Below are 115,343 nucleotides of genomic sequence, written 5' to 3' on the forward strand. Positions count from 1 at the left end.
GTGCAGCTTTCAGCTCTACGTTCTCACTGGAACGGGTGCGCATGATGAGCAGGAAAGCAGGCGCACATTAAATGTCGCGCACCTGTTCATCGGTGCTGATGAATATGTTAGGTAAAGGTTCGAGGCTGGCGCAAGAGAAGGTACCCTACGGTTGGGTAACGGGCAGCTACGGCTCTGAGCCACGTGGCCGTTAACAGCTTTTACCTACTCGTGCTGTATTAGAATTCAAATGGGTTGCTTTACTACCCAAGCTCAGAGCAAGGTTGGACAGGCTCTAAAACAGTTATTAAAAAAATTCTGACAAATCCCATAGCAAGCTTTATTGAAGTTGATTTACAGTCATATAAAGCCTATGCCTCAAGAAAGTACTGCTGATATTTAAGCAATTCCTAATCTTGCACCTATGCTAATTCAGAAGCACAACTATATGCCGACCCAAGACGATTCCCTACTGCTCCATCTTAACGAAGCCATTGCAACCACCCGCAACAAGGAGACGCTATTCCGTACCATCAATGACAAGCTGCGGCTGATTTTCCCCTTCGATGCCATTACCATTCTCACTTTCGAGACCGAGCACCAGTACCAGCGCGTATTTCTGCGCGACTACATGGGCGAGGTGCTCCTGCTCTTGCCCGAGAGGGGCAAACTAGGGCGCATGCCCATCGAAGGTACTCCCATCGAGGGCTTCATGCGGAAGCTTCACCTACATATTTACGACCTAATCGAGCTGCTTAATGAGGGCACTGACTTTCCGCCCTTTTATGAGTTGGTCGACCAAGGTATGCGCTACCTGACCGTGGTGCCCCTGCGCACCGGTGGGCAGCTTATCGGGCTGCTGTCGTTGGTGGCGAGGCGCCAGCCTAACTTCAGCCTACTGGATATTGACTTGCTGGAAAAGATCGGCAGCTTGGTGGCTGTGGCCGTTACCAACGCGCTGGCTTTTGAAGACCTAGCGCGGCGTGAGCAAGAAAAAACCTTGCAGTTGGCCTTGAACAGCGCCTTGCTCCGCGTTACGGAGCGCGGCGAGATGTTCCGTGCCCTCGCTACGGAAATCAACCGAGTGGTTCCCTGCGACTATTTAGGCGTACGGATGCAGATACCTGCGGCTCCTATGCAGGGCTTTGCTCAGTTTGGCAAGCGACCAGAGGGCACCTTCGCCCCGCTCGACGAGAATACCCTAGAAAAACAGCCAGAGGAAGCCTGGGTAGCATCGGCCCGGATGGAGCTGTTTACCCGACCCGGTATTTATATCGGAGAAGGATTAAATACCCTTCTAAACGACCACCCGCGGCTGCGCCTTTTTCACGAGGAGCAGGGTACCCAGGCTCTGCTGTGTGCCCCGATCAACGAGCCCGGCGAGCAGCCTGTGTCCCTGATTATGGCCAGCCGCGAGCCGCTGGCCTTTACCGAAGACTCGCTAGAGCTGATTCTATCCCTGGCGCCCCAGATTCGGCTGGCTATACAGAACACCTCCGCCTTCGAGCAGATGAATAGGCAGCGCGACCAGTTAGACCGGGAGCGGACCTACCTCATCGACGAAATCAATACCACGGCTGTGACCCGCTTTGAGGAGTTTGCGGCCGGCAGCCCCGGGTTGCAGGAGGTATTTGGGCGGGTTTCGCAGGTAGCTCTCACGGATAGTACCGTGCTAATCACCGGCGAAACCGGCACCGGCAAAGAGTTGGTAGCCCGCTCTTTGCACAGCCTCTCTTCGCGCAAGCAACGAGCACTCATCAAGATCAACTGTGCCGCTCTGCCGGCTCAGCTCATCGAATCGGAACTGTTTGGGCACGAAAAGGGCGCCTTCCCAGGTGCCCACGACCAGCGCATCGGCAAGTTTGAAATGGCTGATGGTGGCTCCATTTTCCTGGATGAAATCGGCGGACTGTCCTTGGATCTGCAGGCCAAACTGCTGCGCGTGTTACAGGAAAAGAAGTTTGAGCGCATTGGCGGGCGCCACGTCATCCAGACAGATGTGCGCGTCATTGCGGCCACGAATCGTGTGTTGGAAGAGGAGGTAGCCGCCGGCCGCTTCCGCGCCGACCTGTACTCCCACCTCGGCGTATTTCCGTTGCACTTGCCTCCGCTGCGCGAGCAGCCCGACGACGTAGAGCCGCTGGTGCGTTACCTGCTCGAAAGCTACTCCAAGAAGCTCGGTAAGCCTGTGCGTAACTTGCGTGCCCGCGACCTGAAGGCGCTGCAGCAGTACCGCTGGCCCGGCAACCTCCGGGAGTTGGAGCACGTGCTTGAACGCGCCGTCATGGCCTCGACGGGGACGTATCTGGAGTTTGCGGGCTTCTCTCCCACCTCAGCCGCGCCCGCAACCGAAAAGGTAGCACTTGAGTCAAACACAGTCTTGAAGACCCTGCGGGAGCAAGAGCGCGACCATATTCTGGCGGCGCTGCAGCGCACCGGCGGCCGGGTAAGCGGCCCCAACGGCGCGGCGCTACTGCTCGACATCAACGCCAAAACCCTGGAAGCCCGCATGAAAAAATTGGGCATTCGGCGGGAGCACCGGGTAGAGTAAGCTCATCGGGAGCAGCCGCTTAACTGTTCTTTGCTTGAACGCGACGGCCGCTGGCACGTACACAAACACATGGTTTCACCCTAAAACCAATCCTTGCCATGTCTAAGAACAACGTGCCCAAAACGCCCCAGCATACCGACCCTGCTCGTAAGAACCAGGAGGACCAGCGGCCGGACACCATGAAAACGAGCAACCGTCACCCCACGCCCGACAAGGCCCATGACCCGCAGCGCAATGCTGATCCGGGTTTGGAAAGCAAGCAGCGGAACAAATAGCCAGCATTTCGTAAGACAGCATGTCCCGCATTCGACCAAAGAGGCCGAATGCGGGACGCGGCTTTTCTACCCGGCGCGTTTCCGAACTCCGCCGGCGCAGTTGGCGTTTTGCCTGTACCTTACCGCCTGCATGTCCGCCACGCCCTCTGCCCCCGCCGATCTGTCTGCTCTTACCCGCGAGTACGTGCTGCGTGCCCTGCGGCAGATTGATCGTGAGGCGTTGGAGCTGACGCCGAGCACGGTGTATGACCTGGTATTTCGGGGCCGCCGTTACCCGCCGCGCCCGGTAGCCGAACTGGCTTTCCGCCTTGCTACCGGCCAACTGGATGCTGAGTGGCCGCTACCCGCCGGCACGCCCACCAACCAGGTGCTCGAAGGTCTGAGCTTCACCGTGACCACCAAGCGCCCGGTGCTGGCCAATTCACCGCACGACGGCGACGTAGCCGCGCAGGAAGCCATGCAACAGCTGTACACTGGCTTAGCGGCTGACGAGGTGCCGCTGCCCGTCGGCAAAAAACCAACAGCCGCCACGCCAGTGCCGCCCGTGCAGGAACCTGCACCCACGTACGGCTCGGGCACGTCCGAACCTTACGACAAGGCAGCGGCGCTGCAGGAGCTGTTCGTATCAGCCGACAAGCTCGACGATGCATTAGCAGGACTGGAGCGCAAAAAGAACCTTATTCTGCAGGGCCCGCCCGGCACTGGCAAGACTTTTCTGGCCCGGCGGCTGGCGTGGCTGCTGCTCGGCGCTACCGATGAAAGCCGCCTGGAGCTGGTGCAGTTTCACCCCAGCTACAGCTACGAAGACTTTGTGCAAGGCTTCCGGCCCGATGGCCGCGGCGGCTTCCAGCTAACCGATGGCGTGCTGCCCGACGTGTGCCGCCGCGCCACCGAGCAGCCGCACCGCCCCTTCGTCCTGCTGATTGATGAAATCAACCGCGGCCACCTCAACCGCATCTTCGGCGAACTGCTGGTGCTGCTGGAAGCCGATAAGCGCGGCCCGCGTCACGCCGTGCGCCTGCCCTACTCGGCCGCCGATGCCCCGCGCTTCTTCGTGCCCAATAATCTGTACCTCATCGGCACGATGAACACTGCCGACCGCTCCCTGGCCCCCTTGGATTACGCCCTGCGCCGGCGCTTTGCCTTCGTGCCCATGCAGCCGGAGTTTGGCGAGCCGCTGCGCCGCTTGCTCACAGCCCGCGGCGTACCAGCGGCCGTGACCGAACGTGTGCTGGTGCGCCTCACCGAGCTCAACGAGGCAATTGCCGCCGACCCGGAACTTGGACCCGATTTTCAGCTAGGCCACAGCTACTTCTGCCAGCCTCCTACCGAAGCCAAAGCCGCAGCCGCATGGTTAACCTTGGTCCTGGAGCAGGAAATAGCGCCGCTGCTCGACGACTACTGGTTTGATCAGCCAGCCCAAGCAGCTGCGCATAAGCAACGGCTGCTGTCGGCGTAGTCGAATTATGCTGTGGTTTTAGCCAACAGGAGGGCCCTTTGGCGCGCAGGCAAGTAGGCTACTTAGCCCTAAATCCACGGTACCCGCCTAATCCGAATAAAACCCGTGATTCCCGTTCAGAACCTGTACTACCTGCTCTGCTACGCCTGGAACCGCTTGCCCAATCCCGGCGAGTGGCAGCAGGTCGACGCCAGCGCCTTTCACCGGCCGTTGGAGTTGCTGACGCACATGCTGCTGGTGGGCACCAAGCGCCTGCTGCTGCAAGGCTTACCGCTGGGCTACGCCGAGCGCTTGGAGGAGCGCACCGAGCTGCGCGGCCGGGTACTGCTCGGCCCCACCATTGCCCGCGACCTGCTACGCCAGGGCCGCGCTGTGTGCGCTTATGATGAGTTGGGGGCTGACACTGCCTTCAACAACCTGCTCGCGGGCACCTTGGAAGTTTTGGGCCGCACCCGGCACTTGCCCGCGGCCCTGCGCCAAGAAGTGCGCCGGGTGCGCGCCCGCTTTCCCGAAGAAGTAACCGCTGCGCCCTTCACCCGCACCGAGCTGCGCGCCGTGCGCCGCCTGCACCTGCCAAGCCCGCAGGGCTTTCTGCTGAACGTCTGCGACCTGATTTACCGCACCGCGCTGCCAGAAACCGATACGGTGGGGCGTACCCGCTTCCACGATTTTCGCCGCGACGAAACCCTGATGGCGCAGATTTTCGAGCGGTTTGTGCGCAACTTCTACCGGCTTGAACAGCGCCGCTACCGGGTGTTGTCTGAAACCATCAGCTGGCAGGCCGAAGCCGAGCAAGCCGCCGACCTGGCCCTGTTACCGAGCATGATTACTGATACCAGCCTGGTAGCGCCCGACCGTAAAATCATCTTAGACACGAAGTATTACGCCGCCGCGCTAAAACCGCACTACGACCGGCAGCGTCTCATCGCGCCACACCTGTACCAGCTTTATGCCTACCTCCAAAATCAGCCGGCCGAGTCCGGTCAGGCGCTGGAAGGCATTTTGCTTTACCCAGCTGCTACCCACGAAACCGACCTACGCTACACACTTGGCGGCTACCCGGTGCGCGTGGTCACCATCGATCTGAACCAACCCTGGCCAGCCATTTCGGATGCATTGCTGGCACTTGTACAGTGAGCAGGGATGGCGAAGTTTGTCCGCCCAGGGGAGTACTGGAAAACGTCAAACCACTTCAGGTACATTTATATAAGTTAATTTGAATCAGGCTCCGACTTAATCCGACTGTCCACACAAGTTTGAAGATATTCCTCCGTCAGAAAGCTCTTACATTAGAGCGTTTCGTCACCATACTGACCACGAATGCCGCTTTCTTCACGATCATATCATTGCTTTCGCGTCACCCTCGCCTTAGGTGCAATCCTCTCGGTGCCAGCCTTGGCTGCGCCGCCGGCTGCAGTGCCTTACTTCACGGAGCCCGCGGTATCGCCTGACCGGCAGGAACTAGCCTTTGTGTCGGGTGGCGACGTCTGGACGGTGCCTGTAGCCGGCGGCGAGGCGCGGCTGCTCGTAGCCCACGCCGCCACCGAAAGCCGCCCGCTCTACTCGCCCGACGGCAAGTCGCTGGCCTTTACTTCCACCCGCTCCGGCAATGGCGACGTGTATTTGCTCAACTTTGCCTCGGGCGAGTTGAAACAGCTCACTTTCGACGACGGCCTGGACCAGCTGGATGCCTGGTCGCCCGACGGCAAGTATCTGTATTTCTCATCGAGCAGCCGCGACATAGCGGGCATGAACGACATCTACCGCGTGCCGGCGGGCGGCGGGACGCCCACGGCCGTTACGGCCGACCGCTACGCCAACGAGTTTTTTGCCGCGCCCAGCCCCGACGGCAAGACGCTGGCCTTTGCAGCCCGCGGCATAGCGTCCAGCCAGTGGTGGCGCCACGGCCATAGCCACCTCGACGAGTCCGAAATCTGGTTGCGACAAGGCAGCAGCAACGCCCCTACTTACCGGGGCCTTACCTCCCGCGGTGCCAAGGCCCTGTGGCCCATGTGGGGCGCCGGCAGCCGGCAGCTGTTCTTTACTTCCGATCAGGGCGGCACCGAAAACATCTGGACCGTAGGTTTGGAAGCTAATGCCACGCCGCGGCAGGTCACGCGTTTCATCAGCGGCCGCTTGCTGTGGCCCAGCATATCGTACGACGGCCGCCTGCTTGTGTTTGAGCACGACTTTGCCCTCTGGACGCTCGACCCCGAAACCGGCCAAACCCGGCAGGTACCCATCCAGCGGCGCGGCGCGCCGGCTGGCCCGGCTGTGGTGCGCCAGCGCTTTACCGACCGCCTGCAGGAGCTGGCCCTTTCGCCCGATGGCAAGAAAGTGGCCTTCATCGTGCACGGCGAAGTGTTTGCAGCCTCGGCAGCCGACGGCGGCGACGCCACGCGCCTGACCATCTCCACCGAGGCCGAAATGCACCTGACGTGGGCTCCCGACAGCCGCCGACTGGTGTACGCCTCGGCCCGCGACGGTGCGCGGCACCTGTACAGCTATACGTTCGCCACCGGCCAGGAAACCCGGCTGACCAATTCGGCCCGCTCCGACGCCGAACCACGCTTTTCGCCCGACGGCAAGCAGTTGGCATTTATCCGCGACGCCCGTGAGCTGCGCGTACTGGACCTGACCACCAAGCAGGAGCGCGTGGCCGCCGCCGGACAGTTCAACCGTCCGCCCTTGGCCGCAGAAAGCTCCTATGCCTGGTCACCCGATGGCCGCTGGCTTGCTTTCACGCCTAACAGTGCCCGCGGCTTCGCCAACGTGCTGGTGGTGCCCGCCACCGGCGGCACGGCGCGCCCGGTGAGCTTCCTGTCAAACTTCAACTCCAACAGCCTTTCGTGGAGCCCCGATGGCAAGTACCTGCTCTTCGATACCGGCCAGCGCACCGAAATAGCCCAGGTGGCCCGCATTGACTTGCTGCCACGTACGCCACGCTTCCGCGAGGATCAGTTCCGGGACTTATTCAAAGAAACCGGCCCGACCGTGCCGGCTACCACCCCTACTACCAAGCCCACCGCCCCCGCTCCGCTGCCCGTAGCGGCAGCCGACTCCGCGCGAGCCCGCAGCAAGACCGCTGCGAAGGTTAAGCCTGGCAAGAAAAACAAAGGCACCGGCGTGGCCGCGTCGGAAGTCAAAGCGGTGAATATCAGCTTCGACGACATCCGTCGCCGCATGAGCTTGCTGCCGGTGGGCGTCGACGTGAACAGCCAGCGCATCAGCCCCGATGGCAAGTGGCTGCTGCTCACGGCCGAGGTGGCGAACCAGACCAACTTGTACCTGTACCCGCTCGACGAGCTGGCTAAGGAGCCGGCTACGGCCCGGCAGCTGACATCGACGGCCACGCCCAAGCGCCAGGCGCAGTTTTCGCCGGACAGCAAGGAAGTGTATTTCCTCGAACAGGGCCGCATCCAAGTAGTGCCGGTGGAGGCGGGCAAGGGTACGCCCAAACCCTTGGCCGTTACGGCTGAGATGAACGTGGACTTCGAGCAGGAAAAGCACGTGGTGTTCAATGAGGCCTGGACCTACCTGTACCAGTTCTTCAACGACAGCACCTTCAACGGCGCCGATTGGCCCGCCCAGCGCACCCGGTTTGCGCCCTTGATTGCCGGCGCCCGCACCCCCGACGAAGCCCGACGGCTTACGAACCTGATGATTGGGGAGCTCAACGCTTCGCACCTGGGCATGGGCCCGGCGGCCGGTACCACCGCTCCCCAGACCACCGGCCGGCTGGGCCTGCGCTTCGACGGTACCGAGTACGAGCAAAACGGCCGCCTGCGCATCAGCTCGGTGCTGCCGCTGGGCGCCGCGGCCCTGGGCGGCTTGCGCCCCGGCGACGTGCTGCTCGCGGTGGAAGGCCAGCCCCTGACGGCTTCCACCAACCTGGACGAGTTGCTGCAGTACCGCATCGACCGCCGTACCACGCTGCGCGTAGCCTCCGGGAAGCAGGAGCGCGAAGGAGTGGTGCGCCCGCTCAGCCGCGACACCGAGAAGGCCTTGGATTATCGGCAATGGGTGGAAGAGCGGCGCGCTTACGTAGCCAAAGCCAGCGGCGGCCGCCTGGGCTACGTGCACATGTTCGACATGAGTGCCGCGTCTTTGTCGCAGCTTTACCTGGACCTCGACGCCGAAAACATGACCCGGCAGGGCGTGGTGGTGGACGTGCGAAACAACAACGGCGGCTTCGTGAATGTGTACGCCATCGACGTGCTCACGCGCCGCAGCTACCTCAGCATGCAGGACCGTTCGCTTCCGGCACCCATTCCGGCGCGTGGTGCGCTGGGCCAGCGTAGCCTGGAACTGCCCACGGTGCTGGTCACCAACCAACATTCGCTGTCCGACGCCGAGGACTTCAGCGAAGGCTACCGCGCTTCGGGCCTGGGCAAAATCGTGGGCGAGCCCACCGGCGGCTGGATTATCTTCACCTCGGGCACGACCCTGCTCGACGGCTCTTCGCTGCGGCTGCCCACGACCACCATCCGTGCCACCCGCGACGGCCAGGTGATGGAAATGGCCCCGCGCCCCGTCGACATTGCCGTGACCCGGCCCATCGGGGAAAGCTATACCGAACGGGACACCCAACTCGATGCGGCCGTACAAACGCTGCTCGGGCAGTTGAGTGCCAGCCAGGGCGCCCAAAACTCTTCGGGCAAGTAGACGCGGCGCGGCTGCAACCCGGCCTACGCGCCTGCGTCCTTGCGCTTGCAAGTCCGTGAATTTTGCGGAACTTCTGCCCTACTCCTACCTCCCTCCCAAACCTCTACTTTCTTGAAACGACGTGATTTTGTCGGCCTGACCGGCTTAGGGGTCGGCGCCCTGTTTCTGCCGAGCTTCCCGGGCTTCGGTGGGACACCGGTAGACGCTGCCCGCTTGCTGGAGCCGGTGATGGACGCGGCCCTGAACAAGCGAATGGCCGATGCCGCGCTGAACGCGGCCAAGTCGGCCGGCGCAACGTACGCCGACGTGCGCATCGGGCGCTACCTGAACCAAGCCCTGTTTACCCGCGAAAAGCAGGTGCAAAACATCGCCAATGGGGAAAGCTACGGCGCCGGCGTGCGCGTCATTGCCAACGGCACCTGGGGCTTTGCCTCGACCAACCAAGTAACCGAAGCCGGCTTGGCCAAGGCGGCTCAGCTGGCCGTGCAGATTGCCAAGGCCAACGCCAAAGTGCAAAAGGAACCCGTGAAGCTGGCCCCGCAGAAAGGCTACGGCGAGGTGAGCTGGAAGACCCCCATTCAGCAAAACGCTTTCGAGGTGCCAGTGGCGCAGAAAGTAGACCTGCTGCTGGCGGCCAATGCCAAGGCCCTGGAAAACGGCGCTTCGTTTGTCAACTCGACGCTGTTTCAGGTCAACGAGCAGAAGTACTTTGCTTCCACTGACGGCTCCTACATCGACCAGGACATACACCGCATCTGGCCCACGTTTAGTGTCACGGCCATCGACCGCGCTTCGGGCAAGTTCCGGACCCGCGAAGCGCTGAGTGCGCCTATGGGCATGGGCTACGAGTATCTGGTGCCCAAAGCTCAGGACAAGATTGCCGGGCCGGCCGAAACCGGCCTGATCGGCTATAAGAACAGCTACGACATCCTGGAGGATGCTACACTGGCCGCCAAGCAGGCCAAGCAGAAGCTCACCGCTACCTCCGTGACCCCAGGCAAGTACGACCTTGTGCTCGATCCAAACCACCTGGGTCTGACCATCCACGAATCGGTGGGTCACCCTCTGGAGCTGGACCGCGTGCTTGGCTACGAAGCCAACTACGCCGGCACTTCCTTCGCCACACTAGACTGGCGGAAGCAGGGCAAGCCCTACGGCTCGAAGCTGGTAAACATCGTGGCCGACAAGCTGCAGCCCGGCTCCCTGGGCGCGGTGGGCTACGACGACGAAGGCGTGAAAACCAAGGAGTGGGACCTGATTAAGGAGGGCAAGCTGGTAGACTATCAAAAGACGCGTGATCAGGCGCACATCGTGGGCCAAAACGAGTCCGATGGCTGCAGCTACGCCGACTCCTGGAGCACGGTGCAGTTCCAGCGCATGCCCAACGTGAGCCTGCGTCCCGGCACGCAGAAGATGAGCGTGGACGACATGATCCGGAACGTGGACAAAGGCATCTACATCGCCGGCCGCGGTTCTTATTCCATCGACCAGCAGCGCTACAACTTCCAGTTCGGCGGCACGGTGTTTTACGCTATCGAGAAAGGCAAGATTGCCGGTCAGATCGAGGACGTGGCTTACCAGGCCAACACCCAGGAATTCTGGAATAGCTGCGCGGCCATCTGCGACGCATCGGACTACCGCTTGTTCGGTTCGTTTTTCGATGGCAAAGGCCAGCCCTCACAGGTTTCGGCCGTGAGCCACGGCTCGGCCCATACCCGCTTCAACGGCGTGAACGTCATCAATACGGCCCGCAAAGTCTAAGCCCGGGGCTTCCGGCCTCTTTGGAAGGAAGTCACCTGTTCCCCCTCTTCTTCTCCTCTCCGAATATTTCTTATGGCCATTCTTTCTCGTGACGAAGCCCAGAACATCCTGAAGAAGGTACTGAGCTTCACCACCGCCGACGAGTGCGAAGCAACGCTCAACGGCACCAACGGCGGCAACATTCGCACGGCCCGCAACACGGTAAGCACCGCCGGGGCCGTCGACAACGTGTCGCTGGCAGTGGAGGCCCGCTTCGGTAAGCGTTCCGGCATTGCCACCTGCAACCAATTCGACGATGCTACGCTGCGCCGCTGCGTACAGCGTGCCGAAGAAGTGGCCCGCCTGGCTCCCGAGAGCCCCGAGTACGTGCCCATGCTGGGAGCCCAGCAGTACCTCACGGCGCCGTCGTTTGCGGCCAGTACGGCCGGCATCACGCCCGACTACCGCGCCTCGCAGGCGCTGGCTGGCATCAAACTGTGTGACCAGAAAAAGCTGACTTCGGCCAGCTTTCTGGAAGACGAATCGGGTTTCATCGCCAAACGCAACACCAAAGGCCTGGAAGCCTATCAGCAGGTTACCAACCTCGATTACTCTGTAACGGTGCGTACGCCCGATGGCACGGGCTCGGGTTACGCTGCTTCCAGCTACACCGACATCAGCAAGTTTGACGCCGGTCGCCTCACCCAGATTGCGGCCGACAAGGCGACCGGCTCTGTGGGGGCCAAAGCCATTGAGCCGGGTAAGTACACGGTGATTCTGGAGCCGGCCGCGCTGGTATCCAACACCGATGCATCCTTGCTGGGCGCGCTCATGAACGCCTTCGATGCCCGTAATGCCGATGAAGGTCGCTCCTTCCTCAGTAAGAAAGGCGGCGGCAACAAGAAGGGCGAGAAGCTTTTTGATGAGCGCGTAACCATTTACTCCGATCCTACCTCGGCCGACATTCCCGGCCTCGTGTTTGCCGGCGACGGCCGCCCGCGCCAGAAAACCACTTGGATTGAGAAGGGTGTGGTAAAGAACCTCTACTCCTCGCGCTTCTGGGCTCAGAAAGCTGGCATTCCGGACATCCCAAATCCCGGCGGCTTTATCATGATGGGCGGCACGCAGAGCACCGCCGACCTGATCAAGAGCACCCAGAAAGGCATCCTGGTGACGCGCCTGTGGTATATCCGCCCCGTGGATCCGCAGACGCTGCTCTACACCGGCCTCACCCGCGACGGAACGTTCTACATCGAAAACGGCAAGATCAAGCACCCGGTGAAGAATTTCCGCTTCAACGAGTCGCCGATTATCATGCTCAACAACCTGGAGGCCATTGGCCGCCCGCAGCGCTTGGGCAACAACTTCGTGCCCGCGCTCAAGATTCGGGACTTCACGTTTACCAGCCTGTCGGACGCGGTGTAATTGCTGCGCTTCCGCGCGTTGCGGACCCCGTTCGGCCCAGCCGGGCGGGGTCTTTTTTCTCTATCTTGACGGACCGGCGCTTCCGCGCATGCCCTCGGCAGCAGTCCTGCTTCTTTCCCCCCACGCCTTTACTTCCAATACCTTGAAACGTCGCGACTTTGTAGGACTCACGAGCTTAGCCGCTGGTGCCTTATTCTTGCCTTCTTTCCCGAGCCTGGCTGGTGAGCCAGTTGACCTGGCCCGCCTACTCGACCCCGTAATGGACGCGGCCATCAACAAGCGTTTGGCTGATGCCGCCCTGAACGCGGCCAAGTCGGCCGGCGCCTCGTACGCCGACGTGCGCATCGGGCGCTACCTGAACCAAGCCCTGTTTACCCGCGAAAAGCAGGTGCAAAACATCGCCAATACGGAGAGTTACGGCGCCGGCGTACGCGTCATTGCCAACGGCACCTGGGGTTTTGCGGCCACCAACCAGGTTACGGAGGCCGGTCTGGCCAAGGCCGCTCAGCAAGCGGTACAGATTGCCAAGGCCAACGCCAAAGTGCAAAAGGAACCCGTGAAGCTGGCTCCGCAAAAGGGCTACGGCGAAGTATCGTGGAAAGCACCGATTCAGCAGAATGCTTTCGAGGTGCCGGTGGCCCAAAAGGTAGACCTACTTCTCGCCGCCAACGCCAAAGCCATGGAAAATGGCGCCAGCTTCGTCAACTCGGCTTTGTTCCAAGTAAATGAGCAGAAGTACTTTGCTTCCACCGACGGCTCCTACATCGACCAGGACATTCACCGCATCTGGCCCACCTTCGGGGTAACAGTGGTGGACCGCGCCTCGGGCAAGTTCCGGACGCGGCAGGCCCTAAGCGCCTCCATGGGCCTGGGCTATGAGTACCTCACGCCCAAAGCGGCCGATAAAATTATGGGCCCGGCCGGCTCGGAAGTAATTGGCTACCGCAACAGCTACGACATGCTGGAGGATGCCGCGCTGGCCGCCAAGCAAACCAAGCAGAAAATCACGGCCAAATCGGTGACGCCGGGTAAGTACGACCTCGTGCTCGACCCACACCACCTGGGCCTGACCATCCACGAATCGGTGGGCCACCCCCTGGAGCTGGACCGCGTGCTCGGCTACGAGGCCAATTTTGCGGGTACTTCCTTCGCTACGCTGGAGTGGAAAAAGCAAGGCAAGCCTTACGGCTCGAAGCTGGTGAACATTGTGGCCGACAAGCTGCAGCCCGGCTCCCTGGGCGCGGTGGGCTACGACGATGAAGGGGTGAAAACCAAGGAATGGATGCTCATCAAAGACGGCACTTTGGTGGACTACCAGAAAATTCGCGACCAGGCGCATATCGTAGGCCAGAACGAGTCGGACGGTTGCTGCTACGCCCAATCGTGGGAGGATGTGCAGTTTCAGCGCATGCCCAACGTAAGCCTGCGCCCCGGCACCCAGAAGATGAGCGTGGACGACATGGTGAAGAATGTGGAGAAGGGTATTTACATCGCCGGTAACGGCTCCTTCTCCATCGACCAGCAGCGCTACAACTTCCAGTTCGGCGGACAAGTGTTTTACGCCATCGAAAACGGCAAAATCACCGGCATGCTGGAGGACGTGGCCTACCAGGCCAACACCCAGGAATTCTGGAATAGCTGCGCCGCTACCTGCGACCAGTCTGACTACCGCCTAGTGGGCTTTTTTAACGACGGCAAAGGCCAGCCTTCCCAAAGCTCGGCCGTGAGCCACGGCTCGGCCACCACGCGCTTCAACGGCGTGAACGTCATCAACACGGCCCGCAAGGTTTAATTCAGAACGCCCACTTCCCAGCAGTTGGGAAGTGGGCGTTTATCCTCCTCTGCCTTCCTCATGCCCATTCTCTCCAAAGACGAAGCCCAAGCCATTCTTAAAAAGGTTGTTGGCTTTAGTACCGCTGATGAGTGCGAAGCCAATCTTAACGGCCGCAGCTCTGGCAACGTGCGCTATGCCCGCAATACGGTGACGACGGCCGGGGCGGCCGATAACGTGTCCTTAGTGGTGCAAACGTGGTTTGGGCGGCGCTCCGGCGTGGCTACCTGCAATCAGTTTGATGACGCCACGCTGCGCCGCTGCGTGCAGCGCGCCGAAGAAGTAGCCCGCCTGGCCCCCGAAGACCCGGATTACATGCCGCGCCTCGGGCCGCAACAGTACCTCTCGGCCCCATCATTTGCGCAGAGCACCGCGGCTCTCACCCCCGATTTCCGGGCGCAGGCCGCCGGCGACAGCATCGAGCTGTGCGCGGCTCGCAAGCTTACGGCCGCTGGCTATCTGGAAGATGGCATCAGCTTCGCGGCCATTCGCAACAGCAAGGGGCTGGAGGCTTACCAGCAGTTTACCAACCTCGATTTCTCCGTGACGGTGCGCACGCCCGACGGCCGGGGCTCGGGTTACGCCGTGGCCGATTTCACCGACGCCACCAAGCTGGATGCTAAGGCCCTGACCAAAATCGCCGCCGACAAAGCAATCGGTTCCGTCGAGGCCAAAGCCATTGAGCCGGGCAAATACACGGTGATTCTGGAGCCGGCCGCGCTGGTGTCGGATGAAGGCCTAATCAACCGCTTGGTGTACGCCTTCGATGCCCGTGAAGCCGATGAAGGCCGCTCCTTCCTCAGCAAGAAAGGCGGCGGCCTTCGCAAGGGTGAAAAACTGTTTGACCCGCGCGTGACCATCATGGTCGACCCGACGAATCCGCTGGCACCCAGCGGCGTGTTCGACAACGAAGGCCTGCCGGTGCAAAAGCTGCCCATCATCGAGAAGGGTGTGGTGAAGAACTTGTACTACTCGCGCTATTGGGCCCAGAAGAACAAGGTGGCCCCTACGGGCTTCACCGGCAACTTCATCATGGAAGGCGGCACGCAGAGCACCGCCGACCTGATCAAAAGCACCCAGAAAGGCATCTTGGTCACGCGCCTGTGGTACATCCGCGACGTAGACCCGCAGACGCTACTGGTAACCGGCCTAACGCGGGACGGTACGTTCTATATCGAGAACGGCAAGATCAAGCACCCGATCAAGAACATGCGCTTCAACGAGTCGCCGATCATCATGCTCAACAACATTGAGGCCATGGGACGGGCGCAACGCCTGGGCGGCAACCTGGTGCCGCCGCTCAAGATTCGGGACTTCACCTTCACCAGCCTGTCGGACGCGGTGTAGGTTGAAACGATGAGCGTGCCCCACAACTGATCGGGAAGCGCTTGTCGTGTCATGGCTTTACTGTGGAGTATAAGAAAAAGCCCAACTGCAGCAGTTGGGCTTTTTCTGCTTAAAGCTTCCCGAACTAGTTGCCGAGCCGGATAAGCAGGTATCCTTGGAAGACGCGGTTTTTGAGGCGCGGGTCGTTGGGGCTGCGCACTTGGTCGAAGTCGCTGATTTCGCTCAGGCCGGCATTGAAACGCCCGCCCACGGCCAAGGTGCTGCCCAAATCCAACTCCAGCCCGGCGCAGAGGCTGAAGTCTTTCTTTTTGTATTGATCCGTCACCTGCCGACTTACCTCCCCGTATTGCGGCTGCCCCGTCAACGGGTTGTAGCCCGTGAATAGGGTGCCCGCTTCTTTGGCCGTGAGCAAGAGGCTGAACTGCGGCCCGCCTTGCAGGTGCACGGGCCCCATTTTAAGGTCGAGCAGCAGTGGGAAATTCAGGTAGTGCAGCTTGGTTTCGTAGTCTTCTTGCACCGATTTGAAGTCTCCTCCCTGCAATGAATACTGCAGCTCCGGGCGCAAGGACAGGGGGCCGAACAGGTTATAGTTGTAGAATGCTCCCGCGTGGTAGCTGATGCGGTAGTCCGTGGAGGCAGCCAGCTTTTCACCGTCGAGCACGGCGGCGTTGGCGCCGGCTTTGACGCCGATGTATTGGGCCTGCGCAACGGAGGCCATGAGGGCTAGCAGGGAGAGCAGCGCAAACCGTTTCATAAAAGCAAGGGCGAAAGTGTCGATACCAGATACACAAAGGTCGAAACTCGCGTCTTGCTTTCTATCACATCTTTGGGCTAGCGGCAGCCCACCGAACCGCTACGGCAGCTGAAACGCCACAAAGCCCTGGAATACGCGGTTGCGCAGCTTTTCGTCGTTCAGCCCCGTCACGTTCTTCACGTCGTTGACGTCGCTGAGCCCGGCCACGAAACGCGCACCCACGGACAGACCGGCCAGCAGTTTAAACCCGGCCCCCACGCACAGGCTCATGTCGGTTTTTTCGTAGCGGTTCCAGGCCCCGCGGTTTTGGCTGGCAAACACGGCCCCGTTCTGGTCTTGCCCCACCATCACTTGCCCATCTTCGCGGGCTTTCAGGAGCACCCCGAATTGCGGTCCGGCTTCAATGTAGGCGCGGGCAAACCGTACCTTGGCTACCACGGGCACATTGAGGTAGTGCAGCTTGGTGTCGAAATCGGCCAGGGCCGAACGGAACTTGCCGCCCTGCAGCGAGTACTGCAATTCAGGTTGGATCGAGATGGGTCCCAGCACTTTGGCTTCGTAGAACACGCCCACGTGGTGCGAAGTCATGAAGCGGGTACGGGCCGACAAGTTTTCACCGTCGAGCACGGCAGCGTTGAGGCCGGCCTTGACGCCCAACTGGGCGTGGGCCGAGGCTGCTAGCCCTAGGCTCAGCAGCAGGGATAAGGCAGTTCGTTTCATAGCAAAGGGTCGGTATGGCGCAGAAAAAGAAGGTCTTAATACGTACTACCGCTTGCCACGGCTGGACAGTAAAGCCTAAAATCCGCAGCCAGTCAAGCAGATAAGTTGTTGGCGGCCCATGGCTTTTGCTTTGCTGTGCTTCGGGCACCTGTTGGGCCAACGCCACCAAGGCCACCTTTCGTACCTGGCTTGTGTCTTTGCCGCTGCCTATCTTCCGCCAGCTTATGCCCACTCCTTTCACCTTCGTACGCCTCAGCTACCGCTCCGGCGACTGGGATGCCGTGGATGAGCGCATGCCCGCCAATCTGCTGCATTCGCTTATTGAATACACCACCGTGAAGGTCAATACCAAGGAAAAGGTAGTGGCACTGGACAGCCCGGAATTGTTCAGCTATCCGTTCTGCTACCTATCGGGGCACCGACTGGTACAGTTTACGGCCCAGGAAAAGCAGAACTTCACGCAGTACGTGCGTAACGGTGGCTTCGTGTTCGTCGACGACTGCAACCACGACATCGACGGCCTGTTTGCCCGCTCTTTTGAGGAGCAAATGCGGACCTGCTTCGGACCCGGCGCGCTCAAGAAGCTGCCGAACACGCACCCCATCTATTCCCAGTTCTTCAAATTCAAAGATGGCCCTCCGGCCACTTCCTTCGAGCTCAACGGCTGGGGCGACGACCTCATCCACGATTACCTCAAGGCCGTCGAAATCAAGGGCCGCATCGGGGTGCTGTACTCCAACAAAGACTACGGCTGCGAGTGGGACTATGACTTCCGCAACAAGCGTTTTCTGGCCGAAGACAACACCAAGTTTGGGGTCAATATTCTGCTGTATGCCCTGACGGCGTGATGAAGACAGGTAATTCTTGTGCTTAAGCAGCTATCGATCCTCAAACACCGCCCTTTGCCCTAACCGTTTTTCCGCTACCCGCCCTCCTCCGTGACCGAACAAGAACTCCACCGCCTGCTCGATAAACTCCCCCGCCTGCGCCAGGAAATCGGCAAAGTCATTGTGGGCCAGCATGAAGTACTGGACGAAGTGCTGGTGGCCCTGCTGGCCGGTGGCCACGCGCTGCTGGAAGGCGTGCCGGGCCTGGCCAAAACGTTGCTGGTCCGTACCCTGGCGGCGGCCACTGATTTGTCGTTCCGCCGCATCCAGTTCACGCCCGACCTGATGCCCACCGACATCCTGGGCACCGAGGTGCTGGAGGAAGACCATACTACTGGCAAACGGCGCTTTGAGTTCGTGCGCGGGCCGGTGTTTGCCAACCTTGTGTTGGCCGACGAAATCAACCGCACGCCGCCCAAAACGCAGGCCGCGCTACTGGAAGTAATGCAGGAGTTTGAAGTCACCTACGCGGGCCAGACGCACCCGCTGCCCGACCCATTCTTCCTGCTGGCCACCCAAAACCCCATCGAGCAGGCTGGTACTTACCCGTTGCCCGAAGCTCAGCTCGACCGTTTTCTGCTCTACATCCGCATCGGCTACCCCTCGGAGCAGGAGGAGCTGGCCATTCTGCAGGGCACCACTGGCACCGCTGCCGGGCGCCCCGAGCCGGTGGTGGGCGCCCAGGAGCTGCGGCAGCTGCGGCAGTTGGTACGCGAGGTGAGCATCAGTCCCGAGCTGCTGCAGTACGTCACGCGCATTGTGCGCGCCACCCGGCCCGATGCCTCGCCGGTGAAGTTTATTCAGGACTACGGCCGTTGGGGCGCGGGCCCACGCGCCGGTCAGGCCTTGGTGCTCTGTGCCAAGGCCCGAGCATTACTGCACGGCCGCTTCGCCGCTACGCTCGACGATGTGCGCCAACTGGCTGCCCCGGTGCTGCGCCACCGCCTGCTATTGAACTTCCAGGCCGAAGCCGACCGCCTTACGCCCGATGACGCGGTGGTGGCTTTGTTGCAGCACTTCCCGACGCCCTAACGCGCTTATCTTCTTTCGCCGCTTCCAATGCTCTCCGCCGCCCACTTGCTTGCCCTGCGCAACCTGCCCCTTGTAGCCCGCATGATAGTGGAGGCCGGGCAGGCCGGTTTGCACCCCAGTCGGCGGCGCGGCGAGGGCATGGAGTTTAGCCAGTACCGCCCGTATCAGGCCGGCGACGATTTGCGCCGCCTCGACTGGCGCCTTGCCGCCCGCTCCGACCGCTACTACATCCGCGAATCGGACGTAGACACGCGTCTGACTGTGCGCCTCGTGCTCGATGCCAGCGCCTCCATGAACCACCGCGACCAGGCCGGCGTCAGCAAGCTGGAATACGCCCGGTTGCTGCTGGCGGCCTTGGCGTACGTGGCGCAACACCAAGGCGACGCCGTGGGGCTGTATGCGGTCCAATCTGCCGGGCTACAAACGATACCGCCCCGTGCCGACGCCGCGCAGCTGCCTCGGCTGTACCACGCGCTCAGCTCGCTTACCGCCGCCGGCACGCTGCCCGATGTGCCAGCCCTGGCCCCGCTGTTTAGTCGACAGGGCTCCAGCGTCACCGTGGTCGTCAGCGACTTGTACGACCTGGAACCGAGCTCGGCACTGGAGCAGGTGCTGACGCTGCTGCGCGCGGCGGGCGGCGAGATTATCGTCCTGCATTTGCTGGCGCCCAATGAGCTGACGCTCGATTACCCGGCTGCCGCCACGCTGGAAGACCTCGAAACGGGCCAGCGCCTGCAGCTCGACGCGAGTCAGCGCCCGGAATACCAGCGCCAGCTTGAGGAATGGTTGCGCCGCACCGAGCAATCGGTTCGCAGCCACGGCCTCGACTACTACCGTCTACTCACCGACGAGCCGCCCGCGCAAGCCTTGCGGGCGGTGCTGCGCCGTCGGCAGGGCGTGCCCGGCTAAGCAGCCTTGTCCCTGATTCGCCCGTCTGTCCTACGCTTACTCTGCTCTTCCACCGTTGCTCACCTTCGCCAATCCTGCTGCTCTGCTAGCCCTACTGGGGCTGCTGGTACCGCTGGCCATCCATTTATGGAACCGGCGGCCGGGCCAGGTGGTGCCGGTGGGCGCGCTGCGCTGGCTGACACCCGGCGCCAACCGTCGGATGCGCCAGCTGCACCTTACCCAATGGCCGCTGCTATTGCTGCGGCTGGCGCTGCTGGCGCTGCTAGCCCTGGCCATTGCGGGCCCGCAGTGGGCGCAGCTGCCTAAGCCCGTACGCCCGCAGGTGCTCATCAGTCCCGAAGCTTTGGCCTCACCCGCCTTCGCCGTGTTACGGCCCGAAGTAGACTCGCTGCGCCGCAAGGGCGCGGAGCTGCGTCTCTTGCGCCCGGGCTTCCCAGCTCTTTCTGATTCTTTGATACTACAAACGCCGTCCAACCTCAGCAGTCCAGATTCGGTCGCGGGACTATGGGACCGCGCCGCTGAAGCCATCGACAGCTTCCCCGATCGGCCGCTGCACCTCTATACAACAGTCGAGGCCCGGCACTTTCGGGGCAGTCGGCCTACGTTACCGGCCCAAGTGCGCTGGCATACCGTGCCCGCTGCTACCGACAGCGCCACTTGGCTGCAAGCCGCTGCGCGCCCCACGCCCGACTCCCTACGTCTGACGGTGGGATACGGCAGCAGTACCCGCGTATCGTTCCGCACTTTTAACCAGCCTTGGCCTACCCAAACACCCTCCACGCTGCAGCTTCCCTCGTTACCAACGCTGCAACTGCAGCGCCGCGGCGGTCAGTTTTATATCGAGCCGCTGCCGGAGGCTGCTAGCTCCCAGCGACCGGTACGGGTACAGATGCCACTCCGCATCGGGATATATGCCGATGCGAAAACCCGTGCTGAGGACTTGCGCTACGTGCGGGCCGCCTTACAAGCGGCCGAGCCGGCTTTTGCTGCTGGCTTGCAGCTGACCGTAGCATCCACTCCACCCCAGCCCGATTCACTGGACTGGCTTCTCTGGCTTACGGATGCCCCGGTACCAGCAGCCTTAGACCAACAAGTAGCCCGGGGCTTGCATTTGCTACTGGACGCCAGTGGCCCGGGCCAGGCGGTGGCTAGCAGCTTCACGGCAGGCAGCCTACCCACTCCGATACAGCTACGTCGGCGCTCCACGCCAGCTACCACCGCGCCAGCTATATGGCAGGATGCCACTGCCCAGCCGGTACTCACGGTCCGCGCCCATGACCGCGGCCGTAAGTACCAACTGCACACTCGATTTCACCCGCAGTGGAGCAGCTTGCCAACCGATGGTCAGCTTCCGGCTTTGTTGCTAGAGCTATTGGCTCCAGCACCGGAGCTGATGCCTGCCGATATTCGCCAGCTAGACCCGGCTCAGATTCTCGCGGTCAATACAAGTTCGCCGCGTGCTACCCCCCGTCGCCCTCTCCCCGCTGAGCCGTTCGATCTGCGGCCGTGGCTGGCTATGGTCGCCGGCGTATTATTTGGCGCGGAGCGGCTGCTGTCCAAGCGGCGCGCCCCAACAACGGCCAGCCTATGACGCCCACTCAAACGACTACACTCTCGCCCGTTGCCACGGCCCACAGGCGGTTGGCCGCTGCCCAACAACGGTACCGCTGGCACTCGGTCTTGTCTTTGGCGCTGATTGGCGGAGCTGCGCTGGTAGCGCTGCTGGGCGCCGCGCAACGCTGGCCCGCTGCCACGGCCTTGTTTGCTGGGGTAGGCACGGCAGCAGCAGGATTGCTGGCGTGGGCCCTCTGGGCTTTGCGCCGCATTGACACGTCGTTTGTGGTGCGGCGTTTGGATCGGCATTTTCCCAAACTGGAAGACAGCACGGGCCTGCTGCTGACGCCGAAGGACACGCTGCTGGAGCGCCTGCAGCAGGAACGAGTAGCCCACCGCCTAGTCAACCTGCCCCTTGAACAGGCGTTCGTGGTACCGTGGCGGAGCCGACTAATAATAACAACGGCGCTGCTTTTGGTTGGCCTGCTGGGCTGGCTGTTGCCACCGGCGCGTACTGCATCAGCCGGGCCGCCGCTGGTATTGCGCTTCCCTACGGCACCAGCTACGCCCACTACTGCCGCAGTTCCGCGCTTGCTTAGTACTACCGTCCAAGTGCAGCCTCCTGTTTACACGCGGCAGCCGGATTTTGCCCCGACCCAGCCTTCGTTCCGTTGTCCTGCGGGTTCCCGCGTTCGGTGGACGGTGCGCGTAAGCCAGGCCACCAAAGCTCCGGAGCTATTGCTGGCCGGTCAGCCGGCCATTCGCTTCCGTCCAGTTCCGGGTAAACCCTTGGTGTTTGAGGCCAACCACCAGTTCAGCCGCTCCACGCTGTACCGCATTCGTTTTGCAGGCCATTCTTCCGAGGATTATGCCGTGGAAGTGCAGCCCGACCGGGCTCCTGCCCTGCGCATGCTGGCGCCAGAGCCTTACACGCTGGTCGAGTATGGAAACCGGCCCGAGGTAGCGGTGCGCGTAGAGCTGCGCGATGATTACGGCCTACGCCGCGCCCGGCTGGTGGTTACCACAGCGCTGGGCCAGGGCGAATCCGTAAAATTTCAGGAAACCACCATGGACCTGAGCGGAGCGCTCCGCCAACAGCCCCGTCAACAAACGGCTGCCGTAACCTTACGCTTGCCAGCCTTGGGGCTGACCTACGGCGACGAGCTCTATGTGTATGCCGAAGCCTGGGACAATGCCGGCCAGCGGGCCCGTACCGATGCCGCCTTGGTGCAGTGGGAAGACACGGCGGCAACGGGCGGCATCGCCTCCATTTCATTGAGCGTAAACAAGATGCCAGCTTATTTCCGCAGCCAGCGGCAGATCATTATCGACACCGAAAAGCTCCTAGCTCAGCGTAAGCAGTTACCGACGGCGGAGTTTCAGAGCCGCGCCAATAGCCTTGGCGAAGACCAGAAAATGCTACGCCTGCGCTACGGGAAGTTTCTCGGCGAAGAGTATGAGAAGGGCGCCGCCGAAGCTGCCCCGCGTCCGCCCATCGCCGAGGACGAGGAGGAAGAACACCACGATGACGACGGCCACGACCATGGTCATGCCCCTACAGCCGACGCTGGACCGCTGCCCACTGCCGAAGCGCTGGCTACGCCCTACAAGCACCTGCACGACGATGAGGAAACAGCCGATTTTCTGGAGCCGCAGGTAAAAGCCAAGCTGCGCGGCGTACTGGGTCAGATGTGGGATGCCGAGCTGCGTCTGCGCTTGGCCAAACCCGCCGAAGCCTTGCCTTTTGAATACCGAGCCCTGCGGCTGCTCAAGGAAGTGCAGCAACAAACCCGTTTGTACGTGCGCAAATCCGGCGTCGACCTGCCGCCACTGCCCGAGGCTGAAAAGCGCCTGACCGGCGAGCTTACCGCTGCCACCGCCCCGCAGCGCCAGCAGCAACGCCCCCAGCCGCCAGCCCAGCCCGAAGTGCGCGCGGCCTTGGCACTACTGGCTGCTTACCGAGCTGGTCAGCAGCCTATCCCTGCCGATGCAGCCCGCCTGCAGCCGGCCGGTGCTGCCCTGGGCGAAGCCGCTATGCAAGACCCCGCTTCGTCGCTGGTCTCGTTACGAGCGTGGCGCCAGCTGCAGCAGCAGGTCCGTAACGGTCGGCGCCCTGCCCCCGCCGACCTTACTGCCGTAGAGCGGGCCCTCACCCGCCTGCTGCCCGTGCCGGCGGCCAGCCCGGCGCGCCCTACTTCCGACCCGTGGGCCCGGCGCTACTTTCGCGAGCTAAGCCGTTGATTTGCTGCTTCCCTTCATGATGACGCATCCTCCGCTGTATTTCGCCTTCGCCACGCTTTGCCTGTTACTCAGTGGCCTGCTTGTGTGGCAGGCTCTACGCTACCATGTGGGGGTACGCGGGGTTTTGCGCCTGGTAGCTGGGCTGCTAGCTGCGGGTGCGCTCTGGTTAAGCGTCTATCCTCCTTCTCGCACTGTGCCGGTGGCAGCGCCCGATGCCGCCATCCTGCTCACCGAGCATTATCGCCCCGATAGCCTCCGCCGGCTTCTTGCCCGAACTGGGCCAGTGCCGCTGCTACGCTTCCGAGGCGCCGCGGCACTCGGTGACACGGCTATTCTTCCGTCACTGACGAGCTTGCCTAGTCGCTACCCTCAGGTGCGGCGGCTTCATGTACTGGGATTGGGCCTGCCTGAAGCCGACTTGGCCACGCTCCCAGCCGGCGTAGCAGTAGTAGCGCATCAGCACCCGCTGGGGTCGGCTTTTACTGCTGGGAGCTGGCCCCGTCAGCTGCCCCTGGGTAAGCCACTAGTGGTGGAAGGCTTCTTTGCCGATGCCAGCTCCGAAGCCACCTGGCTACGGCTGGTGGCGGCTGGTACGCCGCAGGATTCCTTCCGGCTGCCCACCGGCAGTGGTTCTTTTAAGCTACAATACACACCCCGCACTACGGGCCAGGTACTGGCCCGGTTAGAAGCGCGACGCGGCCAACAACTACTGGCTACTGAACCTGTGCCCGCCGAAGTAGAAGCGCCTCGGCAACTCCGCGTGTTGCTTCTCGCCGGCACGCCTTCGTTCGAGCTCAACCTGCTGAAAAACCATTTAGCTGAACGCGGTCATCAGGTGGCTATGCGCATCAGTGTCAGTCGGGGCTTGCAGCAAAAAGAATTTCTCAACCGCTCTTCTACCAGCCTTGAGCGCCTTACGCCTTCATTGCTGGCATCTTTAGATGCCATCGTGGCCGATGCCGATGCACTTGGCACTCTGTCCGCAGGTGAGGCCCGGGCGCTGGCTGCCGCCACCTCCGATGGCATGGGGATAGTGTTGCTCGCCACCGACAAACTGCCCCCCGGCCTGCCCGGCCGCTCCGACTTTGCACTGCTTTCCCGTCCGGCTACGCTAGCCGACCGCCCCCAGCTACTGCAATGGCCCGATGCGCAAGGACAAACAACTTTGCCGGCTACCGTCAGGGCTTCCTTGCGGTTGCAGCCGCTAGTAACGGCTGGCCAACCCAATGCAGTAGCTGCCGCTGCCCGCCGCACAGGATGGGGCACCGTGGTGGTAGCCACTCCGGTAAGCACTTACCGCTGGCAGCTGATGGGCACTCCTGCCACTTACGGGGCTTATTGGAGTCATTTGCTTGGCGCCGCTGCCCGCCCTCCCGATGCCCCTGCGCGCTGGCACATGGTATCGTGGGTTCGCCCACACGAGCCGGCAACCTTGCGCTTGTCTAATGGCACGCCGGTGCTTGGCGCGGCCAGTATTCGGCCGACATCAGCCGCAGCGGTGCGCTTAGCCCTCGGCCAGCATCCGTACCAAAAGAACCTTTGGATAGGCACTTTCTGGCCGGCTCAGCCGGGCTGGCACACAGCACAGCTACCGGGAGTGGCCAGCTTGTCTTTCTATGTGTTCGGGGCACAGGAATGGCAGGGACCATTGGTAGCCCGGCGCCAAGCCGCAGCCCAACAGGCTACTGCACGTAGCTTGGTACATGCAGCCCCTGCTCAACGCCGCAGCCCATGGCCGGCTGGCTGGTTTTTCGTTCTCTTTGTGGCGGCGGCTGGCTGGCTGTGGCTTGACGACAAGCGCAAGGCTTAGTAGCGAATGTGTGGATGCCCACTTAACAGTGGGTCGTGCGCCTCGCCCACCACATAATTCCCCACTTTCAGCACCCTGCCAAGGGGCTGAATATCCAATTGCTGCACGTCCGAGTCGCCTAATTTCACGTTCTCGTACACAGGCGCCGTACTGCCAGAATCGGCCGGCCGCGGTTCGCTCGGCTGGGTTAGCTTGGTAGGTTGCGTCACGGTTATAAGAATTGGTGAAAGGTGGCAAAGGTACACAAGTTGATGATTAACAGGCCCCGACCCCATAATTTTGAACGTAATGTGGGTAGCCAATGACCTTTCAACCCAGAAAACCACAACCCCGAGACGCTCCGTCCATAAGCCTACCCACCGCATCAAATAGGCTGCCGCATCAGGTAGCAGGGCACGGGAGAGTTTCAGACAGCGGTGCTTTCACTGCCGTACCATGCGAGACTTGCTCGGCAAACAAACGCCGGGGGAATCTTCCGTAGGTTGTTCGTTTGTGATGTAAGTTTGGAAATAGTGACCTGAGAAGCGGCCGTTAGCGCTGATGTCAGAGAGAAGTGGCCCACAACCAGAAAATCTTTTTCTGTTGGGTTACCAGGCCGCGAGTAAAGTATTAAGAACGAGTAACTGCGCATGGGCAAGGGACAGCCTTCGTACACCGACGAGGAGCTAGTGGCGGGTATCCGCCACGGCGACGACCGGGCACTGGCACACCTCTACCGACTCCATCTGCCGATGGTCATTCACTTGGTGACGCAAAACAGCGGCACTGAGGACGAAGCCAAAGACATTTATCAGGAGGGAGTGATGGTGTTTTATGAGAAGGTACGGGAAGGCACGCTCGAGTTGAGCTGCCAGATCAAAACCTACCTCTACGCCGTGTGTCGCCGGTTGTGGCTGAAGCGGTTGGCCGAAAAAGGCCGCTACGGCGGCCGCCTCGACGACCACGAGCCCTACCTCGAAACCGGCGCCGAGGCCGACCTCGCCGACGCCGAAGAGCGGGACCGGCAATTCGCTTTGATGAGCGATGCGCTGGTACGGCTCGGGGAACCGTGCCGGTCGTTGTTGGAGGGGTTTTACCTGCTCGACAAGTCCATGCAGCAACTCACGGCGGAACACGGCTATACCAACGCCGACAACGCCAAGAATCAGAAATACAAATGCCTAGTACGCCTGAAGAAGCTGTTTTTCAACCAATACAAAGAAGAACCTCTCCCCTAACGGCTTACTTTCTCCTCTTTCTCTCCCTGGCGGGAGCAATACCCGCCCTACCGCTATGATGACCGAAGCAGATTACTACGCGCTGTTTGAGGACTACGTGAGCGACCGGCTCGCGGCGCCCGCCCGCGCCGATCTGGAGCGTCGCCTGGCTGCCGACCCTGTACTGGCCAGCCGCCTGGCCGAGTACCGGCAACTCACCGGCACCTTGCACGCTTATGGCCGCCGGCTGCAGCTAAGTGATAAGCTCCGCAGCCTGCAAGCCGAAATCGATGCCGAGCAGGAAATCACCGTGCCCACGGGCCGCCCCGAAATGCCTGTGATGCGCATTTCGCGTACCGAGCAGTGGCTACGCGAATTTTGGCATGGGCACCGCGCTACCATGGGCGTAGCTGCAGCCGTAGCTGTGATGGCCGTGTTCTGCACCCTGCTGGGGCTGGAATGGTGGAAAGCCCGCCAGCAGCCCACAGCTTTTGGCTATGCCAAGCTGCGCCGCGAGGTCGACAACATAAAGAAAAACCAGCGGGTGATGGGACGGGCTCTGAACCAGATTGGCACCACCAAGCTGACTCCCGTAAACCCGGGTAAGTTCAGCGGTACGGGCTTCGCTCTCTCATCGGACGGTTACATTGTGACCAGCTACCACGTTATTCAGGGTGCTGACTCGGTGCTGATTGAAAACAAAAGCCGGCAGCGGTTTCGCGCCGAGCCCGTGTTCAGTGATGCCGCCCGCGACTTAGCTATCCTACGCATCAACGACCGTCGCTTTAACGGCTTTGGTCGGCTGCCCTACGGCCTGAAGCGCCGCCAGGCTGAGCTCGGGGAACGAATCTATACCCTCGGTTATCCGCGCGAGGACCTCGTGTACAACGACGGTTCTTTGAGCGCCCGCTCGGGCTTTGAAGGCGACACAGCTTTTTACCAGATCAGCATTCCCGTTAACCCCGGTAACTCTGGCGGCCCGGTACTCGACGACCGCGGCAACCTCATCGGGGTTATCAGCGGCCGGCAAATGGATGTGCAAAGCGCAGCCTTTGCCACCAAATCGTCGTACCTGATGCATTTGGTAGATTCGCTGGCGGCGGCTACTCCTTCACTGGACTACGCGGTGCCGCGCTACAGCCAAATGGCAGGTCAGCCTCGCCCCCAGCAGGTGCGCCGGCTCCAGGATTTTGTGTTCGTAGTAAAAGTCTACGAATAGGATTTGCTTGATTGAATTTGCAACAAGGCGCTGCTTCCGCGGCGCCTTGTTGCGTTTCTGACATGGCGCATTCTGCTTCACAATACCGGCGCTACTTACCATTAACAGGCTCATTCGCTATCAACCCCATTCGTTATTGAAGCATTTGCCAACCAATTGCTGCCAACCCTTTGGCTGCTGCCGGCAGGCCACGCTTAAAACTGCGGCCAATATGCAACAGGCCGCAACCGTAGTTAACTACCCCAATCAACGCCCCACAACACAAAGCGCCCCGACTTACCAGTCGGGGCGCTTTGTGTTGTGAAAGTAACCAGCCTCCTAGCGCAAACGCAGGGTGCGCGTCCGGCCGTTACAGGTGATAGACACAATATTGTCGCAGGGCGCAGTGCCGGTAGGGTCGTAATCAAGCGTCAGCACTTTCTCGCGGGATGTCAGAATTCTAACGGTGCCCGCGGTAAAGAAACGGGCGCAGCCGCGCTGAAATACTTTTTTGAGTGGCTGTTCGATAGTAGCGGTAAAGGAGACGCCCCGGCGGTTGGTGCCAGCGGCCGAGCCCGTCACGGAATATTCGTCATCGAGGATGGAGCGGGTAGCGAGGCCGGCCGTTTGGGTGTAGGTGCGCTGCGAAGTCCAGGAGGCTGTGCCCTGCGCAGTGGTTATGCTGGCGTTTTGAACATCCAGCGTATACACGCCATTCCCCAAGTGAGTGATGGTGCGCGTGCCGGTATGTGGGTTACCATTTACGGAGTAATTGACCAACGATACCACCACCGAGGAGCCGGGCTGCCGATGCTGCCCGCTGAAGACGGCCACAATCTGCCCGCGCCGCACCCGGCCGTCGCGACCAGTGCAGCCAGCCTGATCGAAGGTCAGGGTGAGCGTACGGGTAGCGGCGTCGTAGCTACGCGTGACACAGCCACCGCCGATGAGGCGCTGGTCGTCGACAGAGGCCCAGGTGACGCTGCTGCGGGTTACATCCTCGGGGGCGTTGGCTTCCACGTATTCGTAGGTGGCAGCATCAGCGCCTTCGCCTTCCGTCTGGTCTTCTGCCGAAGCAGTAGCCGTCAGACTGACATCTTCGGTGTCTTTTTTGGAACAGCCTCCCAAACCCAGCGCGAGGCTGGCGCAAAATGCGGAGAGCAACGTCAAGCGGTACGAACGTGTTAACATAGGGTGTATAGGTTGAGAGTTTCGCTTGCTTGGAAGCCGCAAATCAGCAGAGGTTTAAGCCTCCAAAAAATTTTTAAAGCTATAGGAAACTTTCCCATAAAACTGCTTTTAAGCCGAGCCGTATAGCTTGAATTGCCGACCTCACTTCCGTCGGTCGCCAGCTATGCGCTACTTCCTTCCTTGCCTTTCCCTTTGGTTGCTGAGTGGTCTTGTTGCTTGCAATTCCGGCAACCGTGACCCCGTATCTGACGCCAAATTCCAGAACGAGCAGCGCATCGGCAACGAAAACATCACCAAGCGCCAGCAGCAGGATGCTGATTTTTTGGTAGAAGCCGCTACCGATAGCCAACTCCAGATTGAACTTGGCAAGCTGGCCCAAACCAAAGCCCTCAGTCCTGACTTGCGCGGCTTCGGGCAACAACTCGTGCGCGACCATGGCGAGCTAACTACGGCCTTACGTACCCTGGCTAGCCGCAAGGGCATTGTACTGCCCGAAGCTTTGGGCGGCAATCAGCAGGAATCTTATCAGCGGCTAGCGGGCCTGACGGGCGCGGAGTTCGATCAGAAGTACCTGGAGTTGGTAGTGGACCACCATGACAATGCAGAAGATGCGTTCGATGATATGGTGAAAGGTGCGTACGACGGCGACATTCGAGCCTTTGCAGCCAAGTACGTCCCGACGCTCAAAAACCACTACGACCGCGCTGAGCAATTAAAAGATGCGCTGAAAAAGTAGCGCCCTGCGTATACCCTGTCAATCCATACCCTTACCTGATGAAACGTTCTCCGCTCTTGTTTGCCGTGCTAGCGGCAGCTCTTTCCCTGAGCGCCTGCTCCGGCGACAGCCAACGCACCGATGGCACGGCCGGCGAGGCCGTCAGCGACATGGACAATGCCGCTAACTCTGGTGGCGTACAGTCCGATGCCGTTGTCATCGACAATAACGCCGGCCCTACGGTAACCGCAAGCCCTGACTCTGCCAACCAAGCCAGCACCACTACCGGTGCTACCGGTAGTGGTGCTGGCGCCACAACAGCCGGCGCTACTACCCGATAACCTACCCAACCCAAAACACCATTTCCTAAAATGAAAAAGCTATTTCTGCCACTGCTACTCAGCGTAGCCCTGCTGGCTGGCACCTCCGCTTGTACCGACAACAAAGGCGATAAGCCCGACAACACCAGCACCGCCAACAACAACGCCGACGACAACTACATGGGCAGCGGCACCAGCGGCGAATCCACAGCCATGAACGACGGTGACACCACCGGCGCTGCCGGCCCCAGCCCAACCAGCCGCACCTCGCCCGCCGGCCTCAACGGCTACGAAGACCCTGAGAAGGCCAACAACGTGATGCCGCACTCCACCGATCCGGAATTCATGATGTCGGCGGCGCACAGCGACCAGAACGAAATTCAGCTCAGCCGCTTGGTGCTGGAAAAAGGGGTGAAAGGCATGGCAGCCCAGCACGCCAACATGATGATTCAGGACCACACGGCTTCTACCAAAGAACTGAAGGCTGTGGCCCAGAAGAAAAACGTGACGCTGCCTACTGACATGGACGCCGAGCACAAAGCCATTGCAACGCAAATGCGCAGCCTTTCGGGCCCGGAACTGGAGAAGCGCTTCCTGCAGCAAATGGTGACCGACCACCAGAAGACGCTGAACACGATGAACGCGCACCTGCAGATGACGAAGGATGCTGATTTGCGCGGCTTCATCACTAAGACCACGCCCGTAATTACCAAGCACCTAGACATGTCGCGGCAGCACGCCAACATGTAGTTTCGCTGCCTACTTTGGCCTCACGAGCCGCCCGTTACGAAACGGGCGGCTCATTTGCTTTTGGGCCTTCCGCATGAGTAGTTTATACTGGCGGCCACCCACACAATGATGTGAATCCGTACTTCCCAGCGCACTGGTCGTGCAACGGCTTCCGATCAGGCTCCGACGTTGGGCAAACCTGCACGATTCGAATCCCATGAAAATCTTACTGTTGGCCTGCCTGTTACTCGGCAGTGCACACGCGGCATCGGCTCAGACTGCCACGCCCGCCAAGCCGCTCAACCGCCAAACCTTCAACCTGCACGCAGGGGGCGAAAACCAGTACGGCTACGCCCAGGCTGTGCTCGTTGGCAACACGGTTTACATCTCCGGCACCGTATCCCCTGGCAAAACCATGGCCGAACAGGTAGAAGGCATCTATAAGAACCTGGAAAAGACCCTCGCCAACTACGGCCTTACGTTTCAGCACGTGGTGAAAGAAAACGTGTACACGCTTGACCTGAACACTTTTCCGCAACAGAACGAGTTGCGGAAGAAGTATTACAACGGCGTGTACCCCGCCGCTACCTGGGTTGAAGTCAAGCGGCTGCTAATGCCTTCGGCCTTGGTAGAAATCGAGCTGGTTGCGGTGAAGCCGTAGCGCCTTACGGCTACTTAACTGCCGTGGCCTGCACGGGGGCAGCCGTCCACTGCAGCTTGTAAGTATCGCAGCCGAGGTTGTTGATATTCATGCGGAAGGTGCCCTTAGCCGCAGTTTTACCAGTAAACTCGCCCTGCATATCAAAGCGCCAGGCAGTGCTGCCGCCGTTAGGTGGGTCTACCACCACGCCGCTCACCTTGCCATTCACGATGTTGAAGCTACTGTCGGGCCCCACGGTGGTTTGCTCCAGTTTGCCGCTGCAGCGCCAGTAGCCCGAGAAGGTCAGCTCCGAGAGCTTCTTGCCGTCGGGCGACACCACAAAGCTGATTTTGTCGCCTTTCATGCCGTTGCTGATGATGCCCTCCCACTTCGTGCCTTTGGGCAGTGCTGACTTAGGCGGGGAGGTAATTACGGCAACGGACAACAGCAAAGGAAAAAGTAAAAGTTTGAGCATAGGTGTGGAAAAAGGGCGGTAGAATGCGCCCAAAATAGCCTTCTGCACCTATTACGCCAACAAAAACCGCCACCCCGCCCAAAATTTAACATTGGGTGGGGCGGCGGTTTTTATTCGGAATAAGTGGCGTTTGTTACGCAGCTTCTTCCTCTTTGCTGACGTGCTCTTCTGCGTACTTACTGATTTTCAATTCCTCAGCCAAGAAGCGGGCCGTGTGTCCTTTCTTCACCTTAGCCACCTGCTCGGGCGTGCCCTGAGCCACGATGGTACCGCCACCTGCGCCGCCCTCGGGGCCAAGGTCGATGATGTGGTCGGCCACTTTTATCAGGTCCAGGTTATGCTCGATAATGAGCACCGAGTTGCCTTTATCAGCCAGCTTCTGCAGCACGTCCGACAGGTGCCGAATGTCCTCGAAGTGCAGGCCGGTAGTTGGCTCGTCCAGGATGTAGAAGGTTTTGCCAGTGTCCTTCTTGCTAAGCTCGGTGGCCAGCTTCACGCGCTGCGCCTCGCCGCCCGATAGCGTGGTGGCTTGCTGCCCGAGCGTGATGTAGCCCAAACCCACGTCGTTCAGCGTCTTTATCTTGCGCAGGATGCGCGGCTGGTTTTCGAAGAACTCCACGGCCTTCTCGATGGTCATATCGAGCACGTCGGTAATGCTCTTGCCCTTAAAGCGCACTTCCAGCGTTTCGCGGTTGTAACGGCGGCCCTTGCAGGTTTCGCACTGCACGTGCACGTCGGGCAGGAAGTTCATTTCGATGGTACGCATGCCGGCGCCCTCGCAGGTTTCGCAACGGCCGCCCTTCACGTTGAAGGAGAAACGGCCGGGCCCGTAGCCGCGGATTTTGGCCTCGGGCAGATTGGAATACAGCTGGCGAATCTCGGTGAACACACCAGTATAAGTAGCCGGGTTGGAGCGCGGCGTGCGCCCAATGGGCGACTGGTCCACCTCAATTACTTTATCGATGTGCTCCAAACCTTCGATGCTGCCGTAAGCCAGCGGCTCCTTCTTGGCGTTGAAGAAGTGACGGTTCAGGATGGGATATAGCGTATCATGAATCAGCGACGACTTGCCCGAACCCGATACACCCGTCACCGCCACTAGCTTGCCCAGCGGCACTTTCAAGGTCACGTTCTTGAGGTTGTGGCCCTTGGCGCCTTTCAGCACCAGGTCCTTGCCTTCGCCCTCGCGCTTTTTCTTGCGCAGCTCGATGTGCTTTTCGCCGCTGAGGTACTGCGCCGTGAGCGAGCCGCTGCGCTGAAACTCCTCGGGCGTACCGGAAGCCACCACGTGCCCGCCGTGAATGCCCGCGCCGGGACCGATGTCCAGCACGTGGTCGGCGTGTTGAATCATGTCCTTATCATGCTCCACCACAATGATGGAGTTACCTAGGTCACGCAGGTGCTTCAGGGCATTGATCAGGCGCTCATTGTCGCGCTGGTGCAGACCGATGCTAGGCTCGTCCATGATGTAAAGCACACCCACGAGCTGCGTCCCGATTTGCGTAGCCAAACGAATGCGCTGCGACTCGCCGCCCGACAGCGTACGTACCGAGCGGTGCAGGTTCAGGTACTCCAAGCCCACTTCCAGCAAGAAGCCGATGCGCTTGCGAATTTCCTTCAGCAGCTCCCGGGCAATCAAATTCTGCCGCTCCGAGAGCCGCTCTTCCAGCCCTTCAAACCAGCGGCTCAGTTCGCCGATATCCATTACCGAAAGCTGGCCGATGTGCTTATCGGCAATGCGGAAGTGCAAGGACTCTTTCTTCAGGCGGAAGCCCTGGCACTCCGGGCATTCCGTAGCCTGGGTATACTGCTGAATCCATTCGCGGATGTTCTCCGAATCGGATTCCATCTGCCGACGCAGGAAGGGAATAATACCCTCAAATGGCTCGGAATAGGTGGCCTTCTTCTTGTCGTCGACGTCCTCCTCCGCTTCGATGCCATTGAGCAGGCGCTCCACCAAGTCGCGCGGCAGCTTCTCAATAGGCGTGGTGAGCGAAGCCTTGTTCTTCTTTAGAATCAGGTTCAGCTGCTGGAAAATCCAGATGTCGCGGTACTCGCCCAGCGGCGCAATACCGCCGCGGCTGATGCTCAGCTTGGGGTCCGGCATCACCGATTCCTCGGTGATTTGCTGAATCTCGCCCATGCCGTTGCACACGGGGCAGGCTCCGTAAGGCGAGTTGAAGGAGAAGGTATTGGGCGCCGGGTCGTCGTAAGCAATGCCGGTGGCCGGGTCCATGAGGAAGCGCGAAAAGAACTGCGTCTTGTTCGCGTCGGGGTCGAGCACCAGCGCGGTGCCCTTGCCGTGCGTTAGGGCCGATTGCATGGAGCCGGAGAGGCGGAATCGGTCGTCCTCGCGCACCAGGAGGCGGTCGATTACGATTTCGATGTCGTGAATTTTGTAGCGGTCCACCTGCATCTTGGGCGTGATGTCAAGCAGCTCGCCGTCCACGCGCACCTTCGTAAAGCCCAGCTTGGCTACCTGCTGAAACAGCTCGCGGTAATGACCCTTGCGGCCCTTTACCACCGGCGCCAGCACCACCAGCTTTTTGCCATCGAAGTGCTTAAGAATGTAGTTGATGATCTGGTCGTCGGACTGCCGGATCATCTTCTTACCCGTCACGTAGCTGAAAGCCTCCGCCGTACGGGCGTAGAACAGGCGCAGAAAGTCGTAAATCTCCGTGATGGTGCCCACCGTGGAGCGCGGGTTGCGCGAGGTAGTCTTCTGCTCGATGCTGATGACCGGCGACAGGCCCTCAATCTTGTCCACGTCGGGGCGCTCCAGGCCACCCATGAAGGAGCGGGCGTAGGCCGAAAACGTCTCCATGTAGCGGCGCTGCCCCTCGGCGTAAATGGTATCGAACGCCAACGACGACTTGCCCGAGCCCGAAATGCCGGTGAACACCACGAGCTTGCCGCGCGGAATCCGAATGGAAACGTTCTTGAGGTTGTGCTCCCGCGCCCCGTACACCTCGATAAACGGTGCTTCAATGGTGGCCGCCGAGGAGTGCGTGGCCGATACAGCCGGCGCCAGTAGCGCCTCGTGGCCGTTGTCGCCGGCAGCTGCCGCGGAGGCAGGGGCGAAGTGGTCGGCCACAGGGGCAGTAGGAGTAGCAGCAGCCGAAGCCACGGCCGTCGATTTTTTCTTAGCCATCAGAGCGCAAGCGAATAAGCCCGCAAAAGTACATAAACGCCGGCCGCTTAGCTAGTTTCATTAGCAAGAAGCCGGGTAAGCGTAAAGTCGCCCAATCGACCGTATGCCGGGGCAGTGTGTTACAACGCAGGTCAGGGGCAAAAGGTGCGGCCGTTTCGGCAATGTCCCGCTCGGCCGTAGCTTTAGGGATTCGATTCCGGCAACTCGGCCGCGCGCCCATGGTTTTTAGCAGCGTTCTATTTCTATTCTACTTCCTGCCGGCCTTTTTGCTGCTGTATTACCTGGTTCCCAAGCGGCTGAAAAACCCGGTAGCTCTGGGCGCCAGCCTGCTTTTCTATGCTTGGGGCGGGCTGAATTTTCTGGCGCTGTTCGTGGCTTCGGTGGTCATCAACTTCGTGCTGATCCGGTTCATGGACCAAGCCACAGGCTGGCAGAAGCGCATTTACCTCATTATGAGCATCGTCATCAACGTGGCCATGCTCTTCTATTTTAAGTACGCCAACTTCTTTCTCGAAAACGCCGGTGCCGTGCGCAGCTACTTCGGCGGGCCGCCGCTTACCTGGGAAAAAGTGGTGCTACCCATCGGCATTTCGTTTTTCACCTTCGAGAAACTCACCTACACCATTGATGTGTACCGGGGCGTGAACCGGCCGCTGCACCGCTTCCGCGACTTCATGCTCTACATCATGCTGTTTCCAAAGATGATAGCCGGACCCATCGTGCGCTTCCACGAAATAGCCGGGCAACTCACCGACCGCGCCGCTTTCGAAACCCTCGACCACAAGCTGGCGGGCTTCTTTCGTTTTGCCGTGGGCCTGGCCAAGAAGATTCTGATTGCCAACGTGCTGGGTCAAGAGGCCGACCGCATCTTCGGCTTGGCGCCGGCCGAGCTGTCGGCGCCGCTGGCCTGGTTGGGTGCAGTGGCTTACACCTTTCAGATTTACTTCGACTTCTCGGGCTATTCCGATATGGCCATCGGCATTGGCCGCATGATCGGGTTTCAGTTTCCCGAAAACTTCAACAACCCGTACATCTCGCGCAGCATCACCGAATTCTGGCAGCGCTGGCACATTACGTTGGGCCGCTGGATGCGCGACTACCTCTACATTCCCTTGGGCGGCAACCGCGTTTCGAAGGCCCGGCTGTACGCCAACCTCTGGACGGTATTTATTCTCTCAGGCTTTTGGCACGGCGCGGCCTGGAATTTTATCGCCTGGGGTGCTTTCCACGGCCTGTTTCTGGTGCTCGACCGGCTGTTTCTGCTGCGCCTGTCGCAGCGGCTGGGAGCCTTTAGCATCGTACCCACCTTCTTGGTGACGGTGGTTGGGTGGGTACTGTTTCGGGCCGAAAGCGTGACCGAGGCGGGCCATTACATCCAGCGCATGCTAGCCGGCTCCTGGGCCGAGTGGCCGGCGCTCGGGCCCGAGCTAGCTCTGACGCTCGTCGCTGCCACGGTCTTTTCCTTTTTCGGCGCCCTGCCGCGCTTGGAGCGCTGGCAAGTGGCGGTGTTGTCGGTGCGGCCGTTTTCTGCGGCTCAAGCCGTCGGGCTGACCATGCTGACGGCCGTGCTGCTGGTGCTAAGCGTGAGCTACCTTATCGGCAGTTCCTTCAATCCGTTCATCTACTTCCGGTTCTGATAGCGTGGCGCCCACCCCTCACCTCAAAATCAAGCGCCTGCTGCTGGGCCTGCTCTTCGTGCTGCTGATCCTGCCGCCGGTCCAGACGCTGCTGAACATCAAAATTCTGCGCTCCACCCTGGCCGGCTACGAAGCTCCGACCCCGAAGCCGAAGCTAAGCTGGGACAGCCTGCGCACCAACGCCTATCAGCCCGCCCTGGAACAGTACCTGACCGAGCGCATCGGCCTGCGGCATTGGTTTGTGCGGCCGCGCAATCAGCTGGCCTACTCTGTATTCGGCCAGGCCAAAGCTCAGGGCGTCGTTATCGGCAAGGAAGGCATGCTCTTCGAAGAAATTCCTATTCTCGCCTATCTCGGCCACGATGCCGTGGGCGAAGCCGAAGCTCAGCAACGGGTGCAGCGCCTGAAAGCCCTGCAGGATACGCTGGCCCGCCGCGGCAAGCTGCTGGTGTTCGTCATTGCGCCCAGCAAGGCCTCTTTCTTTAGCGAATACCTGCCCGATAAGTACCGCCAGCAACCTGAGCAGCCTTCCAGTTACGACCACTACGCCCCGCTGCTGCAGTCTAGCGGCATCAACGTCCTGGATTTCAGCGCCCTCTTCCGGCAGTGGAAGGATACGGCGCGCTACCCGCTGTTTCCGCGCGGCGGCATCCACTGGAGCGGCTACGGCCTCACCCGCGCCGCCGATACGCTTTTCCGCTACCTGGAGCAGCGTGGCCGCTTCGATCTGCGCGACTTCCGTGCTTCCGGACTAGAAGTCAGTTCCACACCGCGCTACACCGACAACGACATTGTGAAAGCCATGAACTTGCTCTGGGACCCGGCGGCTTTCCCCATGGGTTACCCCACCCTGGATTTTCAGCCACTCAAGCCCGGTCAGCGGCAGCCCCGCTTGCTCATCGTGGGCGACAGTTTCGTGTGGAGCTTTATAGAGTTCTACCCCTACCTTCCCTCGCTCTTCGCGCCCGAATCGCACTTCTGGTACTACAACCGCGAAGTGGAGTGGACTGGCGCCACCGAGACCCAACACGTGGCCGAACAGGAGTACCACGTAAACGCTCTCGACCGCCGAGCCCAGCTAGCCGCCCACGACGTGGTGGTGCTGCTCTTTACCGAGCACAACCTGCGCTACTTCGACCACAACTTTACCGACGACGCCCTGCAGGCCCTGGCTACCCCCTAAGTGCCTTAGCTCTTTGGGCCAGACCTAGGTAGAGTTGGCGCCGTTCTTGCCTGTGCCGGTGCTATCTTTCTCCATCGTTTTTCCTCACCTTCCGATGAAGTTTTTCCCCAAATCCATCTTTGCGGCTCTGGCGCTTGGCTTCGCCTTAGTGGCCGCCGCTCCTGCCCAGGCTCAAGTTAATATCAACATCAACCCGCCGAGCTGGGGCCCACCGGCACCAGCCGGAACTCAGTACTACTACGTGCCCGAGTACGGCGGCTACTACGACCTGCGCGACCGGCAGTACATCGTACAGCGCAGCGGCAAATGGACGCGCGTATCCTCGCTTAATGGCTACAACCCAGCCAACTTTCACCCCGTGGTGGTGAACTACGTGGGCGCTACGCCTTGGGTAAAGTACAATGACCACAAGGCCAAGTACGGCCATCCGCACGGTATGCCCCCCGGTCAGGCCAAGAAGATGCGCAATGCTGGCTACGCAGCCCCCGGCGGCGTTATCGTCTTGGATGGCCAAGGTAACGGTAAGCACGGTGGCGGCCACCCGGGCAAAGGCCACGGCAATGGAAACGGCAGAGGCAAGGGCAAACACTAAGCCTTCCGAAACCGTTAATTATTCAACGCCCGCTGGTGTCAGCGGGCGTTTTTCTTTTCCTCCTACGCTGTCTTTTCAAGGTCATGGATTACCGCCCGATCAGCTGCTCTTTTTACGATGAGCTGGAAGCCCGCGCTACTATGGGCCAGCCTTGCACGCTCACTTACCGTACCGAGCCGGACACGCCGCCCGTTACTTATCAAGGCGTCATTAAAGACCTGTACATCCGCGAGAAAGTGGAGTACCTGAGCTTGGCCGATGGGTTTGAGGTACGGCTGGATAATCTGGTGGCGGTGGATGATAAGGAGTTGCGGAATTACTGTTGAGCACTGTTTTCCAGCATAAATACTAAATTACTGTGGTCTTTAATCGCATGCCTAAGCACGTCATCATGTGCGACCAAAGAAAGTTACGAGGTAAGCTTAATTCGGCCGGGATATGAGGGTCCTCTCGTAGTAGTATATAGCCAAGCATCTTATCCTCCCTTGCCACAGGCTGGTGACACTACTTTCTTCAGCTTTCTAAATGGCCCTGTTTTATACACAAGCACTCTGGACGCTGCCATTGAACGGCGCCTCCCATTAAGTAGCATCTTCTATTATTACGCGGACTCTGCAAAGCATAGAAAGCACATCAAGGTTGTTATCGACGCCGCCGACGCGAAACAACCTCTGCTATACCTGCGGCATACGCTCGTAGGCAAAAGTTTTGTAAGTCATGTTCTGGCCCGACCCCAAAACCTTCAGCGGTGTTTGGCTAACAGACTTGCTTTACTGGATACTCTTAGGGTGAAGTAAGGAGGAGTCACTAAACAACTTCAGCCCGGTAGACACCGGGCTGAAGTTGTTTTTGCAAGCGTAGCTTCGACTAAAACTCCGCGTTTTTCGGAAAGCGCGGGAAGGGAATCACGTCCCGAATATTCGCCATACCCGTCACGAACAGTACCAACCGCTCGAAGCCCAGCCCAAAGCCGGCGTGCGGCGCGGTGCCGAAGCGGCGCAAATCCAGGTACCACCACAGCTCTTCCTGGGGCACGCCTAGTTCATCCATGCGCTGCTGTAGCTTCTCCAGGTTCTCCTCGCGCTGCGAGCCACCGATGATTTCGCCGATGCCGGGGAAGAGCACGTCCATAGCAGCCACGGTGCGGCCGTCCTCGTCCAGCTTCATGTAGAAGGACTTCACCTCCTTGGGGTAGTTCGTCAGGATGACGGGTTTCTTGAAGTGCTTCTCCACCAAGTACCGCTCGTGCTCCGACTGCAAGTCGGTGCCCCAGTCCACCGGGAATTCAAACTTCTGCTTGGCCGACTTCAGGATGTCCACCGCCTCGGTGTAAGTGAGGCGCTGGAAGTCATTATCGATGACGAAGCGCAGGCGGTTGAGTAGTTCCTTATCGTACTGATCGTTGAGGAACTGCAGATCGTCGGGGCACTTCTCCAGGGCGTAGCGCACGAGGTATTTCAGGAAATCCTCGGCCAGCTCCATATTGTCCTGCAGGTCGTAGAACGCCATTTCTGGCTCAATCATCCAGAACTCAGCCAGGTGGCGGGCCGTGTTGCTATTTTCGGCGCGGAAGGTCGGGCCGAAGGTGTAGATCTTGCCCAGGGCCATGGCGGCTACTTCGCCTTCAAGCTGGCCCGAAACGGTGAGGTTGGTGGATTTGCCGAAGAAGTCCTGCTTGAAATCCACCTGCCCAGCCTCGTCCAACGGCGGGTTTTGGGCAGGCAGGGTGGTTACGCGGAACATCTCGCCGGCCCCTTCGGCATCGGCCCCGGTGATGACGGGCGTGTGCACGTAAAAGAAGCCGCGGTCGTTGAAGTACTGGTGCACGGCGAAGGCCAGCGCGTGACGCAGGCGCAGCACCGCCCCGAAGGTGTTGGTGCGGGGGCGCAGGTGGGCTATTTCGCGCAAGAACTCAAGGGAGTGACCTTTCTTCTGCAGCGGGTAGGTTTCGGGGTCAGCTTTGCCAATCACCTCAATTTCCGAAGCCTGGATTTCCACCGACTGGCCTTTGCCCTGCGAGGCTACCAGCGTGCCACGTACGGCTACGCAGGCGCCGGTGGCTACGTCCTTCAGCGTTTCTTCCGGAAACTTCTCAGCGTCGGCTACTACCTGCAGATTATTGATCGTGGAGCCGTCGTTCACGGCGATAAACTGCACGTATTTGTTGCCGCGGCGGGTACGTACCCAGCCTTTTACGAGCACTTCGCGGTCCAGCTCCTGGCTGGAAAGCAGCGCCTCTACGCTTGATCTTCTGACGGACATTGGCTTAGCAATGAGAATGAGCCGGCAAAAATAACGGGAAGTAGCGTAAGCGCGGCATATTCTTCCGGCTTCGTGATTACACTGAGGCCGCGCGGAAGCCGTGCCTTCTGCGTGTGCCTCTGCTCCTTCTGCGGGCTGAAAGCTAGTCATGCTGCAAGCACCGTTTCGTACCAACCTTTGCCCTGCAACTCAAGTACACAAACCGGCTATCTTTGGCAGGAGCCGCCACCCCTCCAACGGCCGTGGACGCACGCGTACCAGTATGCAACGACTAGATATGAAACAGCTTCTCTCGCAGAAGCTGTCCCCTCAACAAATACAGTTCATCAAGCTCCTCCAAATACCTACGGCGGAGCTTGAAATGCGCATCAAAGAGGAACTCGAAGCCAATCCGGCGCTGGAAGAGGGCGACGCGGACGAGGCCGACCTTGCCGATGACGACCAAGACGACTTTGGCGACGAACAGGACGACAGCGCCGACGAGCCCGCCGAAGGCGAAGAGTATGATAACGAGGAGAACATCCTCGACGAAGATTTCGACGAAACGCCTGAGCCCGAACTGGAGCTGCCCCGCGACGAAGACACCAGCGAAAAGAAAGACAGCGACGACCTCGATCTCGAAGACTACCTCAACGACGACGAAATAGCCGGCTACAAAATGCAGGGCGACATGGGCGGCGACGAGGAAGAGCGCGACATGCCCTTAGCCGACACCAGCAGCACGCTCACCGATTCGCTGTTCGAGCAGCTCCGCTTTCTCGACGTCGATGAAAAGCACGAGGCCATCGGGCGGCAGCTCATCGGTTCCATTGACGCCGATGGCTACATCCGCCGCGACTTGGCAGCCATTGCCAATGACCTGGCTTTTTCGCAGAACATCGAGGCTTCAGAGGAAGAAATCGAGCAGGTGCTGCGCCTGATTCAGACTTTTGATCCGCCCGGTATCGGGGCCCGCGACCTGCGCGAGTGCCTGCTGCTGCAGCTCGACCGCCGCCCTCACGACGATGTGGTGGAGCATGCTCAACGCATTCTGGAGGATACCTTCGACGAGTTTACCAAGAAGCACTACCAGCGCATCCAGCAAAAGCTGGACCTCGAGGACGAGGAAATTAAGGACGCCATCGGCCTGATTCTAAAGCTCAACCCCAAGCCCGGCGGCTCGGGTCCCACTGGCGGTGGCCGGGTGCAGTACATCATCCCCGACTTCATCCTGACTAACGACAACGGCGACCTGCATCTGACCCTGAACGCCCGCAACGCCCCCGACCTGCGCGTGAGCCGCGACTATCAGGAGATGTTCCAGGCCTACGACAAGGGCGCCAAGAAGGACAAAAAGCTCAAAGAGGCCGTCACGTTTGTGAAGCAGAAGCTGGACGCTGCGAAGTGGTTTATCGATGCCATCAAGCAGCGCCAAAACACCCTGCTGCGCACCATGGATTCTATCGTGCGTTACCAGCGGGAGTTCTTCCTGGAAGGCGACGAAAGCAAGCTGCGCCCGATGATTCTGAAAGACATTGCCACCGAAATTGGCATGGACATCAGCACCGTGTCGCGCGTGGCCAACTCCAAGGCCGTACAGACAGAGTTCGGCATTTACCCGCTCAAGTACTTCTTCTCCGAAGGCATTGCTACCGACTCGGGCGAGGACGCGTCGAGCCGGGAAGTGAAGCACATTCTGAAGGAAATCATCGAAGCCGAGGATAAGCGCCGCCCGCTGTCCGACGATAAGCTGGAAAAGATGCTCAACACCCGTGGCTACAACATTGCCCGGCGCACCGTGGCCAAGTACCGCGAGCAGCTAAACATTCCGGTGGCCCGCCTGCGTAAGGAGCTGTAAGACTCAACAGAACCTTTCAAAAACCACAACGGGATGGGAGCTTACTGCTTCCATCCCGTTGTGGTTTTTCGGGTAAGACTAGAGCTTATAGATGCTGCTACTTTTGCTGTCGTGCTCCACCGCCTCGCCCAACTCCTCTCGGTCGTATTCCACCCGCTGCTCGTACCCACTTACTTGGTAGCAGTGCTGTGCTACGGACTGCAACCCCAACTATTGCCGGTCGGGATGGAAAAGAGAGGGCAACTGCTGATACTGGTATGGCTGATTACCTTCTGGTTACCGGGGCTGGGCACCTGGTTGCTGTACCGCAGCGGCCGCATTAACTCTGTAGAGCTGGCAGAACGCCGCCAACGGCCTTTACCACTCCTATTGACAGCTTTAAGCTTTGGAGCTGCCTCTACACTGCCGGCCTACGTACCCGCCTATTACGCCCCGCTGCTGACGCTGCTGCTCGGCGCTATGACGGTTGCGGTGCTACTAACGCTACTGATTACGCTGGGGTGGAAAATCAGTGCCCACGGTGTGGGCATGGGCGGCGCCGTGGGTATGCTGCTGCTGTTGCAGATGACGCCGTACGATATTGGTGCCCCCGGGCTGCTTTGGTTGGCTGGCGGCAGCCTGATGACTGCTGCCGTAGCTTGGGCACGGCTGGCCTTGCGGGCCCACACGCCTGCTCAAGTAGCAGCAGGCGTGGGGCTGGGGCTGGTAGTTGCGCTGGCAGGCGGTAGCCTTTAAGCCAAGGCCTGTACTTGAGTTTGCACAGCGCCCATTTCCTGTTGCACCAATTGCTGCACCTCGGGCCGGTCATAATCGGCTTCGTTTTCAATGTGGGCCATCAGACGGGTCATGATGGCGTCCTGGCGCTGGCCGCTGGCCCAAGCTTCGGCGTAGGGGCGGTGCGAGAAGGTCACCTGCGAATACAGCGGCAACCACTGGTCGGGGTACTGCGCGGCGATTTTGCTTTCGATTTTCTTCTGCAGCAGAAAACGCGGATCGGCGACCTTGTCGCGCATCTCCACGAAGTTGTACACCGCCAGGTCGGCGATGGCGTCGGCGTTGGGCTTGCGCAGGTGCTGGAACTGTCCAAATATGGTGGCCCAGTCGGCGCCGTGCTGCACCATGAGTTCGTCGAGCACGCTGCAGTCCTCAAAGCCGGCGTTCATGCCTTGCCCGTAGAACGGCACTATGGCGTGGGCGGCATCGCCGAGCAGCAGCACATCGTCGTCGAACTTCCACGGGAAACATTTCACCGTCACCAGGGACGAGGTCGGGTTCTGAAAAAAGTCTTCTACCAGCTCCGGCATCAGGGGCACGGCGTCGGGGAATACCCGCTCAAAGAAAGCCAGTACAGCTTCGGGCGTCTGCAGCGCAGCAAAGGACTCTTCGCCTTCGAAAGGGAAAAAAAGCGTGCAGGTAAACGAACCGTCTAGGTTAGGCAGGGCAATCATCATGTAACGGCCGCGCGGCCAGATGTGCAGCGCGTGTTTTTCCAGCGCCCAGCCGCCCTCGGCCGTGGCGGCGATGGTTAGCTCCTTATAGCCGTACTCCAGGTATGACTGCGAGTATTCAAATCGGTCGGTTTTCTGCAAGGCGCTACGCACGGCCGAGAAGGCCCCATCGGTACCAAACAGGTGGCTGAACGCTACGTGTTGCTCCTGCCCGGTGGCTGCTTCGCGCAAGTGCAGTTCGCGGCCGCGCAGGTTTACATCCAGGCACTGCTGACCGAAGTGCAGGGTTACGTTGGGGTCAGCATCGGCCAGGTCGAGCAAGCGGCGGTTCAGTCCGCCTCGCGATACAGAGTAAATGCCCTGTCCCGGTTGGCCATAGGGCTGCGACACCAGCTTGCCGTGCACATCGTGCATCACGCGGCCGTACATCGGAATGGCCACTTCGCGCACGGCCTCGGCAATGCCAATGCCTTCGAGGGCACGCCAGCCGCGGTCAGACAAAGCCAAATTAATAGACCGGCCGGCATCGGCGCCGACGCGGCGCGGGTCGGGACGGCGCTCAAATACGTTGACGGCATGCCCGCGACGGGCGAGGTACAACGACAAGAGCGAGCCAACCAGCCCGGCCCCCATCACGGTGAGCGGTTCGGCTGCAGTGGCAGGAAAAGTAGTAGAAGTCGAGGTCATGGGAATGCGTAAGCGAGCAAGGGTTCCGAAAGTACAGGATTCTGGCTACTTCCTGAAGAGCCGGTTCGGCTAGCCCTGAACAAGTTTGGGCGAGGTTACGCTCCAGTTCGCCGGAATTAGCTGTAGTATTACTATTGCCTCGCGTTCTTTGTTTTACTACTTGCTCAACTCTTGCCTGCTTATGTTTCGTGTTGAATTACCTCGGTGCACAAACCAATACGTGTACAATCAGCACCGGTCATTATTTACAGGGCCTACCTCGTTGGTATCACCCGAGAGCCTGGCGTTTCATGGCACAATGGAATAGTGCAAAGCTATCAATGCCCTTAGTGGCTTAGCAGCATCGAAAAAGGTTTGCGAAGTTTAGGTATGCGACGCTGACTGCGCTTTACTCACTGGAGGCCCAAAAACTCAACCTTGAGAGCGGTAATCGAAAAAGTTGAAGCGAACCACGTTTTGTTTCAAAAAGTTTTATACAAAAGTTCGAAATGATTGAATTGTGCTATGATTATTTGCATCATAAGATTATAATATGCCTAGATAGTTGAAATTTGTACATACATAGGAAAGGCCCTGTGCTGTTGGACTTTGTCTGCTCCTTTTTCCTACCCACACACTTATTGTAATGCAGAAATTATACCCTAGCCTGCTGGCCCTGACGGGCTTGCTGGCCGCCACACCGGCTGTAGCACAATCGGAAGCGGGGATTGGTGGCGTCGTGCGTAACGATGCCGGCGCGCCCATTCCAGGTGCCACCGTTTTTATTAAAGGCACACTTATCGGCACCGGCACCAACCGAGACGGCCAGTTTACCTTGCCAGCCGATTTCAGCCGTGGCCCGCTTACCATTTCCATTTCATTTGTGGGCTATGAGACCCGTGAGCTGGAACTGAGCAAGCCTACGCCCGACGTCGTGGTGACGCTAAACGAATCGGTAACGCTCAACGAAGTAATCGTGGCGGCCTCCCGCGTGGAGGAATCCTTGCAGCAGGCTCCGGTGACGGTGGACAAGATCGGTGCACAGCAGATCATGCGTGTGCCTCCACCCGACGTGATGGCCAGCCTGAATCAGCTGAAAGGCATCGACGTGAACTCCTCCAGCATGGTGATGAGCAGCCTCAGCACCCGGGGCTTTAACTCGCCCAAGTCGGAGCGCGTGATTCAGCTGGTGGACTACTTTGACACGCAGTCGCCGTCGCTGAACATCAACTCGGGCAACCTGACGGGCATTCCGGAACTGGACATTGCCAGCATCGAAGTAATTCACGGCCCGGCCTCGGCGCTGTACGGGGCCAACGCCTTCAACGGCGTGGTGCTGCTGAACTCCAAGGACCCGTTTGTGACCGAGGGCCTGAGCGCCCGCGTGCGCGGCGGCGAACGTTCCTACTTTGATGGCCAGCTGCGCTACGCCAAGAAGCTCGGTAATAAGTTTGCTTTCAAGATTGCCGGCTCGTATCTGACGGCCAACGATTGGGTGGCCAATAACTACGACCCAACCAACTCGCGCCTGGTACCCAACAACAACAACCAGGGCTCGACGCAGGGCTACGATGCTGTAAACCGCTACGGTGACGTGGGAGGCTACACTTTCCCCTCGAACCTGCCGGCTGCGCACCCCTTCTATTCGTTTCGCGGCAAAACGGTGTTCATGCCCGGCTTTACGGAGCAGGAGCTGATTGCTGATGACAATAAGGCCCAATCGTTTAAGGTGGTGCCTACGGTTTCGTACCTACTCACGGATAAGCTGAAGGCTACCGTAAGCGCCAGCATAGCGCGCGGCACGGCTAGCTACCAAGCTTCCAGCCGCTACCGGCTGCGCGACTTCGGCACCAACCAGTACCGTGGCGAGCTGAACGGCGGCCGCTGGTTTCTGCGCGGCTCGTCTACGCAGGACTTCGGTGCTAACTCGTACGACCTGAACTTCCTTGGGGCCTTCCTGCAAAACTCAAAGATTGGTGCCGTCGACAACCCCGGCAACCCGGATGAAACGTACGCCCAGCGCTATTACCGGATATACTTGGGCACGCTGCAAGCCCGCCTGGTAGCCGGTGCTTCTCCGGAGGCCGCCGCAGCCGACGCCCAAGCTGCGGCTAACGCCACGCAACTGAAGCCAACGGATCAGCGCTTCCAAGACCTTCGTTCGGGCATCATTCAAGACGCCCGGCCCGGTGTAGGTGCGCGACTGAACCCCAGCTCGCTGCTGAACGAAGGCAATGCCCAGTACAACTTCAAGTTTGGGGAGAAGACCGACCTCATCTTAGGTGCTTCGTACCGGAAATTCCGTCTCGGTTCCAATGGCCAGCTGTTCTCCGATGATGTGCAGCGCATACAAAACCACGAGATGGGCGCCTACACGCAGCTTTCGCACCAGATGCTGGATGACCGCCTGAAGCTGGCCTTGGCCGTGCGCGTGGACGAGTTCAAGAACTTCGATCCGGCTGTATCGCCCCGGGCATCGGCCGTGTACTCCTTAGGTGCCAATAAGGAGCACAGCTTCCGCGCCAGCTACGGCCGTGCTTTCCGCTCTCCCACGCAGCTTGATCAGTACATCCGCCTCGATGCAGGCCCGGTCTTGCTGCTCGGTAACGTAGGCAGTGGTTTTCAAGGCATGACGCTACCGACGGCGAGCAGCGCCTCGGCTGAAATCAACATAGATCCGCTGAAGCTGGAACGCCTGAGCACCTACGAAGTAGGCTACCGCAGCACCTTGGGCGGCAAGCTGTACCTAGACGTGAACTACTTCCGCAGCCAGTACAACGACTTCATCGGTGCGCAGCGCTTCCTGGGCAACCCCAACGGCACGCGCACCGCACCGTTGCGCGTGTTGCAGGTATGGACCAACGCTGATCAGGAAGTACGCACCCAAGGCGGTTCGCTGGGCTTGAGCTACAACGTAATGAAGCCGCTCACGCTGACGGCCAACTACAGCCTGAACGTGCTGGACCGTGGGGCCATCAAAGACCCCAACTTCCAGACGTTCTTCAACACGCCTAAGCACAAGTACAACCTGGGTGCCAGCGGCACAGCCGGCAACCTGACCTATTCCTTGAACTACCGCTGGGCACAGGGCCACTTGTACGAAACGCCATTCGCAGTGGGCACCTTGCCTGATTATAGCTCCTTGGATGCTTTCGTAGGGTACGCTATGCCTAAGCTGGCCAGCACGCTGCAACTCGGCGGCTCGAACCTGCTCAACAGCAACAACACGCAGATTTACGGTGGTCCGAATATCGGCCGCCTGGCTTACGTAGGCCTGCTGGTAGACATCAAATAAGCCTATCCCAGGCTGCTTGTTCGGCTCGGAGTCGGTGGCGTTAGCGTCCACTGGTTCCGGGCCGTTTGCGTTTGGGCTGAGCATACACCACAATCTTCTGATCAGGGGCAGGCTCAAACCTTCTGCATAAGAACGATGTTCTGGTATTCAGCGGCCCAAGCATCGGCCGTCTGGCTTACCCCGTTTTGCTGATCAATATGAAATAATCAGGGCCTCAGGCCCGGCCGGCCAAGCGGATGTTGCCGCTCGCTTCCCGGCTATGGGGCAGTACCTTTGGGTACTGCCCTTTTTTATTGATTAGGCCCGGGCAGTACGTATCGGAAGGTTAAGTTGAGGCGTGGGCCCACCAACTGGGCCGTTTTGGGCACGGCGTGCTGCCAATGTCGCTGCGTGGAGCCCTGCATCAGTAGCAGGCTACCGCTTCCCAATTCTAGTGTGAGCGGTGCGTGTAAGACCTCGGTACCGGGCTTGGGACGCAGCCGAAAGCGCCGGGTAGCACCTAGGCTCAGGGAAGCTATAACAGGCTCCGGGCCAAGTTCAGTCTCATCGTCGGCGTGCCAACCCATGCTGTCGGCACCGCTGCGGTAAAGGTTCAGCAGCACGCTGTTGAAGCGGTGGCCAGTGGCTTGCTGCAGACGCTGGCGTAAGCTCTGCAGCTCCGCGGTCCAGGGCGCAGGCTGCATGAGCAGGCCGGAATACTTGTAAGTCGCTCCAGGGTCGCCGTACCAAGCGGTAAGGCGCGGCTGCATCACTTCGCGGCCAAATAGCCGGATAGCCTCGTGGCGCCATGCAATGGAACCGGTAAGTCCAGCCAGCAGCGTCTGGGCTTCCTGCAACGTCAGAAAAGCGGGATCAAAGCGTACATCGGCCAGCGGCAGACCAAGCGCAGTCAGCCCCATACTCGCGCCTGTCTACTGTCCAAACGAAGGCAAGCTGAACCCAGCCATCCGCAACATCGCCACGGCCACTAAGCTCACGGCAAAGGCAATGAGCATGGGCACCAACCAGCTGCGTGGGCGGTAGGGCTGCGAACCGATGAAGTTGGGCCACATGATGTACACGTATACCAGCGCCGCTACCACGTTGGTTCCGAAAGCAACCAGCTCGGGACGCAGCCCCAAGTAGGCAGGCAGCCAGGCCTCTATACCCAGCACCAGAATGACGATGGCCAGCAGTAAGGCTGCCCCACCGTATCGGCGCAGGCGGAGGAAATTCAACAGCAACAGCAGGCCACCGACGAAAAATGAAAACAGGACGGAGAAGATGGCGATGGTCCCGGGCGTGTACAGGGCCGGGCCCTGTTGGATGTTTTCCTCGGTTTCTTCTTCGGCCGGACGGGCCCGGGCCCATGGCGCCTGCTCGGGCGCACGTGCCGCGTCGACTACGGCTTCGCGTCGGGCTGCATCTTCCAGGTCGGGGCGTAGCGTAGCAGCATCAGGCACTGCGTGCCCGCGTCGCTCCAATTCAGTGAATGCTGCCAGCACAGCATCGTCGCGGTATTCTGCGCGGTGAGCCAGATATCGGAGCAGCTCAGCGTCGGTTTTGCGGGCCATTTTGGCCGCGTAATCTTCCATGAGTACGTACAGAGCGGACGAGGGGCCAGCTACAACAGCAGCCCCGCTCCGCAATCATACGAAAAACAGACGGCCAAGGTCATTAGTTGCGCCACCTAGTCAGTAATCTACAAGGCCGCGGCCCAATGTGTTACGGCTTGCCCGATGTGCCAGACTTCTTCAAAAGAATTATACAGCGGCACAGGAGCAATTCGTATCACGTTTGGCTCGCGCCAATCGGCCACAATTCCCTGCGCCGCCAGATGATCGAACAGCGTCCGGCCCTGGCGGTGTACCAGCAAGGAGAGTTGGCAACCGCGGTGCGCGGGGTCGCGGGGCGTAATAATTTCCAGGACCTGTTCGGGCAGCCCAGCCGCCTGCAGCACATATTCCAAATAGCCGGTCAGCAGTTCACTTTTCTGGCGCAAAACTTCCATACCTCCGGCTTCGTCGAAGATGGCCAGCGAAGCCCGGTGAATGGCCATGGGGAATATCTGAGCGTTGGAGAGCTGCCAGCCAGCCGCGCCAGCCATGGGCCTAAAGCCTTTTTTCATCTGAAACCGATCCGATGGATCGTGGCCCCACCAACCGGCTAAGCGCGGTAGATCAGGACGGTTGGCAAACCGCTCGTGCACGTACACGCCGGAAGTACCTCCGGGGCCGGAGTTTAAGTACTTGTAAGAACACCAGCAAGCAAAGTCAACGTCCCAATCGTGGAGTTGCAGGCGCAGGTTGCCGGCGGCATGAGCTAAATCAAAGCCGACGGTGGCACCCACGGCGTGCCCAGCCCGGGTAATGGCGGCCATATCGAAGGCTTGGCCCGTGTAGTAGTTGACGCCGCCCAGAATAATAAGCGCCAGTTCATCGCCTAGCTCCTGAATTCGGGCTTCGATGTCCTCGGTACGCAGGGTATGCTCGCCGGGGCGAGGCGTTAGCTCCACGATAGCGTCGTCGGGGGCATAGCCGTGCAGCTTCACCTGACTTTCCAGCGCGTACTGATCGGACGGGAAGGCACCGCCTTCCATCAGCACCTTGTAACGCTGCCCCTGCGGGCGGTAAAACGAAATAAGCAGCAGGTGCAGGTTAGTAGTGAGGTTATTCATCACCACTACCTCGATAGGCTTCGCTCCTACCAACCGCGCCGAGGCATCGGTAAGCAATTCATGGTAGTGCATCCACGGCGCAGTACCATGAAAGTGCCCTTCTACCGCGTGCTCTTCCCAGCTTTGGAATTCAGCTTCCACAGCCGCGCGGGCCGATTTGGGTTGCAGGCCCAACGAATTGCCGCAGACGTAGATGGCAGGCTGACCAGCCGGACCGGCGGGAATATGAAACTGGTCGCGAAAGCTGCGCAAGGAGTCCTGCGCATCGAGTTGACGGGCGAATTCGAGGGTATTCTGGTAAGTCATTGACTGAAAAATAACCGGCGAGGGCAGCGAAGGTAAGCAGCAACTATCTCAGACCTTCGTCTGCAGAAATTGCCCGACGCCCACCCCCATCCAGTCCAAAGCATTCTGCCCAAGCATGCGAGCTTTCACATCGTCGGGATAGGGCATGGACCGGATAAGCTGGCCGGGTTCCAGTTCCCCCAGCGGAAACGGGTAGTCGGTACCCAGCACAATTTTATCGGCTCCCAGGGTTTTGACCAAGTAATCCAACATCATGGGGTCGTGCACCAAGGAATCGACCCAAAACCGGCCGAGATACTCGCGCGGGTTAACGGGATTGTCGATGGCGCAGAGGTCGGGCCGCACCTGAAAGCCGTGCTCGATGCGACCAATGGTGGCGGCAAAAGTACCCCCACCGTGGGCTACAGCAACGCGCAGCTTGGGTAGCCGCTCCAGCACGCCGCCAAAGATGAGTGAGCAAAGCGCCAACGTACTTTCGGCGGGCATGCCCACTAGCCAGGGCAGCCAGTACTTGGGCATTTTCTGCTGGGCCATCATGTCCCAGGGATGCACAAATACGGCGGCGCCCAACTCTTCGGCTGCGGCGAAGACCTCGAACAGCTCCGGCGCGTCAAGGTTCCAGTCGTTGACGTGCGAACCAATCTGCACCCCGATCAAGCCTAGCTCCTTTACGCAGCGTTCCAGCTCCTTGATGGCCAAGTCGGGAGCTTGCATGGGAATGGTACCGAGGCCGGCGAAGCGGTCGGGATAGTCAGCAACCACGCCGGCAAGATGGTCGTTGAGCAGGCGGCTCAGGTCCAGCGCGTCGTGGGGCTTAGCCCAGTAGCTGAACATAACGGGCACCGTGCTCAGCACCTGCACATCCACACCAAAGTGCTGGCACTCGCGCAGGCGCACGGCCGGATCCCAGCAATTGTCCTGAATTTCGCGGAAGAATTTGTCGTCCTGCAACATGCGGGCGCAGCACGGCTTGTGGTGCTCCAGTCGGATGAAACCGCCATAGCCATACCGCTCGCGCAGGTCGGGCCACTGCTTGGGCAGGATATGGGTGTGGATATCGATGCGCAGCCCATCGGCCGAGTTGACCAGAGGGGGCGGCGAAGAAAGCGTAAGGGGTGGGTGGGCAGAGGACATTGCGGCGAAAAAGCGGTCGGGTGGGTAGCAGCGCCGCGGGTTATTGTTGGGCCGGCTGGGCAACGGGCGCCGGGGGCTGCATCACAGTGCCACAGCTCTTGCAGGTACGGCGCTCCTCGTTTTGCCAGAAGTTGCCCATAATCACGGGCAGTTGCTTCACGATATCGGTTACTTCCGCAAACTCTTCATACAACTTGGTGCCGCAGTTTTCGCAGTACCACTGAAACCCATCCAGCTCACCGGGCTTGCGGTAGCGCTCCACCACCAGGCCTACGGTATTGGCGGGGCGCTGAGGCGAATGCGGCACCCCGGCGGGCAGAAGGAATATTTCCCCGGCCCGAATGGGAACGTCCACAGGCTGACCGTCTTCGATGATTTTAAGCGTCATGTCGCCTTCAAGCTGAAAGAAGAATTCTTCGCTATCGTCGACGTGGTAGTCCTTACGGGCATTGGGGCCACCGACGACCATCACAATGAAGTCGTCGTTGCCTTTGAACACCTGCTGATTGCCGACGGGCGGCTTGAGCAAGTGCCGGTGTTCGTCGATCCACTGCTGTAAATTAAAAGGACGTGCCAGGGCCATGTGGTGGGGTGGTGAGTTGGAGAAGTGGTCAGGTGGCGAAGAGGTGTAATTGCGAATCCTGCAGCTTAAAGTGGTAAAACGCGGCCCGTTGTCGGGTCGATCAACTTACCCATTTGCCATTTCACAATTTTACCTTTCCCTCCGCCCAACTTACGCAAAAGTGCCCACACAGTGCCAGTCAGAAGCATTTTTGCCTACTTTCGGCGCATGCTTTCAGACCAACTTCAGGACCGCCGTGCCGTGGTATGCGGCAGCACCCAAGGTATCGGCCGGGCCGTAGCCGAGGCCCTAGCTGCCCGCGGGGCCAGCGTCACGCTTATAGCACGCGACGAGGCCCGCTTGCGGGCAGTAGCCACGGCCCTTCCTGCCCCTGCCGGCCAGCATCACGATTATATAGTAGCTGATTTCAGTAAGCCCATCGAGTTGGCAGCCCAGATTGGCGGCCACGTAGCGCGGCATGAGACTACTCACATTTTGGTAAACAACACCGGCGGCCCGGCAGGCGGCCCCCTGCTGGAAGCCCCCATCGATGCGCTGCGGGCTGCTTTCGAGCAGCACTTGATCTGCAATCATTTGCTAGCACAGGCGCTGGTACCAAGCATGAAGGCAGCAGGCTACGGCCGCATCATCAACATCATCAGCACTTCGGTAAAGCAGCCGCTACCCAACCTGGGAGTGTCGAACACGATTCGCGGGGCGGTGGCTAGCTGGGCCAAAACCTTGGCCAATGAACTAGGCAGCCACGGCATCACCGTCAACAACGTACTGCCGGGGGCCACACTCACGCAGCGGCATCACAGCCTGATTCAGGCCCGCAGCCAAAACACCGGTCAGCCGGTAGAGGAACTGGAAGCCAACATGCTGCGCCTGATTCCGGCCGGTCGTTTTGGCGAGGCCGAAGAAGTGGCGGCAGCAGTAGCGTTTTTGGCCTCGCCGTTGGCGGGTTACATCAATGGCATCAACGTGCCGGTGGACGGCGGCCGTACCGGCAGCTTATAGCAGCAGTTTCTGAAAGAAGACCGAAATTAGCCGCGGGTTTCGCTTGGGCGAAGCCTCTCACCCAGCCGTTGCTTGCTCTTTGGTTAAGTTCGACACGCTCTCCGTCGTTATTCCGGTCTACAACGAGGCCCGCACCATTTCAGCCGTGTTGGACCGCCTGCGCAACCTGGAGCTGACCAACGGCATTCGGAAAGAAATCATCTTGGTGGATGACTGCTCCTCGGACGGTTCCGGCGAAGCCATCCGGGACTATGCCGCACGCTTTCCGCAACTGCCCCTGCGTTTATTTCGGCACTCAGTGAATCAGGGCAAGGGTGCAGCACTGCACACCGGCATCCGTGAGGCTACCGGCGACTACCTTATCGTACAGGATGCCGACCTGGAGTACGATCCGGAAGAGTATAACCTGCTACTCAAGCCCGTACTGAAAGGCTTTGCCGACGTGGTATACGGCTCCCGCTTTATCGGTGGCAACCCGCACCGGGTGCTGTTCTTCTGGCACAGTATCGGCAATCAGATCCTCACCTTCCTGTCCAACGCCTTCACTGACCTGAACCTGACGGACATGGAAACGTGCTACAAGTTGTTTCGCCGCGACATTATCCAAAGCCTTACCCTCAAGGAGAAGCGCTTTGGCTTCGAGCCGGAGGTAACCGCCAAAGTAGCGCGGGTGCCGGGCGTGCGCATCTACGAAGTGGGCATCAGCTATTACGGTCGCACCTATGCCGAAGGCAAGAAAATAGGCTGGCGCGATGGGTTCCGGGCTTTGTGGTGCATCGTGCGTTACGGATTGGGGGGATAATCAACTTCTAACGTTAGGTCATCGACGTAAACGGGCTCGTAAGTGCTGCCGCGCCACAAAAACACACGTACCTGATTGGTTGGAGCAATACTATCAGGGAGTTCGAGCACCTTGCTTATTTTTACCCACTGCTGGGCCTTACCACTAGCCTCGCCAAGTACAACCCCATCACTGTGAATAAGAGTTTGATCTTGTGGTGACCGAAGAATTTGCATTGTCAGCACAGAGGTTGTCTGCGCATTAGGTGTATATGCCCATGCAGATAAACGTATTTTTTTAGGTTTCTGCGGAAATACGTCTTCGAGCCGACTCATATATGTCAGGCTGTATTCGATGTTGCCGTCAGTCTTAACTGAGTACTTCCCAGAATGCGCTTGTTCCGTTGTCAGAGAGGGTGATTCAACGCCCCAACCGCGTAAAGATTCAAAGTCATTTTGCATGACGACCTGCTGCTTCAACTCAGTTGGTTTGTCAGAACAAGCCCCCGATAGTAGTAATAAAGCGAAACCGCAAATGTATCTGCTCATGCGGTTTTGGCTAAGGTATAAGGATATGCGGCGTGCTAATTCTACTGGTACGAACATCTGGATGCTATGCTTTATTAATAACAGCGAGCTATTGGAAATTCTATTTCCAATACCATTACGGCAGTTATCTACCTAGCCTGTTTAGGCATTCAAATGGTCAAATATAAACTCTGAGGCCATTAAAGCGTGCTTCGGCAATACTCTTAGTCAAAACGCGTAGTTTTGGCAGATACACATTCTCCTGCAAGGATGGGCGTGTGGTTCAGTACACTGTGTTAACAACTTGATGAATTCGTCTCGACGCACCAAGCACCGTGCAGGGCTGCTTGCCGTTGGCTTAATAGCAAGCATAATCATTGCCCGGCTGTTTTCTTTTGTTCTGGCGCACCCTGACGAGTACTTTTTTCAGCCTGCTGGGGATGGTCTGCAAAGCTATTATGCTACTGCCTATTATGCCTTTTACGATAGTGGCAGTCACTTTTCGGGCATGAATTATCCCTTCGGGGAAAACTTTACTTACCCAAACCTGCAGCCACTGATAGCTTGGGGTATAGGATTGCTGCAGAAGTTGGGCATACCAGCAGCCGTACACACCGTTGGTATTACTAACCTCTTGGCGTTACTGGCGGTGCTAGTTACCCCAATGATTATATATGCTATCCTGCGGCGTTTAGGAGTAGCAGTATGGCCATCTGTAGTACTTGCCTTATTAGTCGGCTTCCTGTCGCCTCAGATACAGCGTTTAGGCGACCATATGTCGCTCAGCTACCCCTGCTTTGTTCCTTGGCTATGGTACTGCATTCTGCGCATCATGGAAGCACCCCGCCAGTGGAGGTGGTATGTGACATTTGCTATCAGCAGTTTGCTGATGGGCTTCGTCATGGCTTACTTCTTGGCTTGCGGCAGTTTTCTGCTCCTGGCACACGTGCTGGTGCTTGCGGTTCAGAAACATCGTAAGTCTTGGGCGGAGCTGGGATACATGATAGCCGCCGCTTTATTGCCGTTGGTGCTGTTTCGGGGTTGGCTTATGATGACGGACCCAACCATGGACCGTCCGCCCAACCCTTATGGTTTTTTGGTATACATGACTACACCGGAAGGTATCTTTACGCCGGCGCTTGAACCCATGCGTAGCGTTTGGACTTACTTTTTCCGGACAGAAGAAGTCAGTTATGAGGCAATGTCCTACGTAGGGATTGTGGGCACTGGGATTCTGCTGGCTACTTTGTTACGCATGGTGCGGCATTTATTCTTGCGCCATTCTCAGCCCCTATCATTACGACGCTTTACTCCAGAGGAATTGCGTATCAGTTTATGGGCATCGGGGCTGCTAGTGTTATTTGCGGCTGGAGTTCCATTCATATTCCCAAAATTGGCTTTTCTTATTGACTATATAGGGCCTCTCAAACAGTTCCGAGCTTTAGGCCGGTTTGCTTGGCCTTTCTATTATGTTTTTGCAACATATACTGCTTATTATTTATATCAACTGTGGCGCTACCAGCGTCAGCACCGAGTAAGCGTGGCCGCCGTACCATGGCTGTACATATTGCTTTTGGTATGGGCTGGCGAGGCTTGGGCCAATATATCTACCCGGGCTAAGCTGGCTTCCACTGGTGCTGGGGCCAGGGCATTCTTTCGCCCACCTCATCAGCTAGTTGATAAGCTAACGTGGGCCAATAGACAGCCTTCTGACTTCCAAGCAATATTGCCTCTGCCCTATTTCAATAACGGCAGCGACAAAATAGCCTTGCCAGGCTCAGGTGCTTCAATTGCTCAAACGCACAAATTGTCGCTAGCCACTGGCTTACCCCAATTATCTAGCTACGTTTCTCGCCCTTCGGTAAGCCAAGTATTACAACACGTTCAGCTACTTAGCAGTCCTTTAATCGCAAAACCTCTGCTTCAGCAATTTCCGTCGCAGAAACCAATTTTATTGCTTGTTACGCCTGATGTCCTGTCGCCTGCTGAGCAACGAATAGTATCGTTAGCCAAGCTTCTTGTGTCTACGCCGGAGGTCAACCTTTATGAATTGCCCCTGCAAGCTCTAGCAGCCACGACGCTAGCCACTGAACAAGCACGCGCTGCCTCGCTCTGGAACTCACTGCATACACGACCAGGTGGACTTCGGGCTACTACCCTTAAAGGTGTATTGTATCAACCGTTTGCTCAATACACTGACCAACGTGGACGCTTGGCACCTGGTGCTTTTTATGAGCCGGCGGAAAAATTTTCGGTTTTGTATGACGGACCTATTCCGGCTCCTGCTGATACTGGTCAGTATGAAATAAGCGTATGGATGCATGGCATGATGGACCATAGTTATGGAAACATGCAGGTAAAGCAGTATGTAGGATCCGCGATGGTAGATCATCAATACACTGATGCTCATCGAAGCACCGAAATAGACGGGGTGTGGGTCCGCGTAGCCGTTCCCATCCGTGTACGCGCAGGCGTAACTAGGCTTGAGGTTCTTTATGATAACCGTGACTTATTAGTTGACGACCTATTGATTCGCCCATTAGATACTGATGTATATTGGCTTGACACGAACAACAAGCTGGTATTGAATGGCTATCGGTTAGGGAGGGCTGTTTCTCACTAGTTTTGCAAAACGTTACAAATCAGTCCTCCTTTCAGCAGGGTCTGCTCACTTAAGTCCGCATTTGATTGCAAACAGGCTTTTGGCGTAGCCTTCCGTAAATAAATACATGGATATTCAGTACGAAGCCCAATACCACCTCCTCGAAGAGCAACACTGGTGGTTTCAGGGACGCCGTGACTTCGTTTTTTCGCTAATTCAGGAATTAGGTTTAGCGCCGAACGCTTCCATCCTGGAAATCGGCTGTTCGGGTGGCCCCCTGATGCTGCGCCTGCAAGCTACGGGCTTCACCGATGTTACCGGCATTGATATCAGCTCCCGCGCGATTGAGCTGGCGCATCAGCGCGGTCTGCCCAATACTTCGGTGATGGACGGCACCAAGCTGGAATTTGCTGACGAAAGCTTCGACTTGGTTATTGCCTCCGATGTGCTGGAGCATATTGAAGACGAGGCCTTAGCGTTGCGCGAGTGGCGCCGCGTGCTGCGCCCCGGCGGCCGCCTGCTGGTGTTTGTACCGGCATTTCCCATGCTCTGGAGCCAGCACGATGTGGTAAATCACCATTTCCGCCGCTACACTCAGGATTCGCTGCGGGCGGCGCTGCGGACCTCGGCGCTCAGCGTCAGTCGCAGCTCTTATTGGAATGGCGCCTTGTTTGCACCCACGTTAGTGGTGCGCGGCTTGCAGCGCCTGCTGCAGCCAGGTAGCGGTAAGCACAAAGCGGACGATACCAGCGGCGACCTGCTGGCTCTGCCCAAGCCGCTGAATGCAACCTTGCTGGGCTTGTTACGCATCGAGAATGCAATACTACGCCACCTCAACTTCCCCGTGGGAGTAAGCGTGTTTGCGGTAGCACACAAGCCTTCGCAGGACCGCCCCTAATATCTTTATTTATTGACCTTTGCGGCCAGTTTCGCCCGCTTTCCCGCCCGCTGTGCACCTCTCCGTCGTCATTCCCATTTACAACGAGGAAGCCAACATTCCGACGCTCTATCAGCGCCTGCGCGGGGTCATTGACCCAATGGGCCTGCAGTGCGAGTACATTTTTATTAATGATGGCTCGCGCGACCGGTCGCTGGACCTGATCCGCGACCTGGCGGCGCGGCATACAGATGTGCGCTACATCAATTTCAGCCGCAATTTTGGCCACCAGATTGCCGTAACGGCCGGGCTGGACTTGTCGCAGGGAGAAGCCGTGGTTATCATCGATGCTGACCTGCAGGACCCGCCGGAACTGATTCCGGAGCTGCACCAGAAGATGCGAGAGGGTTACGAGGTGGTGTACGCCAAGCGCCGCCGCCGCGAAGGCGAAAGCGCCATGAAGCTGTTCACAGCCAAGATGTTCTACCGCATTCTGGCCAACATTACCAACGTATCCATCCCGGTGGATACGGGCGACTTCCGCATTGTGTCGCGCAAGGTGGTGGAAGCGCTTAAGCTGATGCCTGAACAGAACAAGTTTCTGCGGGGACAGATTTCCTGGATCGGCTACCGCCAGACCTACGTCGAGTACGACCGCGCGCAGCGGGCCGGCGGCGAAACCGGCTACACTTACCGGAAAATGTTCCGGCTGGCGCTGGACGGAATTACGGCCTTTTCCGATGTACCGCTCAAGGCCGCTACTGTTATGGGCTTTACGGTTTCCGGTATTGCTTTCTTGGTGTTGCTCTACACCCTGTACGCCCGCTTTGTCATTCACGAATACGAGCCCGGCTGGCCTTCCCTGATGGTCAGTATCCTGTTTCTGGGCGGCGTGCAGCTGATTGCTGTGGGAGTAATCGGGGAATATCTGTCACGACTGAACAACAACGTGCGCCAGCGCCCCCTCTACATTATTTCCGACACTAATATTCCGGTTACGCCGGTTGCCGAGCCGGTTCGATAGTCAGCCCCGAGCTTTGTTAATCTGCCAGCGCCAAGCCGACATGACGTTGAAAACCGACGATTAACTCTGCCTCCTCAGTAGCGCTGTCAGGCTAGATTTAGCACGTACACGAACCTGCCGAAGCTTGTAGCTTTACGCTTCTGAGTTTTTTCGCTTGCGTGTTATGCTGCATCTACAAAACTACATCGGCGGGCAACTGCTGGCTCCGGCTGCTGGTCGCTACCTCGACAATATAGAACCCGCTACGGGGCAGGTGTATAGCCTGATTCCGGATTCCGATGCCCAAGATGTGCAGCAGGCCGTAGCTGCAGCCCAAGCAGCTTTCCCAGCTTGGCGCGCGATGCCGGCGGAGCAGCGCGGCCGACTGTTGGTGCGCATCAGCGAGCTGATCGAACGGGATCTAGAACGCTTGGCGCGGGCGGAGAGCATCGACAATGGCAAGCCTTTGAAGCTAGCTCGGACAGTGGACATCCCGCGGGCAGCCAGCAACTTTGCTTTCTTCGGAACCGCGGCCCAGCACTTTGCTTCTGAAACGCACTTTCAGGAAGGTGTAGCGCTGAACTACACAGTACGCCACCCGCTGGGCGTAGTAGGCTGCATTTCGCCCTGGAACTTGCCACTGTATCTGTTTACCTGGAAAATTGCCCCAGCACTGGCTGCCGGCAACTGTGTGGTGGCCAAACCTTCGGAAGTGACGCCGATGACGGCCTACCTCCTGAGCGAACTGTGCCAGGAAGCGGGCCTGCCGGCGGGCGTGCTCAATATTGTGCACGGCACCGGGCCGGGCGTGGGCCAGGCCATTGTGGAGCATCCGGCAGTGAAGGCCATCAGCTTTACGGGCGGCACCAAAACCGGCGAGCATATTGCCCGCACAGCGGCGCCAATGTTCAAGAAACTCTCGCTGGAACTGGGCGGCAAGAACCCCAACGTCATCTTTGCCGATTGCGACTTTGAAGCGGCTGTCAGCACCAGCGTGCAGTCGAGCTTTGCCAACCAGGGCCAGATTTGCCTCTGCGGTTCCCGAATTTTCATCGAGCGGCCGCTGTACGAACGGTTCAAGGCCGCCTTTCTGGAGCGCGTGGCTGGTCTTACCGTAGGCGACCCACTTACGGATGACAGCCGCCAAGGTGCCCTCGTAAGCGAGCCGCATCTGCAGAAGGTAATGTCCTACATCGATCTGGCCCGCGAAGAAGGCGGCCAGCTGCTGGCTGGTGGGCAGCGCGTGGAACTACCCGGCCGCTGTGCCGGCGGCTACTTTCTGCAGCCCACGGTATTCGAAGGCCTCACGCCAACCTCCCGCGTCAACACCGAGGAGATTTTCGGCCCAGTGGTTACGCTTACGCCATTTGACACCGAAGAAGATGTAATCAACTGGGCTAACGGCACGGAGTATGGTCTGGCCGCTACCGTCTGGACGCGCGACCTACAACGCGCCCACCGGGTGGCACAGCAGCTACAAGCCGGCGTGGTGTGGGTGAATACTTGGTTGTTGCGTGACCTGCGCACGCCCTTTGGCGGAATGAAAAACTCTGGTGTCGGCCGTGAAGGTGGGCTGGAAGCGCTGCGTTTTTTCACTGAGCAGCAAAACGTATGCGTGAAACTCGGCTAGCCTAACAGGCTCAGGCCATTGCAAAGCTGTATTTTCCCCAAAGCCATTTTTATAATGCCCAAGGCCCTCCTGCAAGGTTTGCGAGAGGGCCTTGGGCATTACTAACGTTCAGCTCTACGGTTCTAATTAAGCCGATCCAGCAATTGCTCAATCTCAGCCAAGGTCGTTTCTTTAAACTCCAACGGGCCGGCTGCAACGTTACCTGGCGTCATCTCGCGCATGGCTACGTAGGGGCTACCATTGAAGTAGCGCAGGCCCAACAGCACGGCGCGCTGGTGCGCCGGTACGTGGCTGAACGTGTAGCCATCGGCTTGGGGCTGACCTTCCAGAATTACGGGCGAATCAGGAAAAACCAGCCGCATAACCGTGTGGTCGTCTACTTCGGCGGGCACCGTGAGCGTAGAGGTTTGGGAGGCGGGACGCCAAGGCCGCAAGTAAGTCAGCCAGCCAAGTTCGTTGCTCCGAAATACCGAGCCGGGCTCGGCAGGTGGCATAGTTTCCGCAGGCTCAGACTGCGGCACGTCGGTTACGGCTACGGCCGTGCTTTCGGCGCTGGCTACGGAAGCGTCGCGCAGCGAAAACCGAATGGGAACGGTCATTTTCACTTTCACTGGCTGCCCATCGCGCTGGCCGGGTAGCCAGCGGCCCGAGCTCTGCCGCAGTACGCGCAAGGCTTCTTCGTCGCAGCCGTCGCCGAGGCCACGCAGCACCTTGGGCGCCAGCACGCGCCCGGCTTCATCCACCACGAACGACGTAAAAACCAAGCCTTCGGTGCGTTTGTCGCTGGCCGCTTGCGGGTAGCGCACCAACCGCGACAGATCATCCGCTTGGCCGCCGTAGCTGGGCATGGGGCTGGCCGAAGCATACACTTGCTCGTCGGCAGGTGTGGGAGGTGGCACGGCTACCCAGCGACGGGGCACCCGGCCGACACTATGGTAGAGCTGCAGGCTGGGGTGCCGTTGCTCGGCGGGCACTACCAACTCCAACGAGCTACCCGAGGCCAGCTTCAGCTTCTGCCCGCGGGCCGTGGTGGCGCGCACCAGCAGCATGCCGCTGGTTTGGAGCGGCTCGCCGTTGGCGTTCATGCTCACGCAGTTGGAGAGCAGCAAGTCGGTAAGTGAATAGCACTCTTTCAGCTCCACCCACACGGTGCCGGTCACTGGTTTATGCCGGTCATCCACCAGCGCGTTTGCCCCCAGACGGACTAGTGTGCCTTCGCGGCCTTGCAACTCAGCGGGCTTACTGGGGTCGATGCGGAAAAATTCACTCGCTTTAAGCGTCAGATCCAGCAAACGCGCTTCGCTGGGGGGCGGCGCGGCGGTATCCAGCACTGCGGGGCGACGCACCGCGGTGTAGCGCACTAGGGGCGCCCGCAGATTGGTACGCCGGGTAAGGCGGTGCCAGGTGTTGCGCGGCGCGGCTGCGGGCTGGGCAAAGGTGTCCGGTGGCGCTTCTACGGGGGCCACCGCCCGTTGCGGATTGGCAGTTTCCACCCGGGCAGTTTGCTCCCGTTGGCAACCGCTCATGGCTACTGCTCCCAAGATTCCACTTACCAGCACGCTTGTTAGTCCTCGCATTCGCATGACAGGTTTCTACGTAGAAGTGCCTTCCAGGAACGTCCAATGGGCTTCTTTCTTGCCAAAACGATATAAAAAACCCGTCTTCCGGTCCAGCCGACAGCCACTACGCACTAAGCAAAGTGGCCTCGGCTCAAACCAAAAGACGGGCTTTTTTTTCTGATTAGCTCATACTTACAGGTTCTGCTGCAAGAAGTTAGTCATTTGCCGAAACAGGTGCAGACGGGTATTGCCGCCGTAAATGCCGTGGTTGCGATTGGGGTAATACAGCTGCTGAAAGTCCTTATTGGCCTTGATCAGCGCATCGGTCCAAGCCACGGAGTTCTGAAAATGCACGTTGTCGTCGCCGGTGCCGTGCACCAGCAGGTACTTGCCTTTTAGCTGATTGGCAAACTGTACGGGCGAGTTGTCATCGTATCCGGAAGGGTTTTCCTGCGGCGTCTTGAGGAAGCGTTCCGTGTAAATGGTGTCGTAGTAGCGCCAAGTAGTAACGGGCGCCACCGAAATGCCGGCCTTGAACAGGTCGGCGTTCTTGGTCATGGCCAGTGCGGCCATGTAGCCGCCGAAGCTCCAGCCGAACACGCCGATGCGGCCTTTGTCGGCCCAGGGCTGGGCACCAAAGTACTTGGCAGCCTCGCCCAGGTCAATGGTTTCGTACTTACCAAGCTGACCGTAGGTCACCTTCTTGAACTGCGCGCCATGGGCTCCGGTACCGCGGTTGTCCACCGACGCCACGATGTAACCTTGCTGCGCTAAGTACTCAAACCACAGGAAATTGGAGCCGCCCCACTCATCTTTCACGGTTTGGGAGCCAGGGCCGCCGTAAGTGAACAGCAGCACCGGGTACTTCTTGTTCGGGTCGAAGTTGGCGGGTTTGATGGTCCAGCCGTTCAGCGTTACGCCTTCCGAGGTCTTGAAGTTGAAGAACTCCTGCTGGGTGAAGCCATAATCCTGCAGGCGCTGCTTCAGGGCGGCGTTGTCCTCCAGCACCTTCACCACTTTACCATCCTTAGCCGTGCGCAAGCTCACGGTCACCGGCTCGTTGGCGGCGGTGTGGTAGTTGAGGTAATAGCGGAAGTCCGGGCTCATGTTCACGTTGTCCCAACCGTTGCCGGCGTCGCCGAGGCGCGTCTTACTTTTGCCGTTCAGCCCCACGCGGTACAAGTGGCGCTGCATGGGCGAAGCCTCGGCCGATACGTAGTAAGCCGTGCCACTGGCCTCATCTAGGCCCACGAACTCCGTTACGTCCCAGGAGCCTTTGGTGAGCTGCCGCACCAGCTTGCCCTTCATGTCAAAGAGGTAAAGGTGGCGGAATCCGTCACGCTCCGAGCTGATGATGAACTGCTTGCCATTGTCGAGGTAGCGCAGGTCGTCGGTGACTTCCACGTAAGCCTTGTCGGTATCGGTCCAGATTACCGAGGTCTTGCCGGTAGCAGCGTCGCCATGCAGGATTTCGAGCTTGTTCTGCAGGCGGTTCATGCGCTGCATGCTTAGCAGGCCGGGGGTTTCGGTCCACTGAATGCGCGGAATGTACTGGTTGGCCTCGCTACCGATATCCATTTTGGTGGTGCGGGCGCCGGCTACGTCGTACACCGATACCATTACCACCGAGTTTGGCTCGCCGGCCTTGGGGTACTTGTAGCGGTAGTCCTTGGGGTAAAGCGGGCCCCACTCCTGCATGTTGTACTCAGGCACGCGGCTTTCATCGAAGCTGATAAAAGCCAGCTGTTTCGAATCAGGCGACCAACTGAAGGCTTTCGACACCTCGAATTCTTCCTCGTACACCCAGTCGCCGCCGCCGTGAATGAGCTTATTCACCTGCCCATCGGTGGTCACGGCCGTTTCCTGCATGGTCTGCAGATCCACGACGAACAGGTTGTTGTCGCGCATGAAAGCTACGCGGCGGCCATCGGGCGAGAAGGTGGCGTAGCTCTGCTTGCCGCCCGCCGAAAGCGGAGTCAGCTTCTGAGCAGCGCGGTCGTACACGAAGTAGTTGGCGCGGGTAGAGCGGCGGTAGATGGGCTCGGTATCGGCCGTAAACAGCATCTTCTGCTCGTCGGCGTTGAACTCGTACCCATCGACGTTGATGGCCTGCGCTCCGCCGGCAGGGCGCAGCTGCTGAGCCGAAACCAGCGTTTGCACCGCCTGGCCGGTGGTCACGTCGTGCTGCACTACTTCGCCTTTGTCTAGCGAGGAGTAGTAACGGCCGTCAAGCATCCAGTTGAAGCCCTGCACCTGCTTCGGGGCGAAGGTGCCTTTGGCCCAGATGTCTTCAAGGGTAATGGCTTGGCGCTGCTGCGCCACGGCGGGCGCAACGGACAGCAACACAGTGGCCGGCGCGGCGCTCAACAGCAATGCCGTGGCCAGGCCCAAAGTCTTAAACGGGTGGATCATGCAAGAAAACTCAGTGGCGGCGTTAAAGGTACACAATGGCGGCCCACCACGGCCGCGCCAACGTCGGTCAAAACGGCTCGTAGGTTGCAGCTCCGCACCGTGATTGATTGCGTTTCCCGACCTTTGCCTTTCGCTATGCGCCTGTCCCGTCTTCTTTATTTGCTCGCCCCGGTTTCGCTGCTCGCCGCCTGCGGCTCCGATCCCTCGCCCGGCCCTTACTTGGCGTTCGTCTCCGATGCGCAGTTGCTAACCGGCAGCCGCGTGGTAAACAACGGCGACACCCTGACTACTCGCGTTTATATGGAGGGGCGTGACACCCTGAACGTACCGCTGAAGCGGTTTACTATCACGCTGCAGTCCGGCTTCTACAACAACCCAGACCAGCCCGACTTTGAAGGCGGTGATGAAAATACTCGAGTCACACGGGTCTATCTGGACACACTGCTTAGCGGCCGAGGCAGCTTTCTATTTACGAACCGCTTCCAAACCAGTGCCCTCTCCAGCCGCGACATCTGGACCTATGCAGTAGAAGACAATGCCGGTCAGGTTGCCCGACGTAGCTACGTCCTCACTACCCGCCAGGCCGATTCCATCCGCACCTGGCGCAGCTACACCGTACGCCTCCAACCGCCCGTGCGCCGTACCGCGCGCGCCGCGCTGGTAACTACTCGCGGCCTCACGCTCCCGGCCCACGCCACCGACGACCCGGCTTATCAGCAACTGGTTGACTTGGTTTACCTGCAAGCGGGTGGCGTAACTACGTTGGCGGCGCCCAGCGCGCCGGCGGCGCAGAATGCCCCTAATTTGAAAATAGGCAGCTGGACCACGCGCCGCGACACACGCCTGGCTCTGACCACGCTCACACCTACGGCTTTCGCCCAAATCAACAGCGACGTAGCCATCAGCACAGCCGTAACCGATGCGGGCACACTCACCACCAGCCAGCCCATTCGGCGGAACCAGGTTTTCGCCTTTCGCACCGCCAATGAAAACAATGGCCTGTTGCTTGTGCGCGACATCACCAGCACAGTACCCGCCGAGCTTATCGTTGAGGTAAAAGTCAATCGGTAGAACCGCTAGCAAAAGCAACGGGCGGCTTCCTTACTAGGAAGCCGCCCGTTGCTTTTGAATAATTAGACTTTTCTAAAAAAGCAGACCCAGCGTCAGCGTGGTCGTGAAGCGGTTGCCATTCACGTTTACCACGGGCTGCGAGCCATCGGCTAGGGTGTAAGGCGAATAGAACCGGTCCGATAAGCTGTATACCCCGGCAAGGTCCAGCGTGAAGCTGTTCTGCCGGAAACCTACGCCGCCGGTGAAGAAATGCTGAGTGCGGTCGAAAGTGCTGTTACGGTATGGGTCGCCGTAGCGGGCATAGCCGGCGCGCAAGCGGAAATCCTCCAGGCGAGCTTCGGCACCCAGACGCACATTTACTACTTGCTTGTACAGGGCGCTGATGCGGTCATTCTCAGCGTCGAATGCGTAGTTGTCACCGTTTTGCAGGCTGGCATCACCGCGCAGGCGGGCCTTGCTGTAATCCACAAACTCCACATCCCCGGACAGGAAGCCATACTTACCAATGACGGCGGCTACGCCCCCATTCAGGCGCCACGGCGTGGTGAGGCGGTAACTGTAGTTCCCTGGCTGGGTCTCGACCGATTCAGAGGAAATATCCTGCCCGTCCACCCGTATTGGCTGCTTGAACTGCGCGCTCAAAAAGGTCTGGTAGGAATCATCGAACTGAAAAATGGTAGGCGACTGCGCCGAAGCACCCACCCGCAGCCAGTCCACCGGTCGGTAGATAGCGCCCAATCGGGCGTTGAAACCGGTACCGCGGGTTTCCACTTCATCGCGCAGCAACAGGCTACCAAACGAGGTATTGGCTGTGGGCTCTACAGACTCGCGCAGTTCGCTGGTCGAGTTGAAGCGTGTGCCTACAATGCCAATGGCACCTCCGATGTACAACTGGTCGCGGTAGCTGCCACCGTAGCCTACGTCAAACTGCGTCTGCGAACCGGTGGTCAATACGGTTTCCTCCTGATTCACTACCGAGCGGCGCAGTGAGTTCGGCGTCACGATGGTTTCGCGGCCGTTGATAACGTCGATATTGGTTAGAAACGCCCCGTACGCCAACCCATCGAGCGAGTTATAGCGGTTGTCGGCGTACTGATTATCGATATCGTCGATGGTGTTCCGTGGCTCGCGGAAACGCTGGAACAGGGACCGGTTGTCGGCCAGGGTGTTATTGTAGCGGAAGCGGGCGTTGAAATCGTTGATGCGCGTAAAGCCAAAGGCCATTGTGCCGCCGCGCCAGTCGCTGTTGTCGCTGTCGGGACGCCGGTTGGTAATAGCCAGGCCCAGGTTGGCTAGATGCACGTTGTTGCGCGAGTCTGAGAGCTTGGCCGACCCTTCTACATTGTTCGCCTGCGCATTGGCATTCCCTAACCCTAAACCCGGGGTAATAGTGAATTCTGAACGCTGAAACAGGCCCAGCCCGGCTGGGTTGCTGCTGAGGTTACCGAGGTCTGCGCCTACGGCTACGTTGGCACCTCCGATGGCTTGCGTGCGGGCAGGGCCGCCAAATTGTAAACGAGAGTAACGCAGCGCGTCCGTTTCGTTTTGGGCAAAAAGGGGGCTGGCCAAGCCCAGCAAGGCCAGCCCCATGGTGTATCGTTTCATAGCTGAGAGAAGAACTCCGGAGAGGTACAGAGAAGATCTGGGTGCTTACTCCACGCGGCCACGGCGGCCTCCGCCGCTGCTGCCACTACTGCCGCCGCTGCTACCGCCCCCGAAGTTGCTGCCGCCGCTGTTGCTGCTGCGCTCATAGGAGCGCTGCGGAGCTTCGTAGGAGCGAGTGGGTGCGGGCGACTCGTAGCTTCGTTCGCGCCGCACCGGGCGTTCCGTCTGAGCCGGGGCGCTGTACTCGGTGGTACGCTCCCGACGTGGCTGTGAGTACTGGGGCTGCGAATACTGCGGCTGAGCTTCGCCTACCCGCTCACGACGGCGGTTGCCGTAGCTTTCCACCGGCTGATCAGGCTGCGCGCTTGGGGCCGGGCGTACACCACCGGTTTCACCCGTGGTCGGCGCGGCTTCGGTATCGAGAATCCGATACATCCGGCCACGGCCAGCGCCAGATTGCTTCACCATTTCGCCAGCAGTCGTAGGGTCCTCTACCCGGGTCATACGACCACCGCCCGTCGGGGCAGGAGCCACGCCACCAACGACATCTTCCACCCGGCCACGCGAACGAGCCGGGACTGCCGAATTGGTATTGCTCATGCGCCCGCCGGTAGATTCATCCACGCGCGGACGGCCATTGCTGCCGCTGCCGGTGTTGCGGCCGCCCACGACTTCCACGGCGCGGTCACGCCGCGGGGCGTAGTTCACGTTGCGGTTTCCTTGGCGGTAACCACCCCAGTAGCCGTTGCCGAAGCCACCGTAACCGCCCCCCCAGCCACCACCGCCCCAACCGGGGCCGTACAGGCCGGAGTAATAGCCATCGTAGAAACCGTTGTAATAGCCACGGCCGCCAAAGCCCCAGGGCCGGTTACCGAAGCCACCATAGGGCCCCCAAGGATTACCCCAGCGGCCCATGCCCCAGCCGACGTTGATGTTAACGAACGAGCCGCCGTACCACGTTGGGCCCCAGAAGGGGTCATAGAACGGGTCGTAAAAGGCCATCCGAGGGCTGTACCAGAAAGGATCGACGAAGGCGTAGTCGTAATAGCCCATGCCCAAGCCACGGTAGCTACGCCGGGCTCGCGCCGAATACGCATAGTCGTAGTCGTCGCTATAGTATTCGTCGGATGCGCTGCCACGGGAGCGGGTGCTACCGTCGCGGTATTCCGGGTTGGCCACGGCGTTGGGGTCGTCGGGCGCGCCGGTATCGGCCGAAGCCGTGACCACAGAACTGGTGCGGTCTTTAGAAGAGTAGTAAACTCCGTCGGGCTCCGTAGTGGTGAGGCCGGCGGTACCCGCGCAGCCCCCCAGCGTGAGCAGGGCCAAAGCGGGTAACAAAGCGGTGGGAATATATTTCATGGCTGCGTGCGCGAAAATGGATCAGTACCAATAACCAGGAGAGCGGGCGAAGCGCCAGCCCTAGCGGAACCGGCCCAACCGAACGAAGCGGAATGCTCCATTTTAATAACGTATTTTGGGCACAAAACGGTGCCCGAGTTTTTAACGCAAATCTTGTACCAAAGCCGGGAACTATTTTCTTTCTCTAAGATACCCCAATATGAGCAAACAGTTGCCCAAGCGGAATGAGGATTATTCGCTGTGGTACAACGAGTTGGTAAAGCGCGCTGGGCTGGCTGAAAACTCGGCCGTACGCGGCTGTATGGTCATTAAGCCCTACGGCTACGCAATCTGGGAAAAAATGCAGCGTACGCTTGACGATATGTTCAAGCGCACGGGCCACCAGAATGCTTACTTCCCGCTGTTCGTCCCGAAAAGTTTGTTTGAAGCCGAGGAAAAAAACGCGGAAGGCTTCGCCAAGGAGTGCGCCGTAGTCACGCACTACCGCCTGCAAACCGACCCCGACAACCCGGGCAAGCTGCGCGTCGACCCGAACGCCAAGCTGGAAGAGGAGCTGGTGGTGCGCCCCACCTCGGAAGCCATCATCTGGAGCACCTACAAAGGCTGGATTCAGAGCTACCGCGACCTGCCGCTGCTCATTAATCAGTGGGCCAACGTGGTACGCTGGGAAATGCGCACGCGCCTGTTCCTGCGCACGGCAGAGTTCCTATGGCAGGAAGGCCACACCGCGCACGCTACCGACTCGGAGGCCTTGGCTGAAACGCGCCAGATGCTGGATGTGTACGCCGAATTTGCCGAGGAACACCTCGCGCTGCCCGTGGTAAAAGGCGTCAAGACGGAGAATGAGCGGTTTGCTGGCGCCGTTGAGACGTACTGCATCGAGGGTTTGATGCAGGACGGCAAGGCTCTGCAAGCTGGTACGTCGCACTTCCTGGGTCAGAATTTCGCCAAGGCTTTCGACGTGAAGTTCCAGACCAAAGAAGGCGGACTGGAGCACGTTTGGGGCACTTCTTGGGGTGTAAGCACCCGCCTGATGGGCGCCCTTGTTATGGCTCACTCCGACGATGAAGGCTTGATCTTGCCTCCCAAGCTGGCCCCGATTCAGGTAGTTATCGTGCCTATTTACAAGACTGGTCAGCTCGACGAGTTGCTGGAGCGTATCCGTCCCATTCAGATGGGCCTGATCGAGCGAGGAATTTCGGTAAAGGTGGACGACCGCGACACTGAGCGCCCCGGCTTCAAGTTTGCCGAATGGGAGCTAAAAGGCGTGCCCGTACGCTTGGCCATCGGAGCCCGCGACCTGGACAACGGCACCGTGGAAGTAGCCCGCCGCGACACCAAGGAGAAAATGAGCCTGCCGCTGGCCGACATCGTCAGCAGCATCGATCAGCTGCTGCACGATATTCAGCGCAACATCTACAACCGTGCCCTCAACTTCCGCGAGGAGCATACCACCCGCGTGGAGAGCTACGAGGAGTTTAAACAAGTGCTCGACGGCAAAGGTGGCTTTGTGCTGGCCCACTACGACGGCACTTCCGAAACCGAAGAGCGCATCAAGGAAGAAACTAAAGCTACCATCCGCTGCCTGGCCCTAAACGAGCCGGAGGAAGAAGGTGTGTGCATTGTGACCGGCAAGCCCTCAACGCGCCGCGCCCACTTCGCCCGAGCTTACTAAGCTTAGGTACCATTCAAACGCCAACGCCCCGCTACAAATTACTGTAGCGGGGCGTTGGCGTTTTTGGCCCAAACTCACTGCGCGCTGGCAATGGCGGCGGTTAGCTCTTCGTCAGAAAGGTTATCGAGCCAATCTTTCTGCAGTTCCAGGCGCACTGTTTGGGCGCCGCCGCTGGGCGTACAAACCACGGCGACGGTACCTTCGGGGCTTTCCGCCCTTTCGGCAGCTTCTTCAGCCGTTTTGCTTTCTATCCCGGCGTAAGCTTGCACGCAGGTCCAAGTGGTATTGTCAGAGGCGGTTACTTCGCGTTGTTTCATCATGCTGCGCATTACGCAGCCAAGAGGGTGCGGGGTTACCACTACGCTATACCACCAATGCCGGCGCTGAGGCCCGTGCTTGCTGCGCTGTGCGTACCGCTTGTTGCACGTGGCGCTCCTCGTGCAGCACCACAAATTCCAAGGCTTCGCCGGTGCGCATTTTTAGCAGGCGAAAAAATTCTACCGGCACAGCTTTCTGATTCAAATCGGCAGTGTGGGCAGTGGCTAGCAGCGCCAGCAGTTGCGCCTGATGCTGCAGAAACTCATCCAGTACGGCGCGGCCTAGCTGGCTACCGCTGGGGTTCATGTGCTTTACCGTCTTGTTTTTCTTGCCGTTGCCGGGCCGCACAATGTCCAGCGACTTGCGGCCCAGCCAGGAGTAGCCCACATCCACGCTGCCATCGGTCGGGCGCGGGCGCTGTACAGCTTTGGCCAGGGCGTCGTTGTAGAAACGGCTATAGCGGTTTAGGTGCTCAAGGCATTCCAGGGCGCTCCAACCGTCGGGGCTTGGCTTGGCGTTGAGTACTTCACCAGGAAGGGTGGCCAGTTCGGTTTCGACGGTGCTGTGCAGGTGGCGAACCGAGGCTTGCAGGTGTTGGAGGAAGTCGTTGGTTTTCATAGCGGTTGGTTTTTGACAAAGGTCGGCTCCACCCCACCCCCATTTCCTTGATTAGAATCAAGATTTAGCGCAGCCGGCTGAGCGTTTCAGGAGTCATCCGCAGGTAAGAAGCAATGTACTTCTTGGGCACCAACTGAAAAATATGTGGGCTACGCCGCAGCAAGCGTTCCAGCCTCTTTTCCGGCTCGGCCAGTAGCAGGTCTATTTCCCGGTCGATGCGGCCAACTAATACCTTTTCCAGCTCTTCTCGCCAGAAACGCGCAATGGCCGGCAGTAGCTCCAGCAAGGCGGTAAAATCAGCTTTGCTGATGCCGAGCAGCTCGCTTTGGCGCAGCGCCTGAATGCAGTAATCGGAGCCGGTGCCGTTCACAAAAGACGGAAAGGAGCACACCACGTTCGGGGCGTAAGCAAAGCCCACGCATATCTCTTCAGTCTCGGTAGGGTAGTAAATGCGCATCAGCCCGCTCCGGACGAAGTATAAATTGCGCTCTACTTGCCCATGCTGAACCAAGTACTCGCCACGCCGAAGCGTAATGGGCTTGTTCCAAGCCGCAACCAGGGCTTCTACCTCGCGGTTAGTAAAATACGGAACCTGTCGGAGCGCATCAGCCAGCATAGGAGCATAGGGATTGAAGGCTGGAAGCTACGCAAAGCCGCTGAGTGCCCATACGATAGGTTTATCCGTATATTTCCTCGGTTCTCATCTCTTTGCTATGGACTGGTTGCTCATCGTTGTATTGTTGCTGTTCGGCGTTCTGTTTTTGGTTGTCGAGGTACTACTTATTCCTGGTACCACTATCGTGGGCCTGGTGGGCTTCATTCTGCTGGCCACGGGGGTGTGGCTAAGCTACCGCGACTTGGGTTCTACCACCGGCCACGTACTGCTGGCCTGCTCGGTGGTGCTTGTGGCAGGTGTGGTCTGGTACGGCCTACGCCCCCAAACCATCAACCGCTACGCCCTCACCGACCGCAACACAGCCCGCGTAGACGACGTGCGGCAGGCTGCGGGTATTGCTCCTGGACAGGTTGGCCGTACAATTTCGGCCTTGCGGCCAGCCGGTACTGTGCTCTTCGGTGATGAGCGCCGCGAGGCCACTACCCGGGGCGAGTTTGTGGCGGCCGGGGCCGCCGTGCGCGTGCTCGGCATTGAGCAAAACCGTATCGTGGTGGCTGCTGCTTAGAGCTGCCCAAAACAATTCCTTCGGAAATGTGCTAATTACAGCGACATCATAGCTCGATCATGGATATACCTATAGTTCCCATTGTGCTGGCAGCCATTGTGCTGCTGGTGTTCCTGTACTTTTTCCCCATCAGCCTCTGGATTACGGCCATCTTCTCAGGGGTGCGCGTGGGCCTGTTTCAGTTGGTGCTGATGCGGGTACGAAAAGTGCCACCTTCTCTTATTGTCAACTCGCTGATTACGTCCACCAAAGCCGGCATGAACCTGACGGCCAATGACTTGGAAACGCACTACTTAGCCGGCGGTAATGTACCTACGGTTATTAAAGCCCTGATTTCGGCCGATAAGGCCGGTATTCCGCTGTCCTTTAATCAAGCAACGGCTATTGACTTGGCCGGCCGCGACGTGTTTGAGGCTGTAACCACCTCGGTAAACCCCAAGGTGATTAACACGCCCAACGTAGCGGCCGTGGCTCAGGACGGCATTCAGCTCATTGCCAAAGCCCGCATCACGGTGCGCGCCAACATTGCCCAATTGGTGGGCGGAGCCGGCGAAGAAACCATTCTGGCCCGTGTGGGCGAAGGCATCGTCACCAGCATCGGCTCGTCACGATCACACAAAGAGGTGCTCGAAAACCCCGATAAAATTTCCAAACTTGTGCTGCAGAAAGGTCTTGACGCAGGTACGGCGTTTGAAATCTTGTCTATTGACATTGCTGACATCGACATCGGAGAAAACATCGGGGCCAAGCTTCAAACCGACCAAGCCTCCGCAGACCTACGCGTGGCCGAAGCCCGCGCCGAAGAGCGCCGCGCCATGGCCGTGGCCATGGAGCAGGAAAACCGCGCCAAGACGCAGGAAGCTAAAGCCCGCGTCGTTGATGCCGAAGCGGAGATTCCCCGCGCCATTGCCGAGGCCTTTCGCTCCGGCAATTTGGGGCTGATGGACTATTACAAAATGCGTAACATCCAAGCAGATACGGATATGCGTGACTCCATAGCCAATCCGGGCGGCTCAGGCAGCGGTAGTACCAAAGCCGGCCGCGACGAAACGCGCCTGAGCTAAGGCGAGAAATTCGGTAATGGTTTGAAGAGCTTTACCTCACACTTTTCTGCCTGCCATCTGTAAAGCACAAAGCCCCGTCTGGACCAGGCGGGGCTTTGTGCTTTAACTGCTTACTGTTGAAAACTACTTCTTCGTAATCACGAACTCTACACGGCGGTTCAGCTTACGCGTGTCTTCCTGGTCGTTGCTAGCAATAGGCTTGGTGTCGCCGTAGCCCTGGGTAGTAATGCGGGCGCCGGAAATTCCTTTCTGCACGAGGTACTTTTTCACCTCGTTTACGCGGTCGTTGCTGAGTTTGAGGTTCAGCGCTGGGTCGCCTTGGTTGTCGGTGTGGCCTTCCAGCCTGATTTCTACCTGTGAGTATTCCTTCAGAATCTTTACCAGGCGCGTCAGTTCGGGGTATGAATTCTCGCGCAGGTAGTATTTGCTCTGGGCAAAGAAAATATTGTTCAGCTTGATCTTCTGGCCAACTTCGAACGGAATCAGGAACAAGTCCTGCGTTTCTTCGGTGTACTTCTGACGGTCGGTGACGTCCAGGTTCTGGTCTTCCGACAGGTAGCCCTTGGCGTCGGCACGGTAGCCGTAGTGCGCCCCCACGGGAAGTACGATGGTGTAAGAGCCATCGGTAGGATTGGTTTCAACAACCCCAATTTCCTCACCCGTAATCAGGTTTTCGTAGCGCACAGTAGCTGTTACTGGCTTGCGCGTGGCGGCATCGAGCACGCGGCCACGTACCAGCGCCACCATGTCAGGCTTGTTGGTGGGCGACAGGCTGATACGAAAGATGTCGCGGGAGCCGTCGGTGCCGTTGCGGTCCGACACTAAGTAAGCCTCGTCGCCGGCTGCGGAGAGTGTGAAGTAGGCGTCCATAGCGGGTGAGTTGATGCTCGGCCCGAGGTTACGCGGCTTGCTCCAGTTCGTCCAGGTATCGTCAAGGCGCTTGGAGTAGAAGATGTCGCTTTTGCCGTAGCCCTGTAAGCCTTCCGACGCGAAGTATAGCGTCTTGCCATCGGGCGCCAGGAATGGCGAAAACTCCGCAGCTTTGGTATTGATGGTACCGCCTAGATTGAGCGGGCGGGAGAAAGAGCCGTCGGCTTGCCGAAAGCTCACATAAAGGTCTTGCTGACCTTTGCCGTCTTTGCGTTCTACGGCCATCAGCAACTGCTTGCCCGAAGTGGTCATGAAAAAGTCGACGTTCTCGGGGTCATCGTTGTAAAAATCCTGAATATTCAGGCTTTCCGGCTGCGTCCACCCCGTGGCCCGGCGACGCGTTACGCTAGCGCCTTTCGGGTCTAGGCCACCATCGGGCAGGTAGCGGTTGATGAGCAGGGCCTGGCTGCCATCAGCCGATACCGAGGCCAAGCCGTTGGGCCCGGTGGTATTGATAGGCGAGCCGATGTTCTTGGCTTGGCTCCAGGTTTTGGTTTTGGCGTTAAGCAGTGTCGAAAACCACACATCCTGGCCGTCTTTAGCACCACCTACGTTCTGCGGGCTGTTTTGACGAGCAAAGAACAGCGTGCGGCCATCGGGGGCAATTACCGGCCGCACCTCCGTAAATTTTGTATTTACGTTGGGTCCCAGATTGACCATGGATGAATCAAAGGAAATGCTTTCAGTGGGCGCAGCACGGAAGTCTTTCTTAACCATCACATCGGTCACATCGGCTACCCCGATTGCGTCGATTTGGTTTACCCCATTGACTTTAGCGGTGTTCATGGTCACTACCACCCCGATGGTGCGGTATGTGCCCGGCGAAAAGGTCACTTGCAGAGTGCGAAACAGCTCGGGCAGTGGGCCCGGGCTTGGGTTGTCATACACCTCGTGCCGTTCGCCGCGGGTATCTACCAACTCGATTTTGATTATCGAACCCGGATTGAAATTTTCCACGACGGTGACCTGCCGAGCCACCACCGACTTGGCAAATTTCACCTCAATAAATTCCTTCGGCCCTTCTTTTTTCGGAATCCAGGCTTCGTTGCTGATCTGCCCCAATGGCAAGGCGTTGGGCTCTCCGAGTACCTTTTCTGGTGAGAAAGGCTCTTTGCCTTCCGCTTTTTGGGACGAGACGCCTACCACCTTAGAAGCCCAGACCGCGTGTTGGGCCCAAGCTCCGGTACTTATCCCCACAAATACCCCCAACGACAGAACAAGTTTACGTATGCTCATACAAGTGCTGGCAAAACAAAGGCCCTCGTTTAAGCGGCCGGTTTTTCCGCTGCTGGCGGTAACTATTTCCGCAGAAGACGTCCCCAGGCAACAGGAAGTTGCGGCAGCCAACGAAAGCGGTTCCAAAAGTACGGATACGCGAGCATGACTCCCACCACACAATCATGTTATTAGCCAATTAGGCTGTTGATTGTAAGGCGCACCTCAATTTAGTACTTTACAGCATAATCGCCACCCGCTTCCGCTGCTGTTATGCGCCGCTTTACTTGCCGTTGGATTGCCGTCGTCGGCGTGGCAGGTGCTGCGCTAGCGCAACAACGGGCTCGGGCGCAAAGCGGAACGGAGCTGATCGTAAGCTCGGTAGCCCCGGCCGATACCGTGCTGGGACTGCGCCTGTACGCGCGGCGCATCGGGGTGAGTACGTACACTCAGCAAAGTGTGGCCCTGGGTCACTGGCATTTGGGGCCAAAACAAAGCTTGCGCTACCGCATGCTATCCGAGTGGGTGTACGATACGCGCGGCCGCCCGCCGTTCGTCCGCGAAGACTACCGTGGCGACGTGCTGCACACCGTCGCTCTGGGGCGCGGTTGGCACACTGGGCAGCAAGCAGTATACGATTACAGCCACGCCAACAGCATCCGAACGGTGGTGTGGCTCGGGCGGCTGGGCTGGCAACACCGGCTGCGGCCGCGCTCCAGCCGCGATTCGCTCTCCTCCGTACGGGTGGCGCTGCTTGGCGGCCTTACCCATGACGCCCGCAACCAACGCCAAGACCTTGGCCCTACGTTCGGCGCCGAGCTGACAGCTTTGATTCGCCCGCTGCCGGGCCGCCCCGAGCCCATCGGGCTGCGCTTTGTGGGCACTCAAACGCACCTTGGCCAGCGTCGCTGGCAGCGGGCACTGGCCGACGCGTTCTATGAGCGTCCGCTCGACGAAAACAGCCAAGGTTTGTTGCGCCTCGGCTACCGCAATACCCGCACCGAAGATTACCTGCCCGGCAATGTGCAGCGTATCCAAAGCGACACCATCATGGCGCAGCTGGGCTGGGCGTATCAGCTGCCGGGGCAGATTGCGTTCCGCTCCGATAACAACCTGCTGCTGCCTACCCGGGCTTTTCTATACCGTCGCCTCACGTCTACGGCCGATACGCTGCAAAACCTGGGCTATCAGCAACAGGAATATGATACCCGGCAGGAACTGCTGCTCACGCGCAACAAGCTGCAGGGCCGCGTGCAGTTTTGGTACCACCAACGCGCCCGTGGCTATTACCTCGATAATAACCGCCGCCTCGCGCCGGCCCGCTTTCTGGCCGCGGAGCAGCGCGAACGAATCAAGGACATCCTCGAAAAAACCACCCAGTGGCAAGCCGAGCTAACCTGGCTCCCCCACCCGCGCCATGCCTTGAGCGGTGCTGGTATTGCCCAACTGCTGCGCGTGGATACGCCTAGCCCCGACAACTATCAGGACCGCGACGAAGCCAGTCATCAGCTGCGGCTGCGGCTTACTTCGCGCTGGCACCCCACGTTCCGCACCTCCCTCGGTCTGTGGGGCGAGTACCGACACTTCGTATTCATCAAAGCCCAGCAAAGCGCCGAGAACTACACGGACCGGCTGCTGCATTGGGAACCTAGCTTCACTTGGGTACCCGGCACCTTCAGCTGGCGGGGCAGTTATCATCTGTGGGTGAGCTACCAGGTGCGCGACCGGACCAGTGAACAGTTGCGCAACCGCGCCAGCCGGGTATTGGAGCTGGAGCAGCATCTGCAGTGGGAGGTACGCCCCCAGTGGCTGCTCACGCTGGATTACCAGCGGCGCGAAAACCGCTTAGGCCAGCTGAACTGGCAGCAGTTCCGGGAAAGCCCGCTCGACACCACTATCCTGCACGATCTTAGCTTGGGCCTACGCCGCGGCTGGCACGGCACGCGGGGGCAAAGCAGCCTGCGCGTGGGTTACCGCTTTCTGGAGCAACGCAACCATCAACGTGCGGCTCTCCTGCCGGAAGACACTGGCCCGTCCGGCCTTATTTACCTGCGTACGCTCACGCGCCAGCAAGGCCCCGAGTTTGCCTTTGAACGTCGTGCGGGCCCGCTTACCCTCACTTCCAGCCTGTGGCTTCAGCAGCTACAAAACCTCTATCACTACCGCACGGGCCGCGGCAGCTACGCCGGCAGTGCCTATACAGCCACCGAGCTAGCTCAGCGCACCCGGCGCATGTTGCCTTATTTCGAACTGCTACTGGAGTGGCAGTGGCGGCGCCAGCGGCGCACCTGAAAGCAAAAGCGCCCACTCTTCCAGGAGCGGGCGCTTCGCCAAAGTAAACTTTGCCAACAAGTTACGGCTGCAGCGTAATCGTGCGCGTCACCGTATTGAAAGGACCGGGAATTACCGTGCCGTTGGCATCCACCAGCTCCAGGCGGATGGTATTCTGCCCCATCGGTAGGCCTTCCATCATGTAGGGAGCCCACTGATCCAGCATAAACTCGGTGTCGTTGATGGTGGCCCGCACCTTGTTTCCTTCCGGCGACAGGGTAGTATTTACCAGATAAAAATCCAGCATGACGCGCTGCGCATCTTTGCCGGTATATGTGTCCTTCGGGCGGCTGTAGAATAGGTGTTGCCCTTTGGGGTCGAAGTTGGTCGGCTGGGCGGAGTTGCCCACGTTGATTACCCGCAGGTCGTAGGCGCCCCGATGCTTCAGGCTCTCGTGGTAAGAGCGCGACAGAAACGAGAGCACCACGTGCTGGCCGTCGGGAATATTCTTGGTAAACTCCGTCGTGTAGTGCGCCGTGTAAGGCTGATTGTCCACAATGTTGTGAATATGCTGCCCCTGCGCCGAGTTAGCCATATGCTCAGCGTGCATGCTGCTGGTCATCTTGGTCAACTGAAAGTTGGTCAGGTCGTAGTCAAAAGCTACGGCGCCGCTTGGTGCGGTGGCTCCTCCAGCTGGTGACTTGAGCTGCAGTGCGGCGGCGGCATACTTCGGCGAATCAGTGAACGGCGTTACCCGAATGCCATTCTTCTCCATGGTTGCCAGGCCACTAGTGCTGGTGGGGGTGTTGACTTGCTCAGCGGTAGCCGTGCCACCTGACTGTTGTTTTGCCGTGTCACAAGCTGTGAACCCAAGCGCGGAGGCGCCCAGGACCCAAAATAATTTCTTCATGAAATAGGGTAAGGAAGGTGTGGTGGAAACGGAATCCAGCAGTGCTGCGACGGCAAAGCAAGCGTTTTTTGAGTATCTTGCCGAAGTACGAAAGGTTTTTCCAAAAGTATATTGCGAATTCGCTATGAGCGAAAAATTGTTGGACGAAATCCCGTCGCTTGACCTTGCGGACTTCCGCTCAGGCGACCCAGAACGCAAAGCCCAGTTCGTTCGCGCACTCGGCGAAGCTTACCAGAACATCGGTTTTGTGGCACTCAAAAACCACGGCCTGAACGATGAGCAGACCCAAAAGCTCTATGCCGATGTGCAGGCGCTTTTTGGCTTGTCCGATGAGGTAAAGCAGAAGTATGAAAACCCAGAGCTGGCAGGCCAGCGCGGCTACATCAGCAAAGGCAAGGAGCACGCAAAGGGCCGCAACACTGGCGACCTGAAAGAGTTTTTCCACGTGGGCCAGGAGGTCGACGACCCGAACGACCCAATCAAGAGCGAGTACCCAGACAACATCTGGCCCGAGGAGGTGCCTACGTTCCGCCACACGGCCCTCCAGACTTACAAAACCCTGGAAGCCGCGGGCAAAGATGTGCTGCGCGCCATTGCCTTGTACCTGAACCTGCCGGAGAACTACTTCGACGATAAGGTACGCAACGGCAACTCCATCCTGCGCCCCATTCATTACTACCCCATCGAGAACCCCGATGCGGTACCGGCCGATGCCGTACGTGCCGCCGAGCACGGCGACATCAACCTTATCACACTACTGATGGGTGCTTCGGCTGATGGTCTGCAGGTACTGCGCCGCGACGGGCACTGGATTCCGATTACGGCCCTGCCGGATCAGATTGTAGTGAACGTAGGCGACATGCTGCAGCGCCTTACCAACGGCGTACTAAAAAGCACTATCCACCGCGTGGTAAACCCGCCTCGTGAGAAGATGAACTCATCGCGCTATTCTATTCCGTTCTTCATGCACCCACGCTCCGAAATGAGCCTGGCTGCGCTGGAGAACTGCGTAACGGCTGACAACCCGAAGCAACAGGAGGACATCACTGCCGGCGAATTCCTCAACGAGCGTCTGATTGAGCTCGGTTTGAAGAAAAAAGCCACGATGTAATTAGCTGGCCCCGGATGCATAAATCCGAGCCAGGTATAAACCGCAAAGGTGCTGCAACTACTCAGTTGCAGCACCTTTGCGGTTTATATTATCAATGTAGCCTATCTCACCGACGCTCGGGTGGCTTTTTAAGTGTTGGCAATACCCGCACTGCCCGGCTTGTCATTCCACTGGGATTGTGCTTCTTTACCATTGCCACCCATGCCACTTACATGCCTGTGCAGCTCCCGGAACCCACCGAAGTCCGACTGGCACCACCGCCCCGCCGCTTGCGCACCAAGCGTGTGCGCGGTATTCTCTTCCTCAAAGACGTGGCCGTGTTGGCCCTGACTTCCTTTGGTGGTCCGCAGGCTCACACGGCCATGATGCTTCGCTTGCTGGTAGATAAGCGGCGCTATATCACCTCGGCGGAGTTGCTTGAGCTCATGGCTCTATGCCAAGTACTGCCCGGCCCCTCATCCACCCAGACCATTACGGCCATCGGTTTTCGACTAGGCGGGCCCAACCTAGCTTATTTGACTCTGCTGGTCTGGATGCTACCATCGGTGTGCATTATGACAGTAGCTGGTCTATCTATCAGTTACCTCGATAAAGAATTGGTGACCCGGCTGGTGCGCTTTGTACAACCGGTAGCTGTTGGGTTCGTCGCGTACTCAGCTTATAAGATTGCGGAGAAGGTTATTCATACCAAAACCGCCGTGGCCCTGCTAGTTGCGTCAGCATTGGTAGCGTACTTTTTTCAGCTTCCCTGGGTGCTGCCGTTGCTGCTGCTGGGCGGAGGCCTAGTTACCACTTTCCGCTATCGAAAGCTTCCGATGGTGGAGCGCAAAGAACCATTGCAGGTAGAATGGTCGAATTTCGTACTGTGGCTGGCGGTGCTGCTGCTGGCGGCATTACTGGGCCATTACACGCGCTTGCTGCCGGTACGCTTGTTTGAAAACTTCTACCGCAACGGGTCCCTCGTTTTTGGGGGTGGGCAAGTATTGGCTCCGCTCCTGTACGCCGAGTTTGTGGGTTTCAAAGGCTACCTGAGTAGCCCGGAGTTTCTATCGGGTTACGGCCTCACCCAAGCCCTGCCAGGACCAAACTTCGCCTTTAGCTCCTACATCGGCGCGCTGGCCATGCGCGAATACGGCATCGGCGGGCAGATCTTGGGCGCCTTCGTAGCGGCGGCAGGCATATTCATGCCCGGCACCCTCCTTATATTCTTTCTGATTCGCTTCTGGGACCAGCTTAAGCAGTACCGGGTGGTCAAAGCCTCATTGGAGGGCATTAACGCCGTAAGTGCCGGCTTGGTAGTAGCAGCTACGTTCCTGCTGTATCATCCTCTCCCCGATGGGTATGTCTGGCACCTGCCTGGTCGCTACGGCGTCGATTTACCGCTGAATCCGCTGCTGGTAGCCGCGACCTTTCTCGTCCTGTTATGGGACAGGGTTCCATCCTACGTACTGGTGCTTGGAGCGCTGCTCGCCGGAGCACTGCTTCGGTAGAACGACGAACTGTTTTTGTGGAGGCAAATGCACTTCCTGCGCTGCTTACCCTAACATCAAATACAAGGAGCCCGGCCAAATCGGCCGGGCTCCTTGTATTTACTGCCATATGCAATAGCCTATTAGCGCAGTACCAGTTGCTCGGGCAAACGCAGCAGATAATCGCCGTAGCCGCTTTTGCGCAGCGGCTCGGCAATCTTGCGCAGTTGATCCGCGTCGATAAAGCCTTGGCGGTATGCCACTTCCTCAATTGAACCAACTTTCAGACCCTGGCGCTGCTCGATCACGCGCACAAACTCACCAGCCTGCATCAGCGACTCAAACGTGCCCGTGTCCAGCCAAGCGGTGCCGCGGCCCAGGATACCTACTTTCAGTTTGCCACGGCGCAGGTACTCTTGGTTGACGTCGGTAATTTCGTATTCGCCACGCGGGCTCGGCTTGAGAGCTTTCGCAATGGTAACTACTTCGTTGTCGTAGAAGTACAGGCCCGGCACTGCGTAGTTGCTTTTGGGCTGCTTAGGCTTTTCCTCAATGCTCAGTGCCTGCAGCTTATCATCAAACTCTACCACGCCGTAGCGCTCGGGGTCGTGCACGTGGTAGGCATATACCACGCCGCCTTCTGGATTGCTATTCGACTGCAGCAATTCCTCCATCCCAGCACCGTAGAAGATGTTGTCGCCGAGCACCAAGGCTACTTTATCATCGCCGATAAAATCAGCCCCGATTACAAAGGCCTGCGCCAGACCATTTGGCACTTCCTGAATGGCATATTGGAAGTTACAGCCCAAGCTTTGTCCATCGCCCAACAGGCGCTGAAACTGCGCCTGGTCGTGGGGTGTGGTGATGATCAGGATGTCCTTAATACCTGCCATCATCAGCACCGACAGCGGATAATAGATCATCGGCTTGTCGTACACCGGCATGAGCTGCTTGCTCACGGCCAGCGTTAGCGGGTGCAAACGGGTGCCGGAACCGCCGGCGAGGATGATGCCTTTCATAGGGGCAGTGGTGAAATTGTTAAATGACTAAATGAGGCAGCGTTTCGCTTTGATCATTCAGCCATTCAGCCATTTGACAATTAGTTTCTCTCTTGAATGAACGCCTCGTTGGCTCGGAACCAGTCCAGGGTCTTTTTTAGGCCCTCGCGGATTCGAACCTGCGGATCGTACCCCAGTAAGCTTTTAGCCTTGCTGATATCGGCCAAGGAGTCGCGAATGTCGCCGGCCCGGTTGGGGCCATACTCGGGCGTAATGTCCACGCCAGCTTCCTCCTTCAAAATGTTGAACAAATCGTTGAGCGACGTGCGGTCGGCCACGGCGATGTTGTACACCTGATTGACAGCTTCGGGGTTTTGCACCAGTGCCGCACGGATGTTGGCCTGCACACAATTCTCCACGAAAGTGAAGTCGCGGGTCTGACCACCGTCACCGTTGATGCGCGGGGCCTTACCCTGCAGCACGGCGTCGATGAAAAGCGGAATTACCGCCGCGTAAGCCCCATTGGGGTCTTGGCGCGGGCCAAAGATGTTGAAGTAGCGCAGGCCGATAATTTCCATGCCATACGTCTTACCAAACACGTCGGCGTACAACTCGTTGGCATACTTGGTCACTGCGTAGGGCGACAGTGGTTTGCCAATGCGGTCTTCGATTTTGGGCAAATGGGGCGAATCGCCATAGGTCGACGAAGAAGCCGCGTACACGAAGCGCTTTATGCCGGCGTCTTTCGCCGCCACCAGCATGTTGACGAAGCCGCCCACATTCACGTCGTTTGAGGTAACGGGGTCGTTGATGGAACGCGGCACCGAACCTAACGCGGCCTGGTGCAGCACCACGTCCACGCCTTCGCAAGCCTTGCGGCAGGCCTCTGGGTCGCGAATATCCCCGTCGACGATTTCCAAGGCCGGATGGCCTTCAAACAAACGCAAGTTTTTGCGAAAGCCGTTGGAGTAGTTGTCGAAGGTGCGCACCTTCTTCACGCCGTACTTCAGCAGGTACTCGACGATGTTGGAACCGATAAAACCGGCCCCGCCGGTAACTAAAAAAGTCAGGTTATCGAGCGGCTGCTCGTGAAAGGGGGATTCGTACATGCTGATGTTAATGTGAGGAATGTGTTGAATGCGGGAAATGTGGAAATGAACGGCTAGTGCCGGGCTGTGCCCGGCCATTCACCTCATCTCCACATTCCCTTACATTTTCACATTATCGGGCGGCGTACTGCTGCCGGTAGTAATCTTGGTAAGAGCCGCTAGTGACGTGCTCCAGCCACTCCTTATTATCGAAGTACCAGTCGACGGTTTGGCGCAGGCCCTGCTCAAACGTAACTGAAGGCTTCCAGCCAAGCTCGTTCATGATCTTGCTTGAGTCGATGGCGTAGCGCAAGTCATGCCCGGCCCGGTCGGTTACGAACTTGATCAACTGGCGCGAGGTGCCCTGGGGCTTGCCCATCTTCTCGTCCATCACATCGCAGAGCAGGTGGATGAGGTCGATGTTCTTCCACTCGTTTACGCCGCCGATGTTGTAGGTCTCGCCCACTTTGCCTTTGTGGAACACTGCATCGATAGCCGTGGCGTGGTCTTTCACGAACAGCCAGTCGCGCACGTTTTCGCCGCGGCCATACACCGGAATTGGCTCGCCATTCTGGATGCGGTGCAGCGCCAGCGGGATGAGTTTCTCGGGGAAGTGATTCGGGCCGTAGTTATTCGAGCAGTTCGACAGCTTCACCGGCATGTGGTACGTGTGGAACCAAGCCCGCACAAAGTGGTCGGACGAAGCCTTCGAAGCTGAGTAGGGCGAGCGGGGGTCGTAGGCGGTTTCTTCGGTGAACATCTCCGTGCCCATCTCCAAAGAGCCGTACACCTCGTCGGTTGATACGTGGTAGAATACCTTGCCTTCAAAGCCCGATGGCTGCCACAGGTTGCGGGCTGCATTGAGCAGGTGCACGGTGCCGAGCACGTTCGTTTTTACGAAGGCCAGCGGATCGGTAATGGAACGGTCCACGTGCGACTCCGCCGCGAGGTGAATAACCGCGTCGGGTTCTTCGGTGGCAAACAGATGATCAACAAAAGCCTGATCCGTCAGGTCACCTTTAACAAAACGGTAGTTCGGCTGCTCCTCAATGTCGCGCAGGTTTTCGAGGTTGCCCGCGTAGGTCAGCGCGTCGAGGTTGAGGATCTGGTACTCGGGGTACTTCGTAACGAACAGCCGCACCACGTGCGAACCAATGAAACCAGCACCGCCGGTAATAAGAATTTTCATGGGCTTGTAAAGACGAGTTATGCGGGCTGCCCGCCCAGGTTTTGCTGCCAACGCCAGGCCGTGGCCAATGCTTCATCCAGCTCGACTTCTGTTTGAAAGCCCAGCACGTTAGCGGCTTTGGAAGCATCGGCGTATATGGCCGGCACATCACCGGTGCGGCGGGGGCCAGTTTGATATTTAAGCGGTTGGCCCGCTATTTTCTCGAACGCTTTCACCACCTCCAGCACGGAATTGCCGTGACCGGTGCCCACGTTGTAGGTTTCCACCGAGTCTGCGTTGCCGCTAAGTTGGCGCTGCACCGCTACCACGTGGGCGCGGGCTAGGTCGCCTACGTAGATATAATCGCGGATGCAAGAGCCGTCGGACGTGTCGTAATCAGTCCCGTAAACCGTCAGCTGCTCGCGCCAGCCAGCAGCGGTCTGCGTCACGAAGGGAATCAGGTTGTTGGGGATACCTAGCGGCAGCTCGCCGATGTAGCCCGAAGGGTGCGCGCCAATGGGGTTGAAGTAGCGCAGCAGCACGGTCTTCAACTCATTGGCCGGCGCTTGGTCCAGGTCGCGCAGGATGTCTTCGCACATCTGCTTGGTGCGGCCATAAGGCGAAGAAGCGGGCTTGGTGGGCGTTTCCTCGGTTACCGGCAGCGCATCGGGCACTCCGTACACAGTGCAGGAAGACGAGAAAACCAGGTTCTGCACCTTGAATTCGCGCATCAACTCCAACAGCACCAGCAAGGAGCCAACGTTGTTTTGGTAATACTCCAGCGGCTTCTGTACCGATTCACCTACCGCCTTTAAGGCGGCGAAGTGGATTACGCCGGCAATGTCGCCTTCGGCTTCAAACACCTTGCGGAAGGCGGCAGCATCGGTGCAATCGGCATGGTGGCATTTCACGTCATGGCCAAGAATAGCCCGCAGGCCATCTAATACCGACTCTTTGGAGTTGACGAAGTTATCGACAATAACCGGCTCGAAGCCAGCTTCGTGCAAGGCTACCACCGTGTGCGAGCCGATGTAGCCTGCGCCACCTGTTACAAGTATCTTGTTCATAGTCGAATGGCTGAATAATTGGGTGGTTAGATGGCTGACCGTTCAGAAACCGTGAACGGCCAATTAGCTAATCACCCAATCATATGATAATAAACAGCTTACAGGCTCCAGTATTGCAATTCGCTGATCTTTTCGCGGAAGAGGCCTTTGATGTCCACCAGCACCGCCTGCGGCGTGGTAATGGATTTGAAGTACTCTTCGTTTAGCTCAGTATACGGCTTGTGACTCACGGCTACCACCACGGCATCGTAGTCGTTGCTCATCTCTTCCTGCGGAATCAGGCGGAAGCCGTACTCGTGGTGCAACTCGTCGCTGTCGGCGTGCGGGTCCACAATGTCCACATTCACCGAGAAGTTGCGCAGTTCATTGATGACGTCGGCCACCTTGGAGTTGCGAATGTCTTCCACGTTCTCCTTGAACGTGGCGCCCATCACCAGCACCTTGGACTTGGACACGTCTTTGCCCTGTTTGATCATCATCTGCACCGTTTTGCGGGCGATGTAAGCTCCCATGCCGTCGTTGGTGGTGCGGCCCGACAGGATAACCTTCGCGTCGTAGCCCAGCTCCTTCGCCTTGTAGGTCAGGTAGTACGGATCGACGCCGATGCAGTGGCCGCCCACGAGACCGGGCGAAAACTTCAGGAAGTTCCACTTGGTGCCGGCAGCTTCCAGCACTTCGTAGGTGTTGATGCGCATACGGTCGAAAATCATCGACAGCTCGTTCATCAGGGCGATGTTGACGTCGCGCTGGGTGTTTTCGATGATCTTGGCAGCTTCGGCTACTTTGATTGACGACGCACGGTGCACGCCGGCTTTCACTACCAGCTCGTAGGTTTTGGCGATGATGTCCAGCGACTCTGCGTCACAGCCCGACACCACTTTCACGATGCTGGAGAGCGTGTGCTCTTTGTCGCCGGGGTTGATGCGCTCGGGCGAGTAGCCTACTTTGAAGTCGCCGGGGAATTTCAGGCCCGACTCCCGTTCCAGAATCGGAATGCAGTCTTCCTCGGTGCAGCCGGGGTATACCGTCGACTCATACACGACGAAGTCGCCCTTCTTCAGCACTTTGCCCACCGTGGTAGAAGCGCCGATGAGCGGCTTCAGATCGGGCATGGCGTGCTCATCGATGGGCGTGGGCACGGCCACCACAAAGAAGCGGGCCTCGCGCAGCACATCCAAGGAATCGGTAAACGTAATGTCGCAGCCTTCAAACGCTTCGGTTTCCAGCTCGCCGCTGGGGTCCACGTTGTTGCGCATCATCTCCACGCGCTGGGCGTTGATATCGAAACCGATAACGCTCATTTTGCGGGCAAACTCCAGGGCGATGGGCAAGCCCACGTAGCCAAGGCCGATGACGGCCAATTTGGCCTCTTTATTCAGTAACTGCTCGTACACGGGTCGGGGGACTTAGAAACGGGGAGCTTGGATATTCAGAGAATTAATGTTCGGCGCTGATACGCGAAACCTGTTGGCCGGTTAGCCGGTACTGCCAGCCGCTTTCGGGGCAAGTGGCCATGCCATCCGGACCAAAATCAAGACGATGGCCGTGCTGGCTCATCCAGCCGCGCTGCCGGGCCGGGTTGCCATACACGAGGGCAAAAGCCGGTACATCTTTGGTGACCACCGAGCCGGCGCCTACAAAGGCGTACTGCCCAAGGCGCACCCCGCACACGATGGTGCTGTTGGCCCCGATGCTTACGCCCTGCTCCAAGACCGTTGGCTGGTACTCGTGCCGGCGCGGCACGGCGGCGCGTGGATTGAGCACGTTGGTAAACACCGCTGAAGGGCCGATGAACACGTCGTCGTGGCATTCCACGCCGGTGTACAGGCTCACGTTGTTCTGCACCTTCACGTTGCGACCGAGGCGTACGCCGTCGGCCACGAACACGTTCTGGCCCAATGAACAGGCTTCGCCCAGCTCAGCCCCGCCGCTCACGTGGCAAAAGTGCCAGATGCGCGTGCCGTCGCCTACGCGGCAACCCTCGTCGAGCACGGCGGTGGGATGCGCAAAATAGGCGGAAGCAACTTCGGTCATAGGAAATCGGCAGCGGTTGTTTTCGGCGGGCAAAGGTAGGCCTTTTCACTTAGACGTCATTGGCTTGCACCGAGCAGCTTTCAGCCCGGCCACGTAGCACGCACCATGCGAGGGCGGCCGCTCAGGTCGGGCAGGGCGCGGGCGGCTACGTAACCGGCCTGCTGCAGCAGTGCCACCGTTTCCTCGGGCAAGGCTTCGTTTATTTCGAAGTAGATAGCACCACCGGGCTTTAGCAGCTGCCGGCCCAGGCCAGTAAGCCGGCGGTAAAAAAGCAGCGGGTCCTTATCGGGCACAAACAAGGCCGTGTGCGGCTCGAACTGCAGTACATTGGCACGCATCAGCGCTTGCTCAGAAGCCCGCACGTACGGCGGGTTGCTCACCAGCACATCCAAGCTGGCAACTGAAATGCCCGGCGGATCGGCTTGCAGAATATCGGCCTGCAGCCACTGCACCTGCGGTGCATATTGCCGACCGTTTTGGCTGGCTACTGCCAGTGCATCAGCCGAAATATCCAAGCCCCATACGTGACTATCAGGTAGCTGACGTGCCAAAGCAATGGGAATGCAGCCGCTGCCGGTGCCTACATCCAGCACCCACAAGCCGGACCGGCGGCCTTGCTCTTGCACAATTAACTGCACCAGCTCCTCGGTTTCGGGGCGGGGAATGAGCGTGGCGGGTGTTACCAGCAACTCCATATCCAGGAACGGTGCCACGCCCAGCACGTACTGTACGGGCTCGTGCAGCAGCAGCCGCTGTTGGATAGTGGCAGCCTGCGCGAGCTTGTCGGGGCTTACGGGCTCGGCAGCCTGCATACGACGCTGCAATGGTGAAAGCTGCAGCAGGTGCTCTACCACAATTGTGGCGACGCTGGCGCCCTCAGGACCGGGATAGAGCGGCCTCAGCGCATCGGTAAGCTGATCGGTAAGCTGGCGAATGGTCACGTTGGAAGCGGGGCTGTATCTTGGCTCGACAAAGCTACGCCTCTTGACTTCGCCGCCCATGCCGGAAGCTTCCGACTTCACCGTCCAAGATGAACTGCTGATGCGCCGGGCCCTTGATCTGGCCTTGCTAGGCGTGCACTCCGCCCGGCCCAACCCCATGGTGGGCTGCGTGGTAGCCGATGCCAACGGCCACGTGGTGGGGGAAGGCTGGCACCAGCAGTACGGTGGCCCACACGCCGAAGTGAATGCACTGGCCGCCGTGCCCGCTGAAACCGACCTGAGCCAATGCCGCGTGTATGTGACGCTGGAACCTTGTTCGCACTTTGGCAAGACGCCGCCCTGCGCGGATCTGCTCATTAGCAAAGGCGTGCGTGATGTGGTGGTGTGCAACGCTGACCCCAACCCACTCGTGTCGGGCCGCGGCTTTGAAAAACTGCGTGCAGCCGGTATCCAGGTACGCACAGGCTTGCTGGAGGCGCAAGGCCGGCGCCTGAACCGACGATTTTTCACGGCACAGGAACGCAACCGACCGTACATCATTCTGAAATGGGCCGAATCGGCGGATGGCTTCGTAGCGGCGGCGCAGGGCCAGCCCGTCGGCATCAGCGGCCCCATTGCCCGGATGCTGGTGCACCGCTGGCGTACCGAGGAGCAATCCATTATGGTCGGCACGCGCACGGCCCTGAACGACAACCCGCAGCTGAACGCCCGGGAATGGCCTGGTCCCAACCCCTTGCGCCTCGTTATCGACCGTGCTTTGGCGCTGCCGGCTACGCACCACCTGTTCGATGGCTCGCAGCCGACGGTGGTGTACACCAATGGTCAACGCGCCGATGCCGACAACCTTAGCTTCGTAAGCATTCCGCCGAGCCACGATCTGCTGCCGGCCATTCTGGACGACCTCAATAGCCGCCGTGTACAATCAGTGCTGGTGGAAGGCGGCCCGGCCCTGCACCAACTCCTGCTGAAAGCCGGCCTCTGGGACGAAATTCGGGTGCTACGTAGCCGTCGCGTACGCATTGGGGCTGGCGGCATCGTGGCACCGCCCCTCAGCCTGACGGGCTTGCGCGAGCATCGCCTAATCGGCGATGATGAGCTGTTCGTGTTTTATTGATCAGGTAACAGGTTGGAACTTGTGGGCTGAAATTCGGTTGCATCAGCGCGGGTTACTTTTGCCGCGGCTGGCGTGTTACCCGTCACCTATTACCCGTTATTCCTACAAAAATGGCTGAAGACCTTCTCATCGACCGCACCCTCACCAAAGCCGAGCAATACCAAGCCCTCTTACCCCAAATAGAAGCCCTTACAGCCGGCGAACCAGATCAAGTAGCCAATCTGGCCAATGCCATGGCCGCGCTCAAAGAGGCGTTTGGCTTTTTCTGGGTGGGCGTGTATGTGGTCAAGAACGACGAGCTGGTACTCGGTCCGTTTCAAGGTCCGGTAGCCTGCACCCGTATCCGGCATGGCAAGGGCGTGTGCGGCAGCTCCTGGGCCGAGGCCCGTACCTTGCTTGTGCCCGATGTGGAGCAATTCCCCGGTCATATTGCCTGCAGCTCGCTGTCGAAATCCGAAATTGTGGTGCCGTTGCTAAAAGATGGCGCCGTAGTAGCGGTGCTGGACGTCGATAGCGACCAACTGAACGACTTCGACGAAACAGACCAACACTACCTGGAGGAACTGTGCCGGCGCATGGCGCAGTGGTTTTAACCACCCTTCGACATACCCGAGTCCAAGCCACTTAGTTGGTTACTGTGGCTTAGGGCCAGATGTAATTGTTGTGCTTGTGCACTACTTGGCTTGCGGTGGGGTTAAGTAACAGGTAGGCATCTGCCACAACTTCTTCGCCCCCACCCTACGTACCCTCTTTCGTCAGCCTAACCTTCTTCCCGCCATGAACAAGTCTTTTTACCGCCTCGGCGACTGGCGCCGCAACTTCCTTTTGGTGGCCGCCGCGGCCAGCCTGGGTTTGTCGGTATTGCCGGCGTGTTCTTCCGATAACGGCCGCAACAACAGCGCCAGCGGAGACTGGAGCGGCGAAACGAGCGACTCGTTTAGCCAAGGCGTCATTACTGAAATGACCGAAGTGCAGCCCGGCGAGTGGAAAATCACCGCCGAGCGCCCGGCAGGCAAAGAAGAAGTAGCCGCTATCCTGCGCCATTTCGATGGCAAGGTGGATACGCTGCAAGGCCAGGCCCTGCAAAAGCAAATGCAGGACTACAGCCGCCAACACCCCGAAAACCGCGTGGCCGGCTCGGGTATGATGGACGTGCTGATGTGGAGCGGCATTGGCTTTATGGCGGGTCGTTTCCTTACGCCTAACCTTGGTGCCTATTCCAACCCAGGCGTGGCTCAGCGCAACAATGGCTGGCGCCAGTCCATTGCTCGCGAGCGGCAAAACGAAGGCCGCGGCTTCTACGGCCGTGGCTTCGCCGGGAGTCGTACTTCCCCCAATGCCGGCATCCAGGAAAGCCCGCGGGTGCGCAATACCGCCCCACGCATGAGCCGGAGTAGCGGCTTCGGTAGCCGCAGCAGCGGCATGGGCAGCCGGGGTTTTGGAGGATAATACAAGCTAGCCTGTCAGCCGGACGCTAGGCGGTGCCTGCTTTTCGCAGATGGCGACTTCCCATCTCGGAAATGACCCGCCAGCGTCTGGCTGACAGGCTTTTTTTGCACAGCTGAAAAAGAAAGATGATTCGTCTGCTCCCCCTTTCCGGCGACGTCACGCCGGCCATTCGTCGCTTGGGCTGGGACTGGGCCGTGGAAGAAGCCTGCGCCTCCTATCTCGCTCGCGAAGCCATATCCTTGACCGAGCCGGAGGCCGAAAAGCTGCTGCAAGCCGCCGATACGCTCTATGAGATGTATGTGCAGGCTGTGCCCGACAACCTGCCCGACGACTTCCTGCAACTCATGGGCATCCCGCAGAACCTGTGGCAGGCCGTGCGTCACTCCTGGAACGATGAGCGGCACTGGCACCTCTACGGCCGCTTCGATCTGGCCGCGACTGCCGAAGGGCCCAAGTTGGTGGAGTTCAACGCCGATACCGCTACCAGCATCCCCGAAACCGCCGTGGTGCAGTGGGCCAGCCTCATGGCTGCCGGTCAGCCCGAAGACCAGCAACAGGCCAATGGCTTATTTGAAGGCTTGGAGCTACAGCTTGCCGAGTGGCGCGAGCTGAACTCTGACCTCGAGCCCAGCCTATTATTGGTCTACCTGCCCGATAGCCCCGAAGACGAAACCAACTGCGCCGTGCTGGCCGAGGCCGCCCGCAGCGCTGGCTTCAGCTCCGTGCATGTTTGCCCCGTCGATGAAATGCACGTATCGGTGCAGGGCGACGAGCGTGGCGTCTGGGCCGAAGTTGGACCGGAACAGTGGCAGCGTTTCAGCTTCTTGTTCAAACTGGTGCCATGGGAAATACTAGCCGAAGAAGAGGTTGAACTAACTGCCGACCTCACGCAGCTCCTGCAAAGCCGCGACTTGATTATTGCCAATCCGGCTTACGCGCTGATCTTCCAAAGCAAAGCTATGCTGGCTTGGCTGTGGCAGATGTTTCCACATCACCCCCTGCTGGTGGAAGCTGCCATGGAAGACCTCAGTGGCCACTACGTGCGCAAACCACAATTTGGCCGCGAAGGCCAAAATCTTACCGAAGTCCAGGACGGCCGCGTGCAAAGCACCGTGGAAGGTGACTACGGTCAGCAGCCCCTAGTGCGTCAGCGTTGGCTGGAATTACCCGCCGACACGCAGGGCCGGCGCTACCAAGCAGGCGTATTCTGGGCCGGCGAAGCGTGTGCCATCGGTTTCCGGCGGGAAGCTGGGGTTATTACCAACCTGTCAGAATTCGTGCCCCACGTATTGAAGTAGTAAGCTCAACGGCGCTTCTGCCAGAATTTCCACCAGGATGAACGGTTGAAAGCAGGCGGGTGGGTGCTGTCCCTACTAGATTCGGAGCCGCTCACGGCGGCTGGCCGGGTGTCAATATAGGTGATGCCCAGGGGTGCGTCTGCATCGTTCTCAAAGCGGATCTGGCCATTACTCAGCCAGCCGATAACCTCTTGGGCCTGCTGCGACACGACCGGGTAGAAGCTATTTAGGTAGGCCATCTTCTGCTGTTCGGTCAGCTGGGCCCATTTGCCTAGCTCACTGCCCCATCCGTAGTCCACATCTACGGTCAGGCCCGCGCCGTAGCCTAGTTCGTGCAGGAAGTCGCAACCCTCGTAGCACCAGTTGTAAGTGGCCTTTAGGGCCAGCATAGTTCGGTCGGCGGAAGGCCGCTCCACAATATCATGCAGCAAGCCTAGCAGTTGGGTGCGGCGCACTTCACCCCATGTTACATAGCGCGTCAGCAGCGGCTCTAAAAATCGTATCGAGTCTCGCTGACGGTAGTTGAAGCTGATTAGCTCCAAGTAGTCGTCGGGGGCGAGTAGCGTTTCCAGTTCGGGCGTGGCGTACACCCACTGCTCGAAGTCGGCTAGCGGCAGCTGGCGGGCCAGCACCGCCACGAATTGTTTTTGTATCTCGGATAGCATCATTGCTAAATAAAAAGCCCGACAGCGCTGACTGTCGGGCTTTCTTATACGTCAGCCAACTTTAGAATAACGACTGCGACTTGGTCTTGAGTTGGGCAATAACCGTTTGGCCGCCCTTTACTTTTTCACCGATCTGCACTTTCATTTCAGTATCCACCGGTACGTAGATATCGACGCGGGAGCCAAATTTGATGAAGCCAAACTCTTCGCCCTGGCTTACTTCGTCGCCCTCGTTCACGTACCACACAATGCGGCGAGCCATAGCGCCTGCAATCTGGCGGAACAATACCTGCGGCCCAGCCTCGCTTTCTACCACTACGGTGGTGCGCTCGTTCTTGGTGCTGCTTTTGGGGTGCCAGGCCACCAAATACTTGCCGGGGTGGTACTTAAAGTACTTCACCACCCCCGATACCGGGTTGCGGGTGATGTGCACGTTGATCGGCGACATGAAGATGCTGATTTGCTTGCGCACGTCGTCAAAATACTCGGGCTCGTGCACGTCCTCGATTACGACCACCTTCCCATCGGCCGGGGCAATGACGATGTCCTCGTGGGTGAGCAGGTTGCGGAAGGGGCTGCGAAAAAACTGCAGCAGCAACAAAAAAGCCACCACCGACACGCCGGAAAACACGCGGTTGAACCCGACGCCCTGTTCATTGAATTGGTACAGCAGCAGGTTCAGGGCCAGCAGCGCCAGCAGCGTAAAGAATAGAATACGGCGACCTTCTTTGTGGATCTTCATAAATCGCAGATTAGCGCTGATTGAGCTGATTTCGCTGATTCAGGCATCAGTCAGGCAAAACAAACGAGCGGCAAACGGGGGCAGCTGGTAAGGGGCAAAAGCGGAACTCGACTACAAAGATAGCCCGGACCTTGCGGTCCGGGCTATTCTTTTCAAGATGGCTGAGCAGACTGCGCGACCGGTATCAGCGAAATTTGGCCACGCAGGGTTGTCAGTAAGTTAGAAGCTACCGCGGAATTTGTACGTCTGCGCTACCTTATCGATAGCCACTACGTACGCCGCGATGCGCATCGGGATGTTGTATTTCTGGCTGGTGGCGTACACTTTCTCGAAGGCATCGGTCATGATGCGGTCGGCGCGCTCAGTCACCATTTCCTCGGTCCACTTGAAGCCTTGGCGGTTCTGTACCCATTCGAAGTACGAAACCGTTACGCCGCCCGAGTTGGCCAGGATATCGGGCACCACCATAATGCCCTTGCGGTTGATGATGTCATCGGCCGAAGCCGACGTAGGACCGTTGGCACCTTCCACGATCAGGCGGGCCTGAATGCGGTCGGCGTTTTGCTCGGTGATGACGTCTTCCACAGCAGCCGGCACCAGCACGTCCACCGGCAAGGTCAGCAGCTCATCGGCATTTTCCATCAGCGTGGCGCCTTCGTAGCCATCCAGGCGGCCCTTGTGGGCATTTTTGTAGGCAATGGCTTCGTCGATGTTAATGCCGTTCTCGTTCCAGTAAGCACCGCTTACGTCGCTTATGGCTTTGATCTTAACGCCTTGCTCGCACAGCAGCTTGGCTGCCCAGGAGCCGACGTTGCCGAAGCCCTGCACCGCCGCCGACGACTGCTTCGGGTCCATGCCTAGCTTGGCCATGGCCGCCAGCGCCGATACCATTACCCCGCGGCCGGTGGCCTCGGTGCGTCCCAGCGAACCGCCCAGTACCAGCGGCTTGCCGGTTACCACGGCCAGCGAGGTCATGCCGGTGGTTTTGGAGAATTCGTCCATCAGCCACGCCATCTCGCGCGGACCGGTGCCCATATCAGGAGCCGGAATGTCTTTATCCGGACCGAACACATCCTTCATGGCCAGCGTGTAAGCGCGGGTGAGGCGCTCGATTTCGCCGGGGCTCATGGTGGTAGGGTCGCAGATGATGCCCCCTTTAGCACCGCCGTAAGGAATATCCACCACGGCGCACTTCCAGGTCATCCAGGCAGCCAGGGCCTTCACCTCATCGAGGTGCACATTTTTATCGTAGCGGATGCCGCCTTTCGACGGGCCCAATGCCGTGTTGTGAATTACGCGGTAGCCTTCGAACACGCGAATTACGCCGTTGTCCATCGTGACGGGAATGTGCACGATGACCTGCTTATCGGCTGCTTTGAGCACGTTGTACGTCGCATCGTCGAGGCCGAGGATATCGGCCGCCACGTTGAAACGCGACATCATGGATTCAAGCGGATTCTCGCGGTCCACTTTGGGGGCCGGTTCTTTATACACCGTAGTGGCCATGCTGCTGGTCGGGTAAGAGGTTAGGGGAATGGGGGAATGCAGAAACAGCGGCCGCCCGTAGCAAGCCGATCAGCTAAGCCAGCGGGCGGAAAATGACGCGCCAAAGGTACTAGGTTTCCCGATACGCATAAACAGCCTATTCAGGTAGAAATACCGTTGACTTTTGGCTTGCTACGCACCAAAAAGCAACTGCAGCACCACCAGCACCGGCACGACGAACAGAAAAGCGTCGAAACGATCGAGCAGGCCGCCGTGGCCGGGCATGATACGGCCAGAGTCTTTAACGCCGACGCTACGCTTGAGCATGGATTCGGCGAAATCCCCCAAAGGACCGAAGACGGCGACTACGGCGGCGGCCACGAGGCGGTGCGCCAGGGGTAACTCAGGAATAAAATAGCCCAGGCCCCAACCTACGGCCAGCGTGAGCAAAGCCCCGCCGGCCCAACCTTCCCAGGTTTTGCCAGGTGAGATATTGGGCGCGATTTTGTTCTTGCCGAAGTTTTTGCCGGCGATGTAGGCGCCGGTGTCGGCCGCCCAGATAAGGAAAAGCAGAGCGAAGATGCGGCGGTAATCGTAGCTGTTCACCCTCATGCCACTACTCGCCTCACTTGCTCCGGCCAACGTACCTTGCCCCCAATCATGACCGAGCTGTATTAGCAGAATCATTGGCAGGCTGACGTATATCAGCCCAATAAAGCAGACGGCAATATTTCCCAACGGATTGGTACTGCGTGGCCAGAGGTACATCTCGCGCAGCAACAAAGCTACGGGCAGCAACAGTACGGGCACGGCAAACCACAACGTCGGCAATATCAACGTGTGAAAGCCGGGTTGTTCGTTGGTTGCGAAATTCACCGTGGTGAAATCCGCGTTGAGTATGTACTTAAAGTAAAAGGTTAAGCCAAAGAAAAAGAGGCTCATTCCGATGCCAATAGCTGCTGCCGGTTGGTAACCAGCCGCGCGCATCATGCGGTAAAACTCGCGCAGCATCAGGGCCTGAATCAGCCCGAAAAATAGCCCAAATGTCCACCCGCTGTACCAGATGCTGCCCAGCAGCAGCACCGCTCCAACAACGGCTGAGATAATGCGCTGCCACATGTTGGACATGCCCGGTGGCTTGGCAGCAGTGGATGACTCGACGGCGGGCGGGGGCGTAGGGGTATTCAACGTAGCAGAAGCGCTGGGAGCAAGTGGAAGGAAGGAAGCGGTGGCAGCGCTGTACTTATACGGTCGGGCTTTCGGGCGGGGCGTCGATGCCGTGGCGGCTGAGCGTGTGGCCGTGGCCGGGTGTATCGGCCTGCACTCGTACGCCGTGGGAGGTAAGCGTATGCGCCTCATGCACGGCAGCAGCAGCGGGGGCAAACTGCTGTTTCAGCCAATACAGCAAGCCCAGCGTGAGCACTGCCGAAAGCAGCATCCACGACCACGGCATGGCCTCCGTGGAATCGGCATCGAACTCGATGTTGCGGCGCTGCTGCAAAAACAGCAGCAATAGCTGGAAAGCATTTTGGGCGAAGTGTGCCGCCATCGGCACCAGGATATTGCCGCTCCAGGCAAACAGATAGCCCAACAGCACGCCCAATATCATGCGGGGCAGGAAGCCAAAAAACTGCATGTGGACAGCACTAAATATAAAGGCCGACAGCCACACGCCCCAGTGCACCGAGCCAGAGAAGCATACGAACTGCTTCATGACCACGCCCCGAAACGTCAATTCCTCGGCAATGGCGGGTATCACGGCCACTACTAACAGAGCAACTAAGAAGCGGGTGGTCGTGCTGAAACGAGTAAGGAAGGTGGTCATTAATTGAGCCTGGTCTTCCTTGTAGCGGGCCCATTTTTCCACATCGTACAGCCAGGAAGGGAAATGAGCATCGGCATTCCAGGCAATAAGCCCCGTGAGGGCGGGCAGGCTGATGATGATGAGCAGCATAGCCGCCAGCAACCACCAACCCGGCACCGGGCGCCGGGGCATGAAATAGTCGAGCGGCTTCAGCCCCCTAATGACGGGCAGCAAATAAGCCGCTACTCCAAGACCTAACAATAATGTCAGGCCCTGCATCCACATCAGTACCTCCCAGCTATAAGCGTATTTGGTCGGCGACGAGGCGATATTGGTAAGTTGGGCCAAGCTTGTTACTCCATAACCTACCGCCACGATTCCCCAGGACAGGAAGGTCGCCGCGAGCAAACCGGTCATCACCAGCACAAACAGCAGCACCAGCGTCAGTAGCGGACTCAGGGACTCTTCCCGGGTAATGCCTTTCATGAGGTGGATAGTTAGAGCGGGGTACTGTAACGTGGAAACGAGGTTCGGGCCAGAACTAAGAAACTGTTGCTCACGCTTCTTGGTTGGGGTACTCTGAATGCAGTACGTGGTACGCACTACTGTCATCCGTCGTAAATTTGCGCAAAATACGCCAACGGGCCCCGCTCTACCTTACCAGGGTGCCTGCAAAGCGCTTCTTCTTTATGGTTTACATCCGCGACATTGCTTTGCCCGATTTCCCCCTGCTGCTCGCTCCGATGGAGGACGTATCGGACCCGCCGTTCCGTGCCGTGTGCAAGCAAGGCGGGGCCGATCTGATGTACACGGAGTTTGTGTCGTCGGAGGGGCTAATCCGCGACGCGGCCAAGAGCAGGCAGAAGCTCGATGTGTTTGACTACGAGCGGCCCATCGGCATTCAGCTATTCGGCTCCGATGTGCAGACCATGGCCGAATGCGCCAAAATCAGCACCGTGGCCGGCCCCGACCTCATCGACATCAACTACGGCTGCCCCGTGAAGCAAGTAGCCTGCAAGGGGGCTGGCGCGGCCCTGCTGCGCGACATTCCGAAAATGGTGCAGATGACCGAGGCTGTGGTAAAGGCCACCCACCTGCCCGTAACGGTAAAGACGCGCCTGGGCTGGGACGAATCCACCAAGAATGTGGAAGAAGTAGCTGAGCGCCTGCAGGACATTGGCATCGAAGCTCTTACCATTCACGGCCGCACCCGCGTACAGATGTACAAGGGCGAGGCCGACTGGCGTCTGATTGCCAAGATCAAGGAGAATCCGCGCATCCGCATCCCGATTTTTGGCAATGGCGACATCGACTCGCCGCAGAAGGCCCTGGAATACAAGAACCGCTACGGCGTCGACGGCATCATGGTGGGCCGCGCCAGCATCGGTTATCCGTGGATTTTCCGCGAAATCAAGCATTACATGGCTACCGGCGAGCTGTTGGTTCCGCCCACGCTGGAGGAGCGCGTACAGGCTTGTCAGATGCACTTTGAGAAGGGCATCGAGTGGAAAGGCCCAAAGCTGGGCATCTTCGAGATGCGCCGCCACTACGCGCAGTACTTCAAGGGCTTGGTAGGAGCCAAGCAGTGGCGCACGCGCCTGGTGGAAGCTGGCACGCCCGAGGAGGTACGCGAGATTCTAGCCGAAATAGCCCAGGCCGAGGCGGTGTACGCGTAAGCAACCTTGCCCCCAGCGGCCTTTCGAAGCCTCCTCAGCTTCATTGCCACGCAGGGTTAGGCAATCAACAACAGAGGGGCCGCCGAACTCAGGTTCAGCGGCCCCACTTCACTTTATAGCGTTCTAGAAAGGGCATCGCCCCGGCATCGACCCAGGCTTTATAAGCCCATCTGGCGGTTTTGTGCGGCAGAGTCGCGGGCTCCCCAGCGGCGCTGGATGCGGCCGTTCTGCACCAAAAAATGCTCCATGGCCACGATTTCGTAGGATTTCCCCGTAACCGGCCCGCCGCGGAAGGACCCTACAGACTGCCCACGCTCTACGTAGCGCACCATCACATTGTCGCCCTCGGCCACCATAGCTTCGGCTTGCAGATTTAACCGAAAAGCGGCGTGCAACTCTTCCCAAATGGGCACTACTTGCTCCATGGTTCCCCAGCCCAGTACGCCGTACACCAAGGCGTCTTCGGCGAAGATGCGGCGTAGCGCGGTCATATCGCCGCGGTTGAAGGCATCGATGTAGGCCAGCACAAGTTGCTTGTTGGCTTCGAGGGTTGGCAGTTGGAGCTCTAGGGTTTTCATAGCAAGGAATGGAACGGTTGGCAGATACGAGGTCAATGGAGCAGCAATACTACCAAACCCCGCCCCCCGCGTCAATCGCATGATCGGGTGACCACCTCATTACCACTTATTTATCAGACACTTACTCATGAACCAGATAAGAACCCACGCACATTCGCAAGAATCCGGAGGGCTTACCTCGGTATATGTTCCGACCTTTGCCAGCCATGTCATCTGCTCCTAATATTGCCCCGGCGGAGGCCGTCTCCCCTGCCCCGCCCACGGTTCCGGGCCCGCCGCCACATACCACGTCGCTATCAGCTTGGATTCTGCTGGTAGTACTGGCCGCCATCTGGGGCACGTCGTTTATTCTAATGAAGAAGGGCCTAGCGGTTTTTTCGCCGCTGGAGCTGGGCGCTACCCGCGTCACGGTGGCGTCGTTGCTGCTGCTGCCCTTTGCCCTGCAGCACTTAAAGCGCGTTGACCGTAGCCGTTTTAAATGGCTGCTGCTGAGCGGCGTAATTGGCACGCTGATTCCGGCCTTTCTCTTTGCCTACGCCGAAACCAAACTGGCCTCGGGCCTCGCCGGTGTACTCAATGCCCTCACGGTGGTCTTCACCCTACTTATGGGCGCCTTATTTTTTGGGCAGCGCATTACCTGGCTGCGGGCGGCGGGCATAGTCGCGGGCCTGCTGGGCACCATTGTGCTGATGGGCCTGGGCGGAAGTGGTGGCGACGCTACGCCCACAGGCGAAGGCAATGCCTGGTACGGGCTCTTCATCGTGCTGGCCACTATGGGTTACGGCGTAAGCATCAACGTAATTAAGAATCATTTGCACGGCATCCCGTCGGTAGCCGTTACAGGGCTGTTGCTGATGCTGATCGGTGGACCGGCCGCGGTGTACCTGCTGATCGGCACTGATTTCCTTTACAAACTGCAGCACGTTTCGGGTGCCTGGACGGCTTTTGGATACATCGCGCTGCTGGCTACGCTAAGTACGGCGGTGGCCATGGTGCTGTTCAACAAGCTCATTCAGCAGTCCACGGCTCTGTTTGCCTCGTCGAACACCTACTTGGTGCCTATTATGGCGCTGGGCTGGGGTTTGCTCGATGGGGAAGTTATCAACGGCTGGCACCTGCTGGGCATGACCATTATTCTGCTGAGCGTGTTCATCATTAACCGAGCTAAGTAGCAGCCGCCTTGCCCACCTGAACGAACTGCCTCAGAACGCCACCAAAGCGCTGAACTGCAGCCAGCGGTGCCGGCGCCCCCCTTGGAATTCAGGCGAGACGTTGACGACTGTGGTTTCCAGACCCACTCCCGCGTAGCTGACCACAAGGCCGTACGCGGTGCGCCAGACGCCGCGGCTTATCTGGCTTGCGGGCAGCACATAAGGGCTTTGCCGATTGAGTAGACCGCCCTGCAGCGTGGCGTTGTAGCCCACTAGCCGGCCTTCGGCCTGAGCCTGTGCGTAGAGCTGCAGCTTGCGCGGGGCCAAGAAACTGGGGCGGTTACTGATACCTAGGTTGGCCAGATATGGGTTCATCAGCCCCATGCGAAGCCGCCCACCCGCACTCCCGTAGGTATAGAGCGTTCCGACGGAAGCGGCTGCACTGCCGATCAGTTCCGCCGCTCGACTCGCGGTTAGCAATTGCCGCTCATACCCTACCTGGTAGCCCAGCACTACATCGTGCCCGATCTGGTAATCCCAGCCGCGGGGCGTGGGCGAATCCAGCCATTGGTGCAGCGTGGTCTGAAAGCCCTTGGCGCCAGCTCCTGGCCCAATGTAGCCGAGGTTGAAAGTTGATGTTAGCCGGTGACGGCGGGTAGGGTTGTTGGCCACCCGGGAGAAGGCGGCATAGATATACGAGGCATAGGGTCGGTCACCGTAGCGGATGAAGGCATCCTGAATGCGTAGCGGGGTAAAGCCATCATAGTAAACCTTAATGCCGTAGTAGTGCGTGCTACCCGACGATCCGCGCAGCAACAAATGGCTGGTGGGCAAATGGCGTAGCGCCGGCAACACCACACTCAGACTCATGCCCTGAGTGAAGTAATAATCGGTGCGGAAGGGCGCGTCGTTGGCAAACGTGTACACAATGAGGCGCTCGGGGCTGACCGTGCTATCGGCACTTGGGAATTGCGCCTGTGTGGGACAGGTCAGCAGCAGGAAGCACAGGAGAAACCAGTAACGCATGGGCTGAAAGCGAATCAGACCTTACATACGCCGTTGGCTCTGCGTCTGGGTTTACCAGCTGAGTTTATAGAGCACGAGAACGAATAAGCTCAGATCAGCAACTGCGCATCACCAGGGCAACTTGATGACCAACCTTGAACTACGGCTCGGCACTGCCTACTCACCTGCGGCTCTTTGCAGAACGAATCTTGGCGCTATGGTAGGGTAGCTACCTCACCTTGAGCACGCCATTTATTTCTACCAGTTGGCCTTGGTTCAGCAACGCTTGCACAGTAGCGTCGATGTGCTGCCGCATCTCGTCGGAAAGGCGACTAAAGCCCAGCAAACGCGCGGTGGGCAGGTACACCGTGTCGCGCGGTAGGGCAAAGCTTTGCTCCACCACGGTACGCAAGGCGTGCGCCAGCTCTTCGGGAGCTATCAGGCTCAACTTGCGCGAAGCGGCCGGCAGCGCACTCCGGTCACGCAATGGCGGCGTTTGCATGGTGTTTTCCCAGAGGAATTCGCCCTGCTGGCGCAGGTGGCGCAGGTTGGCGGCCAGCTTGGCCGCTTCCTGAACTGTGCGGCGCATGCGGGCCCCTACCTGCGCCGCCCCGCTAGCCTGGGCAAGACGGCGGGTGGCTTCGTCCAAATGAACCGGGCTTTCCACACGCACAATGTGCGTCAGCCAGTTGGCCAGCTGGCCTAAGCTGTGCTGGTGCAGCTCGCGGTGCCCGACAGCAGCCGGCAGTTGCGCTACCTGATACGGTTCGGCGAGCCGGACAGCAGCTTCGTCAGCGGCTTCGCGGGTGATAACAGCGCCTGAGGCCAGATCCGCAACGGTGGTATCAGGTTCGGCGGGCTCGTCAGAAGCATCGAGAGCGGCACAGCGGCGAGCTTCTTCAATGACCTGCACGACCCGCTCCGTCTCGCGTTGCGGGTCTCGAAACCAATCGGTGCTCCAAATGCGGTGCAGGCGCCAGCCCACGGCTTCCAGCACTTGCTGGCGCAGCCGGTCCCGGTCGCGGGCCGAGCGGGCGCTGTGGTACATGGCCCCGTCGCACTCGATGCCAAGCACGTAGCGGCCCGGCTGCTCCGGGTCGACGACAGCCAGATCGATGAAAAAGCCCTGCGAGCCAATCTGCGGACGCACGACGTAGCCGCGGGCCGCGAGGGCGCGGCCCACGGCTTCCTCGAAGGGTGACTTCATGGCCCGGTCGGTTTCCTGATTTAGGTTCAGGCGGCCGTGTTGGGCGAAGTCCAGGAAGGTTTTGAGGGCCGCCACGCCTTTAGCGCGGGTACGGTTTAAGTCAAGGTCGTCGGCAGTCAGGTTGGTGAAGATTTCGCAACGCTGCTTGGCGCGGGTAATGAGCACATTCAGGCGCCGCTCGCCGCCTTCGCCGTTTAGCGGCCCAAAGCTCATGGTAAGGTAACCATCTTTGGTGCGCCCGTACCCAATGCTGATCAGCATCACGTCCCGTTCGTCGCCCTGCACGTTTTCCAGGTTTTTGATGAAAAAAGGTTCGTGCGGGTGGCGGTTGAAGAAGGCTTCGGTTTCGGGGTGTTGCTTACGGCGGAGTTCCAGTGCATCCTGAATAGCCTGGCGCTGTGCGGTGCTAAAGGCCACCACGCCCAGCGTGAGGTGCGGCGTGGTGCTGGCGTGGTGCAGTACGGCCTCGGCCACGGCGGCGGCTTCCAACGGGTTGGTGCGGGTGGTGCCGCGCTCGTAGTGGGTATCGGGCAGGTGGTGATACACCAGACCCAGCTGCCCCTGCCCACCAGGACTGGGAAAGATGACGAGCTTGTCGTCGTAAAACAGGTGGTTGGAAGCTGCAATAAGCGACTGATGCAGCGAGCGGTAATGCCAGCGCAGCATGCGTTCGGGCATTTGGCGGGCCTTGCACAGCTCCAGAATACTCTGAATATCGGCCGTGACGTTTTCTTCGTCAGCCTCTTCCCCGGCGCCCGTCAAGGAGTCAAAGAAGGAAGTTGGCGGCAGCTGCTTGGAGTCGCCGACGACTACCAACTGCCGGCCGCGGGCAATAGCGCCCAAAGCCTCTACTGGCTTCACCTGGCTGGCTTCATCAAACACCACCAGATCGAACTCGACGGCACCGGGCGGCAAGAAATTGGCCACCGACAGGGGCGACATCATAAACACCGGCTTGATGGCCTGCACCGCCCGCCCGGCTTCTTCCATTAGTTTGCGTAAGGGCTTGTGCCGGGCTTTTTTGGCGAATTCATTGCGCAGCGTCAGCATCTGGCCACCAGCCTGGGGGTGCGGTAACTGCTCAAAATGCCGCAGCATAGCCCGCACCCGATTATGGTGTAGGCTGGCGCGGTCGGCTTGGCGGAAGCGGGCCACGGTTTCTTCGTGGGCAGCGCGTTCAAACTGGCGTAGGACCGGGTACTGCTCGTAGGCTTGGCGCTGCAGGTATTCCAGCCAGGTTTGGCGCACGGCGCCCGTCAAGTGTTGGGCAGCTTGCTCCCATTTTTCGGCCAGCACCAGCAGCTCCGGCAGTTTCTCGGCGTGGGCGGCCGCGGCCACGTTGTTCCACTCCGTCATCAGGCGCAGCGCCGGCAAGTCGGCTTCCCAGGCCGCCAACGTGCTTTGCTGGGCCTCAAAGGGCTGAAACTGCAGGCGGCCCTCGGGCCCAAAGCGGCGCGGCTCGTTGAGCTGCAAAGCACCAACCACGGCTTGCATAGCGGCGCGGTGTTGGTGTAAGGCGGCTTCCAATGCTGCCAGTGCCGTGGAAATATTATTCCCAACTCCCGTAGCACTGGCCAAGTAGCTCAGCAGCACGGAGGGCAGCTGGCCCTGCGCAATGCGCTGGTGCGTAAGCGTAAGATAATCAGCTACGCGCTGCAGGCTGGGCCAGTTGGAACGCAGCCCCTGCCATTGATTGCCGAACAGCTTTGCCCCAAGCTCATCTGCTTCGGCCATGGCCAGTTTGTGCCGCGCTGCATCGTGAATGGCATCAATGACGGCGACCAGCGTAGCGGCGTCGACAGGAAGGGCGCTGCGCCACAAGCTTTGCAGACGTCGGCGGGCGCGGCGGTAGTCGCCGCTGAGGAATTTCCACCACTTGTCACCGTAGGTCAGCAGGGCCGTGCGTTCGGCGAGCAACTGTTGGTCCCAGGCTTCGGGCAGCAGCGTAGCCTCGTGCTGCTGGCGCAAGGCAGCGTAAGTAGCGCCGGCCTGCAGCAGTTCGGCAATGCGAGCTGCCTGCAGCTGCCAAGTCGTATCGGCAACGGCTGTGCCAGCTAATGATGGCGCCAGTTGGGCGTGGCGGGCCGCAGGCAGCAGCTGTTCGGCGGCAGCGCGGTCGGCCGGTACAGCCAAACCTAGTTGGGCTGACAAGGTGCGGGACCTTTCCTGCAAGCTACGAAGCGCGCTTTGAGCTGCGTGCAGCTCGGTGGCTAGCCTGTGTTGGTCGGCTGGCAATAGCACCGTCAGCTCACTGCCCCAAAACAGAAGCTGCTGTGGCCGACCTACTTTTTGCAGCGTGGCTTGCAGCCGCGCGGCCAGGTCTTCGGCATGGGCAGCATCGGCATCGGTCCAGGTGCCAAGAGAAGAAAAAGGAATGCGCGGCAAATCTGCGGCCCCGACTTTTTCCCGCAGGTGTAGCAGCTCGCCGGCAACTTGCTGCGCGGTACGGCGGCTGCGGGCGATGGGTGCATTTACGGCCAGGGCATAATCATTCAGGGCAGCACGGTAGCGGGGCAGCTGCGCCAGCTGATCTTCCAGGGCCGCGGCGGAGGCGGGCCGCCCGAGGGCTAGCGTGGCCTTCAGCTCATCGTGCAAGGCTTTTTTGTTGGCCTTATGGCTGTGCAGCTCCAAGCAGGCCGCGCCAAGGCCCAAGCTATCCAGGCGGCGCTTTACCACTTCCAGCGCAGCCATTTTCTCAGCCACGAACAGTACGCGCTTGCCCGCGCCCACAGCCTCCGCCAGCAGATTGGCAATGGTTTGGGATTTGCCGGTGCCAGGCGGGCCCTGCACCACGAGGTTGCGGCCCTCATGCACGGCCAGCAGCGCCAGCAGTTGCGATGAATCGGCATCGAGCACTTGATGCAACTCGTGGGCCGGGCTTTCATGGTCCAGAAACGTAGTGTCGCCGATGCTGGGCGCGGGGTCCTGGAAGCCCGTATCGGGCCCGAGCAGGGCATTGATGGCCGGGTGCTCCAGCAAGGCGGCTCCCGCCGGCCAGTTGGCCGGGTCTAGGTCGCGGTAGAGCATGAACTTGCCGAAGGAAAAGAAACCCAGCGCAACAATATTAGGCTCTACCTGCCAGCGCGGCAGACCTGCAATGGCTTCGCTCACTGCTGCATAGTACGTTGCGAGCGAGCTGTCTTCTTCCAGATCGGGCAGCGGAAAGCCGATGCCGAAATCCGCTTTCAGCCGGGCTTGCAAGGACAAATTGCCCTCAACTTCGGCGCCGGTATGGCGCAGCTTGAAGCGTTCGGCCGCCGTACCGCGCTCTAGCAGCACCGGCACCAGCACCAGCGGCGCCTGGCGCGGCTCTTCACTGCTGACAGCTTCGTACCACGTCAGCATGCCTAGCGCGAGGTACAGAATGTTTACCCCTTGCTCTTCCAAGCTGGTGCGGGCCGTGTAATAGGTATTGAGCAAGCGGCTTTCCAGTTTGACCAGCGGCTCGGTGGTCTGCAGCTTATTGTCATAAAGCTCGGCTTCAGATGCTTCCGTGACCGGGGCAATATCTGTGGGGCCGCAAGGTTGCGCTAGGCCCGCCTCTGCAGGCTCCGCTACCGGCTCAGCACCAACGCCTTTGTTGTCGGCCGCTGCCTGGAAGTACATGATTTTGCCTTGACGCACCAGCACATCATACACCAGCTCCGACTGCTCCCGCACCACCACCACGCCCTGCGCCTTGGACAGGCGAAAGTTCAGCAGCGGATTGCGCAGGCCCAGGTCTAGCAACTCCTGCCGGGAGGCCTGCAGGCGAGCAAGTATCGGGAGCGAACCAGAAGCCTTGGCGGCCGAATTATCAAGCGGAACAAGCTCTGTCTCCATACTAGTGGCGCGTAAGGTGCTTCACGGCAATAGCGGCCAATTTATGGCTGTTTGACCGGTTTATGTGCAACTACAGCGACGCAGAGTTGAGGCTGCCGGATTGCCGCGGTCGAGCCATTGCTCAAACAGAAACCCCGGCCGCGAATGGAGCAACCGGGGTTTGTAAGTCTTGCTGAGCGTCGCGCTGCTAGGCCGCTTTCAGGTTCAGCTTGCTGTGCTTGATGCCGTAATTGAAGTAAATGGCTAGGCCGATGATCAGCCACCCGCCAAACAGCACCCAGTTGCTGATGCCCAATTGCGTCATCAGGTATAGGTTGGTGAGCAGGCCCAGCACCGGCAGCAACGACAGTTCTTTCCGGAAGGAAACCACCGCTATCCACACACAGGCTACGATGAACACGAGCATCGGAATCTGGTGGCGGAAGCCCTCGTAGCCGTCGCCGAAGCCGGCCACGCGCAGGAAGTCGCTGGCGCCTTCGCGGTTGTAGCTGAAAATCAGCGCCAAGCCGATAATCATCAGTGCCGGCACCGTGTAGCGGCCGTTCACGTACGGCACCCGGAACCGGGCATTGCTCTGCCCCTTCGGGTCGATGACAAGGATGCCGCCGCACACCAGCGCAAAGGCGAATAGGGTGCCGATACTCGTCAGGTCAATTACCAGGTCCATGTTCAGCAGCAGGGCCGGTACGCCGACGAACAGGCCGGTTACGATGGTCGAGAACGAAGGCGTGCGGAACTTGGGGTGCACGCGGGCAAACACCGGCGGCAGCAACCCGTCGCGCGACATCGTCATCCAGATGCGCGGCTGCCCGAGCTGAAACACCAGCAGCACCGAGGCCATGGCGAAGATGGCTGACACGGCCACAATCTTACCCAGCCACGTCACGCCTACTTTGTTAAACACATACGCCAGCGGGTCGCCTACGGCCAGCTCCTTGTAGTTCACCATGCCCGTCAGCACCAGCGTCACGATAACGTAGAGCACGGTGCAGATAATCAGCGCGTAAATCATAGCCCGCGGCAAGTCACGCTGCGGATTTTTGCACTCCTCGGCCGTGGTGCTGATGGCATCGAAGCCGATGTAAGCAAAGAACACCGCCGATACGCCCTTTAGCACGCCGCTGATGCCGTTTGGAGCGAACGGACTCCAGTTGGCCGGCTCGATGTAGAAAATGCCGACGGCAATAACCACAAACACCACAGCCATCTTCAGTAGTACCAGTAGGTTTGAGGCATTTTTGGACTCTCTGATACCAACGTACACCAGGCTGGTAATTACCGCCGTAATCAAAAATGCCGGCAGATCTACCACGAAGCGCAGGCCACCAAACAGCTCCGGCGCCGCGGCCCAGGCTTTGTAGGCTTCCAGCTGATCGGGGGAAGCCTCGGTGAGGGGCTTGTTGTTCTGCATCAGCTCCATGATGGTGTGGTAGCCCTTGTAGGCACTTTGGGTGCCCATGGTGAGCCACAGCGGCAGGTTAATACCCATACCGCTGAGCAGGCCGGTAAAGTAATCCGACCACGATATGGCTACCACGATATTGCCGACGGCATATTCCATAATGAGCGCCCAACCGATAATCCAGGCCGTCAGCTCCCCGAAAGAGGCGTAGGCGTAGGTATAGGCCGAGCCCGACACGGGAATGGTGGCCGCGAACTGCGCGTAGCACAACGCCGAGAAGGCGCAGGCAATGGCCGTAAACACAAACAGCAGCGACACGGCCGGACCGCCATCGTGCGAGGCATTGCCGATGGTGCTGAAAATGCCCGCCCCGATAACGGCCGCGATGCCCAGGGAGGTCAGGTCGCGCACCGTCAGGTGGCGGGCTAGGCTATGCTCGCCGGGGTGCGTGCCGTGCAGGTCTTCGTCGGCCGGCGGGTTGGCGAGCAGGTCGGATACTTCTTTGCGGCGGAACAAGCCAGCCGTGCGCGTGGGAGGTAGAGGGGCAGCCAAGGCGGGTTGGTTGGGATTTAAGGGCCAAAAGATAGAGAATAATGCGCCGGGGCGGCACGTTTGCTGTATTCCGGCCCGGTATCTTTCGCTTATGGCTCAGCTGACCATTCCCGTTCCCTGCCCCGTCCAATGGCAGCAGATGACCCCTACCGGCTCCGGTCGGCACTGCGCCGCCTGCGAAAAGGTAGTGGTTGACTTTGCCACCATGACCGATGCTGAGGTGCTGGCTTACTTCGCGGAGCCACACCGGGACAACACTTGCGGCCACTTTCGGCCCGATCAGCTTGATCGGCCGCTGGGCGGTTCGTCGGCACCGCCGGCATCATCGTGGGCCGCGTGGCTAGCCGCGGTGGCTGTGGCTTTGAGCAGCTGCGAAACGCCCGAATCCGTGAATAAGCCGCTGGCAACGCAGGCGCAACAAGCCATTGCAGATTTGGTGGTTGTCAAGGGCGCTGTATTCGATTTTCACAGCCATAAACCTATTGCTAAAGCGCTTATCGGCTGTCGAGCCGATACTTCTTTTTGGACAAGTAGCCAGTCCAATGGCTCCTTTATCCTAACCCTTCCCCGTTCACTAGCCGATTCGCTTCTGCTAGTTTACGCTCATGAGTCACCAGAAGGCTATGGCTACATTCCCCGCTTGGCTTATTCCAAACCCAACATGATAGTCCGACTGCGGGAACATCTTGGAGTACTAGGAGAAGTAAGAAGCCTACCCGGCGAGTGGATACCACCTATTAAAACTGACACAATCGTCTTCATTCCTCCGACAGATCTACCTAAGGGAAATTAAGAGAGAAAATTGACTCATGATGTATGGAAACGAGCAAACTGCCGCATCTATGGTGCAGTACACACCAAGCACCGCTCTATGCGCCATCATTTACCATTATCCGTTTCCGTCCGCCAGCCCTGCTCCGAAAATTGGGAGCAAATGACGCCTACTCAGCAAGGCCGCCACTGCGCTGCCTGTCATCGGGAAGTCGTTGACTTTACTGCCAAGTCCGACGCTGAGCTACTGACATGGTTCTCCCGATCGACCAGCGGTACTTGCGGCCGCTTCCGCGCCGATCAGCTCGACCGTCGGCTATTATCTCCTCTTCCCGGCAGCCAGTGGAGGGTGTGGCTGGCTGCGGCCGCGTCATTGTGGAACCTGCGGACGCTTATGCCTGAAGAAGCGGTTGCTCAACATGCAATACCTACCGAGCAGCATCGTTCGCCAGCCGCTTCGACACCAAAAAGCACAGGTGGTCAGTCAACGCTATTAAGGGGCTCGGTGCTGGATTCGGCCACCCGCGTTGGGATTCCAGGCGTTACTGTGTTGCTGAAAGGCACTACCATTGGCATTTCGACCGACCCAAATGGTATGTTCGAGCTTACTGTTCCGCAAAGCGTCTTACCTACTCCACTAGTCGTAACTATTATGGGTTTGGGCTATGTATCGGAGGAAGTAATCGTTACGGACACTAGTATTCCGATGCAGCCCGTAGTGCTGCGCCCAAACCGCCAGCAATTGAATGACCTGATAGTAGTGGGCGGCTATTGCTTCATACGACCTTGGTGGCATCCTTTGCGGTGGTACCACAGCACACGCAATAAGATACAGCGCTTGCTCTATCCTTGAAACCTTTCCCCGCCCCCGCCGCTTATTTCGGGGTTATGAATAAGCTGCTCCCGGCCGCGGCCTTGCTGCTGACCTTGCTCAGCCCCGCTTGCTCCCTCAAGCCTACTACCAAGAACGACGTCTTCCAGGAGCGTGCCCAACTTCCGCAGGAAGAGGCCCCGCACGTGCGCAACTCCCTGGAATGGTGGTACTTTACCGGCCACCTACGCGACTCCTTGTCGGGCCAGCAGTACGGCATTGAGTACGTGTTTTTCCACTTCAACCCCACCGGCAAGAAGGACCACCTGATGGTAAACGTGGCCGTGACCGATCCGCAACAAAAGCGCTTCCGGTACGACTATAAGTGGTCGGGACTGAAAAACGAGCTGCCGGCGACCCTGCCGCTCAATCTCAGCCTGACCAAAAAGGACCAGACCTGGACCATGCGCGGCCAGGAGGGCAACTACCAGCTACAGGCCGACATGGCCAGCCACCCCGGCTTCGGCCTGAACCTGACCACTCGCCCCGCCAAGCCCGTACTGCTGCACGGCGGCACCGGCTACGAAAATTACGGCAACATCGCCAAGGCCGGCTACTACAGCTACCCGCGCCTGGCCACCAGCGGCACGCTCACCATCGATGGCCAGCCGCGCGCCGTCACCGGCGAACTTTGGTACGACCGGCAGTGGAACTGCGGCTCCGTCACGCGCAAAGACATCGGCTGGGATTGGTTTAGCATTCAGCTAGATCAGCCCCGCGAAGAGCTCATGCTCTATACCGTCTTCAGCAAAGACACTGACCAGCAACTCGGCGGCGGCTCGCATTACTCCGCATCCAATGTGAACACGCACCTCGGCGAGCAAGACTACCAACTCGAAACGCTTGGCTACTGGACCTCGCCGCACTCCAAGCTGCGTTACCCCAACAAGTGGCGCCTGCGCGTGCCCAGCAAAGGCTACGACCTTATCATCGAGCCCGTAATGCCCGATCAGGAGCTGACCCTGAAGCTGATAGCTGGCATCAAGATGCACTATTGGGAAGGCATGTGCCGTGTGACTGGCACCTATTACGGTAACCCGGTAACCGGTAATAGCTACGTGGAGCTGACCAACCGCAAAGAGCCCCGCCGCCCCGGCGGCGCTGCTTCGGAAGCTGCTCAGGCAACAGCTAAATGATATAGTGCCTAGACGCACGAAACCCCGGTTAGCACAACTAGCCGGGGTTTCGTGCCTCTAGGCGTTCAAAAGCACCCGAAACGTGGTGCCTTTGCCCACTTCCGACCAACGCACGTATAGTCGGCCCTTGTGGTAGTTTTCAATAATGCGCTTGGCTAAGGCTAGCCCCAGGCCCCAGCCCCGCTTTTTGGTGGTAAAGCCGGGCTGAAATACCGTATCAAACTTGCTTTTCGGAATACCCTTGCCGGTATCGGTGATGTCCAAGGCAATCTGCTTCTGGTTGCGGCCGCCGCGGCGCATCACCACCGTAATGGAGCCGCGACCGTCCATGGCGTCCACGGCATTTTTGCAGATGTTTTCGATGACCCATTCCAGCAGCGGAATATTCAGTTTGGCCGTGGTGCCGGGGGGCAGCAGGCTTTCTACCTTGAACACCACCTTGCGCGATACGCGCACCTTCAGGTAGTCAATAGCTCGCTCGGCCACTTCGTAGATGTCCTCGTCCTTGAGCACCGGCACCGAGCCGATGTTGGAGAAGCGCTCCGTGATGATTTCCAGCCGGCGCACGTCCTTGGCCAGCTCCTCTACCACCGGCTCGCCCTCGAAGCGCGGCGACTCCTTCATGTAACTCTGCCAAGCCATCAGGCTGCTCAGCGGCGTGCCCAGCTGGTGGGCTGTTTCCTTGGCTAAGCCCACCCACACGCGGTTTTGCTCGGCCCGGCGGGAAGTGCTGAACACGAGGTAAGCAATAACCCCCAAGGAGGCGATGACGGCCAGCTGCACCAGTGGATAGGTGCGTAGCTGGCTCAGGATCAGGGAGTCTTTATAATAGATATATTGTTTCACGCCCATTCCCAATGCCACCACAATGGGAGTGTGCTGCTCCTTCATATCCACAATTTCCCGGCGCAGCAAGCCATCCTGCCGGTCTCGGCTCAGGTTCTGCGGGATGCTCAGATTCCGGTAATCGATGATGTTACCGTCCCCGTCGGCTAGGATGACGGGAATGGTGGTATTGGCATCGATGATTTCCGTCTTGAGGAAGGCGGTATTGATATCCTCTACTTCTGTACTGATCAGAAAGCGGAGCGTCCGGGCGTACAGATTGATCTGCTGCTGCTCCCGCTCCGACAGCCGCCGCACGAGCAGGTTGGTATAAATAACCGTGACGGCGCCGATAACCAGCGCCACTACCACGATGAGCAGTTTGATGCGGGACTTTTGGTCGTATATGGGAAGCACAGGCAGTAAAAACGGTGGCGGGACCGGCCCAATCAGGAACACATAACGCAGGCCAGCAGCGCGAAAGTACATACCCGCACAGCCTCCTGATGCCTTTGCCGATACGCAATCAGCCCGCCAAGTCCAACGCATAAGCTGGGCTTTGGATGCCCTTGCCCGACAAGAGGCCAACTTTTTTTCGTACAACATCGGGCAGCCCCAGCCAGTCTCACATCATTGGGCGATTGACAGGGCCGACAGCCTTAAATATCTTTAACCTATTGTCTGTAAGGCCAATTCAGCAGCTTTTGAAAAATGATTTTCATCAGTCTCGCGCTGGGTAACCTTGCCCAGGCAGGTCAAAAACGCATTTCTCATTATTCCAGAACCTCTCTACCCAGATAGGTGTTTTTACCCTAGCAAATTGCGCTGTAATTTTGCACTCCACTTCTACGTCGCCCGTAGCACCAGCTATGACCCACCCGTTTAAGGCCGTAGGGCTATCCTATAAAACCGCACCGCTCGCCATTCGGGAGTTGATTGCGTTGGATGAACTGGCCTGCCGTCGCTTTCTCGACACGCTTCATCAGGAGCTCGGCTTGTCCGATCTGCTCGTGCTGAGCACCTGCAACCGTACCGAAATCTACTACGCCGCCGACCGCGACCAGAGCCCCGCCATCATTGAGGCGCTGGGCACCTTGAAGGGCGTGGCCGATATGGCTCCTTACTACGAGTACTTCACGCTCTATAATACTTGCGACGAAGCCGCTCAGCACTTGTTTGAGGTAGCCATGGGCCTTGATGCGCAAGTAGTAGGCGACCTGCAAATCAGCAACCAGGTGAAGACTGCCTACCAGTGGTCGGCCGATGCCGATGTAGCTGGGCCTTTCCTGCACCGCATCATGCACGCGGTCTTCTTCACCAACAAGCGTGTGCAGCAGGAAACATCCTTCCGCGACGGCGCCGCCTCCACGTCTTACGCTGCTGTGGAGTTGGTGGAAGAGCTGACTGCCGACTTCGCCAACCCGCGCATCCTGGTGGTAGGCCTAGGCGAAATCGGGGCCGATGTGTGCCGCCACCTTACCAACAACAAGAACTTCGCCGACGTCACCATCTGCAACCGTACCCGCTCCAAAGCCGAGCTATTAGCTCAGGAGTGCGAAGGGCTGAAGGTGATTAACTTCGAAGACCTTGCCGACGCCCTGCGCGATGCCGACGTGGTCATTTCCTCCATCGCCCGCGACACACCTTACTTTACCGCCGATATGGTGGAGCGCCTGGAGGTGCTGAGCTACAAGTTTTTCATCGACTTGTCAGTGCCGCGCAGCATCGAGCCCGAAGTGGAAGAAGTGCCGGGTGTACTCCTCTACAACATCGATGACATTCAGGGCCGGGCCTCGCAGGCCCTGGAACGCCGCTTGGCTGCCGTACCCCAGGTACGGGCTATTATTGCTGAGACTTTGGCGGGCGTCGACGAGTGGAGCCGGGAGATGCTGGTGTCACCGGTGATTCAGAAAATCAAAGGTGCCCTGGAGCACCTGCGCCAGGAAGAGCTGGACCGCTACCAGAAGAAAGTGTCGCCGGAAGAAGCCAAGCGCCTCGACGACGTCACCAAGTCTTTGATGCAGAAGATCCTGAAGCAGCATGTCCTGCAGCTGAAAGCCGCCTGCAAGCGCGACGACGCCGACCAGATGATCGACGTGCTCAACGACCTCTTCGACCTGGAGCGGCAGCAGGCCACAGCTTAATGCTCCTTACACCATTGACGATGTAGCGCCACCGCACCTGCGGTGGCGCTGTCGTTTAGTACAGACTTGAAGCCCAGCAAGTAGCGCAGCCGGAGCCGCACCTGTCCTTCCCAATAAGTAAGAAAAACACCCTATATAAGCTCGACATGACGGGCTGCTTGGGCTCATGCGCAAGCCAGGAAACCACCAGCGGGCTTCGCTCCCAAACGCACGAAGGCCCTGCTCCTTGAAAGGAAGCAGGGCCTTCACATGCTTGGAAGATGAATGTGGTCCCTTACAGCGTATCACAGCACCCCTCGAGCGTATCGATAACGTCGAGCAGTTTGGGAATGGAAAGGGAGTAGTAGATCTTGGTGCCTACCTTAAACGACGACAGGATGCCGCGGTCTTTAAGGGTGATAAGGTGCTGAGAAGCTATGGCTTGTGGTAATCCGAGCGTGCGGTAGATTTCCGTCACGGTCATTTTATCTTCTTTGCCGAGCAAATCAACGATGGCCAAGCGCTTGGGGTGAGCCAGCACCTTGAGCATCGCGGCGGCCTTATCCACTTTCTTGGATTCTACGCGCGAAAGCAGTGGTTTCATGGAAGCGTGCAAGGGTGGAAATATTATTCCGCGGGAATACGGTACGCGTAATACGTGCTACCTATAGTCTAAAGTTCCTATACAAGGCTCCTTTTTGTGCCTTTCCGCGAATCCTGCCTTCCTGAGGGACTTTCAGACGGATAAGTTTTTAGCCCATTCCGCTGGTCAATGTACCTTTGCCCGACAG

General features: G+C 59.0%; 92 protein-coding genes. 51 read left to right on the plus strand and 41 right to left on the minus strand.

Translation table 11 applies throughout. From position 1 onward, the window contains the following. Window positions 1–403: 403 nt before the first annotated feature. From AC5FXY_RS01985 to AC5FXY_RS02025, 9 genes are all read left to right on the plus strand, one after another. Window positions 404–2,530 (plus strand): sigma-54-dependent Fis family transcriptional regulator, encoded by a 2,127-nt coding sequence (locus tag AC5FXY_RS01985; protein WP_493554950.1) that lies wholly within the window; start codon window positions 404–406, stop codon window positions 2,528–2,530. 98 nt (window positions 2,531–2,628) lie between these two features. Further along, a complete protein-coding gene (locus AC5FXY_RS01990) occupies window positions 2,629–2,805 on the plus strand; it encodes a hypothetical protein (RefSeq protein ID WP_493554951.1) in 177 nt (58 codons plus the stop codon). Window positions 2,806–2,935: 130 nt separating this feature from the next. Beyond that, window positions 2,936–4,264 carry an AAA family ATPase gene (locus tag AC5FXY_RS01995; RefSeq protein ID WP_493554952.1) on the plus strand — a complete coding sequence of 443 codons (1,329 nt, stop codon included), beginning with the start codon at window positions 2,936–2,938 and terminating at the stop codon, window positions 4,262–4,264. A 105-nt stretch (window positions 4,265–4,369) separates the two neighbouring features. Beyond that, window positions 4,370–5,401 carry a 5-methylcytosine restriction system specificity protein McrC gene (locus AC5FXY_RS02000; RefSeq protein ID WP_493554953.1) on the plus strand — a complete coding sequence of 344 codons (1,032 nt, stop codon included), beginning with the start codon at window positions 4,370–4,372 and terminating at the stop codon, window positions 5,399–5,401. A 183-nt stretch (window positions 5,402–5,584) separates the two neighbouring features. Further along, window positions 5,585–8,929 (plus strand): S41 family peptidase, encoded by a 3,345-nt coding sequence (locus AC5FXY_RS02005; RefSeq protein ID WP_493554954.1) that lies wholly within the window; start codon window positions 5,585–5,587, stop codon window positions 8,927–8,929. A gap of 111 nt (window positions 8,930–9,040) precedes the next feature. Continuing rightward, entirely contained in the window at window positions 9,041–10,690 is a 1,650-nt protein-coding gene (locus tag AC5FXY_RS02010) for a TldD/PmbA family protein (RefSeq protein WP_493554955.1), read from the plus strand. Between the two features lie 72 nt (window positions 10,691–10,762). Further along, window positions 10,763–12,094 carry a TldD/PmbA family protein gene (locus tag AC5FXY_RS02015; protein ID WP_493554956.1) on the plus strand — a complete coding sequence of 444 codons (1,332 nt, stop codon included), beginning with the start codon at window positions 10,763–10,765 and terminating at the stop codon, window positions 12,092–12,094. Between the two features lie 142 nt (window positions 12,095–12,236). Further along, complete coding sequence (locus AC5FXY_RS02020; RefSeq protein ID WP_493554957.1) at window positions 12,237–13,886, plus strand: TldD/PmbA family protein; 1,650 nt, start codon at window positions 12,237–12,239, stop codon at window positions 13,884–13,886. 60 nt (window positions 13,887–13,946) lie between these two features. Further along, complete coding sequence (locus AC5FXY_RS02025) at window positions 13,947–15,272, plus strand: TldD/PmbA family protein (protein ID WP_493554958.1); 1,326 nt, start codon at window positions 13,947–13,949, stop codon at window positions 15,270–15,272. 124 nt (window positions 15,273–15,396) lie between these two features. Here AC5FXY_RS02025 and AC5FXY_RS02030 read toward each other — a convergent pair whose 3' ends face one another. Continuing rightward, a complete protein-coding gene (locus AC5FXY_RS02030; RefSeq protein WP_493554959.1) occupies window positions 15,397–16,026 on the minus strand; it encodes a porin family protein in 630 nt (209 codons plus the stop codon). 99 nt (window positions 16,027–16,125) lie between these two features. After that, window positions 16,126–16,746, minus strand: a complete 621-nt coding sequence (locus AC5FXY_RS02035; protein WP_493554960.1) for a porin family protein — start codon at window positions 16,744–16,746, stop codon at window positions 16,126–16,128. A gap of 224 nt (window positions 16,747–16,970) precedes the next feature. Here AC5FXY_RS02035 and AC5FXY_RS02040 point away from each other — a divergent pair, with 224 nt between their 5' ends. From AC5FXY_RS02040 to AC5FXY_RS02065, 6 genes are all read left to right on the plus strand, one after another. Continuing rightward, entirely contained in the window at window positions 16,971–17,594 is a 624-nt protein-coding gene (locus AC5FXY_RS02040) for a DUF4159 domain-containing protein (RefSeq protein ID WP_493554961.1), read from the plus strand. 90 nt (window positions 17,595–17,684) lie between these two features. After that, window positions 17,685–18,665, plus strand: a complete 981-nt coding sequence (locus tag AC5FXY_RS02045) for an AAA family ATPase (RefSeq protein ID WP_493554962.1) — start codon at window positions 17,685–17,687, stop codon at window positions 18,663–18,665. Between the two features lie 27 nt (window positions 18,666–18,692). Next, complete coding sequence (locus tag AC5FXY_RS02050) at window positions 18,693–19,574, plus strand: DUF58 domain-containing protein (RefSeq protein ID WP_493554963.1); 882 nt, start codon at window positions 18,693–18,695, stop codon at window positions 19,572–19,574. A gap of 55 nt (window positions 19,575–19,629) precedes the next feature. Then, the gene (locus AC5FXY_RS02055; protein ID WP_493554964.1) at window positions 19,630–21,165 is read left to right on the plus strand and encodes a BatA domain-containing protein; all 1,536 of its coding nucleotides are present in this window, start codon (window positions 19,630–19,632) and stop codon (window positions 21,163–21,165) included. After that, entirely contained in the window at window positions 21,162–23,369 is a 2,208-nt protein-coding gene (locus AC5FXY_RS02060) for a hypothetical protein (RefSeq protein ID WP_493554965.1), read from the plus strand. The genes AC5FXY_RS02055 and AC5FXY_RS02060 overlap by 4 nt, the downstream gene beginning before the upstream one ends. Before the next feature lie 16 nt (window positions 23,370–23,385). Beyond that, on the plus strand, window positions 23,386–25,179 hold the full coding sequence (locus AC5FXY_RS02065; RefSeq protein WP_493554966.1) for a hypothetical protein: 1,794 nt from the start codon (window positions 23,386–23,388) through the stop codon (window positions 25,177–25,179). Here the strand turns inward: AC5FXY_RS02065 and AC5FXY_RS02070 are convergent. Beyond that, the gene (locus tag AC5FXY_RS02070) at window positions 25,176–25,388 is read right to left on the minus strand and encodes a hypothetical protein (protein ID WP_493554967.1); all 213 of its coding nucleotides are present in this window, start codon (window positions 25,386–25,388) and stop codon (window positions 25,176–25,178) included. The genes AC5FXY_RS02065 and AC5FXY_RS02070 overlap by 4 nt on opposite strands. A 420-nt stretch (window positions 25,389–25,808) precedes the next feature. On the opposite strand from AC5FXY_RS02070, the gene AC5FXY_RS02075 reads away from it, so the two are divergent. Together AC5FXY_RS02075 and AC5FXY_RS02080 are read left to right on the plus strand one after the other, a co-directional pair. After that, complete coding sequence (locus tag AC5FXY_RS02075; protein ID WP_493554968.1) at window positions 25,809–26,396, plus strand: RNA polymerase sigma factor; 588 nt, start codon at window positions 25,809–25,811, stop codon at window positions 26,394–26,396. A gap of 55 nt (window positions 26,397–26,451) precedes the next feature. Then, window positions 26,452–27,594: a trypsin-like peptidase domain-containing protein gene (locus tag AC5FXY_RS02080; RefSeq protein ID WP_493554969.1), complete on the plus strand. Its 1,143-nt coding sequence runs from the start codon at window positions 26,452–26,454 to the stop codon at window positions 27,592–27,594. A 318-nt stretch (window positions 27,595–27,912) separates the two neighbouring features. On the opposite strand, the gene AC5FXY_RS02085 is transcribed toward AC5FXY_RS02080, so the two are convergent. Further along, complete coding sequence (locus AC5FXY_RS02085) at window positions 27,913–28,764, minus strand: hypothetical protein (protein WP_493554970.1); 852 nt, start codon at window positions 28,762–28,764, stop codon at window positions 27,913–27,915. Window positions 28,765–28,927: 163 nt separating this feature from the next. On the opposite strand from AC5FXY_RS02085, the gene AC5FXY_RS02090 reads away from it, so the two are divergent. The 4 genes from AC5FXY_RS02090 (at window position 28,928) to AC5FXY_RS02105 (ending at window position 31,189) form a co-directional block, all read left to right on the plus strand. Next, complete coding sequence (locus AC5FXY_RS02090; protein WP_493554971.1) at window positions 28,928–29,500, plus strand: DUF4142 domain-containing protein; 573 nt, start codon at window positions 28,928–28,930, stop codon at window positions 29,498–29,500. A gap of 38 nt (window positions 29,501–29,538) precedes the next feature. Next, window positions 29,539–29,820, plus strand: a complete 282-nt coding sequence (locus tag AC5FXY_RS02095; protein ID WP_493554972.1) for a hypothetical protein — start codon at window positions 29,539–29,541, stop codon at window positions 29,818–29,820. A 30-nt stretch (window positions 29,821–29,850) separates the two neighbouring features. Then, window positions 29,851–30,549 carry a DUF4142 domain-containing protein gene (locus tag AC5FXY_RS02100; protein ID WP_493554973.1) on the plus strand — a complete coding sequence of 233 codons (699 nt, stop codon included), beginning with the start codon at window positions 29,851–29,853 and terminating at the stop codon, window positions 30,547–30,549. Between the two features lie 196 nt (window positions 30,550–30,745). Beyond that, a complete protein-coding gene (locus tag AC5FXY_RS02105) occupies window positions 30,746–31,189 on the plus strand; it encodes a RidA family protein (RefSeq protein WP_493554974.1) in 444 nt (147 codons plus the stop codon). 10 nt (window positions 31,190–31,199) lie between these two features. Here the strand turns inward: AC5FXY_RS02105 and AC5FXY_RS02110 are convergent, their stop codons facing one another. Then, window positions 31,200–31,643, minus strand: coding sequence for a hypothetical protein (locus AC5FXY_RS02110; RefSeq protein ID WP_493554975.1), 444 nt, complete (start codon window positions 31,641–31,643; stop codon window positions 31,200–31,202). A gap of 133 nt (window positions 31,644–31,776) precedes the next feature. Next, window positions 31,777–34,794: an excinuclease ABC subunit UvrA gene (gene uvrA / locus AC5FXY_RS02115; RefSeq protein WP_493554976.1), complete on the minus strand. Its 3,018-nt coding sequence runs from the start codon at window positions 34,792–34,794 to the stop codon at window positions 31,777–31,779. A gap of 161 nt (window positions 34,795–34,955) precedes the next feature. Here uvrA and AC5FXY_RS02120 point away from each other — a divergent pair, with 161 nt between their 5' ends. The 4 genes from AC5FXY_RS02120 (at window position 34,956) to AC5FXY_RS02135 (ending at window position 38,532) form a co-directional block, all read left to right on the plus strand. Further along, window positions 34,956–36,431, plus strand: coding sequence for an MBOAT family O-acyltransferase (locus AC5FXY_RS02120; RefSeq protein ID WP_493554977.1), 1,476 nt, complete (start codon window positions 34,956–34,958; stop codon window positions 36,429–36,431). A 4-nt stretch (window positions 36,432–36,435) separates the two neighbouring features. Then, complete coding sequence (locus tag AC5FXY_RS02125) at window positions 36,436–37,614, plus strand: alginate O-acetyltransferase AlgX-related protein (RefSeq protein ID WP_493554978.1); 1,179 nt, start codon at window positions 36,436–36,438, stop codon at window positions 37,612–37,614. Between the two features lie 94 nt (window positions 37,615–37,708). Continuing rightward, entirely contained in the window at window positions 37,709–38,206 is a 498-nt protein-coding gene (locus AC5FXY_RS02130) for a hypothetical protein (protein WP_493554979.1), read from the plus strand. 83 nt (window positions 38,207–38,289) lie between these two features. Further along, complete coding sequence (locus AC5FXY_RS02135) at window positions 38,290–38,532, plus strand: hypothetical protein (protein ID WP_493554980.1); 243 nt, start codon at window positions 38,290–38,292, stop codon at window positions 38,530–38,532. A 541-nt stretch (window positions 38,533–39,073) separates the two neighbouring features. On the opposite strand, the gene asnS is transcribed toward AC5FXY_RS02135, so the two are convergent. After that, a complete protein-coding gene (asnS, locus tag AC5FXY_RS02140; RefSeq protein ID WP_493554981.1) occupies window positions 39,074–40,468 on the minus strand; it encodes an asparagine--tRNA ligase in 1,395 nt (464 codons plus the stop codon). Window positions 40,469–40,730: 262 nt separating this feature from the next. Here asnS and rpoN point away from each other — a divergent pair, with 262 nt between their 5' ends. Together rpoN and AC5FXY_RS02150 are read left to right on the plus strand one after the other, a co-directional pair. Further along, entirely contained in the window at window positions 40,731–42,305 is a 1,575-nt protein-coding gene (gene rpoN / locus AC5FXY_RS02145; RefSeq protein ID WP_493554982.1) for an RNA polymerase factor sigma-54, read from the plus strand. Window positions 42,306–42,416: 111 nt separating this feature from the next. Then, window positions 42,417–43,040: a hypothetical protein gene (locus AC5FXY_RS02150; RefSeq protein WP_493554983.1), complete on the plus strand. Its 624-nt coding sequence runs from the start codon at window positions 42,417–42,419 to the stop codon at window positions 43,038–43,040. On the opposite strand, the gene AC5FXY_RS02155 is transcribed toward AC5FXY_RS02150, so the two are convergent. Then, window positions 43,037–44,440 carry an FAD-dependent oxidoreductase gene (locus AC5FXY_RS02155; protein ID WP_493554984.1) on the minus strand — a complete coding sequence of 468 codons (1,404 nt, stop codon included), beginning with the start codon at window positions 44,438–44,440 and terminating at the stop codon, window positions 43,037–43,039. The genes AC5FXY_RS02150 and AC5FXY_RS02155 overlap by 4 nt on opposite strands. Window positions 44,441–45,065: 625 nt before the next feature. Between AC5FXY_RS02155 and AC5FXY_RS02160 the strand changes: the two genes are divergently transcribed. After that, window positions 45,066–47,714, plus strand: coding sequence for a TonB-dependent receptor (locus AC5FXY_RS02160; protein ID WP_493554985.1), 2,649 nt, complete (start codon window positions 45,066–45,068; stop codon window positions 47,712–47,714). A 290-nt stretch (window positions 47,715–48,004) separates the two neighbouring features. Here the strand turns inward: AC5FXY_RS02160 and AC5FXY_RS02165 are convergent, their stop codons facing one another. From AC5FXY_RS02165 to AC5FXY_RS02185, 5 genes are all read right to left on the minus strand, one after another. Beyond that, complete coding sequence (locus AC5FXY_RS02165) at window positions 48,005–48,613, minus strand: alpha-ketoglutarate-dependent dioxygenase AlkB family protein (protein ID WP_493554986.1); 609 nt, start codon at window positions 48,611–48,613, stop codon at window positions 48,005–48,007. 12 nt (window positions 48,614–48,625) lie between these two features. Further along, window positions 48,626–49,288, minus strand: a complete 663-nt coding sequence (locus AC5FXY_RS02170; RefSeq protein ID WP_493554987.1) for a hypothetical protein — start codon at window positions 49,286–49,288, stop codon at window positions 48,626–48,628. Window positions 49,289–49,395: 107 nt separating this feature from the next. Next, window positions 49,396–50,676: a kynureninase gene (gene kynU, locus AC5FXY_RS02175; RefSeq protein WP_493554988.1), complete on the minus strand. Its 1,281-nt coding sequence runs from the start codon at window positions 50,674–50,676 to the stop codon at window positions 49,396–49,398. A gap of 48 nt (window positions 50,677–50,724) precedes the next feature. Then, window positions 50,725–51,810: an amidohydrolase family protein gene (locus AC5FXY_RS02180; RefSeq protein WP_493554989.1), complete on the minus strand. Its 1,086-nt coding sequence runs from the start codon at window positions 51,808–51,810 to the stop codon at window positions 50,725–50,727. Between the two features lie 40 nt (window positions 51,811–51,850). Further along, the gene (locus AC5FXY_RS02185; RefSeq protein WP_493554990.1) at window positions 51,851–52,393 is read right to left on the minus strand and encodes a 3-hydroxyanthranilate 3,4-dioxygenase; all 543 of its coding nucleotides are present in this window, start codon (window positions 52,391–52,393) and stop codon (window positions 51,851–51,853) included. Window positions 52,394–52,600: 207 nt separating this feature from the next. Here AC5FXY_RS02185 and AC5FXY_RS02190 point away from each other — a divergent pair, with 207 nt between their 5' ends. Continuing rightward, window positions 52,601–53,392: an SDR family oxidoreductase gene (locus tag AC5FXY_RS02190; RefSeq protein ID WP_493554991.1), complete on the plus strand. Its 792-nt coding sequence runs from the start codon at window positions 52,601–52,603 to the stop codon at window positions 53,390–53,392. Window positions 53,393–53,471: 79 nt separating this feature from the next. After that, entirely contained in the window at window positions 53,472–54,194 is a 723-nt protein-coding gene (locus tag AC5FXY_RS02195; RefSeq protein ID WP_493554992.1) for a glycosyltransferase family 2 protein, read from the plus strand. Here AC5FXY_RS02195 and AC5FXY_RS02200 read toward each other — a convergent pair. Beyond that, on the minus strand, window positions 54,176–54,721 hold the full coding sequence (locus AC5FXY_RS02200; protein ID WP_493554993.1) for a carbohydrate binding domain-containing protein: 546 nt from the start codon (window positions 54,719–54,721) through the stop codon (window positions 54,176–54,178). The two genes, AC5FXY_RS02195 and AC5FXY_RS02200, sit on opposite strands and share 19 nt — an antisense overlap. 286 nt (window positions 54,722–55,007) lie before the next feature. On the opposite strand from AC5FXY_RS02200, the gene AC5FXY_RS02205 reads away from it, so the two are divergent. From AC5FXY_RS02205 to AC5FXY_RS02220, 4 genes are all read left to right on the plus strand, one after another. Beyond that, window positions 55,008–57,323, plus strand: a complete 2,316-nt coding sequence (locus AC5FXY_RS02205; RefSeq protein ID WP_493554994.1) for a DUF6311 domain-containing protein — start codon at window positions 55,008–55,010, stop codon at window positions 57,321–57,323. Window positions 57,324–57,429: 106 nt separating this feature from the next. Next, on the plus strand, window positions 57,430–58,200 hold the full coding sequence (locus AC5FXY_RS02210; RefSeq protein WP_493554995.1) for a class I SAM-dependent methyltransferase: 771 nt from the start codon (window positions 57,430–57,432) through the stop codon (window positions 58,198–58,200). A gap of 52 nt (window positions 58,201–58,252) precedes the next feature. Next, entirely contained in the window at window positions 58,253–59,203 is a 951-nt protein-coding gene (locus tag AC5FXY_RS02215; RefSeq protein WP_493554996.1) for a glycosyltransferase family 2 protein, read from the plus strand. A 163-nt stretch (window positions 59,204–59,366) separates the two neighbouring features. Next, the gene (locus AC5FXY_RS02220) at window positions 59,367–60,812 is read left to right on the plus strand and encodes an aldehyde dehydrogenase (protein WP_493554997.1); all 1,446 of its coding nucleotides are present in this window, start codon (window positions 59,367–59,369) and stop codon (window positions 60,810–60,812) included. Window positions 60,813–60,934: 122 nt separating this feature from the next. Here AC5FXY_RS02220 and AC5FXY_RS02225 read toward each other — a convergent pair whose 3' ends face one another. Next, complete coding sequence (locus tag AC5FXY_RS02225; protein WP_493554998.1) at window positions 60,935–62,338, minus strand: energy transducer TonB; 1,404 nt, start codon at window positions 62,336–62,338, stop codon at window positions 60,935–60,937. Between the two features lie 225 nt (window positions 62,339–62,563). Then, on the minus strand, window positions 62,564–64,783 hold the full coding sequence (locus AC5FXY_RS02230) for a S9 family peptidase (RefSeq protein WP_493554999.1): 2,220 nt from the start codon (window positions 64,781–64,783) through the stop codon (window positions 62,564–62,566). A gap of 135 nt (window positions 64,784–64,918) precedes the next feature. Between AC5FXY_RS02230 and AC5FXY_RS02235 the strand changes: the two genes are divergently transcribed. After that, entirely contained in the window at window positions 64,919–65,854 is a 936-nt protein-coding gene (locus AC5FXY_RS02235; protein ID WP_493555000.1) for a hypothetical protein, read from the plus strand. A gap of 72 nt (window positions 65,855–65,926) precedes the next feature. Here the strand turns inward: AC5FXY_RS02235 and AC5FXY_RS02240 are convergent, their stop codons facing one another. After that, a complete protein-coding gene (locus AC5FXY_RS02240) occupies window positions 65,927–67,459 on the minus strand; it encodes an OmpP1/FadL family transporter (protein WP_493555001.1) in 1,533 nt (510 codons plus the stop codon). A 45-nt stretch (window positions 67,460–67,504) separates the two neighbouring features. Then, window positions 67,505–68,818, minus strand: coding sequence for a hypothetical protein (locus AC5FXY_RS02245; protein ID WP_493555002.1), 1,314 nt, complete (start codon window positions 68,816–68,818; stop codon window positions 67,505–67,507). Between the two features lie 199 nt (window positions 68,819–69,017). Here AC5FXY_RS02245 and proS point away from each other — a divergent pair, with 199 nt between their 5' ends. Beyond that, the gene (gene proS, locus AC5FXY_RS02250) at window positions 69,018–70,493 is read left to right on the plus strand and encodes a proline--tRNA ligase (protein ID WP_493555003.1); all 1,476 of its coding nucleotides are present in this window, start codon (window positions 69,018–69,020) and stop codon (window positions 70,491–70,493) included. Between the two features lie 74 nt (window positions 70,494–70,567). Here proS and AC5FXY_RS02255 read toward each other — a convergent pair whose 3' ends face one another. From AC5FXY_RS02255 to AC5FXY_RS02265, 3 genes are all read right to left on the minus strand, one after another. After that, a complete protein-coding gene (locus AC5FXY_RS02255) occupies window positions 70,568–70,813 on the minus strand; it encodes a hypothetical protein (RefSeq protein WP_493555004.1) in 246 nt (81 codons plus the stop codon). 43 nt (window positions 70,814–70,856) lie between these two features. After that, window positions 70,857–71,429 carry a DinB family protein gene (locus AC5FXY_RS02260; RefSeq protein WP_493555005.1) on the minus strand — a complete coding sequence of 191 codons (573 nt, stop codon included), beginning with the start codon at window positions 71,427–71,429 and terminating at the stop codon, window positions 70,857–70,859. 64 nt (window positions 71,430–71,493) lie between these two features. Beyond that, a complete protein-coding gene (locus tag AC5FXY_RS02265; RefSeq protein WP_493555006.1) occupies window positions 71,494–72,045 on the minus strand; it encodes a Crp/Fnr family transcriptional regulator in 552 nt (183 codons plus the stop codon). A 13-nt stretch (window positions 72,046–72,058) separates the two neighbouring features. On the opposite strand from AC5FXY_RS02265, the gene AC5FXY_RS02270 reads away from it, so the two are divergent. Both AC5FXY_RS02270 and floA read left to right on the plus strand, forming a co-directional pair. Continuing rightward, window positions 72,059–72,610, plus strand: a complete 552-nt coding sequence (locus tag AC5FXY_RS02270) for an NfeD family protein (protein WP_493555007.1) — start codon at window positions 72,059–72,061, stop codon at window positions 72,608–72,610. A 59-nt stretch (window positions 72,611–72,669) separates the two neighbouring features. Then, window positions 72,670–73,674, plus strand: coding sequence for a flotillin-like protein FloA (floA, locus tag AC5FXY_RS02275; protein ID WP_493555008.1), 1,005 nt, complete (start codon window positions 72,670–72,672; stop codon window positions 73,672–73,674). Between the two features lie 123 nt (window positions 73,675–73,797). Here the strand turns inward: floA and AC5FXY_RS02280 are convergent, their stop codons facing one another. Then, a complete protein-coding gene (locus tag AC5FXY_RS02280; RefSeq protein ID WP_493555009.1) occupies window positions 73,798–75,840 on the minus strand; it encodes an OmpA family protein in 2,043 nt (680 codons plus the stop codon). Window positions 75,841–76,092: 252 nt separating this feature from the next. On the opposite strand from AC5FXY_RS02280, the gene AC5FXY_RS02285 reads away from it, so the two are divergent. Next, on the plus strand, window positions 76,093–78,111 hold the full coding sequence (locus AC5FXY_RS02285; RefSeq protein ID WP_493555010.1) for a hypothetical protein: 2,019 nt from the start codon (window positions 76,093–76,095) through the stop codon (window positions 78,109–78,111). Window positions 78,112–78,172: 61 nt separating this feature from the next. Here AC5FXY_RS02285 and AC5FXY_RS02290 read toward each other — a convergent pair whose 3' ends face one another. After that, window positions 78,173–79,000, minus strand: coding sequence for a hypothetical protein (locus tag AC5FXY_RS02290; protein ID WP_493555011.1), 828 nt, complete (start codon window positions 78,998–79,000; stop codon window positions 78,173–78,175). A 124-nt stretch (window positions 79,001–79,124) separates the two neighbouring features. On the opposite strand from AC5FXY_RS02290, the gene AC5FXY_RS02295 reads away from it, so the two are divergent. Together AC5FXY_RS02295 and chrA are read left to right on the plus strand one after the other, a co-directional pair. Then, a complete protein-coding gene (locus AC5FXY_RS02295; RefSeq protein ID WP_493555012.1) occupies window positions 79,125–80,111 on the plus strand; it encodes an isopenicillin N synthase family dioxygenase in 987 nt (328 codons plus the stop codon). A 212-nt stretch (window positions 80,112–80,323) separates the two neighbouring features. Then, window positions 80,324–81,601, plus strand: coding sequence for a chromate efflux transporter (gene chrA, locus AC5FXY_RS02300; protein WP_493555013.1), 1,278 nt, complete (start codon window positions 80,324–80,326; stop codon window positions 81,599–81,601). 122 nt (window positions 81,602–81,723) lie between these two features. Here the strand turns inward: chrA and rfbA are convergent, their stop codons facing one another. From rfbA to prmC, 7 genes are all read right to left on the minus strand, one after another. Then, on the minus strand, window positions 81,724–82,599 hold the full coding sequence (gene rfbA, locus AC5FXY_RS02305; RefSeq protein ID WP_493555014.1) for a glucose-1-phosphate thymidylyltransferase RfbA: 876 nt from the start codon (window positions 82,597–82,599) through the stop codon (window positions 81,724–81,726). Between the two features lie 80 nt (window positions 82,600–82,679). Continuing rightward, window positions 82,680–83,687, minus strand: a complete 1,008-nt coding sequence (locus AC5FXY_RS02310; RefSeq protein WP_493555015.1) for an SDR family oxidoreductase — start codon at window positions 83,685–83,687, stop codon at window positions 82,680–82,682. 112 nt (window positions 83,688–83,799) lie between these two features. Further along, on the minus strand, window positions 83,800–84,855 hold the full coding sequence (gene rfbB / locus AC5FXY_RS02315) for a dTDP-glucose 4,6-dehydratase (protein ID WP_493555016.1): 1,056 nt from the start codon (window positions 84,853–84,855) through the stop codon (window positions 83,800–83,802). A 17-nt stretch (window positions 84,856–84,872) separates the two neighbouring features. Continuing rightward, entirely contained in the window at window positions 84,873–85,901 is a 1,029-nt protein-coding gene (galE, locus tag AC5FXY_RS02320; RefSeq protein ID WP_493555017.1) for a UDP-glucose 4-epimerase GalE, read from the minus strand. A gap of 98 nt (window positions 85,902–85,999) precedes the next feature. Then, window positions 86,000–87,295: a nucleotide sugar dehydrogenase gene (locus tag AC5FXY_RS02325; RefSeq protein ID WP_493555018.1), complete on the minus strand. Its 1,296-nt coding sequence runs from the start codon at window positions 87,293–87,295 to the stop codon at window positions 86,000–86,002. 43 nt (window positions 87,296–87,338) lie between these two features. Beyond that, complete coding sequence (locus AC5FXY_RS02330) at window positions 87,339–87,935, minus strand: acyltransferase (RefSeq protein WP_493555019.1); 597 nt, start codon at window positions 87,933–87,935, stop codon at window positions 87,339–87,341. A gap of 80 nt (window positions 87,936–88,015) precedes the next feature. Beyond that, window positions 88,016–88,876 (minus strand): peptide chain release factor N(5)-glutamine methyltransferase, encoded by an 861-nt coding sequence (gene prmC / locus AC5FXY_RS02335; RefSeq protein ID WP_493555020.1) that lies wholly within the window; start codon window positions 88,874–88,876, stop codon window positions 88,016–88,018. Window positions 88,877–88,934: 58 nt separating this feature from the next. Here prmC and ribD point away from each other — a divergent pair, with 58 nt between their 5' ends. From ribD to AC5FXY_RS02355, 4 genes are all read left to right on the plus strand, one after another. Further along, entirely contained in the window at window positions 88,935–89,990 is a 1,056-nt protein-coding gene (gene ribD / locus AC5FXY_RS02340) for a bifunctional diaminohydroxyphosphoribosylaminopyrimidine deaminase/5-amino-6-(5-phosphoribosylamino)uracil reductase RibD (protein ID WP_493555021.1), read from the plus strand. Between the two features lie 110 nt (window positions 89,991–90,100). Further along, entirely contained in the window at window positions 90,101–90,583 is a 483-nt protein-coding gene (locus AC5FXY_RS02345) for a GAF domain-containing protein (RefSeq protein WP_493555022.1), read from the plus strand. Window positions 90,584–90,767: 184 nt separating this feature from the next. Beyond that, window positions 90,768–91,439, plus strand: a complete 672-nt coding sequence (locus AC5FXY_RS02350) for a Cj0371 family chemotaxis-regulating polar lipoprotein (protein ID WP_493555023.1) — start codon at window positions 90,768–90,770, stop codon at window positions 91,437–91,439. Window positions 91,440–91,564: 125 nt separating this feature from the next. Then, a complete protein-coding gene (locus AC5FXY_RS02355) occupies window positions 91,565–92,737 on the plus strand; it encodes a glutathionylspermidine synthase family protein (protein ID WP_493555024.1) in 1,173 nt (390 codons plus the stop codon). A 5-nt stretch (window positions 92,738–92,742) separates the two neighbouring features. Here the strand turns inward: AC5FXY_RS02355 and AC5FXY_RS02360 are convergent, their stop codons facing one another. The 5 genes from AC5FXY_RS02360 to AC5FXY_RS02380 all read right to left on the minus strand — a co-directional run bounded on the left by AC5FXY_RS02360 (window position 92,743) and on the right by AC5FXY_RS02380 (window position 97,919). Continuing rightward, window positions 92,743–93,405: a hypothetical protein gene (locus AC5FXY_RS02360; protein ID WP_493555025.1), complete on the minus strand. Its 663-nt coding sequence runs from the start codon at window positions 93,403–93,405 to the stop codon at window positions 92,743–92,745. A 58-nt stretch (window positions 93,406–93,463) separates the two neighbouring features. After that, window positions 93,464–94,144 carry a phosphatidylserine decarboxylase family protein gene (locus AC5FXY_RS02365; protein WP_493555026.1) on the minus strand — a complete coding sequence of 227 codons (681 nt, stop codon included), beginning with the start codon at window positions 94,142–94,144 and terminating at the stop codon, window positions 93,464–93,466. A 219-nt stretch (window positions 94,145–94,363) separates the two neighbouring features. Then, window positions 94,364–95,650: a Glu/Leu/Phe/Val family dehydrogenase gene (locus tag AC5FXY_RS02370; RefSeq protein ID WP_493555027.1), complete on the minus strand. Its 1,287-nt coding sequence runs from the start codon at window positions 95,648–95,650 to the stop codon at window positions 94,364–94,366. Window positions 95,651–95,821: 171 nt separating this feature from the next. Further along, window positions 95,822–96,817, minus strand: a complete 996-nt coding sequence (locus tag AC5FXY_RS02375) for a phosphatidate cytidylyltransferase (protein WP_493555028.1) — start codon at window positions 96,815–96,817, stop codon at window positions 95,822–95,824. Between the two features lie 55 nt (window positions 96,818–96,872). After that, the gene (locus tag AC5FXY_RS02380; RefSeq protein WP_493555029.1) at window positions 96,873–97,919 is read right to left on the minus strand and encodes a CPBP family intramembrane glutamic endopeptidase; all 1,047 of its coding nucleotides are present in this window, start codon (window positions 97,917–97,919) and stop codon (window positions 96,873–96,875) included. A gap of 203 nt (window positions 97,920–98,122) precedes the next feature. Here AC5FXY_RS02380 and dusB point away from each other — a divergent pair, with 203 nt between their 5' ends. Continuing rightward, window positions 98,123–99,109, plus strand: coding sequence for a tRNA dihydrouridine synthase DusB (dusB, locus tag AC5FXY_RS02385; protein WP_493555311.1), 987 nt, complete (start codon window positions 98,123–98,125; stop codon window positions 99,107–99,109). Between the two features lie 158 nt (window positions 99,110–99,267). Here dusB and AC5FXY_RS02390 read toward each other — a convergent pair whose 3' ends face one another. Next, window positions 99,268–99,687: an ester cyclase gene (locus AC5FXY_RS02390; RefSeq protein ID WP_493555030.1), complete on the minus strand. Its 420-nt coding sequence runs from the start codon at window positions 99,685–99,687 to the stop codon at window positions 99,268–99,270. Window positions 99,688–99,893: 206 nt separating this feature from the next. Here AC5FXY_RS02390 and AC5FXY_RS02395 point away from each other — a divergent pair, with 206 nt between their 5' ends. After that, a complete protein-coding gene (locus AC5FXY_RS02395) occupies window positions 99,894–100,859 on the plus strand; it encodes a DMT family transporter (RefSeq protein ID WP_493555031.1) in 966 nt (321 codons plus the stop codon). A 30-nt stretch (window positions 100,860–100,889) separates the two neighbouring features. On the opposite strand, the gene AC5FXY_RS02400 is transcribed toward AC5FXY_RS02395, so the two are convergent. The 3 genes from AC5FXY_RS02400 to AC5FXY_RS02410 all read right to left on the minus strand — a co-directional run bounded on the left by AC5FXY_RS02400 (window position 100,890) and on the right by AC5FXY_RS02410 (window position 108,826). Then, window positions 100,890–101,864, minus strand: a complete 975-nt coding sequence (locus AC5FXY_RS02400; RefSeq protein WP_493555032.1) for a lipid A deacylase LpxR family protein — start codon at window positions 101,862–101,864, stop codon at window positions 100,890–100,892. A gap of 208 nt (window positions 101,865–102,072) precedes the next feature. After that, a complete protein-coding gene (proA, locus tag AC5FXY_RS02405; RefSeq protein ID WP_493555033.1) occupies window positions 102,073–106,872 on the minus strand; it encodes an anti-phage protein ProA in 4,800 nt (1,599 codons plus the stop codon). Window positions 106,873–107,059: 187 nt separating this feature from the next. After that, complete coding sequence (locus tag AC5FXY_RS02410) at window positions 107,060–108,826, minus strand: amino acid permease (RefSeq protein ID WP_493555034.1); 1,767 nt, start codon at window positions 108,824–108,826, stop codon at window positions 107,060–107,062. Between the two features lie 388 nt (window positions 108,827–109,214). Here AC5FXY_RS02410 and AC5FXY_RS02415 point away from each other — a divergent pair, with 388 nt between their 5' ends. The 3 genes from AC5FXY_RS02415 to AC5FXY_RS02425 all read left to right on the plus strand — a co-directional run bounded on the left by AC5FXY_RS02415 (window position 109,215) and on the right by AC5FXY_RS02425 (window position 111,604). Continuing rightward, entirely contained in the window at window positions 109,215–109,619 is a 405-nt protein-coding gene (locus tag AC5FXY_RS02415; RefSeq protein ID WP_493555035.1) for a hypothetical protein, read from the plus strand. 78 nt (window positions 109,620–109,697) lie between these two features. Then, window positions 109,698–110,450, plus strand: a complete 753-nt coding sequence (locus AC5FXY_RS02420; protein WP_493555036.1) for a carboxypeptidase-like regulatory domain-containing protein — start codon at window positions 109,698–109,700, stop codon at window positions 110,448–110,450. 35 nt (window positions 110,451–110,485) lie between these two features. Beyond that, window positions 110,486–111,604 carry a lipocalin-like domain-containing protein gene (locus AC5FXY_RS02425; RefSeq protein WP_493555037.1) on the plus strand — a complete coding sequence of 373 codons (1,119 nt, stop codon included), beginning with the start codon at window positions 110,486–110,488 and terminating at the stop codon, window positions 111,602–111,604. Between the two features lie 57 nt (window positions 111,605–111,661). Here AC5FXY_RS02425 and AC5FXY_RS02430 read toward each other — a convergent pair whose 3' ends face one another. Then, window positions 111,662–112,846: a sensor histidine kinase gene (locus AC5FXY_RS02430; protein WP_493555038.1), complete on the minus strand. Its 1,185-nt coding sequence runs from the start codon at window positions 112,844–112,846 to the stop codon at window positions 111,662–111,664. 452 nt (window positions 112,847–113,298) lie between these two features. Here AC5FXY_RS02430 and hemA point away from each other — a divergent pair, with 452 nt between their 5' ends. Continuing rightward, on the plus strand, window positions 113,299–114,573 hold the full coding sequence (gene hemA / locus AC5FXY_RS02435; RefSeq protein WP_493555039.1) for a glutamyl-tRNA reductase: 1,275 nt from the start codon (window positions 113,299–113,301) through the stop codon (window positions 114,571–114,573). Between the two features lie 274 nt (window positions 114,574–114,847). Here hemA and AC5FXY_RS02440 read toward each other — a convergent pair whose 3' ends face one another. Continuing rightward, entirely contained in the window at window positions 114,848–115,156 is a 309-nt protein-coding gene (locus AC5FXY_RS02440; protein WP_126694788.1) for an ArsR/SmtB family transcription factor, read from the minus strand. Between the last annotated feature and the right edge of the window lie 187 nt (window positions 115,157–115,343).

The organism is Hymenobacter sp. FMD4, assembly GCF_058932745.1.

Coding starts and splice junctions, on each gene's coding strand:
- AC5FXY_RS01985 (WP_493554950.1), top strand. CDS start 404: ATGCTAATTCAGAAGCACAACTATATGCCGACCCAAGACGATTCCCTA.
- AC5FXY_RS01990 (WP_493554951.1), top strand. CDS start 2,629: ATGTCTAAGAACAACGTGCCCAAAACGCCCCAGCATACCGACCCTGCT.
- AC5FXY_RS01995 (WP_493554952.1), top strand. CDS start 2,936: ATGTCCGCCACGCCCTCTGCCCCCGCCGATCTGTCTGCTCTTACCCGC.
- AC5FXY_RS02005 (WP_493554954.1), top strand. CDS start 5,585: ATGCCGCTTTCTTCACGATCATATCATTGCTTTCGCGTCACCCTCGCC.
- AC5FXY_RS02015 (WP_493554956.1), top strand. CDS start 10,763: ATGGCCATTCTTTCTCGTGACGAAGCCCAGAACATCCTGAAGAAGGTA.
- AC5FXY_RS02025 (WP_493554958.1), top strand. CDS start 13,947: ATGCCCATTCTCTCCAAAGACGAAGCCCAAGCCATTCTTAAAAAGGTT.
- AC5FXY_RS02030 (WP_493554959.1), bottom strand. CDS start 16,026: ATGAAACGGTTTGCGCTGCTCTCCCTGCTAGCCCTCATGGCCTCCGTT.
- AC5FXY_RS02035 (WP_493554960.1), bottom strand. CDS start 16,746: ATGAAACGAACTGCCTTATCCCTGCTGCTGAGCCTAGGGCTAGCAGCC.
- AC5FXY_RS02040 (WP_493554961.1), top strand. CDS start 16,971: ATGCCCACTCCTTTCACCTTCGTACGCCTCAGCTACCGCTCCGGCGAC.
- AC5FXY_RS02050 (WP_493554963.1), top strand. CDS start 18,693: ATGCTCTCCGCCGCCCACTTGCTTGCCCTGCGCAACCTGCCCCTTGTA.
- AC5FXY_RS02060 (WP_493554965.1), top strand. CDS start 21,162: ATGACGCCCACTCAAACGACTACACTCTCGCCCGTTGCCACGGCCCAC.
- AC5FXY_RS02065 (WP_493554966.1), top strand. CDS start 23,386: ATGATGACGCATCCTCCGCTGTATTTCGCCTTCGCCACGCTTTGCCTG.
- AC5FXY_RS02075 (WP_493554968.1), top strand. CDS start 25,809: ATGGGCAAGGGACAGCCTTCGTACACCGACGAGGAGCTAGTGGCGGGT.
- AC5FXY_RS02080 (WP_493554969.1), top strand. CDS start 26,452: ATGATGACCGAAGCAGATTACTACGCGCTGTTTGAGGACTACGTGAGC.
- AC5FXY_RS02085 (WP_493554970.1), bottom strand. CDS start 28,764: ATGTTAACACGTTCGTACCGCTTGACGTTGCTCTCCGCATTTTGCGCC.
- AC5FXY_RS02090 (WP_493554971.1), top strand. CDS start 28,928: ATGCGCTACTTCCTTCCTTGCCTTTCCCTTTGGTTGCTGAGTGGTCTT.
- AC5FXY_RS02095 (WP_493554972.1), top strand. CDS start 29,539: ATGAAACGTTCTCCGCTCTTGTTTGCCGTGCTAGCGGCAGCTCTTTCC.
- AC5FXY_RS02100 (WP_493554973.1), top strand. CDS start 29,851: ATGAAAAAGCTATTTCTGCCACTGCTACTCAGCGTAGCCCTGCTGGCT.
- AC5FXY_RS02105 (WP_493554974.1), top strand. CDS start 30,746: ATGAAAATCTTACTGTTGGCCTGCCTGTTACTCGGCAGTGCACACGCG.
- AC5FXY_RS02110 (WP_493554975.1), bottom strand. CDS start 31,643: ATGCTCAAACTTTTACTTTTTCCTTTGCTGTTGTCCGTTGCCGTAATT.
- uvrA (WP_493554976.1), bottom strand. CDS start 34,794: ATGGCTAAGAAAAAATCGACGGCCGTGGCTTCGGCTGCTGCTACTCCT.
- AC5FXY_RS02120 (WP_493554977.1), top strand. CDS start 34,956: ATGTCCCGCTCGGCCGTAGCTTTAGGGATTCGATTCCGGCAACTCGGC.
- AC5FXY_RS02130 (WP_493554979.1), top strand. CDS start 37,709: ATGAAGTTTTTCCCCAAATCCATCTTTGCGGCTCTGGCGCTTGGCTTC.
- AC5FXY_RS02135 (WP_493554980.1), top strand. CDS start 38,290: ATGGATTACCGCCCGATCAGCTGCTCTTTTTACGATGAGCTGGAAGCC.
- asnS (WP_493554981.1), bottom strand. CDS start 40,468: ATGTCCGTCAGAAGATCAAGCGTAGAGGCGCTGCTTTCCAGCCAGGAG.
- rpoN (WP_493554982.1), top strand. CDS start 40,731: ATGCAACGACTAGATATGAAACAGCTTCTCTCGCAGAAGCTGTCCCCT.
- AC5FXY_RS02155 (WP_493554984.1), bottom strand. CDS start 44,440: ATGACCTCGACTTCTACTACTTTTCCTGCCACTGCAGCCGAACCGCTC.
- AC5FXY_RS02160 (WP_493554985.1), top strand. CDS start 45,066: ATGCAGAAATTATACCCTAGCCTGCTGGCCCTGACGGGCTTGCTGGCC.
- AC5FXY_RS02165 (WP_493554986.1), bottom strand. CDS start 48,613: ATGGGGCTGACTGCGCTTGGTCTGCCGCTGGCCGATGTACGCTTTGAT.
- AC5FXY_RS02170 (WP_493554987.1), bottom strand. CDS start 49,288: ATGGAAGATTACGCGGCCAAAATGGCCCGCAAAACCGACGCTGAGCTG.
- kynU (WP_493554988.1), bottom strand. CDS start 50,676: ATGACTTACCAGAATACCCTCGAATTCGCCCGTCAACTCGATGCGCAG.
- AC5FXY_RS02180 (WP_493554989.1), bottom strand. CDS start 51,810: ATGTCCTCTGCCCACCCACCCCTTACGCTTTCTTCGCCGCCCCCTCTG.
- AC5FXY_RS02185 (WP_493554990.1), bottom strand. CDS start 52,393: ATGGCCCTGGCACGTCCTTTTAATTTACAGCAGTGGATCGACGAACAC.
- AC5FXY_RS02190 (WP_493554991.1), top strand. CDS start 52,601: ATGCTTTCAGACCAACTTCAGGACCGCCGTGCCGTGGTATGCGGCAGC.
- AC5FXY_RS02200 (WP_493554993.1), bottom strand. CDS start 54,721: ATGAGCAGATACATTTGCGGTTTCGCTTTATTACTACTATCGGGGGCT.
- AC5FXY_RS02205 (WP_493554994.1), top strand. CDS start 55,008: ATGAATTCGTCTCGACGCACCAAGCACCGTGCAGGGCTGCTTGCCGTT.
- AC5FXY_RS02210 (WP_493554995.1), top strand. CDS start 57,430: ATGGATATTCAGTACGAAGCCCAATACCACCTCCTCGAAGAGCAACAC.
- AC5FXY_RS02220 (WP_493554997.1), top strand. CDS start 59,367: ATGCTGCATCTACAAAACTACATCGGCGGGCAACTGCTGGCTCCGGCT.
- AC5FXY_RS02225 (WP_493554998.1), bottom strand. CDS start 62,338: ATGAGCGGTTGCCAACGGGAGCAAACTGCCCGGGTGGAAACTGCCAAT.
- AC5FXY_RS02230 (WP_493554999.1), bottom strand. CDS start 64,783: ATGATCCACCCGTTTAAGACTTTGGGCCTGGCCACGGCATTGCTGTTG.
- AC5FXY_RS02235 (WP_493555000.1), top strand. CDS start 64,919: ATGCGCCTGTCCCGTCTTCTTTATTTGCTCGCCCCGGTTTCGCTGCTC.
- AC5FXY_RS02240 (WP_493555001.1), bottom strand. CDS start 67,459: ATGAAACGATACACCATGGGGCTGGCCTTGCTGGGCTTGGCCAGCCCC.
- AC5FXY_RS02245 (WP_493555002.1), bottom strand. CDS start 68,818: ATGAAATATATTCCCACCGCTTTGTTACCCGCTTTGGCCCTGCTCACG.
- proS (WP_493555003.1), top strand. CDS start 69,018: ATGAGCAAACAGTTGCCCAAGCGGAATGAGGATTATTCGCTGTGGTAC.
- AC5FXY_RS02255 (WP_493555004.1), bottom strand. CDS start 70,813: ATGATGAAACAACGCGAAGTAACCGCCTCTGACAATACCACTTGGACC.
- AC5FXY_RS02260 (WP_493555005.1), bottom strand. CDS start 71,429: ATGAAAACCAACGACTTCCTCCAACACCTGCAAGCCTCGGTTCGCCAC.
- AC5FXY_RS02265 (WP_493555006.1), bottom strand. CDS start 72,045: ATGCTGGCTGATGCGCTCCGACAGGTTCCGTATTTTACTAACCGCGAG.
- floA (WP_493555008.1), top strand. CDS start 72,670: ATGGATATACCTATAGTTCCCATTGTGCTGGCAGCCATTGTGCTGCTG.
- AC5FXY_RS02280 (WP_493555009.1), bottom strand. CDS start 75,840: ATGAGCATACGTAAACTTGTTCTGTCGTTGGGGGTATTTGTGGGGATA.
- AC5FXY_RS02285 (WP_493555010.1), top strand. CDS start 76,093: ATGCGCCGCTTTACTTGCCGTTGGATTGCCGTCGTCGGCGTGGCAGGT.
- AC5FXY_RS02290 (WP_493555011.1), bottom strand. CDS start 79,000: ATGAAGAAATTATTTTGGGTCCTGGGCGCCTCCGCGCTTGGGTTCACA.
- AC5FXY_RS02295 (WP_493555012.1), top strand. CDS start 79,125: ATGAGCGAAAAATTGTTGGACGAAATCCCGTCGCTTGACCTTGCGGAC.
- chrA (WP_493555013.1), top strand. CDS start 80,324: ATGCCTGTGCAGCTCCCGGAACCCACCGAAGTCCGACTGGCACCACCG.
- rfbA (WP_493555014.1), bottom strand. CDS start 82,599: ATGAAAGGCATCATCCTCGCCGGCGGTTCCGGCACCCGTTTGCACCCG.
- AC5FXY_RS02310 (WP_493555015.1), bottom strand. CDS start 83,687: ATGTACGAATCCCCCTTTCACGAGCAGCCGCTCGATAACCTGACTTTT.
- rfbB (WP_493555016.1), bottom strand. CDS start 84,855: ATGAAAATTCTTATTACCGGCGGTGCTGGTTTCATTGGTTCGCACGTG.
- galE (WP_493555017.1), bottom strand. CDS start 85,901: ATGAACAAGATACTTGTAACAGGTGGCGCAGGCTACATCGGCTCGCAC.
- AC5FXY_RS02330 (WP_493555019.1), bottom strand. CDS start 87,935: ATGACCGAAGTTGCTTCCGCCTATTTTGCGCATCCCACCGCCGTGCTC.
- ribD (WP_493555021.1), top strand. CDS start 88,935: ATGCCGGAAGCTTCCGACTTCACCGTCCAAGATGAACTGCTGATGCGC.
- AC5FXY_RS02345 (WP_493555022.1), top strand. CDS start 90,101: ATGGCTGAAGACCTTCTCATCGACCGCACCCTCACCAAAGCCGAGCAA.
- AC5FXY_RS02350 (WP_493555023.1), top strand. CDS start 90,768: ATGAACAAGTCTTTTTACCGCCTCGGCGACTGGCGCCGCAACTTCCTT.
- AC5FXY_RS02355 (WP_493555024.1), top strand. CDS start 91,565: ATGATTCGTCTGCTCCCCCTTTCCGGCGACGTCACGCCGGCCATTCGT.
- AC5FXY_RS02360 (WP_493555025.1), bottom strand. CDS start 93,405: ATGATGCTATCCGAGATACAAAAACAATTCGTGGCGGTGCTGGCCCGC.
- AC5FXY_RS02365 (WP_493555026.1), bottom strand. CDS start 94,144: ATGAAGATCCACAAAGAAGGTCGCCGTATTCTATTCTTTACGCTGCTG.
- AC5FXY_RS02370 (WP_493555027.1), bottom strand. CDS start 95,650: ATGGCCACTACGGTGTATAAAGAACCGGCCCCCAAAGTGGACCGCGAG.
- AC5FXY_RS02380 (WP_493555029.1), bottom strand. CDS start 97,919: ATGAAAGGCATTACCCGGGAAGAGTCCCTGAGTCCGCTACTGACGCTG.
- dusB (WP_493555311.1), top strand. CDS start 98,123: ATGGTTTACATCCGCGACATTGCTTTGCCCGATTTCCCCCTGCTGCTC.
- AC5FXY_RS02390 (WP_493555030.1), bottom strand. CDS start 99,687: ATGAAAACCCTAGAGCTCCAACTGCCAACCCTCGAAGCCAACAAGCAA.
- AC5FXY_RS02395 (WP_493555031.1), top strand. CDS start 99,894: ATGTCATCTGCTCCTAATATTGCCCCGGCGGAGGCCGTCTCCCCTGCC.
- AC5FXY_RS02400 (WP_493555032.1), bottom strand. CDS start 101,864: ATGCGTTACTGGTTTCTCCTGTGCTTCCTGCTGCTGACCTGTCCCACA.
- proA (WP_493555033.1), bottom strand. CDS start 106,872: ATGGAGACAGAGCTTGTTCCGCTTGATAATTCGGCCGCCAAGGCTTCT.
- AC5FXY_RS02420 (WP_493555036.1), top strand. CDS start 109,698: ATGCGCCATCATTTACCATTATCCGTTTCCGTCCGCCAGCCCTGCTCC.
- AC5FXY_RS02425 (WP_493555037.1), top strand. CDS start 110,486: ATGAATAAGCTGCTCCCGGCCGCGGCCTTGCTGCTGACCTTGCTCAGC.
- hemA (WP_493555039.1), top strand. CDS start 113,299: ATGACCCACCCGTTTAAGGCCGTAGGGCTATCCTATAAAACCGCACCG.
- AC5FXY_RS02440 (WP_126694788.1), bottom strand. CDS start 115,156: ATGAAACCACTGCTTTCGCGCGTAGAATCCAAGAAAGTGGATAAGGCC.